A 115,008-nucleotide genomic window follows, 5' to 3' on the forward strand; every position below is an offset into this window, starting at 1 on the left:
CGACCTCCGGCGAAACCCCGCGCCTGGCGGACGCGCCCGCCGCATCGGAATCGGACCAACCAAACTCGTACGTACCGAGCCCCGCAAGTTCGGGGCGGTCAAGCAGGACGTCGGACATATCTACCTCTTCTCCCAACCACGACAACCCGGATATCAGTCCGGTCATTCCAGGGAAGGCCTCCGGCCGGAGGGCAGACACGGGAACGCGTTGTGTGAGCGGCTACGTTGCGTACCTAAGATGTTCACAGACGACGGTGTGTTGCGCCACGGTTATGTCAACTGCGGTGTCGCCGCCCAGGAAACACCTAATTCTACAGGCTAGCCATGGGATTAGTAGTGCGGTCCGGCGTTTTCACACATCGCGCACGAGACAGGAAGCTGAACCGGTGAAACGTATTGCGGAGTGGTTGCCCACCAGGATCGACAGGCGTGTCCGGGTGATCGCGTGGGTCTACCTGGCCGCCCAGATTCTCCTGGTCGGCACGGGCGGGCTCGTGCGCCTGACGAGTAGCGGCCTCGGTTGCCCGACCTGGCCGAAATGCACCGCGGATTCCCTGGTCAACACACCCGAAATGGGCATCCACGGGTTCATCGAGTTCGGCAACCGTCTGCTGGGCGTCGCCCTGGGCCTGATCGCGATCGCGGCGTTCCTGGCCGTGGTGCGGTTGCGCCGGGAGCGGCCCGACCTGTTCCGGCTCGCACTGCTGGCCGGGCTCGGCATCCCGGCCCAGGCCGTCATCGGTGGGATCAGCGTTCTCGTGCAGCTGAACCCTTACGTGGTCGGCCTCCACTTCGTGATCTCCGTCGCCCTGGTCGTGCTCTGCACCGTGTTCGTGCACCGGGTCTACACCGGTCGTGTGCAGCGCACCCTCGCCGTGCCGCGCTGGTACCGTGCCGTCGCGTGGGTCACGAGCGCCTTCGTGCTCCTCACCATCCTGGTCGGGATCCTCACCACCGGCTCCGGCCCGCACGCGGGCGACGTGGACGCCCCGCGCACCGGCCTTGACCCGGAGTTCCTCCAGCACATCCACAGCTGGCCGGCCTACCTGACCGTGGCCTTCACCCTGGTGTTGATGGTCACCGGAGTGTCTCGCGGCCTGCAGACGCGAGGCTGGGCGATGCTGCTGCTGCTCGTCGAGGCCGTGCAGGTCGGGGTCGGCCTGATCCAGGCCAACACGGGACTGCCGGCCGGCCTGGTCGGCATCCATATGGTGCTGTCCTGCATCCTCGCGGCCGTGATGACCGCGCTCCTGTTGAATCTGAGCGCCCCCATCGACACCCGCACGGTCTCCCCCGGATCATCACCGGCCGACCTCGTCGCCAAACGGTAGTGCGCCGGAGGATTATGGGGCGCCCCATACTCCGGCCCAACCGCGGGTTGCCTATACTGGGGATGCTCGCCAATCACGGTGCATGCAGGCATGATCCACCGGAAATGGTCTCTGCTGCGAAACCATGATGACGCTGATGTCCACGGGCGCGCACACCAGCGGGTGCGGGTTCTCGACAACCTGCCCCCTTTGTATCCAGAAGGGTCAATACCAAGTGGCAGCATTGCAGTGGGATTCGATTGACAACAAGGCGGTCGACACCGCACGCCTGCTCGCGGCCGACGCCGTGGAGAAGGTCGGGAACGGGCATCCCGGCACGGCCATGAGCCTTGCCCCGGCCGCCTACCTCCTGTTCCAGAAGGTCATGCGCCGCGACCCGTCCGACAACGACTGGCTGGGCCGCGACCGGTTCGTCCTTTCCGTCGGTCACAGTTCCCTCACGCAGTACGTGCAGTTGTACCTGGGCGGCTATGGGCTCGAGCTCGACGATCTGAAGGCTCTGCGCACCTGGGGCTCCAAAACCCCCGGCCACCCGGAATACGGCCACACGGACGGGGTCGAGATCACGACCGGTCCCCTCGGACAGGGCCTCGCCTCCGCTGTCGGCTTCGCCTACGCGTCCCGCTTCGAACGCGGACTGTTCGACCCGGAGGCCGCCGCCGGCACGAGCCCCTTCGACCACTTCGTGTACGTGATCGCCGGCGACGGCGACCTGCAGGAAGGCATCACGAGCGAGGCTTCGTCCCTCGCCGGCCACCAGCAGCTCGGCAACCTGATCGCGATCTACGACAGCAACCAGATCTCGATCGAGGACGACACCAACATCGCGTTCACCGAGGATGTGGCCGCGCGTTATGACGCGTACCACTGGCACGTGCAGACGGTCGATTGGAAGAAGACGGGTGCCTACGTCGAAGACGTCGCCGCCCTCAACGACGCAATCGAGGCGGCCAAGGCCGTCACCGACAAGCCGTCCCTGATCATCCTGAAGACCATCATCGGCTGGCCCAGCCCGAAGAAGCAGAACACCGGAAAGATCCACGGTTCTGCTCTCGGCGCCGACGAGCTGGCCGCCGTCAAGACCGTGCTCGGTTTCGACCCGGCGCTGAACTTCGAGGTGTCCGACGAGGTCATCTCCCACACCCGCCAGGCGGTGGCGCGCGGCGCCGCGGTCCACGCGGAGTGGACCACCGCGTTCGACGCCTGGGCTGCCGCCAACCCGGAGCGGAAGGCGCTGCTCGACCGGGTTCTCGCCGGCGACCTGCCCGAGGGCGTCGACGCGGCGCTGCCCGTGTTCGAGGCCGACATCGAGGTCTCGACCCGTGCCGCTTCCGGCAAGGTGCTCACCGCCCTCGGCACCGTCATCCCCGAGCTCTGGGGCGGCTCCGCCGACCTCGCCGAATCGAACAACACGACCATCGGGGGCGCGGCGTCGTTCATTCCGAGCGAGCACTCCACCGGCGAGTGGACGGGCAACTCCTATGGCCGGGTGCTGCACTTCGGCATCCGCGAGCATGCCATGGCGGCCATCCTGAACGGCATCGTGCTGCACGGGAACACCCGCCCGTTCGGCGGAACGTTCCTGATTTTCAGCGACTACATGCGACCGGCCATCCGCCTGGCCGCCCTGATGAAGTCTCCCTCGATCTTCGTCTGGACCCATGACTCCGTCGCACTCGGCGAGGACGGCCCCACACACCAGCCGATCGAGCAGCTGGCGACCCTGCGCGCCATCCCGGGACTCGACGTTGTGCGACCCGGCGACGCCAACGAGGTTTCCTGGGCCTGGAAGACCATCCTCGAACGGCGCCAGGGACCGGCCGGGATCGTGCTGACCCGCCAGAACATTCCCGTGGTCCCGCGTGGCGACGGCGATGCCCACGGTGAGGTTTTCGCATCCGCGCGGAACGTCGCCCGGGGCGCCTACATCCTCGCCGAAGCGCCGGGAGGCACCCCCGACGTGATCCTGATCGGCACGGGTTCGGAGGTGCAGCTCGCCCTGGCCGCCCGTGAGCAACTGCGGGTCGACGGCATCCACGCCCGTGTCGTGTCTGCTCCCAGCCTCGAGTGGTTCCAGGAGCAGCCCGCGGAGTACCGCGAAAGCGTGCTCCCCCGTGAGATCACGGCCCGGGTGTCGGTCGAGGCCGGCATCGCCCTGACCTGGACAAGCTACGTCGGCGACCGCGGCCGCAGCGTCTCGATCGAGCACTTCGGCGCCTCGGCCGACTACAAGACCCTGTTCCGCGAATTCGGAATCACCACCGAGGCCGTCGTCGCCGCAGCCAAGGAATCCCTCGCCGCCCACTGACTCAACGGTCGGCGGCACCACATTCGGAACAACCTGCACATTTTTTAGGAGATTAGAGACATGACAGAGAACACTCCCCTCGCCGAACTTTCCCTCGCCGGCGTCAGCATCTGGCTGGACGACCTGTCCCGCGAACGGATCGTTTCCGGCGGGCTGCAGAACCTGATCGACACGAAAAACGTCGTCGGCGTCACCACCAACCCGACGATCTTCGCGGGCGCCCTCAGTAAGGGTGAGGCGTACGCCGAGCAGGTGGCCGCCCTCGCGGCCGCCGGCACCAGTGTGCACGATGCCGTGTTCGAGATCACGACGGATGACGTCACCGCGGCCAGCGACATCTTCCGCCCGGTCTACGATCGCACCAACGGCGTCGACGGACGCGTCTCGATCGAGGTCGAGCCTGGCCTCGCCCACGACGCGGCCGGCACCATCGCGCAGGCCCAGGAACTGTGGGCGAAGGTCAACCGTCCCAACGCCATGATCAAGATCCCGGCCACCGTTGAAGGGCTAGACGCCATCACCGCGACGATCGCGCTCGGCATCAGCGTCAACGTCACCCTGATCTTCAGCCTCGAGCGGCACCGCCAGGTCATCAACGCGTACCTCTCCGGCCTGGAGAAGGCCAAGGCCGCCGGCATCGACCTGTCCACGATCCACTCCGTGGCATCGTTCTTCGTGTCGCGGGTGGACACGGAGATCAACGCACGCCTCGAGGCCATCGGCACCGACTCGGCCCTCGCGCTGAAGAGCAAGGCCGGCGTCGCGAACGCCCAACTCGCGTATCAGGTCTTCGAAGAAGCATTCTCGACCGAGCGTGCCCTCGGCCTGCTGAGCGCGGGCGCCAACAAGCAGCGCCCGCTGTGGGCCTCCACCGGCGTCAAGGACCCCACGCTTCCCGCCACCCTCTACGTGACCAACCTGGTTGCCCCCGAGGTCGTCAACACCATGCCGGAGAAGACCCTCGCGGCGACCCTCGACCACGGAATCATCCCCGCGAACTCGGTCACCGGCGCGTACGACGAGGCCAACCTCGTCCTCGACGCCCTCGCCAACGAAGGCATCTCCTACGCCGACGTCACCCAGGTGCTCGAGACCGAGGGCGTCTCCAAGTTCGTGGTGTCCTGGAACGAGCTGCTGGACACCGTGACCCAGGCGCTGGATGCCGCCAAGACCGCCACCCGAAACGGTGCCGACCGGTGAGCTTCCGCATCTCCGTCAGTGGCGCCGCGGCCGACGCCGTGCGCGCCACCGTCCCCACCCTCGTCGCCGACCTCGTCGCCTCCGGCATCACCGCGCTGGACCCCGCCCTGTGGGGCCCCGACGCGGAAGCCGAAGCCGCCAAACGGCTCGGCTGGACCGAGTCCGTCGCCGATTCCCGCCCGCTGATCCCCGAGATTCTGGCCCTGCGCGATTCGCTGCGCGCCGCCGGAGTCACCCGCATCGCCCTCGCCGGCATGGGCGGGTCTTCCCTCGCCCCCGAGGTCATCACGCGCACCGCCGGGGTTCCCTTGACGGTCCTGGACTCCACGGACCCCGGCCAGGTGCTCGCCGCCCTCGGCGATCACCTCGCCGAGACCGCTCTGGTCGTCTCGTCCAAGTCCGGTTCGACGGCGGAAACCGACAGCCAGCGCCGCGTGTTCGAGCGGGCCTTCCGTGAGGCCGGGATCGACCCGGTCGACCGGATCATCGTGGTGACCGACCCGGGCTCCCCGCTCGACGCGGATGCCCGCTCGGTCGGCTACCGGGTGTTCAACGCCGACCCCACCGTCGGCGGGCGCTTTTCCGTACTGACGGCATTCGGACTCGTTCCGTCCGGACTCGCCGGCGTGGACATCGCGGAGCTCCTCGATGAAGCCGAGTCCATCTCGCTCTCGCTCGCCATCGACAGCCCGAAAAACCCCGGACTCATCCTCGGCGCGGCCATCGCGGCGACGAACCCGCGCAAGGACAAGCTCGCCCTCGTGGCCGACGGCACCCACATCGTCGGGTTCCCGGACTGGGCCGAACAGCTCATCGCCGAGTCGACCGGCAAGCAGGGCACCGGAATCCTCCCCGTCGTCCTCGACCCCACCGCACCCGAACTGACCGAGAACCTGCCCGACGTGCAGATCCTGCGCCTCGTCGACGACGCCGGCCTTCACCTGTTCGCCGACCACGACGGTCGGGGCGAGATCCGCGTCAGCGGCACCCTCGGCGCCCAGTTCCTGGTCTGGGAGTACGCGACCGTCGTCGCGGGCCGTCTGCTCGGCATCAACCCGTTCGATCAGCCGGATGTCGAGGCCGCCAAGATCGCGACCCGTGGACTTCTCGACTCCCGCCCCGAGCCCGCCCCGGCCGCTTTCATCTCGGACGGCATCGAGATCCGGGGCACAGCCCACGTCATCGGCGCCGCGAGCGACCTCGCGTCTGCCATCGATGCCCTGATCGAGGAGCTCGGCCCGGACGGGTTCATCTCCGTGCAGGCCTACGTGAACCGGCTGGAACTGCCGCAGCTCGCGCAGATCCGCAGCCTCCTGGCCGCGCTCTCGAAGCGTCCGGTGACATTCGGCTGGGGGCCCCGGTTCCTGCACTCCACCGGTCAGCTGCACAAGGGCGGCCAGACCACCGGCGTCTTCCTGCAGATCCTGACGACCCCCGAGGTGGACCTGGACATCCCGGAGCGCCCGTTCACCTTCGGCGAGCTCATCCAGGCCCAGGCCAGCGGCGACGCCAGCGTTCTTGCCGCACACGGCCGCCCGGTCCTGACGCTGACGCTGACCCAGCCGCAGAAGAACATCACAACCCTGTTCGACGCCCTGCGCTGACGATCCGGCGCCGACCCTTCCGGGGCCGGCGCCGTCATCGTTTCCGCCGGACGGACTCAGCGCCGCACCGCCTCACCGCCTCACCGCCCCATCCTGAAGGAGCCGCATGCCCCCGGTGGAAATCACCCCGGAGTTCAATCCGCTGCGATCGCCGTCCGACCACCGTCTGAACCGGATTGCCGGGCCCAGCAGCCTCGTCATTTTCGGCGTCACCGGTGATCTGTCGCGGAAGAAACTCATGCCGGCGGTGTACGACCTGGCCAACCGAGGTCTCCTGCCTCCCGGCTTCGCTCTCGTCGGCTTCGCCCGGCGAGACTGGGACAACGAGGACTTCATGAAGGTGGTGCACGACTCCGTCAAGCAGTACGCGCGCACCGATTTCCACGAGGACGTCTGGGCACAGCTGGCCGAGGGAATCCGTTTCGTCCCCGGTTCCTTCGACGACGATGCCTCCTTCGAACTGCTGAAGGAGACCATCGCAGAACTGGACCGGGAGCGGGGCACGATGGGCAACCATGCGTTCTACCTCTCGATTCCGCCGAAGGCCTTTCCCCTCGTCACCGAGCAGCTCAGGCGGTCCGGGCTCGCCGAACAGAAGGACGGGCAGTGGCGCAGAGTCGTCATCGAGAAGCCGTTCGGCAGTGACCTGCAGACGGCGCGAAAGCTGAACGACGTCGTCGAGTCGGTCTTCTCCCCCGACTCCGTGTTTCGGATCGACCACTACCTGGGCAAGGAGACGGTGCAGAACATCCTTGCGCTGCGTTTCGCCAATCAGCTCTACGAGCCGATTTGGAACGCCAACTACGTCGACCACGTGCAGATCACCATGGCGGAGGACATCGGCGTGGGCGGCCGCGCCGGCTACTACGACGGCATCGGCGCCGCCCGAGACGTCATCCAGAACCACTTGCTCCAGCTCCTGGCCCTGACCGCGATGGAAGAGCCCATTTCGTTCGACGCGACGGACCTGCGCGCCGAGAAGGAAAAGGTACTGGCCTCCGTGCGGCTCCCGGACGACCTGGCCACCGGCACGGCTCGCGGCCAGTACGCGGGCGGGTGGCAGGGCGGCGAGAAGGTTCCCGGCTTCCTCGACGAGGATGGGATGGACCCCGAGTCCCTCACCGAGACGTATGCTGCGATCCGCTTGAGCATCGACACGCGTCGCTGGTCAGGGGTCCCCTTCTACCTGCGCGCGGGAAAGCGCCTCGGCCGCAGGGTCACCGAGATTGCCGTTGTCTTCAAACGCGCCCCCCAGCATCTCTTCGCCAAGGCCAACACGACTCCCCTCGGCGAGAACGCGCTGGTCATCCGGGTGCAGCCCGATGAGGGCGTCACCATCCGTTTCGGCTCCAAGGTGCCCGGCGTCGGCATGCAGGTGCGGGATGTGACCATGGACTTCGGCTATGGGCACGCCTTCACCGAGGCCAGCCCGGAAGCTTACGAACGTCTGATCCTGGATGTGCTCCTCGGCGATCCGCCCCTGTTCCCCCGGCACGAGGAGGTCGAACTGTCCTGGAAGATCCTCGACCCGATCGAGGAATTCTGGGCGACGCAGGGACAACCCGAGCAGTACCGGCCGGGAACCTGGGGTCCGTCCACCGCCGATGAACTTCTGGCCCGCGACGGCCGACACTGGAGACGCCCATGATCGTCGATCTGCCCAACACGACCACGTCCAAGATCTCAAAAGCCCTGGTCAGGATCCGCGAGGAGGGCGGCGCCGTCGCCCTCGGCCGCGTGTTGACGCTGATCATCGCGTCGACGATGGGTCACGAGGAAGAGGCGATCGAGGCGGCGAACGATGCCTCGAGGGAACACCCGATGCGGGTCATCGTGATGTCCACGCCCGAGTCCGACCCGACCGACCCGCACGCCTCCGCCCGGATCGATGCCGAAATCCGGGTCGGCGGTGACGCCGGGGCGAGCGAGGTGATCGTGCTTCGTGCCTACGGCGACGCCGCCAGCGACCAGGAAAGCCTGGTCACGGGGTTGCTCCTACCGGACGCCCCGGTCGTGGCCTGGTGGCCCGGTGTGGCCCCGGTCGTGCCCGCCGAGTCCCCGCTTGGGCGGATCGCCTACCGGCGCATCACGGACGCCTCCGCCCAGCCGGACCCGCAGGCGGCCCTGCACCACCTGTGCGCCTCGTACCGTCCCGGCGACACGGACTTCGCCTGGACCCGGTTGACCCTCTGGCGCGCCCAGCTCGCCGCCGTGCTCGACCAGCCCCCGTATCTGCCGGTCACGGCGGTGCGGGTGTCAGGCGCCGCCGACTCGCCGTCGACGACCCTGCTCGCCGCCTGGCTGTCGATGCAGCTCCAGGTCCCGGTGGACTACGAATTCACGACGGGACCGATGTCCCACGGCATCCGCTGCGTGCACCTGACGCGCTCGGCCGGCGTCATCTCCCTCGAACGCGAGGTCCCCGACATCGCGACGCTCACCCAGCCGGGTCAACCGGTTCAGGACCTCACCCTCAAACGTCGAAGCCTGCGGGACTGTCTCAGCGATGAGCTGCGCCGCCTGGATCCAGACGAACTGTATGGTGAAGTCATCACGCGCGGCCTACCGCACCTTGACGATGTGGTCGCAGAATTAACCGGAGGACGATCGTGACCAACGAACGACGAGTACTGGTGCACCCTAACCGGGCTGCCCTGGCGGCTTCGGTCGCCGCTAGATTCATCACCACCGCGGTTGACCTCCTGCACGAGCAGGGCGACCTCAACGTGGTCCTCACCGGGGGGTCCGTGGCCGTCGAAGTGCTGGAGGCCGTCAACGCCTCCGCGGCCCGCGACACCATCGACTGGGAGCAGGTGGCATTCTGGTGGGGCGACGAACGCTGGGTGCCCAAAAACCACCCCGAACGTAACGAGCTCCAGGCCCGCACGGCTCTGCTGGACCACATCGAGATTCCTGCTGGGAACATCCACCCCTTCGCCGCGTCGGACGAGGGACTCGACCTGGACGAGGCCGCCGCCAGCTACGCCGCCGAGCTGGAGTCCCACTCGATCGAAGGAACGGCCCTGCCGCGCTTCGACGTCACGTTCCTCGGTGTGGGCCCCGACGGCCACGTCGCGTCCCTGTTCCCGCATCAGGCCGGAATCCGGGAAAACGCCGCCAGCGTGATCGCGGTGCGCTCCTCGCCGAAACCCCCGGCGGAGCGCCTCAGCCTCACCCGACCGGCCCTCAACTCGTCGCGGTGCATCTGGATGGTCCTGGCCGGCCCGGACAAGGCCTCGGCCCTGGGCCTCGCCCTCGCGGGAGCCAGCCGGGATGAGGTCCCCGTGGCCGGGATCAAAGGTCGCCGGTACACGAACTTCTTCGTCGACCGTGAGGCCGCCGCGGAGGTTCCCGAGAACCTCACCGCGTCCTCCTTCTGACCGGGTCACGCCGAACAGGCACGAAAAAGGCCCCGACATCGTCGGGACCTTTTCTGGTTCGTGGTGACGTCAGGTCAGTTCGTGGCCGTCAGCTTTCCTCGGCGAACGCGAAGCTGCTGGAGTGCCTCCTCGAGCAGGGATTCCGCTTCCTCCTCCGTGCGCCGTTCCTTGACGTACGCGAGGTGGGTCTTATACGGCTCGAGCTTGACGACCGAGGGCGGGTTTTCCTTGTCGCGTCCGGCCGGCAGGCCGGAGGACGGGCAGTCGATGGTTTCGGGGATCTCGTCGTCGGGCAGATTGGCCGCGAAGTAGCGAACGGTCTCGTTGCCGAGGGCGTCCCAGTAGGACACCTTGATGCGGTCCGCGTGGAAACCGCGGTCCTGCTCGCCCATGGGGCCAGCTCCTACACGGGAGCCACGGATTGCGCTGCCACCAGATGCCATGTTGTTCCTCCGCTTGAAAAGGGCCTGAAGCCGATCGGCCGAATGAGCTGGTACTCGTCAAAACTGTGGAGCGGGCGTTACAGTCCCGCGTCGAATTTGGTGATCAACCCGAGGATCACGATGCAGGTTATCCAGAGCAGGGCGAGGATGACCGTGATGCGGTTGAGGTTGCGCTCCGCCACGCCTGAAGCCCCGAGGTTCGAGGTGACACCACCGCCGAACATGTCGGACAAGCCTCCACCGCGCCCCTTGTGCAGCAAAATGAGCATGGTGAGCAGCAGGCTCGTAATTCCGAGCAATACCTGCAGTACAACCTGGAGAATCTCCACGCGAAACCTTTCACAGTGCGGTGGCAGCAAAAGCCCCACCAAGATCAGTCATAATCATAGCCTGCATCACGAACCAACCCGCCGACCCCCGGAACGGGGGCCGACGGGTTGGTTCATTACCAGCGTCGGGGATGAACCCCTACAGGCCGACGTGCTTCTGGAACCGGACGATGCTCGAGAACTCGTCGATGTCCAGGCTGGCGCCGCCGACGAGCGCGCCGTCAACGTTGGGCTCGCGCATGTAACCCGCGATGTTGACGCCCTTCACCGAACCGCCATACAGGATGCGCGTCTTGTCGGCCACATCCTGACCGAGCGTTTCCTTGAGCACGAGACGCAACTGTGCCGCCACCTGCTCGGCCTGTTCAGGCGTTGCCGCCTGGCCGGAGCCGATCGCCCAAACGGGCTCGTAGGCGACGACGAAGTCGGCCGCGTCAGTGACACCGGACAGGGCCGCACGCAGCTGGGCAACCGGCACCGCACTCGGGCCGTGCAGTTCCAGGTCCGCGGCGGTCTCACCGACGCAGATGATTGGTACCAAATTGTGCTTGAGCGCTGCCGAAACCTTGGCCGCGACCTGCTCGTCGGTCTCCGCGTGCAGCGTGCGCCGCTCGGAGTGCCCGATGAGCACGTACTTGCACTCAAGCTGGGCCAGGAACGCACCGGAGATCTCGCCGGTGTACGCGCCTGAATCGTGTGCCGACAGGTCCTGGGCGCCGAAGGCGATCGGGAGCTTGTCGGCGGACACCAGCGTCTGCACCGAGCGGAGGTCGGTGAACGGCGGGAAAACCGCCACCTCGACCGCTGCGACATCGTGCTTGGCGTCCTTCAGGTTCCAGGCGAGCTTTTGCACGAAGGCGATGGCCTGGAGGTGGTCCAGGTTCATCTTCCAGTTGCCTGCAATCAGCGGAGTACGCCGTGGGTGTTCGTTTACTGCCATCCGAGGACCTCCAGTCCTGGCAGGCGCTTACCCTCGAGGAACTCGAGGCTCGCGCCGCCGCCGGTAGAAATGTGACCGAACTGGTCATCGGTGAAGCCGAGGGTGCGCACCGCGGCGGCAGAGTCTCCGCCACCGACAACGCTCAAACCGTCGACCTCGGTCAGCGCGGCGGCAACCGTGCGGGTGCCCTCCGCGAACGGGGCCAGCTCGAACACGCCCATCGGGCCGTTCCAGAAGACCGTCTTGGACGCCCGGATGATGTCAGCGAATGCCGCTGCCGTCTCCGGCCCGATGTCCAGGCCGAGACCTGAGGCTCCGAAGGTGGTGTCTTCGATGCCGCTGGCCGGGGTGACTGCGATTTCCGCGTCGGCCCCGAACTTCGAGGCGACGACGACGTCCGTCGGGACCACGATCTTCACGCCCAGGCGCTCAGCCTCCTGAAGGTAACCGCGAACGGTTTCGATCTGGTCGGCTTCGAGCAGGCTTGCGCCGACCTTGTGACCCTGGGCTGCGAGGAAGGTGTAGGCCATGCCGCCGCCGATGAGCAGCGAATTGACGCGGGGCAGCAGGTGCCCGATGACGCCCAGCTTGTCCGAGACCTTCGAGCCGCCCAGGACCACCGCGTACGGAGCCTCGGGCTTCTCGGTGAGGCGGTCGAGGACTTCGAGCTCCGCGGCGATCAGGAGGCCGGCCGCGCTGGGAAGAATCCCCGCGAGGTCGAACACGCTGGCCTGCTTGCGGTGCACGACGCCGAAGCCGTCGGACACGAGCACATCGCCCAGAGCGGAAAGCTCCGTGGCGAACGCGCCGCGCTCGGCGTCATCCTTCGCGGTCTCCCCCGCGTTGAAGCGGAGGTTCTCGAGAACGACGACCTCCCCGTCGGCGAGGGCGGCCACGGCGGCCTGAGCCGAAGCACCGACCGTGTCCGTGGCGAAGGCCACGTCCGCGCCCAGCAGTTCGGCGAGTCGGACCGCCACCGGGGCCAGGCTGTACCTGGCTTCCGGGGCGCCCTTGGGGCGTCCGAGGTGCGAAACGATCACAACTCGGGCACCCTGCTCACGCAGAGCCTTGATCGTCGGCAGGGACGCCCGCACGCGGCCATCATCCGTGATCTCGCCGTCTTTCAACGGCACGTTGAGGTCACAACGGACGATGACGCGCTTTCCGCTCAGCTGTCCCAGTGATTCGATAGTACGCAGCGTCACTGCGGACCCCGTTAGAGGCTCTTGGCGACGAGCGCGGTGAGGTCAACCATGCGGTTGGAGTAGCCCCACTCGTTGTCGTACCAGGAGGACAGCTTGACCTGGTCGCCGATGACGCGCAGCAGGCCGGCATCGAAGATGGAGGAGTGCGGGTCGGTGACGATGTCGCTGGAGACGATTTCATCTTCCGTGTACATCAGGATTCCCTTGAGGGGGCCCTCGGCGGCAGCCTTGTACGCAGCCTTGATGGCCTCGACCGTGACCGGACGCTCAGCAATGACGGTGAGGTCGGTGATGGAACCGGTGGGAACCGGAACGCGTAAAGCGAAGCCGTCAAGCTTGCCCTTGAGCTCGGGGAGGACGATGCCCAGGGCCTTGGCGGCACCGGTCGACGTCGGGATGATGTTCACGGCTGCGGCACGGGCGCGACGCAGGTCGGAGTGCGGGCCGTCCTGCAGGTTCTGGTCGGCGGTGTACGCGTGGATGGTCGTCATCAGGCCGGACTTGATGCCGAAGTTGTCGTTGAAGACCTTGGCGAGCGGCGCGAGGCAGTTCGTGGTGCACGACGCGTTGGAGATGATGTCGAACTTGGCCGGGTCGTAGTCCTGCTCGTTGACGCCCATGACGATCGTGGCCGCGTCGCCTGTGGCGGGAGCGGAGACGATGACCTTCTTGGCGCCGGCGGTGATGTGCTTGCGCGCGTCCTCGGCCTTGGTGAAGCGACCGGTCGACTCGATCACGATGTCGACGCCCAGGGCGCCCCAGGGAAGGTTGGCCGGGTCGCGCTCGGCGAGGACCTTAATCGGCTTGCCGTCGACGATGATCGAGTCACCCTCAACGGAAACGGTGGCGTTCAGGCGACCGGTGATGGAGTCATATTTAAGGAGGTGAGCCAGCGTCTTCGTGTCGGTGAGGTCGTTCACAGCGACGATCTCGATGTCACTGCCCTGGGCGAGGGCAGCGCGAAGATAATTGCGGCCAATGCGGCCGAATCCGTTAATACCAATCTTTACAGACACAGATGACTCCTAATATTTGTGCGCCGGAGCGCGTTTTGATGGTTGAAACGGGACGGGCTGCGGGCCCCCGGAGGGGCCCGGCTCCTCTAGGAGAGGAGCAGCAGTCCGTTGGTCTTTTCGCGTGCCACGGAGAAGCGCTCCTGGACGTTCGCCCAGTTGACGATGTTCCAGAAGGCCTTCACGTAATCGGCACGAACGTTGCGGTAATCGAGGTAGTACGCGTGCTCCCAGACGTCCAGCATCAGCACCGGGATGGTGCCGGCGGCGAAGTTCGCCTGCTGGTCGAAGAACTGCTGGATGATCAGTCGCTGGCCGATGGAGTCCCAGGCGAGCACCGCCCAGCCGGAGCCCTGCACACCGAGCGCCACCGCGGCGAAGTGCGCGCGGAACTTGTCGAACGAGCCGAAGTTGTCGTCGATGGCGCCGGCCAGCTCGCCAGTGGGCTTGTCGCCACCGTCCGGGGAGAGGTTCGTCCAGAAGATCGAGTGGTTGACGTGACCGCCGAGGTTGAACGCAAGGTCCTTCTCGAGCTTGTTCACGTAGGTGAGGTCGCCGGCGTCGCGGGCCTCGGCCAGCTGTGCAAGGGCCGTGTTAGCCCCGGTCACGTACGCCTGGTGGTGCTTGCCGTGGTGCAGTTCCATGATGGTGCCGCTGATGCTCGGCGCGAGGGCCGAGTAGTCGTAGGCCAAAGCCGGAAGTGTGTATTCAGCCAATGTGCATCTCCTCTGTAGTGGACGACGCGAAATGCGCCGCTACCAGTTCGTGAGCAACTATTTCAGTCTACTCAGGATGGGGTGGACCTGTGACGGGGATGTGGGAAAGCTGGACGCCGCTAGACGTCGTCGAGGTCGGCGGGCAGGTTGGCGTCGGTGCCGGGGATCCCCTGGTCTGCGGCTTTCTTGTCGGCCATGGCCAGCAGCCGGCGGATGCGGCCAGCGACGGCATCCTTCGTCATCGGCGGGTCCGCGTGGTGACCGAGCTCGTCGAGGCTGGAGTCCCGGAAGGAGAGGCGCAGGTCGCCCGCGTAGCGCAGGTGTTCCGGAATGTCCTCGCCGAGGATCTCCATGGCCCGCTGCACCCGGGCGCACGCAGCAACGGCGGCCTGGGCGGAGCGCCGCAGGTTGGCGTCATCGAAGTTGACCAGGCGGTTGGCGGTCGCTCGCACCTCGCGGCGCTGGCGGAGGGCCTCCCAGTTGAGCACCGTCTCCTGCGCGCCCATGTGCACGAGCATCGCGCCGATCGCGTCGCCGTCACGGATCACGACGCGGTGCACGCCGCGCACCTCGCGGGCCTTCGCGGCCACGCCGAGGCGTCCGGCGGCGCCCACCAGCGCCATGGCGGACTCGTTCCCCGGGCAGGTGACCTCCAGCGCTGCGGAGCGCCCCGGATCGGTGAGCGACCCGTTGGCCAGGAAGGCGCCGCGCCAGACGGCGGCGATTTCCTCCCGGGACCCGGTGGTGAGGCGGTTCGGCAACCCGCGGATGGGGCGTCGCCTGGCATCGAGCAGACCCGTCTGCCGCGCGAGGGTCTCGCCTCCCTCGAGCACGCGAACGAGGAAGTGGCTATTGCGGCGCAGGCCGGAGGCGTCGATCACGGAAACGTCGCTGCGCACGCCGTACAGTTCGGCCAGGTCCTTCCGCACCCGGCGGGCCAGCAGTGCGGTGTCGAGCTCGGATTCGATCGCGATCCGGCTGGAGATCATGTGCAGGCCCCCGGAAAACCGGAGGATCGTCGCCAATTCCGCGGCGCGCACCGTGGTCTTTGAAACTTCAACGCGAGCAAGCTCGTCTTTAACGTCGGCGGTGAGTGCCAATCGCTTGTCCATTCTGTCGTCCTGGCCCAGGGTTCTGGACGTTGTGTTCGTACTGGCCGGTGTCGGCGTCTGCTTGACGCAGGCATCGATGGCCGTGGCTATTCTCGGCCGAGGTCGCGATTCTTGAGGCTGACGGCGACGCCGGGGAAGTCTTTGATCAGAGCCGCGATTTCAGCGGCCATGGCAACCGAGCGGTGCTTGCCGCCCGTGCAGCCGACGGCGATGGTGGCGTGACGCTTGTTCTCCCGCTGGTACCCCGCGAGCACCGGTTCGAGGGCGGCGGCGTAGTGCGCGATGAACTCCCGTGCGCCGGTCTGTTCGAGCACGAAGTCCCGCACCTCGGCGTCCTGCCCGTTGTGCGCCCGGAGCTCGGGGATCCAGAACGGGTTCGGCAGGAAGCGGACATCGGCCACCATGTCGACGTCGGTGGGGAGACCGTACTTGAAACCAAAGCTCATCAGGGTCACGTGCACCCCGGCGGCGTCCGCGGCCGCGAAGCGTTCGGTGATGGTCGTGGCGAGCTGGTGGATGTTCAGGTCGGACGTGTCGATCACGAGGTCGCACGACTCGCGCACGGCGCTGAGCTTGGACCGCTCGGCCGAGATGCCGTCGAGGATGGTGCCGTCGGCCTGCAGCGGATGCGGCCGCCGCACGGATTCGAAGCGGCGCACGAGCACGTCGTCCCGCGCCTCGAGGAAGATGACCCGCACCTGGGCGCTCTTGCGCAGCGAGTGCACGATCTCCTGGAAGTCGGTGAAGAAGTCGCGCCCGCGGATGTCGACCACGGCGGCGATCTTCGGCAGGCTCGTGCCGGCGCGGCCGACGAGTTCGACGAGCGGGCGCAGCATCTGCGGCGGCAGATTGTCGACCACGTACCAGCCGAGGTCTTCCAAGGCATTTGCGACGGTCGAGCGACCTGCCCCGGACATGCCCGTCACGATAAGCATTTCCTGCCTGTCGTTCTCCGTTGTCATTCTGAACTGCGCCTTCGGTTGGATGTGGCCTGAGTGACCAGCCTACCGATCAGCAGAGCGCTTCAGGAGCGCAAATGCTCGTGGATGGCTGTCGCCAGCACCGGTCCGATGCCCCGGACCTCGGAGATGGCGTCCGCCGGGGCCTCCTTGAGACGCGCGACGGAGCCGAAATGCTGCAGCAGCACCTTCACCCGGGCGGGACCGAGCCCGGGGATCTCCCCCAGCACCGTGTTGATGTCGCGCTTGCGCCTGGTGCGCTGGTGCACGATCGCGAACCGGTGGGCCTCGTCGCGGATGCGCTGGATCAGGAACAGTGCATCGCTGTTGCGGGGCAGGATCACGGGATAGTCGGAGTCGGGCAGCCAGATCTCCTCGAGCCGCTTGGCGATGCCGCAGAGCTGGATGCCCGTGACGCCGGATTCGCGCAGGGCCCGGGCCGCCGCGGCCACCTGGGGCTGGCCTCCGTCGACGATCAGGAGGTTCGGCTGGTACCTGAATTTCTTGCGCTTCCCCGAGGCGTCGCCGACCGGGGCATCCGTCGTCGCAGTCTCGGCGTCGGCCCCCCCCTCCTCGGGCACCAGGTATGCCAGGCGGCGAGTGAGGGTGCGGTAGATGGAGTCGGTGTCATCGGTCGACTCCGGGATGCTAAACCGGCGGTATTCGTCGGTGCGCGGCAGGCCGTCCTCGAACACGACCATCGACGCGACGATGTTGGTGCCGCTCAGGTGGGAGACGTCGTAGCACTCCATGCGCAGGGGGGCCGAGGGCATCTCCAGCGCCTCCTGGATGTCTTCCAGCGCCTTGGACCGGGCGACGAAGTCGGAGCTTCTGCGGGTCTTGTAGAGCATCAGGGCGTGCTTGGCGTTCTGCGTGGCGGTCGCGAGCAGGGCCGCCTTCTCCCCCCGCTGGGCCGCGACAAGCCTGACCTTGCGCTTGGCCAGGCCGGCCAGCCAGATCTCCAGCGCCTCGGCGTCGTCGGGCAGGAGCGGCACCACGATTTCCCGCGGCGGCACGGCACCCCCGCCGTAGGCCGTCTGCATGACCGAGTCGATCAGTTCACCCGTCGACACGTCGAGCTCCTTGTCGACCATCCAGCCGCGCACACCACGGATGCGCCCGCCCCGGACGATGAACAGCTGCACCGCGGCAGCCAGCTCGTCCTCTTCGATGGCGAAGAGGTCGATGTCGACGCTGTCCCGCAGCACGACGGCGCTCTTCTCCAGCACGGCGTTGAGGGCCAGGACCTGGTCCCGGCGCTTCGCGGCGACCTCGTAGTTCTGGTGCGCCGCGGCATCCTTCATCTCCGCGGTCAGCGTGTTGATCAGCTTTCGATCCTGGCTACCCATGAAACTGACGAACTGGTTCACGATAACCCGGTGTTCCTCGATGGTCACCTTGCCGGAACAGGGACCGAAGCAGCGGCCGATCTGGCCCGCGAAGCACGGCTTGCCCGACTGCATGGCGCGCTTGTAGTTGGAGTTGTTGCAGGTGCGGATCGGGAAGGCCTTGAGCATGAGCTCGATGGTCTCGTGCACGGCCCAAACCTTCGGATACGGACCGAAATACCGGGCCCTGCGGATTCCCGTGGTGCGGGTGACAAGGGCGCGCGGGGCCTCGTCGGCGAGGGTGACGGCGAGGTAGGGGTAGGACTTGTCGTCCTTGAACTTCACGTTGAACGGCGGGTCGAACTCGTTGATCCACGTCCATTCGAGCTGGAGCGCCTCGACCTCGGTGCCGACGACGGTCCATTCGACCGAGGTGGCCGTGGTGACCATGCGCCGGGTGCGCTCGTGCAGGCTGCTGAGCGGGGCGAAATAGTTCGCGAGACGGGCCCGCAGGCTGTTGGCCTTGCCGACGTAGAGCACCCGTCCGGTTTCGTCGCGAAACCGGTAGACCCCCGGGCTCGTGGGGATTTCTCCGGTCTTGGGCCGGTAGCTCAGCGCGTCGGACATGGTATCCCTGCTCGCGCCTACTGCGCTGCCAGGACCTCCTTGAGGAACGTGCCGGTGTGGCTCTTCTTCACGGTGGCGATGTGCTCCGGCGTCCCCGTGGCGAGCACGAGGCCGCCGCCGGAACCGCCCTCGGGGCCCAGGTCGATCACCCAGTCCGCGCACTTGATCACGTCGAGGTTGTGCTCGATCACGATCACCGTGTTGCCTTTGTCGACGAGGCTGTTCAGCACGAGCAGCAGCTTGCGCACATCTTCGAAGTGCAGGCCGGTCGTCGGCTCGTCGAGCACGTACACGCTGCGGCCGTTGGAGCGCCGCTGCAGCTCGGTGGCGAGTTTGACCCGCTGGGCCTCGCCGCCGGAGAGCGTGGTCGCGCTCTGGCCGAGCCGCACGTAGCCGAGCCCCACCTCGACGAGGGTCTTCAGGAAGCGGTGGATCGCGGAGATCGGTTCGAAAAAGTCGGCGGCCTCGCTGATGGGCATGTCCAGCACCTCGGCGATGCTCTTGCCCTTGTAATGCACGGTGAGGGTGTCTCGGTTGTACCGGGATCCCCCGCAGACCTCGCAGGCCACGTAGACGTCCGGCAGGAAGTTCATCTCGATCTTGATCGTGCCGTCGCCGGAGCAGGCCTCGCAGCGGCCGCCCTTGACGTTGAAGCTGAACCGGCCGGGCAGGTACCCGCGCGCCTTCGCCTCGACGGTCTCGGAGAACAGGGTGCGGATCTTGTCGAACACGCCGGTATAGGTCGCCGGGTTCGAGCGCGGGGTGCGCCCGATCGGCGCCTGGTCGACGTGGATGACCTTGTCGAGGTGGTCGAGTCCAGTGACGCGGGTGTGGCGCCCGGGAAGCTTGCGGGCGCCGTTGAGCCGGTTGGCCAGGACGCGGTACAGGATGTCGTTCACCAGCGACGACTTGCCCGATCCGCTGACCCCGGTGACCGCGGTGAAGGTACCGAGCGGGAAGCTGACGGTCACCTTCCTGAGGTTGTTCGCCTCCGCGCCGACGACCGTGATCTCCCGGGCGGGGTCGATCTCCCGCCGGGTCGTGGGCGTGGGGATCGATTTGCGGCCGGCCAGGTAGTCGCCGGTCAGAGACGCGGTGTTCGTGAGCAGGTCGGCGTACGAGCCGGAGTGCACGACATGCCCGCCGTTGACGCCGGCCCCGGGGCCGATGTCGACGATCCAGTCCGCCGTCTTGATGGTGTCCTCGTCGTGCTCGACCACGATCAGGGTGTTGCCGAGGTCGCGCAGCGTGACGAGGGTCTCGATCAGGCGCCGGTTGTCGCGCTGGTGCAGGCCGATGCTCGGCTCGTCCAGCACATAGAGCACGCCGGTGAGTCCGGAGCCGATCTGGGTCGCCAGCCGGATGCGCTGGGCTTCGCCGCCGGAGAGGGTCGCCGCGGCGCGGGCCAGGTTGAGGTAGTTCAGGCCGACCCGGATCAGGAAGTCCAGGCGTGCCTTGATCTCCCGCAGGACCTGGGCCGCAATGACCGCCTCCCGGTCGGTGAGCTCGAGCTTGTTCATGAAGACTCGCGCGTCACTGAGGCTGAGGTTGCAGACATCCGCGATGCTCGCGTCGTGCACGAGCACCGCGAGCACCTCGGGCTTGAGCCGGGTGCCGGCGCAGACGGGGCAGTCGACCTCGCGCAGGTACTCGCCCCAGCGTGCCCGCTGCGTGTCGGACTCGGCCTGGAGGTACTGGCGCTCGATGTAGGGGACGACACCCTCGAAGCCGGAGGTGTAGCTCATCTCCCGGCCGTAGCGGTTCTTCCACTTCACCTTGACCTCGAAGTTGTCGCCGCGGAGCACGGCGTTCTGCACCTCCTCGGGGAGGTCGCCCCAGGGGGTGTCGAGGGAGAAGTCCAGGTCGCGGGCGAGGCCGTCGAGGAGCTTCTCGTAGTACTGGAACAGGCCCTTGCCCTGGGTGGTCCAGGGCAGGACCACGCCTTCCGCGATGCTCAGTTGCGGATCACCGAGGAGGAGGTCGGCATCGACCGACATGCGCGTGCCGAGACCGGAGCATTCGGGGCAGGCGCCGAACGGGGCGTTGAATGAGAAGGTGCGGGGTTCGATCTCGGTCAGCTGCACGGGGTGGTTGTTGGGGCAGGAGAGCTTCTCCGAGTAGCTCTGCCAGGCCTCGTCGCCCTCGAGGTCGACGTAGTTGATCTGCACGATTCCGTCGGTCAGTTTGAGCGCGGTCTCAAGGGAGTCCGTGAGCCGGCTGAGCAGCTCGGGTGCGGCGACCAGCCGGTCGATCACCACGGAGATGTCGTGCTTGACCTGCTTCTTCAGGGTGGGCGGCTCGCTGAGCTGAATCTGGGTGCCGTCGACGATGGCCCGGGAATAGCCGCCGGCCGCGAGTTCCTTGAACAGGTCGACGAATTCGCCCTTCTTCTGCGAGACCACGGGGCTGAGTACCTGGTACCGCACGCCCGTCTCGAGCTCCATCAGCTGGTCGGCGATCTGCTGCACGGACTGCGCCTGGATGACCTCACCGCAGACCGCGCAGTGCGGAATGCCGATGCGCGCCCAGAGCAGCCGCATGTAGTCGTAGACCTCGGTGATGGTGCCCACGGTCGAGCGCGGGTTGCGGTTGGTCGACTTCTGATCGATTGAGACGGCCGGGCTCAGGCCCTCGATGAAATCGACGTCGGGTCGGTCCACCTGCCCCAGGAACTGGCGCGCGTAGGCGGAGAGCGACTCAACGTATCGCCGCTGGCCCTCCGCGAAGATGGTGTCGAACGCGAGGGAGGACTTGCCGGAGCCGGACAGCCCGGTGAACACGACAAGCGAATCCCGAGGGATCTCCAGGTCGACGTTGTGCAGGTTGTGCACACGCGCACCGCGGACGTTGAGTTTTGACCCGGACTCTACCTTGGAAATTGACACTTTTCGAGTCTATGCAGTGCGCCGACACTGATACACCCAGAACAACGCTCTGAGCGAACACGTGTTCGAATTTTTGTTCGGAAGCCGGTCAGATGTGGCCGGCCTTCTCCATCTGACGCAGCTCACGCTTGAGCTCGGAGACCTCGTCGCGCAGCCGGGCCGCGAGTTCGAACTTGAGTTCCCCGGCCGCCTCGAGCATCTGGCCGTTCAGGTCGGCGATGATGGATTCGAGGTCGTTGGCGCCGTTCGCGGCCAGTCCCTGCCGGCGCGGGGTCGCAGCGACGCTTTTCCGGCGCGCGTCGCGGCCGGCCAGGAGCTCGGCCGTGTCGGCTTCCTCCCTCGCCAGAACCTCGGTGATATCCGCGATGCGCTTGCGGAGCGGGGTGGGGTCGATGCCGTGCAGCGTGTTGTAGGCGACCTGTTTCTCGCGGCGACGATCGGTTTCGTCGATGGCACGCTCCATCGAGGCCGTGAGCCGGTCGGCATACATGTGCACCTCGCCGGAGACGTTGCGGGCCGCGCGCCCGATGGTCTGGATGAGAGACGTCGCCGACCGGAGGAAACCCTCCTTGTCGGCGTCGAGGATGGCGACCAGCGACACCTCGGGAAGGTCGAGCCCTTCCCGGAGCAGGTTGATGCCGACGAGAACGTCGTAGACACCGGCCCTGAGCTCGGTCAGGAGCTCGACCCGGCGCAGGGTGTCGACGTCGGAGTGGAGGTACCGCACCCGGACACCGGCCTCGGTCAGGAAGTCGGTGAGTTCTTCCGCCATCTTCTTCGTCAGAGTGGTGACCAGGACGCGCTCGTTCCGTTCGACACGCTTGTGGATCTCCTCGAGCAGGTCGTCGATCTGGCCCTTGCTCGGCTTCACGACGATCTGCGGGTCGATCAGCCCGGTCGGGCGGATGATCTGCTCCACGACACCGTCGGCGATGCCCATCTCGTACTTTCCCGGCGTCGCGGACAGGTAGACGGTCTGGCCGACCCGTCCCTTGAATTCGGAGAATTTGAGCGGCCGGTTGTCCAGGGCGCTCGGCAGGCGGAATCCGTGTTCGACGAGGGTGCGCTTGCGGGACGAGTCGCCCTCGTACATGGCGCCGATCTGCGGCACCGTCACGTGGGACTCGTCGATGACCATCAGGAAATCGTCGGGGAAGTAGTCCAGGAGGCAGTGCGGGGCCTCCCCCGGGGCCCGGGCGTCGATGTGCCGGGAATAGTTCTCGATCCCGGAGCAGAAGCCGATCTGTTCCATCATCTCGAGGTCGAAGGTCGTGCGCATGCGGAGGCGCTGGGCTTCGAGCAACTTGCCTTCACGTTCGAGCTGTTCCAGCCGCTCGGCGAGTTCTTCCTGAATGGTGACGATCGCGCGCTGCATGACATCCGTGCTCGCCACGTAGTGCGACCCGGGGAAGACGGACACCGACTCGAGGTTCCTCACGATGTCGCCGGTGAGCGGATGCAGGCTGTACAGCGCTTCGATCTCGTCGCCGAACATCTCGATCCGGATCGCGAGCTCTTCGTACATCGGAATGATCTCGATGGTGTCGCCGCGCACCCTGAAATGCCCCCGGGAGAAGTCGACGTCGTTGCGTTGGTACTGCATCGCCACGAACTTGCGGATCAGCCAGTCCCGGTTGATCTGCTGGCCGACCTGCAGGGCGACCATCGCCTGAAGGTAGCCCTCGGGCGTGCCGAGACCGTAGATGCACGACACGGTGGACACGACGATGACGTCCCGCCGGCTGAGCAGGGAGTTAGTGGTGGAGTGCCGCAGCCGCTCGACCTCGGCGTTGATCGAGGAGTCCTTCTCGATGAAGGTGTCGGTCTGGGGCACGTAGGCCTCGGGCTGGTAGTAGTCGTAGTAGGACACGAAGTATTCGACAGCGTTATTGGGCATCAGCTCGCGGAACTCGTTCACGAGCTGAGCTGCCAGGGTCTTGTTGTGGGCCAGGACCAGGGTCGGGCGCTGCACCTGCTCGATCAGCCAGGCGGTGGTCGCGGATTTGCCGGTCCCGGTGGCGCCGAGCAGCACGATGTCGGTCTCCCCGGCATTGATCCGGCCGGCCAGTTCGGCGATCGCGGTGGGCTGGTCGCCGCTCGGTGTGTACTCGCTGACCACCTCGAACGGATGCACTGAGCGCGTGGGTTCCATGATATCTAGTCTAAGGAGCAGCCCTGACAGTACGGTCTTCGCGTCCGGCGTGAATCTGTTCCCAGAGCAGGTCTACCTGCTCGAGAGTCTGCTCGAGGGTGCCTCCGGTCTCGAGGACCACGTCGGCGATTGCGAGCCGCTCGGCGTCGCTGGCCTGCGAGCGGATCCTGCGTTCCGCCTCACCGGCATCCATCGCGCGCAGATCCACCATGCGGCGCACCCGGGTCTCCTCGTCGGCCTGGGTGACCACGACCAGGTCGAACGGATGGTCGACGGCGGCTTCCACGAGCAGGGGCACGTCGTAGACGACGACTGCCTCCGGGTCGGCTCGTTCTGCCTCCCTGATGCGCGCGTTGGACATCGCCCGCACCGCCGGGTGCACGATCGCGTTGAGGCGGCTGAGCGCATCCGGGTCGGCGAAGACCAGTGCGCCCAGGGCCGCTCGATCCAGGGCGCCCTCGGCATTGAGTACCCCCGGGCCGAAGGCATCGGCGATCTGCGCGAGGGCCGGGGTGCCCGGTCCGACCGCGAGCCTCGCCAGATGGTCGGCGTCGATATGCACGGCGCCGTGCTGCACGAGTTGGCGCGCCACAGTGCTCTTTCCGGATGCGATCCCGCCGGTCAGTCCAATCAAGTACACGCCTGTAATGCTAACGGCCCGTGCTCATCCGCACCTTTGTCAGCGGGGGGGCGGGCAGTCCACCGTCGTTGCCGACACGGATGGCGTCGGCAATGCCGACGGTGACGGTAATCCGGCCGGCCAGGCCCGCAGTGCGGCCGATATGTTGATTCGGGCTCTTCCCACGAACGAACGCTGTCGCACATTGCGCGCCTGGGCGCGAACTTTTTTCTGCCGGGGCATGCGGAACAAAGTTCTACCAGACGGTCGCCGCGGCCCGCCATTCACTCGTCATGTGCGCGGTTGGTCCGGCTTACGGGACAGCGGATGACCCCACGCGCGACGGCAGAATGTCGTCAGCAGAGTCCGAGCCGGTGGCACTTGGGAAACGCAAAGACGATCTTGTACTTGTGTCTATTGGATAGACGTTGGTCATCCTCGTAGAGGGCACTGGTGCTGGACTGTCCGGTTACGTCCCCGTGAGTGGTGTGATTTCCCGCTCTTGAGCGTTGCTTCGTCAACGTGAGGAGCCACCGTGGGATGGTCAGTGAGTACCGATCAAAGAACTCACAAAGGACACCACACGATGGCTCTAGACCAGTCTGCCCTGCTTGACCTGCTGGGAGAACTCAAACTCACCGATGTCACCGACCGAATCCGCGTCGCGACCGAAACTCTCTATCAAGAATTGATCGATGCGGAGGCGACCGCGTTCATCGGCGCCGCCCCGTTCGAACGCTCCGGCGACCGCACCGCCCACCGCAACGGCACCCGGCCGCGGACGTTGACGACGACGGCCGGGGACCTCGATCTGAAGATCCCGAAGCTGCGCGCCGGCTCCTTCTTCCCGGCGCTGTCGGAGCGGCGCCTCCGGGTCGACCAGGCGTTGTTCGCGGTCGTGATGGAGGCCTACGTTCACGGTGTATCGACCCGGAAGGTCGACGATCTGGTCAAGGCGCTCGGTGCTGACACCGGGATCTCGAAGTCGGAAGTGTCCCGGATCTGCGCGGGCCTGGATGCCGAGGTCGCCCAGTTTCGCGACCGCACCCTCACCGCGCGGAATAAGGGCACCACCGGCGACATCGGCATAATCCGGAGGTCGGCATAAGGTGCACTTCATGCGCAACGTCCTCGCCGTGGTGCCGAAGGGATCGCAGGACATGGTCGCCTCGATCATCCGCACCATCTTCGCCCAACCCGACCGCGAGCACATCGAGAAACAGTTCCGCGAGGTGACCACGATGCTGGACCGCTCGCACCCGAAGGTCGCGGCGATGCTCGTCGACGCGCAACCCGACCTCCTCGCCTTCGCCGGCTTCCCAAGGCGGCACTGGCGCCAGATCTGGTCCACGAACCCGCTCGAACGGGTGAACAAGGAGATCAAACGCCGCACCGACGTCGTCGGCGTCTTCCCCAACGCCGCGGCCCTGCTGCGCCTGGCCGGGTCGGTGTTGATCGAGCAGCACGACGAGTGGGAAGCTGGCGAAAGACGCTACTTCTCCGAGGCCTCGATGCTCGAGCTGGCCGTCATGAACAACCCCATCGAGGTCCTCGACGAGGCGGCGATCCTCCCCGAACTCGCCACCGCCTAGACTAAAACCACTGACCTGCATGGTGTTGAGAAATTCCACCACTCAGTGGGACGTGACCTTGGAAGCGGCGCTCGATCTTCATCCCGAGGATGCTCCCAAGATCGCCTTCCAGATCAACGCACCGCTCACCGCATTGCATTTGAAGCCGTTCAACTTTGCCTCCCCCAACGACATTGACCGGTATCTCACCGGGACCGGAGCGGACACAGACCGATCAGGCGCATTTCGTTCAATCCCCAAGACCTCCGACAACGCATTCCTGACACTGGACGCCCTGATGCAAACCATCTCCCGCTGAGGGTTCGGCTTGGGCGTCTTCGACGCAGCTTCGATGGCGGACGAGGCTTGGACCGCCCACGACGTTCAGTCGTTCTCTCGCCTTGGCTTGCCACCGGGGGCAGACTGGCGATCAGAAAAAGGGAGCCGGATGTCATTTTCTTTGGTGAACGTCCTCGCGATCATGGTCCGTCGTTCCGGTGCGAGGAGCGTGACCCCGTGCTGATCTACTCGATGGGCGTCTCTGTGGACGGTTTTATCGCCGACCGTGACGGCGCGTTCGGGTGGTCGGTTCCGAGCGAGGAGCAGTTTCGTTTCCACATTGCGCAGACCCGTGAGCTCGGTGGTTTTTTGTGCGGCCGCAAGCTGTACGAGACCATGTTGCCGTGGGAGACGGATGCGTCTATGCGCGACGACGAGCTCGGTGCCGCGTTCGCCGACGTCTGGAATGCTCTCCCGAAGGTCGTCTTCAGCCGCACGCTGGAAAGCGTTTTTGGCAATGCCCGGCTTGCCGAGGCGTCGGTGGGCGAGGAGGTCGCTGTCGCGGTCGGCGCGACCAGGAAGGACGTCGGGATTGGCGGTGCTGGCCTGGCCGCGGCGGCGGTCGAACTCGATCTCGTCGACGAGCTGTCAATGTTCCGTCATCCGGTCGTCGTCGGTGGCGGCACGCCCTTCCTGCCGCCGATGACCAAGAACATTCGGCTGGACCTGGTCGAGACCAGGACGTTCGGCTCGCGTGTGATCTACGAGCGCTACCGGCGCACTCGCGAGGAGTCGCGCTGAACCGCAGCAGAACGACGCGAGTTTGAATGGAGTTCGGCCTGCGGGTACGCGGGCTGGTTCCTTCTCAATCGCGGTCCGATAATTGGTTCTGCTCATTGGCTCGGGATCCAAAGAAGAGTGTCAGAATAACGCCATGCGCATTCAGGACTGGTGGCCACTACTGGACTGGACAACCCAGCAATGGCTGATCAACAATAACGGTGACGTCGTGCCGCCAGACGTTCTGGATCAGATTACGGCTGTGGCAGGGGAACCCACTGCAGACACCCCCTGGGTTGGGGACGCCGTGCCGGAGGGATTCTCCCTGTCAGAAGAGGCAATCGACTGGATAGACATGACGGCCAACGATGAGGTTTCAGACGACGAATAGCTGAGCCGATTGCGGCTTTGGCGACGGTTTGGGTTGGATGACCGTGCCGAGCCCTGAAGGTGTCAGCCCGTTGAGGATGAGGTCCTTGAACACGTCGGCCCGGAGCCGGCCGAGGGTGCGGTCTTCGTCCGGTCCCAGCAGGCTCAGGCCCAGCACGGTGATGCGGTCGTACGCGGCCTGCACCTTCTCCGCGGAGTCGTACCAGTGCAGCGACGCCATCCCGTCGGCCTCGGGCTCGAAGAACACGTTGCGTTCCGACACGGATGCCTGGTGCCGGGCCCGGATCGTCTCCGGGTGCAGCCGCTCCCGTAGCGTCCGTGCTTTGTGCTTGAGTTTCGACGCGGTCAGGTTCACCGCGGACTTCAGCAGGCCCTCCTCGAACGCGGCCTTGGTCTCATCCGGCAGGGACCAGGCCTGCCCCATCAGCACCTGCGCGTGCCGGTAGCTGATCTGGCCCGCCCGGAGCGCGGCCATCGTTCGCGGCAGCTCACCGGTGAGGCACGCGCTCTCGGCGAGAAGGGTCTCGGCCGACCGTTGCGGGATCCGGATCGTGCAGGCGAGCTCACTCACGAACTCCCGCTCGGCGACCGTGTCGGCGTCCCACCGGGACCCTGGTACCCGAGGCGCGGCATCCGCAGTCGCCGTCGCATAGCGGTGGGCCTCGTCGATGAGGTCTGCCAGTGCGGCAGCGTCCTGGGCGAGATTGCCGTGGGCCTCGCGGATGGCGTCGAAGTACTCACCGCGTGTCTCCTGCTGTTCGATGAACGAGGGCTTCATGCGAGTCACGTTACGGGCACCCACTGACAGTGCCCGTTGAATCCGCCCGCCAGCGCGTGCCCTGTGCACAACAGGATCAGACCCGCATTGTGGAGGAAGGCCGACGTGCGAGGAGATGAATCAGTAGGCAGGCGTTAACAGCCAACAGGCCGGCCCCCAAAGGGGACCGGCCTGTTGGTCGTGCGGTGTGACTAGTTGGAGCTGGAGAGCTTCTCGCGCAGTGCTGCGAGGGCCTCATCGTCCGCGAGCGTGCCGGCGCCGGCCGTCTCACTCGAGAAGGAGGAGCCTGCGGCGGACGGGACATCGCCGACGGCGGTGATCTCGTCGTTCGCGGAAGCGACCTGCTTCTTGTGTGCTTCCCAGCGAGCCTGAGCTGCAGCGTAGTCCTGCTCCCACTTCTCGCGCTGGGTTTCGAAGCCCTCGCGCCACTCGTTGGTCTCCGGGTCGAAGCCCTCGGGGTACTTGTAGTTGCCCTGGTCGTCGTACTCGGTGAGCATTCCGTAGAGCGCCGGGTCGAACTCGGTGCCCTCGGGGTCGACACCCTCGTTGGCCTGCTTGAGGCTCAGCGAGATGCGGCGACGCTCGAGGTCGATGTCGATAACCTTGACGAAGACCTCGTCGCCGACCGAAACGACCTGCTCGGCGAGCTCGACGTGCTTGCCGGAGAGCTCGGAGATGTGGACGAGTCCCTCGATGCCCTCGGCAACGCGAACGAACGCGCCGAACGGAACGAGCTTGGTGACCTTACCCGGTGCAACCTGACCGATGGCGTGGGTGCGGGCGAAGACCTGCCACGGGTCTTCCTGCGTGGCCTTGAGGGACAGCGACACGCGCTCGCGCTCGAGGTCGACCTCGAGGATCTCGACGGTGACTTCCTGGCCAACCTCGACGACCTCGCTGGCGTGCTCGATGTGCTTCCAGCTGAGTTCGGAGACGTGAACCAGACCGTCAACGCCACCCAGGTCAACGAACGCACCGAAGTTGACGATTGACGAGACGACGCCCTTGCGGACCTGTCCCTTCTGGAGGTTATTGAGGAACGTGGTGCGGCTCTCGGACTGCGTCTGCTCGAGCAGGGCACGACGAGACAGCACAACGTTGTTGCGGTTCTTGTCGAGTTCGAGGATCTTGGCCTCGATCTCCTGGCCCAGGTACGGGGTCAGGTCGCGAACGCGGCGCAGCTCGATGAGCGAGGCCGGAAGGAAGCCACGGAGACCGATGTCCACGATGAGGCCACCCTTGACAACCTCGATGACCGAACCGGTGACAACGCCATCGGATTCCTTGATCTTCTCGACGTCGCCCCATGCACGCTCGTACTGAGCGCGCTTCTTCGACAGGATGAGACGGCCTTCTTTGTCTTCCTTCTGAAGAACGAGGGCCTCAACCAGGTCGCCGACCTTGACGACCTCGGAGGGGTCAACGTCGTGCTTGATGGAGAGTTCGCGGGAGGGGATGACACCCTCGGTCTTGTAGCCCACGTCGAGGAGAACCTCGTCGCGGTCGATCTTCACAACGGTGCCCTCGATGAGGTCTCCGTCGTTGAAGAATTTCAGAGTCTTTTCGACCGCGGCAAGAAAGTCTTCAGCAGATCCGATGTCGTTGATGGCGACCTGCTTGGGTGCCCGTTCGGTCGTTGCGTTTGTCATGTAGTAGTTGCTCCAGGATGGACATAAGTCGGGCCATACGCAGAAAGAGTTCGTTGCGGTACTCCGCGCATGGCAGCGGATATTTCGTCACAAACGTGACAGTCAAGCTTAGCGGTTTGCGGGAGCGCCCGGCAACCGCCGAGCCTGCCCTGAATCTACCGCGATCCACCCGGAAGAGTGCCGAGCATGGCGGCCCGGAGGGTGTCCAGTCCGACCCCGCCCAGGTCCAGCGCCTTGCGGTGGAACTCCTTGATCGAGAACGCATCGCCCTCCCGCGCAGCGTAGGTGTCCCGCAACTCCTCCCAGATGCGCTGGCCCACCTTGTACGAGGGCGCCTGCCCGGGCCAGCCCAGGTACCGGTTGACCTCGAATTTGACGAAACCCGCGTTCATGTTGACGTTCTGGCCCAGGAAATCGAAGGCGTAGTCCGCGGTCCAGGGGCCGGAGCCGTCCGGCCGTTGCTTCTCGAGGTGCACGCCGATGTCCAGCACGACCCGGGCGGCGCGCATCCGCTGCCCATCCAGCATGCCGAGCCGGTCCCCCGGGTCGTCCAGGTAGCCCAGCTGTTCCATCAGGCGTTCGGCGTAAAGCGCCCAACCTTCCGCGTGGCCCGAGGTGCCGGCCATCTGGCGGCGCCAGGTGTTCAGCTTCGCCCGGTTGTAGACGGCCTGGCCGATTTGCAGGTGGTGTCCCGGAACGCCCTCATGGTAGACGGTGGTGAGTTCGCGCCAGGTGTCGAACTCGGTGACGCCGACCGGAACGGACCACCACATCCGGCCCGGCCGGGAGAAGTCGTCCGTTGGCCCGGTGTAGTAGATGCCGCCTTCCTGGGTGGGAGCGATCATGCATTCGAGGCGCCTGATCTCGTTCGGGATGTCGAACTGGGTCTCCGAGAGTTCGGCGACGGCGCGGTCGCTGGTCTCCTGCATCCACTTCTGCAGGGCGTCGGTGCCGTGCAGCTTGCGGCTGGGATCCGTGTCGAGCAACGCGATGGCTTCCTGGACGCTCGCCCCGGGAAGCATCTGGTCGGCGACGCTCTCCTGCTCGGCGACCATGCGGGCCAGTTCTTCCACCCCCCACTCGTACGTCTCATCGAGGTCGATCGAAGCACCCAGGAAGCGCCGTGACTGCAGGGCATAGAGCTCCCGGCCGATGGCGTCGCGCTCGGGCGCGGCACCCTCGAGTTCGCGGCCGAGGAAGTCGGCCAGGGTTCCGTAGGCTGCGGCGGCGGTTCGCGCCCGCGTCGCGAGGTCCTTGGCGAGCGACGCCGGCAGGTGGCCCTGGTCGAGGGTGGCCTCCGCTACGAACTGGGCGAAGAAGCCGTCGTTCGCGGCGTGGTGCCGGGCCTGCAGGATGACCTCCCGCACCTGCCGCCGGGCGGGCATGCTGTCCCGCTCGATACCGAGGCGCAGGGTCTCGATGTAACCGTCGATCGCCGCGGGCACGGCGCGAAGGCGCGCGGACACGTTGTCCCAGTCGGCGACGGTGCCGGTGGGCATGAGGTCGAAGACCTCACGGATGCCCTGGGCAGGCGAAGCGATCACGTTCAGATCCCGCAGCGGCAGCCCTGCCTCGGCGCTCTCCACGTCGAGGGCCAGGTCACTGCGCAGGTCCGCGCGCGTGACGAGGTCGACGTCGTCGACCGGGATGGCCGCATCGAGGCGGGCGATGACGGCCCGAGCCTCGGCCTCGCGGCGCTCGAGGCCGGCCGGGGAATAATCGCCGAAACGGCCGTTCGCCTCCGCGCGGCCGATGTAGGTGCCGACCGTCGGGTCGAGTTCGACGACGGTGTCCACCCAGTCCTCGGCGATCGTGTCGATCGCCGTCGGAGTGCGCGCGGAAATGCGCTGGTTGTCGGTTGTCATGAACCGAGCCTAGAACACCGTGCGCCGGGGAATCCCCCGGCCCACGGTCATTAGTGCGCGGCCGCGTCCCAGTTGTCGCCGCGTCCTACCTGCACCTCGAGCGGCACGAGCAGGTCGGCCGCCGTCTCCATTTGGTGCGTCACGACCAGGCGAAGCGCGTCCCATTCGCCGGGCGCCACATCGAAGATCAGTTCGTCGTGCACCTGCAGAAGCATGCGGGATTCCAGACCGCCCTCCAGCAGGTCCTCCTTGATGCCGTTCATCGCGATCTTCATGATGTCGGCGGCAGACCCCTGGATCGGGGCATTGAGGGCGGCGCGTTCCGCGTTCTCGCGCAGTGCCCGGTTGGTGCTGTGCAGCTCGGGGAACGGACGGCGCCGCCCGAAGATGGTCGCGGTATACCCGTCGACCTTGGCCTGCTCCACCACGTTGCGCAGGTAGTCGCGCACGGCGCCGAAGCGGGCGAAGTAGTCCGTGATGAGCTGTTTGGCTTCCTTCGTGTCGATGCGCAACTGCCGGGACAGGCCGAACGCGCTCAGCCCGTAGGCGAGTCCGTAGGACATGGCCTTGACCTTGGAGCGCATCTCGTTCGTGACGTCCTCCGGGGCTACCCCGAACACGCTCGCGCCCACGAACCGGTGCAGGTCCTCGCCCGCGTTGAACGCCTCGATCAACCCCGGGTCCCCGGAGAGGTGCGCCATGATCCGCATTTCGATCTGTGAGTAGTCCGCGGTCAGGAGGCACTCCGCCCCCTCGCCGGCTTGGAAGGCCGCGCGGATGCGACGGCCTTCCTCGGTGCGCACCGGGATATTCTGCAGGTTCGGGTCGGTCGAGGAGATCCGGCCGGTGGTGGTGCCGATCTGCACGTAGGTGGTGTGGATCCGACCGGTGGTGTCGATGGCCTTGTCCAGGCTCTCCACGATCTGGCGCAGCTTCGTGGCGTCCCGATGCTTGAGCAGCATGTCCAGGAACGGATGCGGGTTGCTGGCCTGCAGGTCGGCGAGGGCCCCGGCATCCGTGGAGAACCCGGTCTTGTTCGCCCGGGTCTTCGGCATTCCCAGCTGCTCGAAGAGCACCTCCTGCAGCTGCTTGGGCGATCCGAGGTTCACCTCGCGGCCGATCTCGGCGTACGCGCCGGCTGCGAGCCCAGCCGCGCGTTCCCCGAGCTGGGCGGACAGTGCGGAGAGCTGGTCGTGGGACACGGCCACGCCGGCGAGTTCCATGTCGGCCAGGGCCACCAGGGTGGGCATCTCGATGGCGGTGAGCACGCTGCGCGAACCGTCGTCGAGCAGTGCCTCGATGGCTCCGGCGACCCGGAACGTGTACCAGGCCTCCATCGGCACTCCGCCGTTCTCGGTCTCCTCGGGCACCAGCTGGTTCGGGTCGCTGACCGGGAGCGTTTCGTCGAGGTACCGGCTGACGAGGTGGGCGAGGGTCGTGTCCGGTCCCCCGGGCCGCAGCAGCCAGCCCGCGATCAGGGTGTCGAAGACCAGACCGGTGAAGTCGATGCCGCTGCGGCGCAGGGCCTTGATCTGGAGCTTGGCGTCGTGCATGATCTTGGGCGAATCGCTGGCCAGCCAGGTCTCCAGCGCCAGGTAGTCCGCGCGGCCGGGCTGCCACGGCAGGTTGACGGTCTCGGCCCCGCCGGAGAGGCCGAAGCCGATCGCCAGGCCGTCCTGCACTTCGACGCACAGGCCGAGGCCCTGCGGGGAAGCGGCGGAGGCCCGAGCGATCCAGGCGCTCAGTTCCTCGTCCAGCAGGTCCTGGGCGATCGGGGCCCGGGGGGCCGGGACGAGTTCCTGGGCCGGCGCCGCGGCCGCGACGGCCTCGCCGGCAGCACCGGGACCGCCGGCCCCCTCGAGCTTGATCACGCGCTCGAGCAGGGTCCTGAATTCGAGCCGTCCGAACACGTCACGCACGGCGGGCTCGTCGATGGTGGATCGCGCAAGGTCCGGCAGTTCGACCGGCAGGTCCAGGTCGGTGACGAGGTGGTTCAGGCGCCGGTTGCGGATCGCGTTTTCCTTCTGCTCCCGAAGGTTGTTGCCGACGACGCCCTTGATCTCCTCGGCGTGCTCCAGGATGCCGTCGAGGCTCCCGTAGAGGCCCAGCCATTTCACGGCGGTCTTCTCGCCGACCTTCGAGATGCCGATCAGGTTATCGCTGGTTTCGCCGACGAGGGCGGCGACATCCGGGTACTGGGCCGGTTCGATCCCGTACTTCTCCCGCACCCTGGTCGGGTCGTACCGGGTGAGGGCCGATACGCCCTGGCTGGCCGGGTAGAGCAGGGTCACGTTCTCGTTGACGAGCTGGATGGTGTCCCGGTCGCCGGAGACGACGAGGACGTGGAAGCCCTCGCTGGAGCCGCGGACGGACAGCGTCGCGAGGATGTCGTCGGCTTCGTAGTCTTCCTTGGTCAGGGTCTTGATGTTCATCGCGGCCAGGGCCTCCTGCAGCAGCGGCACCTGCCCGATGAACTCGCTCGGAGTGCTCGCCCGCGTGCCCTTGTACTCCGCATACTCGCGGGTGCGGAAGGAGTATCGCGAGATGTCGAAGGCCACGGCGATGTGAGTGGGGTTCTCGGTGCGCAGCAGGCTGAGCAGCATGGACAGGAAGCCGTGGATGGCGTTCGTGTGCTGCCCGTCGCGGGTCTGGAAACTGTCCACCGGGAGGGCGTGGAACGCCCGGTAGGCCAGGGAATGGCCGTCGATGATCATCAGGGTAGGCTTTTCGGAATCTGACACAGAGACAGCCTACAAGCGTCATCCGGCGTGGGCAGGTGCAGCGACCGAAGGTGAATATGATCCAGAAGACCACGGATGCACTCGAGTGGGTCCAGCAGCGCGGAGCCGGCTCACTGGCCGAGAAGATGGGCATCGAGTTCGTCGAGTTCACGATCGACCGGGCCGTCGCACGGATGCCGGTGGAGGGCAACACCCAGCCGGCCATGCTCCTGCACGGGGGCGCCTACGTGGTCCTGGGCGAATCGCTCGGATCGATGGCCGCCAACCTGCACGCAGGGCCGGACCGTCTGGCGGTGGGGATCGAGATCAACGCCACGCACACCCGGTCGGCGACTTCCGGCTACGTCACGGGAGTGTGTACGCCCGTGCACCTGGGCCGCACGCTCACGACGCACGAGATCGCGGTGACCGACGACCAGGGACGCCGCTGCTCGACCATCCGGATCACGAACCTGATCAAGGACCGGTCCGGAATGAAGTAGGAACGCGAAAGGCCGAGCAGCCCACGAGAGGGGGCTGCTCGGCCGGCCGAGATTCCGTTCGCTTCGGGTACTGGTGCTACTTCTTGGCGCTCAGCTGCTCGATGATCGCCTGGGCGACGTCGTGCATGGTGAGCCGGCGGTCCATGGACGCCTTCTGGATCCAACGGAACGATTCCGGCTCGGTGAGCCCCATCTTCTCGTTGAGGAGCCCCTTGGCGCGGTCGACGAGCTTGCGGGTCTCGAACCGCTCGACCAGGTCCGCGACCTCGGCTTCGAGGGTGATGATCTGGCTGTACCGGGACAGGGCGATCTCGATCGCGGGCAGCAGGTCGTTCGGAGTGAACGGCTTGACGACATAGGCGAGCGCACCGGCCTCCGTCGCACGTTCCACGAGTTCCTTCTGGCTGAACGCGGTCAGCAGAACGACGGGCGCGATGTGGGCCTTCGTGATGCGCTCGGCCGCGGAGATGCCGTCGAGGTGAGGCATCTTGACGTCCATGATGACGAGGTCGGGCCGAAGCTCGGTGGCCAGGGCGACGGCGGTTTCTCCGTCGCCGGCTTCACCGACCACCTCGAATCCGGCGTCACGGAGGATCTCGACGATGTCGAGGCGGATGAGGGACTCATCCTCGGCAACGACAACGCGCCGAGGAGGTACTGGGGTGGAATCTTGGTCGGTCACGGGTGAAAGCCTACGGTATTCTGATCCAGGTGTTGTGAGCCGGTGTGGCGGAATGGCAGACGCGGAGCACTCAAAATGCTTTGTTCGAAAGGACGTGTGGGTTCGAGTCCCACCACCGGTACCAACACCACGTAGTGAAACCCCCGGTCAGTGACGCGTGGCGGGCGCTCGTCGCCTGCTAGTCGCGCACGCCGGGCAGCGTGACGTCGTCCCGGGACATGTCCTCCTCGAGCAGCGCCGTGATCGACCGAAGCGTCTCCGGTGACACATCCCCGAGCACCCGGGCCGCGAAGTTGACGACGCGTTTGGCGCGCAGGCTCTTCACAAAGACCAGTTGGGCGTCGACCCGTTCCGGCAGGTCGCCCGACCCGAGCAGGTACTTGGGCGGGATGCGGAAGAACTCGCCGATCCCGGTGAGCAGGTCGGCGTCGGTGACCAGTGGGCCGTCCCCCGTGATCATGTAGGCCCACCGGGCGCGCGACAGCGAGAGGCCCCGCGCTTCCAGGCCCGCGGCGATCTGCTTGTACGTATGGGGAGTGTTTCCCTCGGCGACGACGACATCAAGCAGCAGGTTCAGTTTGCGGGCCAGTTCGAGCTGCGGGCTGACGGGTTCGCCGGCCGGGTTCAGCGAGCCGTGGGATGTTCCGGGGTTGATCACGATCGCCCGCTCCCTTCGAGAACCTCGGGGTGGTTAACCGGGCGGCGGGTCGCCGTCGCCCGGACGTGGCGTTCGATGTCCTCGATCAGCGCCCGCTCGGCCGGGGAGACGGCCTGACCGGGGTTGAGGAGCAGGCTGTCGCGGACTTCGACGTAGCGCCGATACAGGTGGGCACGGGGATCCCTGACGATGAGCAGCATCGGCCAGGTGAGCCGGCGCTCGATGCTCAGCTCCGGCGAGTCCGCCAGGAGACGTTCCCAGAGAGGCGTGATTCGCCACAGCAACTCGCGGTGCCGAACGCTTTTGCGCGCGGATTGGATCGCGTCCGCTGTCGCGGTAAGGCCCAGGCCGACGGCCAGGGATATCGGCGCGGTGAGGAGGGCGAGGTGGTACACCGGGCGCGACCAGACCTGGAAAGCGGTCTCCTTGAGGAGGATCAGTTCCGCTGCATCGAACATGCTGAGCAGCGCGTAGACCAGAACCCACCAGCATCCGAAGGCCACAAACGCAAGCGACACGCGGGTCACCGTGCGCCGTTGGCGTCGAAGGTCCGACAGGCAGGCGTACCCCACCGAGATGGAGAAGAGGGCCATCGCGATCCAGGTCGTGGCGGAGTATGCGGCGAAGTCCCACCGCGTCGGGAACGACTTGTGGATCTCCCGGACAAGGTGCCAGTCGCTGCCGAAAAACAGAATGGCCTGGACGGCGATGATCGCCGCGGCCGCCGCGGCGCTGACCTGCTTGCGTCGCTCGGTCAGTCGTTCACCGGATACCGCCTCCCCCACGAGCGCAGCGAGGAGTGTTATCGCCACGATCGCCGTGGCGTGGAAGATGAAGTACGGCACGTTGACGCCGCCGAGTAGGGCGTCCACCGCGTTGTAGATGACGTGCGGCTGAAGGGACATGGTCGTGGCGAACGCGGTCAGAAACCAGAACAACGTCCGCCGCCGACCGCGAATGACCGAGGGCAGGCAGAAGCCGGCGGTGACCCACAGAAGCGCGGAAACGGCGAGGAGGGCGGTCTGCATCACAGCACCCTGCCGAATCCGGTTTGGGGGCCCTTGGCGGCATCCGCCTCGTCCTCCAGCATGATCAGCGCCAGCCGATCCCCGATCGCCTCCGCGAGGGCCTCTTGGTCGTCGGTGAAGCTGCTCCGGGACAGCGCATAGGCGATGGCGTCCAGCGGGATGAGGGGCGCCAGCAGGGCGACCCGTTCGATCGGCAGAAGTTCCTTCTCGTGACGGAGGATCATGTGGCCGAATTCGTGGTTGATGAATTGCTGGCGGTGAACCTCCGAATCCGTCGGTGCGTGATGGATACGTTCGAAATTCTCACCGGCGACCTCGATCCAGAGCCCGCAGACGCCGGACTCGACCAGGCGCGTGCTGGCGGGGCGGATGACGATCGTCTTCCCCCGGAGCCCCTCCATGTGCCGGTGGAGCAGCTCCGCCGTCAAAGGATGCGGCAGGTGGAGGGCGGCTACCAGGTCGCGCGCCCGCTCCGTGCGTTTTTCGTACCTCAGGCTGTGTTCCCCACTCACTGCGCCACGGCAACCCCCTTCGAGGGACGCCGGATCGGCGTTGGACATGTCTAACAGGTGATAACGTGAATCTCGGTTGGACATGTCTACGCTACCGGGTCGGAGGGCCCGCAGTCGCCATGGGGAGCCAACCATTCACGCTCCTTTCGGAGTGTTCACGCGCACAGTCTCACCGGGGCGACACCGAAGGGGAACGGGGTGTCCACCCGGTGAGGCGGTGCGTGCAGAACTCCGGCGGGCGACGACTCAAATCGGCGAGTCGAACTGCGGAATGCTCAGTATCAGATTCGGGTGCCCACGTCTGCCCCCAGTCTGGGCTGCGGAATCCGCAATAGGGTGGAGCGACGAAAAGACCTGTTGAACCGCGTACTCGACCCGAACAGAGGATGCCCCGTGACAACACTTTTGGACGACGCCATCCACTTCGCGCGCGTCGCGTACTCCAGCCACCGCGACGATTTCGGTCGGCTGGCCATCGAGCATCCGCTTCGCGTGATGGATGCCCTCGCGAGCGACGACAACAGGCTCGTCGCCGTGCTGCACGACACCCTCGTCAACTCGGTCGCCACCCTCAGCGACCTCCGCGCATTCCTGCCGAACCGCCTTCTGATGGCCGTCAGCGCCCTCGGCAACATCGACGAGGACACGGACGGGATCTCCCTGCAGCAGATCCTGGCCGACCCGATCGCGCTCACGGTGAAGCTCGCGTGCATCGCGGACCTGTCCGATCCGGCCCGCCTGGCCGACCTCGACCCGTTCACCCGGCGGAGCCGGGAATCGCACGCCGTGTCGGCCGCGCTGGCGCTGGGAACGACCCTCCCCGCCGTGCGCGCCCTGATGGTGCCCGCCGGCGTGCAGCACTGACGCCGGATCCTCAAGAAAGGCCCCGCACCCCGTGTGACACGGGGTGCGGGGCCTTTCCAGGAGAGGTGTCAGCTCTTGGCGTACGCCGGGTGAACTTCATTGTGGGCATCGCCGACGCGGTGCACACGGATGTCGTTCGTGGAACCGGCGATTCCGGGAGGGGATCCGCTGATGACGACGACCTTGTCACCGAGCTGAGCCAGGCCCTGCCCGAGCAGGATGTCGTCCACCTGTCCGAACATGGCGTCCGTGTGCGTGACCCGGTCCACCAGGTAGGTCTGGATTCCCCAGGTCAGCGCGAGGCGACGGCGGATGCCGGGCTCGGGCGTGAAGGCCAGCATCGGGATCTTCGACCGCAGACGCGACATCCGCCTTGCCGAGTCGCCGGACTCCGTGAAGATGCACAGGAACTTCGCTTCGACGAACTCGGCGACCTCGATGGCTGCGAGGGTGATCGCGCCACCCTGCGTGCGGGGTTTGTTCGTCAGCGGGGCGATGCGCTCCAGTCCGTGGTCCTCCGTCGACGCAACAATGCGCGCCATCGTCTGGACCGTCACGACGGGGTATTCGCCGACGCTGGTCTCACCACTGAGCATGACCGCGTCAGCGCCGTCGAGCACGGCGTTCGCGACGTCGGACGTTTCGGCCCGCGTCGGGACCGGGCTGTGGATCATCGATTCCAGCATCTGCGTGGCCACGATGACCGGCTTCGCCATGCGGCGGGCCAGTTCGACGGCATGCTTCTGCACGATCGGGACGGCCTCGAGCGGCAGTTCGACGCCCAGGTCGCCACGGGCGACCATGATGGCGTCGAAGGCGTCGACGATGCCTTCGAGGTTTTCCACGGCCTGCGGTTTCTCGATCTTGGCGATGACGGGGACACGACGGCCCTCTTCTTCCATGATCTCGTGCACGCGAGTGATGTCGGCGGCGTCACGGACGAACGACAGCGCGATCAGGTCCGTTCCGAGGCGGAGGCCCCAGCGCAGGTCCGCCTCGTCCTTTTCGGACAGGGCGGGCACGTTGACGGCGACTCCGGGCAGGTTGATGCCCTTGTTGTTGGAGACGGGGCCGGCGACGATGACCGTGGTGGTGACGACGGTGTCGTTCGTGGCCACGACCTCGACCTTGACCTTGCCGTCGTCGATGAGGAGGAAGTCGCCCGGCTTGACGTCCTGGGGCAGACCCTTGTAGGTCGTGCCGGACAGGTCGCGCGTTCCGACGACATCCTCGGTGGTGATCTTAAAAATGTCTCCGACGGCCAGTTCGTAAGGGCCGCCTTCGAACTTGCCGAGACGGATCTTCGGCCCCTGCAGGTCGACCATGACGGCGACTGCGCGGCCGGAGTCGTTCGCTGCCTTGCGCACGTTGGCGTAAACGCCCTCGTGCACCTGGTAGTCTCCGTGGCTCAGGTTCATCCGGCAGACATCTACACCGGCATCAATAAGGGCTCGAATTTGATCGTAGCTGGATGCTGCCGGCCCGAGCGTGGCGACAATTTTGGCGCGTCTCATTCTGAAAAAACTCCGGTTTCCGCGCTGTTTGGGCGCATGATTTCTGTTGTGGAACGGGAGACCACGGGGTGGTGGATCTCTTGGAATTGACTCACTGGTCAGTGACCAATCAGATTGCGAAGGCATGATCCGTCGGTTTGACCGGAGCAGGCAACTGTGTCTCGCCTTCGAGGAATTTGTCGACCGCTGCCGCAGCAGCCCGGCCTTCAGCGATCGCCCAGACGATGAGTGACTGACCGCGGCCGGCATCACCGGCAACGAAAACGCCTTCATGGCTCGTCTGGTAATTGTCGTCACGTTCGACATTACTCCGACCATCGACCGGAATGTGCAGCTGATCGGCGAGGTCGCGGGACTCCGGGCCTGTGAAACCCAGCGCCAGCAGCACGAGATCCGCGGGAATCTCACGTTCGGTTCCGGCCTTCGGCACGCGGCGCCCGTCCAGGAATTCGGTTTCGGCCACGCGGATGGCGCGCACCTCGCCGGCCTCATTGGCCAGGAACTCGACCGTCGACACCAGGAATTCGCGGTTGCCGCCCTCCTCGTGGGCGCTGGACACCTCGAACAGCGTCGGCGACAGGGGCCACGGCTGGTGCTCGGGGCGGTCCGTGCCGGGCTGACGTCCGATGGCGAGGTTGGTGACGGATGCCGCGAGCTGGCGGTGTGCCGTGCCGATGCAGTCCGCTCCGGTGTCACCGCCCCCGAGCACAACCACGTGTTTGCCCTCAGCCGTGATTTGCTGGTCGACGGTGTCGCCGGCGCCCACCTTGTTCTGCTGGACCAGGTACTCCATGGCGAAGTGCACCCCGGGGAGGTCACGGCCGGCGACGGGCAGGTCGCGTGGCACCATGGCCCCGGTGGCGATCACGACGGCGTCGTACCGGGCGCGCAGGTCGGCCCAGGTGAGGTCGACGCCGATGTTCACGCCCGCACGGAAGCGGGTGCCCTCGGCGGTCATCTGAGCCAGGCGAGCCTCGAGGTGCTTCTTCTCCATCTTGAAATCGGGAATGCCGTAGCGCAGCAGCCCGCCGATGCGGTCGTCTCGCTCGAAGACCGCCACGGTGTGACCGGCGCGGGTGAGCTGCTGGGCCGCCGCGAGGCCGGCCGGGCCGGAGCCGACGACGGCAACGGTCTTTCCGGTGAGCCGTCCCGGCGGCTGCGGCTGGACCCAGCCGTTGGCGAACGCCTGGTCGATGATGGACACCTCGACCTGCTTGATGGTGACCGGCGGCTGGCTGATGCCCAGCACGCACGACGACTCGCAGGGCGCGGGGCAAAGCCGCCCGGTGAACTCCGGAAAGTTGTTGGTGGTGTGCAGGCGTTCGATGGCCTGCCGGCCCTCGTCCCGCCAGGTGAGGTCGTTCCACTCGGGGATGATGTTGCCCAGCGGGCAGCCCTGCTGGCAGAACGGCACGCCGCAGTCCATGCACCGTCCAGCCTGGCGTTTCAGCTGCGCGGCATCACCCTGCTCGTAGACCTCTTTCCAGTCCATGAGTCGCACGGACACGGGACGACGCGCGGGAAGCTCACGCTCAGTCGTCTTGAGGAATCCCTTCGGATCAGCCATTGGTTACCTCCAGAATGCGGCTCCAGACAACGTCTCCATCGGGGTCGAGCCCCTCGGTGACGGCGTTCTGCCTGGTGGCCAGGACGGCCGCGTAGTCGCGCGGCAGCACCTTGACGAATGTGGACATGGTGGTTTCGAGGTCGGACAGCAGCCGCGACGCCAGAACCGACTCGGTCTGGTCCCGGTGCTGTTCGAGCAGGTCCTGAACGATCTCACGGTCGGCGCCGCCGAGCGGAAGCAGCGTCAGTTCGCCCGAGTCGAGGGCCTGGCGGTTGACGTTCTCGGTGCGGAGGCCGTACACGTAGGCCGTTCCCCCGGACATGCCGGCCCCGAGGTTGCGCCCGGTCTCACCCAGCACGACGGCCAGTCCGCCGGTCATGTATTCGAGGGCGTGGTCCCCGACCCCCTCGACGACGGCGGTGGCACCGGAGTTGCGCACCAGGAACCGCTCCCCCACGATGCCGCGGATGAACATGCTGCCCTGGGTGGCTCCGTAGCCGATGACATTGCCGGCGATCACGTTCTGTTCGGCCGGGAACAGACTGCCCCGGTCGGGTCGCACGGTGATCTGTCCGCCGGAGAGCCCCTTGCCGACGTAGTCGTTCGAGTCGCCCTCCAGGCGCAGGGTGATGCCACCGGGAAGGAAGGCGCCGAACGACTGTCCCGCACTGCCGGTCAGGGTGACGTCGATCGACCCGGCGGGCAGGCCCTGTGCACCGTGGCGCATGGTGACCCGGTGCCCGAGCATGGTGCCGACGGCCCGTTCGGTGTTGCGGATGGGCAGGGTGATCCTGACCTGGCCGCCGTGTTCGAGCACACTGGCGCTCTGCCGGATGAGTTCGTTGTCGAAGTGGAGCTCGAGTTCGTGTTCCTGTTCGCGGCCGGACTGGCGCGGCTCGTCGGCCGAGAAGTCAGGGCCGACCAGGATCGGAGCCAGGTCGAGCCCCGACGCCTTCCAGTGGGCGAGGGCACCGTTCACATCCAGGACCTCGCGGTGCCCGATGGCCTCGTCCAGGCTGCGGAATCCGAGTTCGGCGAGGTACTCCCGCACCTCCTGGGCGATGAACTCGAAGAAGTTGACCACGTGCTCCGCCTTGCCCGTGAACCGCTTTCGCAGCTCCGGGTTCTGGGTGGCGACGCCGACGGGACAGGTGTCGAGGTGGCAGACGCGCATCATCACGCACCCTTCCACGATCAAGGGAGCAGTGGCGAAACCGAATTCCTCGGCGCCGAGCAGGGCGCCGATGATGACGTCACGGCCCGTCTTCAACTGGCCGTCCACCTGCAGCACGACCCGGTCGCGCATGCCGTTGAGCATGAGGGTCTGCTGGGTCTCGGCGAGGCCGAGTTCCCACGGGGTGCCCGCGTGTTTGAGTGAGTTCAGCGGGCTCGCCCCGGTTCCGCCGTCATGGCCGGAGATCAGGATCACGTCCGAGAGTGCCTTGGCCACCCCGGCGGCCACCGCTCCGATGCCGGACTGGCTGACCAGCTTGGTGTGGATTCGTGCCTCGGGGTTCGCGCGCTTGAGGTCGAAGATCAGCTGTTTGAGATCCTCGATCGAGTAGATGTCGTGGTGGGGAGGCGGCGAGATCAGGCCGACCCCGGCGGTCGCGTGCCGGGTGCGGGCGATCCACGGGTAGACCTTGGTCGGCGGCAGCTGGCCGCCCTCGCCCGGCTTGGCCCCCTGGGCGAGCTTGATCTGGATGTCGTCGGCGTGGGAGAGGTACATGCTCGTGACGCCGAACCGGCCGGAGGCCACCTGCTTGACCGCGCTGCGGCGCTCGGGGTCAAGCAGGCGGTCGAGGTCTTCGCCGCCCTCGCCCGTGTTTGATTTGCCGCCGAGACGGTTCATCGCGATCGCGAGGGTCTCGTGCGCCTCGGCCGAGATCGAGCCGTAGCTCATGGCCCCGGTCGCGAAACGCTTCACGATCGACGCCACGGATTCCACCTCGTCCAGCGGTACGGCGTGCCGTTTGCCGGTGTTGAAGGTGAACATGCCGCGCAGGGTCATCAGGCTCGACGCCTGGTCGTCGACGAGTTTGGTGTACTCGCGGAAGATGTCGTAGCGGCGCGTGCGGGTGGAGTGCTGCAGCCGGAAGATGGTGTCCGGGTTGAACAGGTGCGGGGATCCTTCCCGGCGCCACTGGTACTCGCCGCCGGTCGCGAGGCGTTCGTGGGCGGTGACGGCCGCGTCCTCCGGGTACGCCGCCGCGTGCCGGGCCTCGTTCTCGGCCGCGATGACCTCGATGCCGATGCCGCCGAGCTTGCTGGTGGTGCCGGTGAAGTACTGGTCGATGAAGTCCTGGCTGAGGCCGACGGCCTCGAAGGTCTGGGCGCCGGCGTAGGACGACACGGTGGAGATGCCCATCTTGGACATGATCTTGAGCACGCCCTTGCCGAGGGCCTTGATCACATTGCGCACGGCCTGCTCCGGCGTGCCGGTGGTGATGAATCCGCTGCGCACGAGGTCCTCGCAGGTTTCCATCGCGAGGTACGGGTTGACCGCGGAGGCGCCGTAGCCGATCAGGAGGGCAACATGGTGCACCTCGCGCACGTCACCGGCCTCGACCACGATGCCGACCTTCATCCGGTTCTCGGTGCGGATCAGGTGGTGGTGCACGGCGGCGATCATCAGCAGCGACGGAATCGGCGCGAAATCCTTGTTGGAATCTCGGTCCGAGAGCACGAGGAACATCGCGCCCTCGTCGATGGCAGCGTCGGCCTCGGCGCACATCTCCTCGATGCGTGCGGCGAGGGCGTCAGGGCCGTCCTCGAACCGGTAGAGGCCGCGGATGGTCGTGGTGGTGCGGCTGCCGGGGACGGGGTCCATGTGCTGGATCTTGGCCAGCTCGTCGTTGTCGATGACGGGGAAGTCGAGCACGACCTGCCGGGCGTGCTCGGGGCCGACCGACAGCAGGTTGCGCTCCGGGCCGAGACCGAGCCGGAGCGAGGTGACGACCTCCTCGCGGATCGAGTCCAGCGGCGGGTTGGTCACCTGCGCGAACTGCTGCGTGAAGTAGTCGAAGATCAGCCGCGGCCGGTCGCTGAGCACGGCGATGGGAGTGTCGGAGCCCATCGCGCCGAGCGGTTCCCCGCCGGTGCGGGCCATCGGTGCGAGCAGGATCCGCACCTCTTCCTCGGTGTAGCCGAACGTGCGCTGGCGACGCACGACGGATGCCGGCGGGTGCACGATGTGCTCCCGGTCGGGCAGGTCCTTCAGGTTAATCCGTCCGGCATCCAGCCAGGTGCCCCAGGGTTCGCTGGCGGCGAGTTCAGCCTTGATCTCGTCGTCTTCGATCAGCCTTCCGGCGACTGTGTCCACGAGGAACATCTTTCCAGGACGGAGCCGGCCCTTGCGCACCACGCGCGCGGGGTCGATGTCGAGCACCCCGATCTCGCTCGCGAGTACGACCAGGCCGTCATCGGTGATCAGGTACCGGCCGGGGCGCAGCCCGTTGCGGTCCAGGGTCGCGCCGACGAGCGAACCGTCGGTGAAGACGATGGCCGCCGGACCGTCCCACGGCTCCATCAGCATGGAGTGGTACTCGTAGAACGCGCGGCGATCCTCGTCGAGGTCGGTCTGGTTCTCCCAGGCCTCCGGCACCATCATCATCACGGCGTGCGGGAGCGAACGCCCGGAGAGGCTGAGCAGCTCCACGACCTCGTCGAACGAGGCGGAGTCGCTGCCACCGGGGGTGACGATCGGCAGCAGCGGGGCGAGGTCGCCGAGCAGCTCGGATTCGAGCTGGGACTGGCGCGCCTGCATCCAGTTGCGGTTGCCCTGCACCGTGTTGATCTCACCGTTGTGGGCGATCATGCGGAACGGCTGGGCCAGCGGCCAGGACGGGAACGTGTTCGTCGAGTACCGGGAGTGCACGAGCGCGAGCTTCGAGACGAAACGCGGGTCGGACAGGTCAGGGTAGAACGGCTCCAGCTGCAGCGTGGTGACCATGCCCTTGTAGACCATGGTCCGGCACGACAGGGAGGCGAAGTAGATCTCCAATTCGCGTTCGGAACGCTTCCGGAGCCGCACGGCCTGGCGGTCCAGGACGATGTCGCCCAGCGTCTCTCCGGCCTCCGTCGTCCGGCTGCTCTGCACGAACAGCTGCTGGATCGCGGGCATCGCCGCGCGGGCCAGGTTGCCGACCTCGTCGGGGCGGACCGGCACCTCGCGCCAGCCCAGGATGACCAGGCCCTCTTCCAGGGCGATCCGGGAAATCTGACGCTTGATGCCACTCCTGGCGGTTGGGTTGGTCGGCAGGAACACGTTGCCGACCGCGTAGCGGCCCGCGACCGGCAGGGCGAAGTCGGTGACGGCGCGCAGGAATTCATCGGGGACCTGCGTGATGATGCCCGCCCCGTCACCGGTGCCGGCGTCGGACCCGACGGCGCCGCGGTGCTCGAGGTTGCGGAGCGCATCGAGGGCGAGGGTGATGATGTCATGCCCGGCGGACCCGCGCAGGGTGGCCACCATGGCGAGGCCACAGGCATCGCGTTCGTCGGCAGGGTTGTACAGTCCTTGCGACTCCGGCACACTGCTGAAGCGCGAGAAGAGGGGTGTTTGCGGCATGGGACCGTCCTCAGGAAGATGACTGGCAAGTGGGGACGACGCTGGCCCGCTCAGGTATACATGTGCGCGGCGGCCCGTCATACCGGGACACAAGCCGTGGTCCAGGCTGAAGGCTACCTGGGCCTAGAGGCGCGAGTTGCTGGTGCTTGTGGCTGCAACGTCGTCAGATTCGGCGGGGGTTGCGGCTTCATCACCGTGATCCTCTGAGTCCGAGTCAAACTCATCAGATTCTACCTCAGCGTCGGAGCCCTTCCACTCGCGGCCCGGAACATAGGGGCTGACCTCGACGCCGGTGTGGCGTCGGGTCTGCACCGCGATGAGGATGATTCCGAGCAGGATGGCGGCAAAGGCAGCCCAGATGTTGGTACGGATGCCGAGGAAGATCTCACTCGGATCGACCCGGATCGACTCGAAGAAGCTACGCCCGACGCCGTACCAGATCAGGTAGACGCCGAAGGCCTTGCCCCAGCGCAGGGTGAGCTTGCGTTCGAGCAGCAGGATCACGGCGACGCCGAGGAAGTTCCAGATCATCTCGTAGAGGAACATGGGGTGGAACAGGGTGTCGGCGGGCAGCCCGAGGGGGAAGGCCTGGTTGGTAGATTCGATCTGCAGTCCCCAGGGCAGGGTGGTCGGCAGTCCGAAGAGCTCGTGGTTGAACCAGTTGCCGAGGCGTCCCAGGGCCTGCGCGACGAGCATGCCGGGAGCGAGGGCGTCGGCGAAAGACCAGAAGCGCACCCCGGCCATGCGGCAGCCGATGAACGCGCCGACGGCCCCACCGAGGAGCGCTCCGAAGATGGCGTTGCCGCCGTTCCAGATGGCGAAGACCTCCAGCGGGTCGGCGCCCTCGTAGAAGTAGTCGCCGGGGTGGGTGAGCACGTGGTAGAACCGGGCGCCCACGATTCCGAGCGGTACCGCCCAGAGAATGATGTCCAGGACCACTCCCGGCTCGCCGCCGCGCTGGGTCAGGCGGCGGGAGGTCATCACGGTCGCCGCGATGATCCCGGCGAGGATGCATAGGGCGTAGGCGTGGATGGTGAACGGTCCGAGCGTGAAGGAACTCCACTCGGGGCTCGGGCTCGGAATGCTCAGAGGTATAAACACCTGGGGACTACCTTTCATCGTGGCGTCGGCCACCCGGGGGCGAACGATCGACCGCCGGGGTCAATTTACCCTAGCTGGCGGGCCGGATCTCCCGCGCGCCGGCCGCGAGCTCACGGGCGAGGGCGGCGACTGCCGGCACTCCCCCGTCGGAGAGCGCCTTGACGAGGGCGGATCCGACGATGGCGCCGTCCGCGTAGCCGAGGATCTCGCGAACCTGTTCCGGCGTGGAGATGCCGAGGCCGACGCACGCGCTGGTCGAGCCGGCGGCCCGCAGCCGGTCGATCAGGATGCGGGCGGCGGAGTCGACGTCGCCGCGGGCACCGGTGATCCCCATGGTGGACACGGCGTAGACGAAGCCGCGGCTCGCCTCGACGGCCTGCTTCAGGCGGGCGTCCGAGGAGGACGGAGCGGCCAGGAACACCCGGTCGAGACCGGTGCGTTCGCTCGCGGCGACCCAGTCCGCCGAGTCGTCGGGAATCAGGTCGGGCGTGATCAGGCCGGCGCCGCCCGCGGCGAGCAGGTCATCGGCGAAACGATCGACCCCGTACTGCACGATGGGGTTCCAGTAGGTCATCACCAACACGGGCACGTCGACCTGCGCGGTGATCGCGGCCACGGCTTCGATGCCGTGGCGCAGCCGGAAACCGTTCGCCAGGGCCCTCTGGGTGGCGGCCTGGATGACCGGGCCGTCCATCACCGGGTCGGTATACGGCAGGCCGAGCTCGAGGATGTCGACGCCGTTGTCGGCCAGGGCCACGGCCGCGTCGATGCTCTCGGAGAGCGTGGGGAATCCGACCGGCAGATACCCGATCAGGGCGCCGCCGCCCTCGGAGCGGCGCCGCGCGATGGTGGCCTCGACCGTGCTGCCGCCCGCTGCCGGGTGGCGCGCTGCCGGGTTGCCTGTTGCCGGGTTGCCTGTCACTGCCGAGTTGCTCATAGCTGTTCCGCGCCCTTGTCGAGCAGGTCGAAGTACCGACCCGCGGTTTCCATGTCCTTGTCGCCGCGGCCGGACAGGTTGACCAGGATGGTGGCGTCGGGGCCGAGCTTTTTGCCGAGGTCGAGGGTTCCGGCGAGGGCGTGTGCCGACTCGATGGCCGGGATGATGCCCTCGGTTCGACTGAGAAGGCGCAGGGCGCTCATCGCCTCGGCGTCCGTGACCGGCAGGTAGGTGGCACGGCCGATGCTCGCCAGCCACGAATGCTCCGGGCCGACGCCCGGGTAGTCCAGGCCGGCGGAGATCGAGTGCGACTCCACGGTCTGGCCGTCTTCGTCCTGCAGGAGGAAGCTGCGCGCGCCGTGCAGGATGCCGGGACGTCCCTTCGTGATCGTCGCGGCGTGGCGGAGGGTTTCCGCGCCCTCCCCGCCGGCCTCGTAGCCGTACAGGGCGACGTCGGGGTCGTCCAGGAACGCGTGGAAGATGCCCATGGCGTTGGAGCCGCCGCCGACGCAGGCGGTGACAGCATCGGGCAGGCGGCCGGTGAGGTCGAGGACCTGCTGGCGGGCCTCCTCGCCGATGATCTTCTGGAAGTCGCGCACCATGGCCGGGAACGGGTGCGGGCCGGCCACGGTCCCGAAGATGTAGTTGGTGGTCTCGACGTTGGTCACCCAGTCGCGCATGGCCTCGTTGATGGCGTCCTTGAGGGTGCGGGAGCCGGTCGTGACCGACACGACCTCGGCACCGAGCAGGCGCATCCGTGCCACGTTCAGGGCCTGCCGCTCCGTGTCCACCTCGCCCATGTAGACCACGCAGTCGAGGCCGAACAGGGCGGCCGCGGTGGCGGTGGCCACCCCGTGCTGGCCGGCGCCGGTCTCGGCGATCACGCGGGTCTTGCCGATCCGCTTGGTCAGCAGGGCCTGCCCGAGCACGTTGTTGATCTTGTGCGAGCCGGTGTGGTTGAGGTCTTCCCGCTTGAGGATGATGCGGGCGCCGCCGGCGTGCGCGGCGAACCGCGGCACCTCGGTGATGATGGAGGGCCGACCGGTGTAGCTGCGGTGCAGTTCGGTCAGCTCGGCCGCGAATGCGGGGTCCTGACGGGCCAGCGCGTACTCGCTGGTGAGTTCGTCGAGGGCCGCGACGAGGGATTCCGGCACGAACCTCCCGCCGAATTCACCGAAGTAGGGGCCCGCCTGCGCCCGGAGGGATTCTGAGTCGAGTGGGGAGGACATTCAAACCGCCAGGAATTCGGTGAGGGTGCGGATGGGATCGTTGGTGACGAGGGCTTCGCCGACGAGCACGACGTCGGCGCCGGCCGCGCGATAGTGTGCCACGTCCGCGGCCGTCTTGACAGCGGATTCGGCGACCCGGACAACGCCGGAGGGGATCCGGCCGGCCAGCCGGCCGAACAGGTCCTGGTCCAGCTCGAAGGTCGTCAGGTCGCGGGCGTTCACGCCGACCAGGCTCGCGCCGATATCGAGGGCTCGGTCGACCTCGTCGGCGCTGTGGGTTTCGACCAGGGCGGTCATGCCCAGTTCGCGCACGAGGTCGTGCAGGGAGACCAGTGTGGCCTGGTCCAGGGCCGCCACGATCAGCAGCACCATGTCGGCGCCCGCGGCCCGGGCTTCGAAGACCTGGTACGGAAGCCCGATGAAGTCCTTGCGGAGCACCGGAATCTGCACGGCCGAACGCACCTGCTCCAGGTCGGAGAGCGACCCGAGGAACTTGCGGCCCTCGGTGAGGACGCTGATCGCGCTGGCGCCGCCGAACTCGTAGGAGACGGCGAGTGCCGCGGGATCGGAGATCTCGGCCAGGGTTCCCCGGGAGGGGCTGGCCCGCTTGACCTCGGCGATGATCTTGACGCGTGGCGCCGGGGCGAGCACCGACAGGGCATCGATGGCCGGCGCCCGGATGAGGGCCGCCGCCTGGACGACGTCGAAGGAACGGGTGACGCGACGCGCTTCCGCGTCGGCGACCGCCCCGGCTAGAAGATCAGACAGCACTCGACTAGTGACCCTGGTGCGAGGACTCGTGCTCGGCCACGCCGTAGCCGACCTTGGCGAGCACCCAGCCGGTGAGCAGACCGACGACCAGAAGACCGGCGGATGCCCAGACGAGCCATTCCACCGCGAGGAAGAACGCGACGGTCCCGATCGCGATGGCCAGCAGCATGATGGTCACGGCGGTCCAGGCGGCGATCGAATGGCCTTCGCCAGGGTCTACCGATTCGAAGCTCATGGTTCTCCTTTTGTGCGTTGACGGGCAAAACAAGTCTAGCGGCCTCAGGGTTCCCCGGCCTTCTCGTGCAGCTTCGCGCTGCGGCGATTCAGGTCTCGATTGGCACCGGAGTCAGCGCTGTGCCGTGGGGTCTTCTCCGCGGCTCAAGCCGTCCCAGTCGTCGACGGCGTCGTGCCCGGTGTCGACGCCGGCGGCCGCGGCGTCCGTCCCGCCGGTGGAATCGGCCGGGGCGAAGCGCACGGCCTGGTAGCGGGTCGTCGGTCCGGGCCAGCGGCGGGCGGTGACCAGGACGCTGACGCCCACGGCGGCCATCACGACGCCGGCGAGCAGCGCCAGGTACGGCCACGGCGTCGCTACTGCGGAGACCACCCCGTCCAGGACGGACTCCCTGCCCGAGACCCCGGTGGCCTTGGTGATGGCACCCGCGCTGGCCGCGGCCGGACCGGTGACTGCGGTGAGCGCCGCCAGAAAAACGGAGAGCCCGAGCAGCACCTCCAGGAGGCCCAGAACGAACCGGATCACCGGGCCGGCGATCGTGAGGGCGCCGGCGAGGGCGAGCCCGGCCATGGCCAGGGCGGTGAGTGCCGGCGACGCGGTCGCGCCCGTCACCTCGAGGCTCTGCCGGGCGGTGCCGGACTGTGCCACGACGGCGTTCACCCAGGTCTGCGTCCAGGCGAGCAGGGCCAGTCCGCTGGCCAGCAGCACGACCAGGACGTGGGCGAGCTTGAGCCGCCGGGAAGAGGGCATCTAGCGCACCCTCTTCATCGCGTTGGCCACGGCGACGGCCCGGAGCGGGGCGGCGGCCTTGTTCTGCGATTCCTGGTACTCCGAGGCGGGGTCGGAATCGGCGACCAGGCCACCGCCGGCCTGCACCCGGGCGACGCCGTTCATGATCGTGGCGGTGCGGATGGCGATGGCCAGGTCCGCGTCGCCGGCGAAGCCGAAGTAGCCGACCACTCCCCCGTACACGCCGCGCTGGGCCGGTTCGAGGTCGTCGATGATCTCCAGCGCCCTCGGTTTCGGCGCCCCCGAGAGGGTGCCGGCCGGGAAGGTGGCCCGGAACACGTCGATGGCCGACCGGTTCGGCAGCAGGTTGCCTTCCACCGAGGACACCAGGTGCATGATGTGGCTGAACCGTTCGATCCGCATGAACTCGGTGACCTCCACCGAGCCGGCGGCGCACACCTTGAGCAGGTCGTTGCGGGCGAGGTCGACGAGCATCAGGTGCTCGGCGCGTTCCTTCGGGTCGCCGGCCAGCTCTGTCTCGAATGCGGCATCGGCTTCCGGGGTCGCCCCGCGGGGCTTCGAGCCGGCGATGGGGTGAGTGAAGACCCGGTCGTTCTGCACCTTGACGAGTGCCTCCGGGGAGGAACCGACGATCCAGTAGCCGTCCCCGGCCGGTGACTCGAGGCTGAGCAGGTACATGTACGGGGACGGGTTGAGGCTGCGCAGCACCCGGTACACGTCGATCGGGTCGGCCGTGCATTCCTGGTCGAACCTCTGGGAGATGACGACCTGGAACACGTCGCCGGCGACGATGTGGTCCTTGGCGACGTCGACCGAGGCGAGGAAATCCTCCCGCTTCGTGCGGTTGGCGGGGCTGGCGGGCGTGGACAGGTCGACCTCGGCCAGCCAGGCCTCCGAGGGCTCGGCCAGCCGTGTCTGCAGCGCATCCAGACGGTGCTGCGCCGACGCCCACAGGACGTCCGGGGTGTCGAACCCGTCGTTGAGCACGTTGGCGATCAACTGCACGGTGCCGTACTTGTGGTCGATCACGACGAGGTCGGCCACGAAGCTGAAGGCCTGGCCCGGCACCTCGTAGTCGGCGGGCGGGCGATTCGGCAGGTGCTCGATCTGCCGGATCGCCTCCCAGCCGATGAAACCGACCAGACCGCCGGTGAGGGGCGGGTGCCCCGGCATTTTCGGCGTCTCCCACCGGGCGTGGAGCGCGGCCAGCGCCGCCAGGGGTCCGAGGTCGACGACGTCGCCGAGCGCGCGGGCGGCCGACATGCCGTAGTCGAGCCAACGGGCCTCGTCGCCCTGCTGGGTGAGTACACCGAAGGAGGACACTCCCACGAAGGAGAACCGCGACCAGATGCCGCCCTGCTCCGCGGACTCGAGCAGGAAGCTGCCCGGCCGGCCGGCCGCCAGCTTGCGGTAGATGCCGACCGGGGTCTCCCCGTCGGCGAACAGTTCGCGTACCACGGGGATCACGCGGTGCTCGGTCAGGAGGGCGGAGAACCGCTCCGGCGTGGTGGATGCGGCCGCCGTGGAACCGGCGGGGCTGGTGTCATCCGTTGCCATGGTCATTCCTTCGGCTGGTCGGCGTTTTCGATGGACCCGGCGGGCCGGCTCGGGCGAGCGCCGGCCACGACCTCGATGCCCCGGCCCACGAAGCAGGTGCGGGTGCCGGTGTGGCAGGCCGCTCCGACCTGGTCTACCTGCACGAGGAGGGTGTCGGCGTCGCAGTCAAGCGCGGCGGACTTCACGTACTGGCCGTGCCCGGACGTGTCGCCCTTACGCCAGTATTCCTGGCGGCTGCGGGACCAGAAGGTCACGCGCCCTTCGGTCAGGGTGCGGCGCATGGCCTCCCGGTTCATCCAGCCCAGCATCAGCACCTCGCCGGTGTCCCACTGCTGCACCACCGCCGGCAGCAGTCCGTCGGAGTTGAAGACGGCGCGTTGGAGGGCCTCGTCCGGGGCGGAGAGCTGGGGGGTCGACGACTGGTCGGTCATTGCGGGGCCGTTTCGGATCGGGTGGGGCGCGGCATGTCAGCGCACCGGCATTCCGGCGCGCCGCAGTTCCTGCTTGACGTCGCCGATGGTCAACTGGCCGCTGTGGAACACGGACGCCGCGAGCACGGCGTCCGCTCCCGCCGCGATGGCCGGGGGGAAGTCCTCGACCTTCCCCGCCCCGCCCGACGCGATCACCGGCACGGCGCTCAGCTCCCGCATCAGCGTGATCAGTTCGAGGTCGAACCCGGCCTTGGTGCCGTCGGCGTCGATGGAGTTCACGAGCAGTTCGCCCACCCCCAGCTCGATGGCCGTGCGCGCCCAGGCGAGCGCGTCCAGGTCGGTTTCGGTGCGACCGCCGTGAGTGGTGACGAGGAAACCGGATTCCGTTCGCCCGCTGCGTTTGACGTCGAGCGAGAGTACGAGCACCTGGGAGCCGAACCGGTCGGCGATCTCGCCGATCAGGGCCGGGCGCCTGATGGCGGCGCTGTTCACGCCGACCTTGTCGGCCCCGCTGGCCTGCAGACGCGACACGTCCTCGACACTGCGGATGCCGCCGCCGACCGTGAGCGGGATGAAGACCTGTTCCGCGGTGGCCCGAACCACGTCGTAGGTGGTGGCGCGGTTGTCGACGGTCGCGGTCACGTCGAGGAAGGTGAGTTCGTCGGCGCCCTGCTCGTAGTAGCGGCGGGCGAGTTCGACCGGGTCGCCGGCGTCACGGAGGTTCTGGAAGTTCACGCCCTTGACCACGCGGCCGTCGGCCACGTCGAGGCAGGGAATCACCCGCACCGAGAGAGTCACGTTTTTGTTCTCCGTTACCGTTTGCCGACCGACCGCGTCAGAGGCGGGCGTTGTGGATGGCGCTGATCAGGATGGCGCGCGCGCCGAGCTCGTAGAGGGCGTCCATGACGTGGTTCGTGTTCAGGCGCGGGATCATCACCCGAACGGCCACCCAGTCCGGGTCGTGCAGGGACGACACCGTGGGCGACTCGATGCCCGGCGCCAGCAGGCAGGCGTCGTCGAGGAGCGTCAGGGGGATGTCGTAGTCCATCAGCACGTACTGGCGGGCGACGAGCACGCCCTGCAGCCGGCGCAGCAGGGTCGCGATGCCGGGCTTGTCGTTTTCGGAGCTGATCAGCACGGCGGTGGACTGCAGGATGACCGGGCCGAAGATCTCCAGGCCGGCCTTGCGCAGGGTGGTGCCGGTGGAGACCACGTCGGCGACGGCATCCGCCACGCCCAGCTGCACGGCGGACTCGACGGCGCCGTCGAGGGGAACCAGGTGCACCTCGACGTCGTGCCCGGCGAGGAAGGTCTCGACCAGTCCGGGGTAGCTCGTCGCGACGCGCAGTCCGGACAGGTCGGCCAGGGTGGAGAAGCGGCCGGCCGGTCCGGCGAAGCGGAACGTGGAGTCGCCGAAGTCGAGGCTGGCGATCTCCTGGGCGGTGGAGCGCGAGTCGAGCAGCAGGTCGCGGCCGGTGATACCCACGTCGAGGGCGCCGGAGCCGACGTAGGTCGCGATGTCCCGCGGGCGCAGGTAGAAGAACTCGACGTCGTTCAGCGGGTCGGAGACCACGAGGTCGCGCGGGTCACGGCGACCGGTGTAGCCGGCCTCGTGCAGCATCTGGGCGGCGGTTTCGGACAGCGAGCCCTTGTTGGGCACGGCAATTCTCAGCATGGGATCACTCTCTGCGTTTGGAAGAATCTTTGCGGGCTCGGAAACGATCGGCTGCTACAGATGCCGGTAGACGTCGGCGGGGGTGAGCCCCTTCGCCAGCATCATCACCTGCACGTGGTACAGCAGCTGGCTCATTTCGGCCGCCGCCTCGTCGTCGCTCTGGAACTCGGCAGCCATCCAGACTTCGGCGGCTTCCTCCACGATCTTCTTGCCGATGGCATGCACGCCGGCATCGAGCTCGCGCACGGTCCCCGAGCCCTCCGGCCGAGTCCGGGCTTTGTCGCTCAGTTCAGCAAACAGGTCGTCGAAAGTCTTCACCTGTCTAGGGTACTAGTGCGCGTGCGGGTGTTCGTTCGCGGCGGCGCGCAGCAGGGCGATCTGCTTCGCCGGGTCGGGCGAGTTGAACACGCTGGAGCCCGCCACGAAGGTGTTGGCCCCGGCCTCGGCGGCGATCACGATCGTCTCCTCGGTGATTCCGCCGTCGACCTGCAGCCAGACGTCCAGGCCGGTCTTATTCACGGCCTCGGACAGGGTGCGGAGTTTGCGCATGGTGGAGGGCATGAAGCTCTGGCCGCCGAAGCCGGGTTCGACGGTCATGATCAGCACCTGGTCGAACTCGGGCAGCAGCTCGAGGTAGGGCTCGATGGCCGTGCCGGGCTTGAGGGCGATGCCGGCCCGGGCGCCGATCTGGCGGAGCCTCCGGGCCAGGGCGACCGGGTTGGTGGTGGCCTCGGCGTGGAAGGTGACCGAGAACGCCCCGGCCTCCGCGTAACCCGGTGCCCAGAGTTCCGGGTTTTCGATCATCAGGTGCAGGTCGAACGGAAGCGGGGACACCTGCGCCAGCCGGTCGACCACGGGCGGCCCGAACGTCAGGTTGGGCACGAAGTGGTTGTCCATGATGTCGACGTGCACCAGGTCAGCCGAGCGGATGCGGCCGAGGTCACGTTCGAGATTGGCGAAATCGGCGGCGAGAATGCTGGGGTTAATCCTGGTGACCATGTTTTCACCCTACTGCGGTGAGCCACTCTGGAGTGGCGGAGGGTCCCGGCCCTCGCAGCGGCGCAAATCCAGGCGGGCCCGACCCGCCCGACCCGCCCGAACGAATTCGACGGAGATTTTGCCGGAATCGGCCCCAAACACACCTGAAAACACGGTTTTAGACCAGAATCTCCGTCGAATTGGTTCGACACCGGTGCACCGGATCGAGCCGGAGGCACCGGCTATGCGGTGCGCTCGAGCAGCGTGATGAACATGGCGTCGGTGCCGTGGCGGTGCGGCCAGAGTTGCACGCTGTGGCCGTCGTCGGGGAGGTCAAGCTCGGAGCTGCTCAGCCCCTGCAGCACGGCGGCAGTGTCGAGGGTGTGTACCCGGTCGCCCCACTTCTTGAGGGCGGACGCGACGATCCCGCGGGTTTCCGCGATGTGCGGCGAGCAGGTGACGTAGGCGAGGATGCCGCCGGGCTTGAGGGCGCCGAGGGCCGCGTCGATCAGGCCGGACTGCAGGTCGGAGAGCTCGGCGACGTCCTTGGGCTGCTTGCGCCAGCGCGCTTCCGGGCGGCGGCGCAGCGCGCCGAGCCCGGTGCACGGAGCGTCGAGGAGGATCCGGTCGAATTCCTCGGGGTGCGCGTCGGCGAAGGTGGTGCCGTCCTGCTCCCAGACCGCCACATCGGTCGGGACGGCGGCCAGAGCCTTGCGCACGAGTGTGGCCCGGGCCGGGACGAGTTCGTTGGCGACGAGGTGGGCTCCCCCGCCCAGCGCTTCGGCGGCCAGCAGCGCGGCCTTGCCGCCGGGGCCCGCGCAGAGGTCGAGCCAACGCTCTCCCGGTGCGATCGGCCGGGCCCGGCTGAGGCTGAGGGCGGCCAATTGGGAACCCTCGTCCTGCACCCGGACGCGGCCGTCGCTGTCCTGCATTATGTGCAGGGGGTCGCCGCCGGCGAGCACGAAGCCGGCCGGCGAGAACGCGTTGGCGACGCCGAGACCCTCGGTGTCCTCCGTGTTGCTCAGGCCGGGCAGGGCCACCATGTTCACCCGGGGTGCGGCGTTGTCGGCGATCAGGAGGTCTTCCAGCTCGGCCTCGCGCCCTTCGAGGCGCAGGGACTGGCGGAACGCCCGCACCACCCAGACCGGGTGCGAGTGCTCCGCGGCGAGCCGGTCGTCCTCGCCGGTGGCCCCGGCGAGGACGCGGTCGCGCCACTCCTCGGGGGTGGAACGGGAGATGGTGCGCAGCACCCCGTTCGTGAACCCGGTGGCCGCGCGGGACCCGACCTGGCGGGCCAGTTCGACGGACTCATTGACGGCCGCGTGGGTCGCCACCCGGGTGGCGAGCAGCTGGTGCGTGCCCAGGCGCAGCACGTCGAGGATGGCCGGGTCGATCGCGGTGACCGGGCGACCGGCCGCCTCGGCGATCACCCGGTCGTAGAACCCCTGCATCCGCAGGGTTCCGTAGGTCAGCTCGGTGGCCAGCGCGGCATCCGCGGTGTTCAGGGCCGCCCGTTTGATGCGGGTGGGCAGCAGCAGGTTGGCGTAGGCGTCGGATTCCCGCACTGCGGCGATCACCTCGTAGGCGACCCGGCGGGCCGGCTGCACGAAGTCGGTGGGGGCCCGCTCCCGCCGACGCTCCTGGCGGCGCGGTTCCTGCCTCCGGTCACGGTTAAGCTCGTCGCTCATGAGGCGACCACCTCCGTCGCCGCTACTCCACGCCACCAGTCGACTGCCTTCATTGGTTTCTTTCCGGCCGGTTGCACGGTGACGAGCTCGAGGGGCTCCGTTCCCGTTCCAATCAGCACTTTCTTGTCGATCTCTCGGATCAGGCCTGCGGGGTGCGGCTCGGCCCCCGTGGCCGGGGCCACGTCGAGAAGTTTGAGGCGGGCGCCGGCGAGCTCCGTGAAGGCGCCGGGCTCCGGGGTGACGCCGCGCACGCGGCTGTACACGGCCTGCGCCGATGCGGACCAGTCGATGCGGGCATCCGCGAGGGTGAGTTTGGGGGCGAGGGTGACCTCGCCGACCTGGGCCACCGGTGAGACGACGCCGGCCTCGAGGTCATCGATCACCTGCAGCAGCAGCCGGGCGCCGCTCTCACTGAGGCCCGCGAGCAGGCTGCCGGAGGTGGCATCCGCGCCGATCGTCTCGGACGACTGGGCGAACACCGGGCCGGCGTCGAGCTCGGGCACCAGCTGGAACACGGCGGCACCGGTGAGTTCGTCCCCGGCGATGACGGCGCACTGCACGGGCGCCGCGCCGCGCCAGCGCGGTAGGAGGGAGAAGTGCAGGTTGATCCAGCCCAGTCTGGGCACCGACAGGAGCGGCTCGCGGACGAGTCCGCCGTAGGCCACGATCACCCCGAGATCGGGTTGCAGGGCGGCGATCTCCTCGGTCGCGGACGCGTCGAGGCGGTTTGCCTTCAGCAGGCGCAGCCCGCGCTCCTCGGCGGCCTGCGCCACTGGCGAGGGGGTGAGCAGGCGTTTACGGCCGAGCGGGGCATCCGCCCGGCTGATGACGGCCGCGATCTCGTGGCGGGAATCGTTCAGCAGCACCAGGCTGGGCACGGCCGCCTGGGGCGTGCCGGCGAAGACGAGTTTCATTTAGAGCAGCTCCGGGTCATCGAATCGTACTTTGAGTGTAGGCGCGGGGCGGAACGCTGCCCCCTTGGGGCGCCGACGCCGGGCCGCATTGCGCACGATGGCGGCTTTGAGGAGCCGGGCCACGTCGTCGCCGGTGCTGCCGTACGCGAAGCGCACGATGGCGCGCACGAGCGGCGCCCCCGTGCTACCCGGCCCCGCACTGCCAGGCTCCGTGCTGACCGGGCCGAGCACGTCCACGCCGTCCATCCCGGCCAGGTCGACCACGGCCACGGCGACGTCCGCGGCGGTGCCGGTGACGGATGCGACGCGCACCGCGGGCGGGAATCGCAGCTGGCGCCGGTCGTACAATTCCGCCGCGGCGAGAGCCTCGGGCTGCCAGTTGTTCAGCGACCGCGCCAGGACCCCGCCGACCCCGACCAGGATCACCGGGGCGCCCGGTCCCGCGAGGGCGGCGGCATTGGACCACCAGCGGAGGCAGTCCTCCCCGACCCGCAGGGACTCGCGGGCGAGCATCCGTTCGCCGTCCAGCAGCAGGATGGCTCGGTAGCCGCCGGTCGGGATGGGCTCCGCCCCGCGGGTGGCGATCACCAGGGCCGGTTCGGCCCCCAGCTGCTGCAGCTGATGGTCGCCGTCGGCCACGATCACCCGTGCGCCGGGGAACGCCCGGCCGAGTTCCTCGGCGGTGCGCCCGGTGCCCAGGGTGACCACCCGCAGGCTCCGGCCGTCGCAGTGCACGCAGGCCCAGTCCGCCGCGAGGGCGCCACACCAGCGGCACGACGGGGTGGCCGAAGCCGAGGCCAGGCCCAGCGGGCCTTGGCACGTGGTGCAGCGGGCGGACTTCTTGCAGCTCTGGCAGGCGAGCATGGGTGCGTAGCCCGGGCTGGCCACCTGCACCAGGACGGGGCCGTGTTTGACGGCCTCCTTGGCGGCCAGCCACGCGGCCGTGGGGATGCGCGCGGCCCGCGCCTGCGGGTCGGGCTCCGACTGGAAGTCGGTGGGGATCACCCGGGGATGCCGGTTCCGGGCCGGGTGCACCTCGGTCAGCCAGCCGATTTCGACCAGGCGCTGCACCTCCACTGTGCGGGAGTGGCCGAGGAACACCAGCGCGCAGTCGGCCTGCCCCTGGCGCACGAGGGAGGCGTCGCGGGCGTGCACATAGGGGCTGAGCGGTTCGCTGTGCAGCGGGTCCCCGTCGTCCCAGAGCGCGATCAGGCCGAGGTCATGGGCGGGCGCGTAGACCGCGGACCGGTTGCCGAGCACGATCCGCGGCGCCGGCTCGAGGCAGGCCAGGAACGCCCGATACCGGTCCGGGTTCGGCTGACGGGCGTCGACCCGGCTGACGGAGCCGGTCGGGGCAAGCTGGTCGAGGGCCGCCTGCACCTGGTCCTGGTCGCGGTAGTCCGGAACGACGAGCACCGCGCTGCGGCCGGCAGCCAGGGTCGCCACGGCCAGCTCAGCCATGGTCCGCGCCCAGAGCCCGATGGTGCGTCCGTCCGGAAGCGGCACGAGGTCGGGCACTGCGGCGACGCAGAGCCGCTGCCGGGCCAGCACGGGCGGGCCGAGTGAGTCCTGGGGGTAGTCGGTGAAGAACGCAACGGTATCCGTTGCGCTCGAAGCGTCGCCCGGCACGGCGTCGGCCCCGGCCGCCGCTCGCGCGGCCAGCCACGCCTTCTCCACCCGCACCTGCCGCGGCGGCACGGCGAGACGGATGATGTCGCTCGCGTTCCCGGCGGCCCGGTCGGCCAGTCGCCGGGCCAGCTGCCAGACCGCCGGGGTCAGCACCTGGGCCGCGGAGACCACGCCGTCGATGGGGCTGAGCGCGCCCTGGAACTCGGCACCGGCCTCGGCCTGCGCCTGTTCCGGCGCGCCCAGGACCTCGATCAGGTAGCCCTCGGCGACCCGGCTGGCCGAGCGCAGCGGCACCTTGACCCGCACGCCGGGAAGGGCGAGGTCCGCGAGCTCCGGAGGAATGCTGTAGTCGAACAGGTGGTCGAGCTGGGGAAGGGGCGAATCGATCAGCACGCGTGCCACGAGGCCGGCGCGGGTCACCGTCAGCGTCCCTGTCGTCGGCGCCGCTCCGGCCTGGTCACAACACGGCTGGTCACAACACGGCTGGTCACAACATGGCAGGTCACAGCCGGGCTGCGCTTCGCAGGTCGTCGACCCGGTCGAGTCGCTCCCAGGTGAAGTCGGGCAGTTCCCGGCCGAAGTGGCCGTAGGCGGCCGTCTGCAGGTAGATCGGGCGGAGCAGGTCGAGGGACGCGATGATCGCGGCCGGGCGGAGGTCGAAGACCTCGCGGATCGCGGCGGTGATGTCACGGTCCGGGAGGGTGCCGGTGCCGAAGGTCTCCACGTACAGCCCGACCGGGGAGGCCTTGCCGATCGCGTACGCGACCTGGATTTCGAGTCGCTCGGCGAGTCCGGCGGCCACCGCGTTCTTGGCGACCCAGCGCATCGCGTAGGCGGCGGACCGGTCGACCTTCGAGGGGTCCTTGCCGCTGAACGCTCCCCCCCCGTGCCGGCTCGAGCCACCGTAGGTGTCGATGATGATCTTGCGGCCGGTGAGGCCGGCATCACCCTGGGGGCCGCCGATCTCGAAGCGGCCGGTTGGGTTGATCAGCATGTTCAGGTCGCTGGAATCAAGCTCGACCCGGGCGAGCACGGGCCGGATGACCAGTTCTTCGACCTCGGCGCGCAGCCGTTCGTTGGAGACCGACGGCGAGTGCTGGGTGGAGAGCACGACGGTCTGCACGGTCCGCGGCGTGATGCCGTCGTAACCGATGGTGACCTGGGTCTTGCCGTCGGGACGCAGGTAGTCCAGTTCGCCGGATTTGCGCACCTCGGCCAGGCGTTCCGCGAGGCGGTGCGCGATCCAGATCGGGATCGGCATCAGCTCGGGCGTCTCGCGGGTGGCGTAGCCGAACATGATGCCCTGGTCGCCGGCTCCCTGACGGTCGAAGTCGTCGACGCTCGACTCTTCCCGGCGCTCGAAGGCGTTGTCGACGCCCTGCGCGATGTCGGGAGACTGCCCGCCGATGGAGATCTCCACACCGCAGGACCGGCCGTCGAACCACACGTCCGACGAGTCGTAGCCGATGTCGGTGATGCACTTGCGCACGATCGACGGGATCTCGACGTAGGCCTCGGTGGTGACCTCGCCCGCCACGTGCACGAGGCCGGTCGTGACGAGGGTCTCGACCGCGACGCGGCTGTTCGGGTCTTCGGCGAGGAGGGCGTCGAGGATGCTGTCGGAGATCTGGTCGCAGATCTTGTCGGGGTGACCCTCGGTGACTGATTCCGAGGTGAAGAGGCGAAGATCGCTCATCTGGCCCGTCTCTGTTGATGAACACGCCGGTGAACAACGTGTTGAAGTGAACATGGTGAAAAAACCCGACCCGACCGGCCCCGGAGGACTCCGGCGCCGCGAACAGCCCGGCAACCCGTGAACGGATGCCCGGCAGGCTCAGGCGATCAGGTCAAGGATGCGCTGGGCCACCGACATCTTGGTTCCGGAGGCCTCACACACTATATCTCCGGCGCTGTCGAGCACCCTGACTTCGTTACGGTCCGAGGCAAATCCCTCCGACCATCCCACCCGGTTGACCACCAGGAAATCGCAGCCCTTGCGGGCGAGCTTGGCCCGGCCCAGGGCGAGAAGCAGGTCAGGGTCGGTCTCGGTTTCGGCGGCGAAGCCGATCAGGACCTGCCCGGGCTTCTTCCCGGCCGCGAGCCCGGCCAGGATGTCGGGGTTGCGGGTGAGTTCCAGCACGAGCGAGTCCCCGGTGTCGTCCTTTTTGATCTTGTCCGCCCGTACGGTCGCCGGCCGGTAGTCCGCCACCGCGGCGGCCATGATCACGGCGTCGGCGTCGGCGGCTGTCTCGGTGACGGCCCGTTCCAGGTCGAGCGCCGAGCTCACCAGCAGGAGTTGAACCGTGGTGGGGGCCGGGACCTCCAGGTTGGCGGCGATCAGGATCACGGTGGCTCCCCGTGCCGCGGCGGCCTCCGCCAGGGCTACGCCCTGCTTGCCGCTGGAGCGGTTCCCGAGGAAGCGCACCGGGTCGAGCGGTTCCCGGGTGCCGCCGGCGGTGATCACGATGCGCTTCCCCGCGAGGTCCGACTGCGGGCGGCCGTTCTCAGTCGCGGCCAGGGCGGCGAGTGCCGCGGCGACGATCGTGTCCGGTTCGGCCATCCGGCCGGCCCCGGTGTCTGACCCGGTCAGCGGGCCGGTGCCGGGCCCGACGATGGTGACGCCGCGCGCGCGCAGGGTCGCGACGTTGGCGACGGTGGCCGGGTTGTTCCACATTTCCGTGTGCATGGCCGGCGCGATCACGAGCGGGGCGGTGCTGGCCAGGATGGTGTTTCCGAGCAGGTCGTCGGCGAGACCGGCGGCCAGCTTCGCGATGCTGTTCGCCGTGGCCGGTGCCACGACGATCAGGTCGGCGGACTGCCCGATCGCCACGTGCCGCACCTCGGCCACGCCCTCATACAGGTCCGTGTGCACGGGGTTCCGGGAGATGGCCTCCAGGGTGGGCTTGCCCACGAACCGCAGGGCCGCCGGCGTGGCCACGACGTGCACGGTGTCTCCCCGCAACACAAAAGCGCGCACGACGTTGACGGCCTTGTATGCGGCGATGCCGCCGGTTATCCCGACGACGACCGTACGACCTGACGACATCCTGCGCGCTCTGGCTGCGAGCTGTGTTACTCGACGATGGGGCGGGAGACGAGCTTGTCCTCGTTGATCTCGCGCAGGGCGACCGAGAGCGGCTTGTCCTCCACAGTCGAGTCGACGAGGGGACCGACGTTGTCGAAGAGGCTGCCTTCGTGCAGGTCCGCGTAGTAGTCGTTGATCTGGCGTGCGCGCTTGGAGGCGAAGACGACGAGGGCGTACTTGGAGTCGACCTTGGTCAGCAGGTCGTCGATGGGCGGGTCAATGATGCCAGTGAGCTTGGTGGCCATTGGTGTCACTCCTTCAGAGCGGTTCGTGCTGCGAAACGTGGCAGCAGCGGGCAGATGATGCAGGTGGTCGCGTGAGTCACGCGGCGCGGAAATTCACGACAAAACGGGCGCTATGGCAGCGGCGGTGCCTTGCGCAGATTCAACAAGTCTACGACCTCGCGGGCGGCCTCGGCCACGTCGTGGTTCACGACCCGGAAATCGAACTCCCCCTGGGCTGCCAATTCGAGCTTGGCGGTCTCCAGTCGGCGGGTCTGTTCGGCGCCACTTTCGGTGTCCCGGCCGATCAGCCGACGCACGAGTTCCTCCCAGGTGGGCGGCAGCAGGAAGACAAGCCGGGCTTCCGGCATGGCCCGGCGAACGGCACGGGCGCCCTGGATGTCGATTTCGAGGAGCACACTGTCGCCGTGGCTGAGGGCTTCGTCGACCGGGCCGCGGGGGGTGCCGTACCGGTAGGCGTTGTGCACGGTCGCCCATTCCAGGAGTTCCCCGGCATCGACCATGCGGTCGAACTCGGCGTCGTCGACGAAGAAGTAGCTCACGCCTTCGGTCTCGCCCGGCCGGGGCGCCCGCGTCGTCGCCGACACCGACAGGTGCACGTCGGGGTAGTGCTGACGGATGTAGGCGGCAACGGTTCCCTTGCCGACCGCGGTCGGTCCGGCGAGAACAACCAGGCGGGCGGCGGATTCTCCGCGCCGGGAGGTGGTGCGGGTGGTGAGGAAGTCCTGCAACCGGGCGAGTTGGTGCTTGCCGAGGCCGCCTAAACGCTTCGATGGCGAGATCTCGAGCTTCTCCATGATGCGGTGCATCTTGGTGACGCCGATGGCCGGGATGCTCACCAGGAATTCCGTCACCCGCAGCCGGCCCTCGATGCCCTCCGGGCTTTCCGTGGCCGCAGCCAGCACTTCGAGTGCCGAACGTTTTCCGTGTGCGATCTGCGTTTTAACGGCGGCGCGCGCTCGGCGGGCCGCCACGGCTGCGCGCGAGGCTGCAACCCGGTCGACGTCAGGTGGGGTAGGGCGTTTCTCAGCCACGGGCCGCTCCAGCTTCAACTACTCGGCGCGCAATCATCTTTTTGATTCGGTCGGGGCCGACCGCTAGAACGCTGCGCGATTCACTCACGATAACGCCTCGAGCGTACCCCCCGTACAAGATCCTCAGTTTAGACACCTCCGCGCCCTGGTGACCGAAGCCCGGGGCGAGTATGGGCGTGAGCCCGGTCGCGGGTGCCGACGACAGATCGAGGCCGAACGTGGCCAGGTCCAGGGTCGCCCCGAGCACAACCCCAAACGAGCCCAGCTCGGTGACACTGCCCGCATTCCGGCCGGAAACGTCATCGAAGACCGCGCGCGCGACGGTGACGCCGGCCTGCGGCCCGTCGGCGACGACGGCGCGCTGGATGGCCGCCGCCTCCGGGTTCGAGGTCGCTGCGAGCAGGAAGAGGCCCTTCCCGGTTTCACCGGCGAGGGTGAAGACCTCCGCGAGCGAGCCGACGCCCATGTAGGCGTTCACGGTGATGGCGTCGACCTCGAGGGCCGAACCGGGGCTGAGCCACGCCTGCCCGTAGGCCTCGACGCTGGTGCCCAGGTCGCCGCGCTTGACGTCGGCGATCACGAGCAGGCCGGCCTCACGGGCGTCCGCCAGGACGCGTTCCAGCGCCACGTAGCCGGCCGAGCCGAACCGCTCGTAGAACGCCACCTGCGGCTTCACCAGGCCCACCTGCCCGGCGGAGGCCGCCACGACCTGCCGTCCGAACGACTCGGCGCCCGCAGCCGTGTCCGGCAGCCCCCAGTCCGTCAGGAGCCAGGCGTGCGGGTCGATCCCGACGCACAGCTGCCCCCAGCGCGAGAAGGCCTGCCCCAGCCGCCCGCCGAAGGTCGACGGGCCGGCCGCGCCGTCTCCCCCGTTCACAGCGCGTTGGTCCGGGTGGTGGTGTACTCCTGCAGCGAGGTCACCTCGAAGCCGCCGCGGATGGCGTCGAGCGAGGCAACGGCTGCGCTCAACTCGGCGATGGTGGTGAACAGCGGGAGGTCCGCGGCGACCGCGGCCGCGCGGATCTCGTAGCCGTCGGCGCGGGCGGTGCGGCCGCCGGGCGTGTTGATGACGATCTGCACCTCTTCGCGGCGGATCAGTTCCACGATCGACACGTCCGCCTCGTCGGCCTTCTCACTGAACTTGGTCACGATGCCGGCACGGATGCCGTTCCGCTGCAGGACCTCCGCGGTCCCTTCCGTCGCCGTGATGGTGTAGCCCAGCTGCTGCAGCCGCAGCATGGGCAGGATGATGGCGCGCTTGTCCCGGTCGGAGACCGAGACGAAGACGGTGCCGGTGAGCGGAATTCCGCCGTAGGCCGCGAGCTGGCTCTTGGCGAAGGCCCGCGGGAAGTCGCGGTCGATGCCCATGACCTCACCGGTCGAGCGCATCTCCGGCCCGAGCACGGAATCCACGACCAGGCCCTCCGGCGTGCGGAACCGGTTGAACGGGAGCACGGCTTCCTTCACGGCGACCGGGGCATCCATCGGCACCCTGGAGCCGTCGATCAGGGGCAGCTTGCCCTCGGCCTTCAGTTCGGCGATGGTCTTGCCGACCATGATCAGCGCGGCGGCCTTGGCCAGGGTGATGCCGAGGGCCTTGGCCACGAACGGCACGGTGCGCGAGGCGCGAGGGTTCGCTTCGAGCACGTAGAGCACGCCGGCGCCGATGGCGAACTGCACGTTCAGCAGGCCGCGCACGCCGATGCCGCGGGCGATGCCGAGCGTCGCCTCGCGCACCCGGTCGATCTCCGCGCGGCCGAGGGTGACCGGCGGCAGGGTGCAGCTCGAGTCGCCGGAGTGGATCCCGGCCTCCTCGATGTGCTCCATCACGCCGCCGATGTAAAGCTCGGTGCCGTCGTAGATGGCGTCAACGTCGATCTCGATCGCGTCGTCGAGGAACCGGTCCACGAGTAACGGATGCGACGGGCCGATGATGCCCTGACCGGCCATCCGGGTGAAGTAGTCGGCCAGTGACGCGGAGTCGTAGACGATCTCCATGCCCCGGCCGCCGAGCACGTAGCTCGGGCGCACGAGCACGGGGTAGCCGATCTCCTCGGCCACCACGACGGCGCCGGCGTAGTCGGTGGCCACGCCGTTGCGGGGCGCGAGCAGGCCCGCCTGGTCGAGGATGCCGGAGAACAGTCCGCGCTCCTCCGCCAGGTCGATCGCCGCCGGGGTGGTGCCGAGGATCGGGATCCCCTCGGCTTCTAGCCCCTTGGCGAGGCCGAGCGCGGTCTGGCCGCCGAGCTGCACGACCACGCCGACGAGTTCGCCGCTCCGGCTTTCGGCGTGGATGACCTCGAGCACGTCTTCCAGGGTGAGCGGCTCGAAGTAGAGCCGGTCGGAGGTGTCGTAGTCGGTCGAGACCGTCTCCGGGTTACAGTTGATCATGATCGTCTCGTAGCCGGCCTCGGAGAGGGCGAAGGAGGCGTGCACGCAGGAGTAGTCGAACTCGACGCCCTGGCCGATCCGGTTCGGGCCGGAGCCGAGGATGACGACCTTCTTGCGGTCGCTGGGCACGACCTCGGTATCCTGGTCGTAACTGGAGTAGTGGTACGGCGTCAGCGCGGGGAACTCGCCTGCGCAGGTGTCGACGGTCTTGAAGACCGGGCGCACCCCGAGGATGTGGCGCACCGTGCGGACATCCGCTTCGCCGAATCCGCGCAGCTCGCCGATCTGGGCGTCGGAGAAGCCGTGGTCCTTGGCCCGGAGGAGGATGTCGGTGTCGAGCCGCTCGGCGGCCGCGATCTCGTCGGCGATCTCGTTGATCAGCACGATCTGGTCGATGAACCAGGGGTCGATCTTGGTGGCCTCGAAGACCTGCTCGATCGTGGCGCCCCGGCGGAGCGCCTGCTGCACGGTCACGATGCGCCCGTCCGTCGGAACCTCCGCGACGGTGAGGAGTTCCTCGACCGTGCGGGTCTCGGCACCCCAGTGGAAGGAGGAGCCGCGCTTCTCCAGCGAGCGGAGCGCCTTCTGCAGCGCGGAGGTGTAGCTGCGGCCGATGGCCATCGCCTCGCCCACGGACTTCATGGTAGTGGTCAGGCGCTGGTCGGCGGCCGGGAACTTCTCGAACGCGAACCGGGGCACCTTGACCACGACGTAGTCCAGGGTGGGCTCGAAGCTGGCCGGGGTGACGCCGGTGATGTCGTTCGGGATCTCGTCCAGCCGGTAGCCGAGGGCGAGCTTGGCCGCGATCTTCGCGATCGGGAAGCCGGTCGCCTTGCTGGCCAGGGCGGACGAGCGGGAGACGCGCGGGTTCATCTCGATCACGATGATGCGGCCGTCGGCCGGGTTGATCGCGAACTGGATGTTGCAGCCGCCGGTGTCCACGCCGACGGCGCGGATGATGTCGATGCTGATGTCGCGCAGCTTCTGGTACTCGCGGTCGGTCAGGGTCAGGGCCGGGGCGACCGTGATCGAGTCGCCGGTGTGCACGCCGACGGGGTCCACGTTCTCGATCGAGCAGACGACGACCGTGTTGTCGGCGGTGTCGCGCATCATTTCCAGCTCGTACTCCTTCCAGCCGAGGATGGACTCCTCGAGCAGGACCTCGCTGGTGGGGCTCTGGTGCAGCCCGTCGCCGACGATGCGGCGCAGTTCGGGCTCGGTGTAGGCGAAGCCGGAACCGAGGCCGCCCATCGTGAAGGAGGGGCGAACGACCAGGGGGTAGCCGAGGTCGCCTGCGAACCCGACGGCCTCGTCGACCGTGTGGGCGATGTAGGAGCGGGCGACGCCGGCGCCCGCGTCAAGCACCAGCTGCTTGAAGATCTGGCGGTCCTCCCCCTTCTGGATGGCCTCGAAGGAGGCGCCGATCAGTTCCACGTCGTACTTGGCCAGGATGCCGCGCTCGTGCAGCTGGATGGCCGCGTTGAGCGCCGTCTGCCCGCCGAGAGTGGGCAGGATCGCATCCGGACGCTCCTTGGCGATGATCGTTTCGAGGATCTCCGGGGTGATCGGCTCGATGTAGGTGGCGTCGGCGAAGTCGGGGTCGGTCATGATCGTGGCCGGGTTCGAGTTGACCAGGATGACCCTGACTCCCTCTGCCCGCAGCACGCGGCACGCCTGGGTGCCCGAGTAGTCGAACTCGCAGGCCTGGCCGATCACGATCGGTCCCGACCCGATGACGAGAACGCTGTTGATGTCGTCGCGCTTGGGCATTACTTGGCGTCTCCTGCTCCGGCGGCCGCACGATGAGCGACCACCACTTCCCTGAACCGATCAAAAAGGTACTCGGCGTCGTGCGGGCCGGCCGCGGACTCCGGGTGGTACTGCACCGAGAAGGCGGGAATATCGAGGCAGCGGATGCCCTCGACCACCTGGTCGTTGAGGCTGTAGTGGCTCACTTCGACCTTGCCGAATCCGGTGCGGGAGTCGTGCACGCCCTCGATCGGCATGTCCACGGCGAAACCGTGGTTCTGGGACGTGATCTCCACCCGGCCGGTGCTCTTGTCGAGGACCGGCTGGTTGATGCCGCGGTGGCCGAAAGGCAGCTTGTAGGTACGGAACCCCAGCGCGCGGCCGAGCAGCTGGTTGCCGAAGCAGATCCCGAAGTAGGGCACGCCGGCGCGCAGGATTTCCTGCAGGAGCGTCACGTGGGCGTCGGAGGCGGCCGGGTCGCCGGGGCCGTTCGAGAAGAAGACGGCCGAGGGGTTCAGCGAGAGCACGTGCTCCGCGGTGACCGACTGGGGCAGCACCAGAACCTCGAAGCCGCGTGCGGCCAGGTGGTTGAGAGTGGACGTCTTGACGCCGAGGTCGAGCACGACGACCGAACCGATGCGTTCCCCCTGCGCGGGGACCGAGAACGGCTCAACGGTGGAGACCTCGTCGGACAGGTTGCGGCCGCGCATGGCGGCGCCGGAGCGCACCAGCTCGAGCTGTTCGCCGTCGGAAATGGCGAAGCGGTCACCGGAGAAGATGCCGCTTCTCATGGCGCCGGCGGACCGGATGTGGCGGGTGATGGCGCGCGTGTCGATGCCGCTGATCCCGACGACTCCCCCGCTCTCGAGGTCATCGTCCAGGCTGCGGGTCGACCGGAAGTTGGAGGCGATCCGGGCCGGCTCGCGCACCACGAAACCGGAGACCCAGATGCGGCGGGATTCCATGTCTTCGTCGTTGGCGCCGGTGTTGCCGATGTGCGGAGCCGTCATCAGCACGATCTGGCCGGCGTAGGACGGGTCGGTGAGGGTCTCCTGGTAGCCGGTCATGCCGGTGGCGAAGACGATCTCGCCGAGGGTCTGGCCCTGGCTGCCGTAGGCCCGGCCTTCGTAGCGGCGGCCGTCTTCGAGCACGAGTACGGCGGCAGTCGGTCGGTCGGGGGTCGCTGCGTTGCTCACGCTACGCCTCGCTTTCATCATGCGTGGCCGGGCGCAGGGCGTCGGCCGCAATGGTTCGGATGGCGTCGTTCAGTTTGACGCGGTCGGATGGGTCAAGGACTCGGAAATAGCTGTCGACGGTCTGGGGCTCGTCCACCCGGGACGCGCCGGTGGTCGGCCCGGCCAGGCGCCAGCCCAGCAGAAGCAGCCCGTCCGGCTCGACCACGCGGTCGATGGCGTAGGTCGCGTCCTCGAGCACCTGGATCGCGGCGTCGGGGATGAAGACGGTCTCCTCGCCGGCGAGGACCAGCATGACGCCGGCCTCGGTCACGGCGAGGCGTGCCCTGGCCCGGAAGCCGAGCCCGCTGATGTTGAGGCGCTCCAGCGGTCGGCCGCGCAGGGTGGTGGCCACGTAGAACACGGCGACGGACGCCAGTTCGGCGCCGGCGTCGACCGGCAGGGGGTAACCGGCCGGCAGTGCCGCGTCGCGCCGGCCGCGGCCGCGCCAGCTGCGGTACATCAGCGCGAGCACGCCGAGCAGCACCGCGACGGTGATGACGGTGGCGATGGTCCTAGCCACGGTCGTTCTCCCCGTGGGCGGCGATCTCCGCGATCGGCCGCAGCATTCCGTCCAGCACTGTGGCGTAGCCCCGGTGGAAGGTGGCGTGCACCCGGCCGGGCAGGGTCATGGTCAGGTAGGGCGAGTTGACGCCCTTGCCGGCCAGGTCCTCGCGGTCGAAGACCCGGCTGGCCGACGGATCGTAGAGGGTGAGCTCGGCGGGAGCGCCCACGACGAGCCCCTGGCCCTGGCCGTTCACGCGGCCGATCCGGGCGGGGGTGGCCGAGAGCACCCGGGCGATGTCGGACCAGTCCAGCTGTCCGCCGGCGACCACGGCCGCGTGCACGACGGACAGGGCGGACTCGAGGCCGACCATGCCGTTCGCCGCGGCATCCCATTCGCAGTCCTTTGACTCCACTGGGTGCGGGGCATGATCGGTGGCCACGATGTCGATCGTGCCGTCGGCGAGGCCGGCGCGCAGTGCCTCCACGTCTTCCCGGCGGCGCAGCGGGGGGTTCACCTTGAACCGGGCGTCGTAACCGACGACCAGGTCTTCGGTCAGCAGCAGGTGGTGGGGCGTGGCCTCGGCCGTCACGTTAATTCCACGGGCCTTGGCCCAGCGGATGACGTCGACCGAGCCGGCCGTCGACACGTGGCACACGTGCAGGCGGGACCCCACGTGCTCGGCCAGCAGCACGTCGCGGGCGATGATCGATTCCTCGGCGACCGCCGGCCAGCCCGTCAGCCCGAGTTCGCCGGAGAGGGCGCCCTCGTTCATCTGAGCTTTCTCGGTCAGTCTCGGTTCCTGGGCGTGCTGGGCGACGACCCCGTCGAACGCCTTGACGTATTCCAGGGCCCTGCGCATCAGCAGCGGGTCCGACACGCAGAAGCCGTCGTCGGAGAAGACCCGTACCCGGGCGCGGCTGGCCGCCATTGCGCCGAGTTCGGCGAGGCGCTCCCCCGCGAGTCCGACGGTGACCGCGCCGATGGGTTGCACGGTGACGTAGCCGGCCCGTTCGCCGAGGGCGAGGACCTGCTCGACGACCCCGGCCGTGTCCTGAACGGGCGAGGTGTTGGCCATGGCGAAGACGCTGGTGAAGCCTCCGATCGCGGCGGCCCGGCTGCCGGTGAGGATGGTCTCGCTCTGCTCGAATCCCGGCTCGCGCAGGTGCGTGTGCAGGTCGACGAGTCCCGGCAGGGCGATCAGGCCGGCGGCGTCGATGACGCTCGCTCCGGCGCTGGAGAGACCGGAGCCGAGTTCGGTGATGCGTCCGTCGGCGAGCACCAGGTCAGTGCCGGTTCCGTCCGGAAGTGTGGCGCCCCTGATCAGGTAGCGCGTGCTGGCAGCGCGTTCGCTGGACATTTATGAATCCTCCCGATCGCCGGACAGCAGCAGGTACAGTGCCGCCATCCGCACTGAAACACCGTTCGCGACCTGTTCGCGCACGGTTGAGCCGGCCGAGTCGGCCGCCGCTGAAGATATTTCCAGGCCGCGATTCATGGGGCCGGGGTGCATCACAATGCTAGTCGGAGCCAGCCGGGCGAAACGCTCATCGTCCAGGCCCCAGCGGCGCGAGTACTCCCGGCTGTTCGGGAAAAACGCGGCGTTCATCCGTTCCAGCTGGATGCGCAGCATCATGACCACGTCCGGGCCGGAGTCGATCGCGGCGTCCAGGTCGAAACCCACCTCGGCCGGCCACCCCGTCAGGTCCATCGGCAGCAGCGTGGGCGGGGCGACGAACGTGACGTGTGCCCCCAACGTGGTGAGCAGCCACACGTTGGAGCGGGCGACCCGGGAGTGCAGAATGTCGCCGACGATGGTGACCGTGACGCCGTCCAGGCCTTTCCCGCGGGCACCGCCCTGGTGCAGGCGACGACGGATGGTGAACGCGTCCAGCAGCGCCTGGGTCGGGTGCTCGTGCATCCCGTCGCCCGCGTTGATGATGCCGGCGTCGATCCAGCCGCTTTCGGCGAGCACGTGCGGGGCGCCGGAGGCCGGGTGGCGGATCACGACGGCATCCGCCCCCATGGCGGCGAGGGTCTGGGCCGTGTCCTTGAGGCTCTCGCCCTTCGACACGCTCGATCCTTTCGCGCTGAAGTTGATCACGTCGGCGCTGAGCCGCTTGGCGGCCGCCTCGAACGAGATCCGGGTACGGGTCGAGTCCTCGAAGAAGAGGTTGACCACGGTTTTGCCGCGCAGGGTCGGAAGCTTCTTGACCTCGCGGTCGGCGACATCCGCCATGTCCTCGGCGATGTCGAGGAGCGTGATCGCGTCGTCCCGGCTCATGTCCTTGGTCGACAGGAGGTGCCTCATGACGCGTCCTCGTTCTCTGCGCCCACGTGCGCTGGGCCGTCTCCGCCGTCGATGCTGACGAATTCGTCGCCGTCGACCTCCAGCAGGTGCAGGTTGATGCGTTCGTCGGTCGAGCTGGGCAGGTTCTTGCCCACGAAGTCCGCACGGATCGGCAGCTCCCGGTGCCCGCGGTCGACCAGAACGGCCAGGCGCACGACGGTGGGGCGGCCGTGGTCGCCGAGGGCGTCGAGGGCGGCACGAATGGTGCGGCCCGAGTACAGCACGTCGTCGACAAGCACGACGGTGGCCCCCTCGATGCTCCCAGGGACGTGGGTGCGTGAGGGGGTTCGGGTGCGGGTGTGAGCGAGGTCGTCGCGGTACATCGTGACGTCGAGGGAGCCGACCCGCACCCCGGTCGCCGCCGGTTCGATCCGCCGGATCGTCTCCGCGATCCGCTGGGCGAGTACCACACCGCGGGTGGGGATCCCCAGGATCACGAGATTGTCAGCGCCGCGATTGGACTCCAGGATCTCGTGGGAGATCCGAGTCAACGCTCGCGTGATGTCAGCCTGGTTCAGCACTGTTCGTGCCATAAACCTGACCTCCTTCCCCGCCTCACCGGACGGCTGTTAAAGGAAATCTTTTCCGATTTCACCCTAACACCTCACGCCGCCTCCCCTGGCCGCGGTCCCCCTAGCAACGGGCGCCGGCCGCGGTTAAGCTACCGGCAACGATGGGCCAGACCCGGGAAAGGCTGCGGAGGGAGACCGACAATGTCGCCGACGGACGAGGCGTCACGACGAGGGGAAGCTCGGGGCCCGTCCCCGTTCGCCTCGGAGGTGGGCGCACCAGCCGGGCCGATCAGCCTGTTGCGGCGTCAGGAGATCGAGTCCGTGCAGCGCGAACTCGAGCTCCTGGCTCCCACCGAGGAGGCCCGGCTCGAGAGCGTGCACAAGTACCGGGACGCGGTATTCTCGCAGTATTTCCGGGACCGTCCGGTCTTCACCCTGACCTGGCCGGACAGCCTCTACATTCCGGCGGAGGCTGATTTCAAGAGGTACTGGTTCGTCGCGCCGCCGGGCGACCACCGGTACCGGTACCGGTGGTCGAACACGGAGAAGGGCCAGCCCGCCGGCAGTTCCGCCTCGGAGAAGGACGGCCGCCTGTTCAGCTGGGTCAACGTCTCCGCGCTGAACTCGAGCTACATCGGTTTCGCCGGTACCGGCGTCAGCATCACTCCCCGGGCCAGCCTCTCCACCGTCACCGTGAGCGCCGACATCGATCTCGTCACCGAAACCCGCTGGTGGCACATGCCCGGCACACCGGCCGGGTTCGCTCACTTCGCGTACCGCGGCACGGCCTATCTGGCCGGCTGGGAGATCGACCCGGTCACGGGCCAGTGGGAGCTCCTGGGCCATTCGGTTCACGCAGTCTGTTCAGGTTCAGCGAGAGCGGGCAGGGCGGGTCCGTCATCAATTCACAGCGGCAGGCGTTCACCGACCTGTCGGTGACGCTGCAGTTGCAGGGCTCGCACACCTACGCCATCGGCGTCGCGTTCGAGGCCGAGATCGCCTTCGACTGCCGCGATCACACGGGCCACCCCTACAAGAAGCAGCCGGGTGACGACATCCGCCCGTGGGCATCCATCGTCGGAAACGTCGCCAGCATCAGCGTCTCCACCTGACCCGGGTCAGGGCGCCGGGCTAGGAGACGGCGTTGGCGCCGAGGAAGGCGAGGAACTCGGCCGGGTCGGTGACGCTGCCGGAGTAGACGCTGCCGTTGACCAGTGCGGTGGGCGTGCCCTGAATCTGCGTGATGTCGGCATCCGGGATGGTGCCGGTGAGGGCCTGCTCCGTGTTGGCCTGGGACCAGGCCTGGTAGTCACCGGATGCGACGCACTCCGCGATGCTCGAACCGTCGCCGGCGAGGGCCACCAGCTCGTCGTCGCTGAGACCTTCGGTGTTCTCCGCGGGCTGGTTCGCGAACAGGGCGGCGAGGTAGTCGAGAGTGGCGTCGGGGTTCAGCGTGGCCTGGCAGGTCAGCGCGGCGGAGGCGCGGGACGAATACTCCGTGCCGAGGGAGGCGCGGTCGAGGAAGGTCAGCGAGTGCAGGCGCAGCGTGATGCTCCCATCGGCCACCAGGGCGGCGAGCTGGTCGCCGTTGGCCGTCTCGAACTGCTGACAGTACGGGCACATCGGGTCGAAGTAGACGTCGACCACGTCGGGGCCCGTGCCCACGACGAGGTACCCCGCGTCGAAGTTCGCCGCTCCGACCGTGCCGGTGGGGAGGCCGGCCCGGGGCGGGCTCGTTGCCTGCGACGTCGACCCGCCGGTGGATCCGTCGTGGGTTGCGGTTTTGAAGAATGCTCCCAGCGCCGCCGCGAACACGATCAACAGCACGACGCCGATGATCGTGGCGACGATGCCGGCGTAGCCGAGGATCAGGCCGGCGATGGCCAGGCCTCGCCCGCCTTCGCCGCGGCGCTTGATCTGGCCCAGCGCGATGTGCCCGGTGATCACGGCGGCGAGGGAGACGAAGAACGCCGACACCAGGGAGACGATCGCGAGCGTGTTCGTCTTGGGCCGCTGCGGGTACGGCTGTGAGCCGGGGACCGGAATGTAGGGAGCAGGCTCGTTCGACGGTTCGGGCGTGGTGCTGGTCATGCGGTCCCCCTGGCTGGCCGCGGGTTACGCGGTTGGTGCGGTTTGGGCGATGCGCCCGAGTAGTCCGTTGACGAAGCCGGCCGAGTCATCCGTCGACAGGATCTTGGCGGCCTCGACGGCCTCGTCGATGGCGACGGCGTGCGGAACGGCGTCGTTGAAGAGCACCTCCCAGATGCCGATGCGCAGGATCGCGCGGTCGATCACGGGCATGCGCTTGAGCGTCCAGCCCTGCGAGTACGTCTCGATCAGTTCGTCGATCTCGTCGCGGTGGTCCACCACGCCGTCGACGATCTCCCGCGCGTACAGCCAGGACGCCATCCGGGCCGGCTCGTTGGCCGCCCGCTGGGCTTCCAGGGCGAGGGACTCCGGGATGGTGATCTGCCGAACGTCGGCGATGTAGAGAATGTCGATCGCGCGCTTGCGCGCTTTAGTGCGCGCGCTCACTAGTTGACGCGGCCCAGGTAATCGCCGGTGCGGGTGTCTACCTTGACCCGGGTGCCCTGCTCGAGGAACAGCGGAACCTGGATCTGGAAGCCGGTTTCGACCGTGGCGGGCTTGGTGCCGCCGGTGGAGCGGTCACCCTGGAGGCCAGGCTCGGTGTAGGTGATTTCGAGCACGACGGATGCCGGCAGCTCGACGTAGAGCGGGTTGCCGTTGTGCAGGGCAATCGTCACGTTCTGGTTCTCGAGCATGAAGTTGGTGGCGTCGCCCACGACCAGGGCGGGGACGTGCAGCTGGTCGAAGTCGGAGACGTCCATGAAGACGTAGGAGTCGCCGTCCGCGTACAGGTACTGGAAGTCCTGGCGGTCGACGTTCTCGGTTTCGATCTTGGCGCCGGCGTTGAAGGTGCGGTCGACGGTCTTGCCCGTGACGACGTTCTTCAGCTTGGTGCGCACGAAGGCGCCACCCTTGCCGGGCTTGACGTGCTGGAAGTCGGTTACAGCCCAGAGCTGGCCGTCGATGTTGAGTACGACGCCATTTCGGATATCGGCGGTAGATGCCATGAAAAGGTGTTCCATTCAATTAGGAAGGTGCGCGGCCGAATCGGCCTCAAACAAGTGTAGTTGCCCCGGCCCTGTGAGCCAAAGGCTGCCGCGGCGGCAGGTCAGCGGGCTGTACCGGTGCTGTCGGTGCTGTCGGTGCTGTCGGTGCTGTCGGTGCTGTCGACCAGGGAACGGGTGATGAAGTCCAGGGCCAGGCGGTAGGAATTGAACCCGAAGCCGGCGATCACTCCCGTCGCGACGGCGCTGACCACGCTGGTGTGGCGAAAGGTCTCCCGGGCGTGCGGGTTGGACAGGTGCACCTCCACCAGGGTGAGGCCGGCCTTGGTGACGAGGGCGGCGGCATCCCGCAGCGCGTAGCTGTAGTGCGTGAACGCGGCCGGATTCAGGATCACCGGGATCCGCTCGTCGACGGCTTCGTAGAGCCAGTGGATCAGCTCGGCCTCATCGTCGGTCTGGCGCACATCGACGGTGACCCCGGCGGGTGCCGCCTGCACGAGGGTTGCCCGCAGTTGGTCGAGGTCAGCCGAACCGTAGACGTCGGGTTCGCGACTGCCGAGTCGTCCAAGGTTGGGGCCGTTCAGAACGAGGACTGTGGTCATCACCACAGCCTAGAGGCTCCCCTCGGTTCTCCACTGCACTCCGTGTTGCTTGTCGGGGTGCGACTTGTCCTCCACAATGTGGGTTTGATCAGGTTATCCACGGTGTCCACGGATGCCGGGGCCGTGTCGGTGGGTGCCCGTAGCGTGTTCCTCATGAAGCCAGCAGTGATCGAAGAGCGAGAGGCCATGGGCCGGCATTTCGACGCGATCAAAGACGCCCACAGTGAGGTTGCCCGGGCCCAGGCCAAGGTCGCTCGCCTGATCGAAGACGCCCGCAGATTCGGTCAGGCCATCGCCCACAACGCCGCCCGGATTCCGGGTGCCCGCTGGGACGCCCGGGAGGTGGCCGAGCGGGAGTTCTCCAGCGAACTGGCCTGCACGATCCGGGTGCCGCAGCGCACGGCGGAGAACCTGGTCGCGGAGAGCCGGGCCCTGGCCTGTGACCTCCCGGCGACCCGGGCCGCGCTCGCATCGGGCGAGATCAGCTACCAGCACGCCAAGGCGGTGATCAATCAGGCCTGGTCGGTTCCCGCAGAAGGGCGCGCGAAGTTCGAAGCGGCGGTACTCAAATCCGCGTCGACTCTCACCGCCTCGAAGCTGAAGTACAACGCGCGGATTCTGCGGGAGCGGTGGCACCCGGAGACGATCAAGGCGCGGCACCAGAAATCCGTGCAGGACCGGGCCGTGTTCTTCGAGCCCGAGCCGGACGGCATGGCGTCGCTCACCTTCTACGCCAGCGCGGAGAAGGCGCAGGCCGCTTACGAACTCTGATGGCGCTGAGTCTGCAGTGCGCCGAGGAGGACCGCACGCTCACCCAGTTGAAGGCGGACGTGTTCGAGGATCTCATCCTCAACGGGGTCACGCCGTCGGGACTGGGCAAGGGCATCCGGGGTTCGGTGAACATCACGGTCCCGGTGTTCAGCCTGATGGGTCTCAATGACGAACCCGCCCACCTGGAGGGGTACGGCCCGATTGACGCCGACACCGCGCGGCGGATCGCGGCTGGGGCGCCGAGCTTCACCCGGCTTCTGGTGCATCCGGCGACGGGGGTGGTGCTCTCGGTCGGCCGGGATCGGTACAAGGTGCCCAACGACCTCAAGCGCTACCTCCGGCTGAGGGACGAAACCTGCCGGTTCCCGGGCTGCAACCGGTCGGCGGCGCATTCGGACATCGACCATTCGCTGGACTGGCAGTTCAACGGTTTGACAGCCGAGGACAATCTCGCGCACCTGTGTCCGTCATGCCATGCGCTGAAAAGCGAGACCGGGTGGAGCGTCAAGCACCTCGAATTGGGTGTTCTGGAGTGGATGTCACCGAGTGGCCGGCTCGTTCATGACCGAGCCGGCCACGGTCATCCGTGCCGTGGCACCGGAACCGCCGCCGCAGCCTGCACCGGAATCTGTGCTCGATCCCGGCCCTGATCCCGCACCGTTCTGAGGGTTGCCCGACGCTGGCCTCGCCGTCAACGATTCCCACAGCGCGGCCCCCCTGCAACCTGAGCAGGATCCCGCGAACCCGGCAGCAGCGGATCCACCTCTGTTCGAGCAACCGGGTCAGTCACACGTCCCTTTCCGTTTCCGCGCCTGGCGCGAGGCGCGTCTCCTCCCACAGCCCCATCAGCACGTCCGAAGCAGGCCCGGTTTTCGCAGACCGGTATCCGGTGCCTGCCCAGAGCGCGAGTCCGTCCGGGTCGCCGCGCCGGCCGGCTGCCGCCCTAAGCCCCTTCGTGAGGTGGTGCACCTGGGGATAGGCCCGGGGTGCGGCGGCGTCGTGCTCGGTGATGAACGCGTTCAGCAGGCCGCGGGCGGGGCGGCCGGAGAACGCCCGCGTGATCACGGTCCGAGAGAATCGCGGGTCGGCGAACGCAGCCTGGTGCGACGGGTGGGCCCCTGACTCATCGGTGCGGAGGAACCCGGTTCCGAGTTGCACGGCGACCGCTCCCGACTCCCGGAGGGCGGCGATCTGCGCCCCGGAATGGATGCCGCCGGCTGCGACGATCGGCAGCCGGGAGACCTCACGGACGGCGGAGACCAGCTCGGCCAGCGGTACTGTCCCCGGCTCTTCAACCGGGGTGAACGTCCCTCGGTGGCCTCCCGCCTCCGTGCCCTGAACGCAGAGCGCGTCGATTCCTCGTTCCCCGGCGAGCGCTGCCTCCTGAACGGATGTGACCGTCGCAATCAGGTATGAGCCGGCAGCGCCCAGCTCCCGCACCCACTCGATCGGCGGCAGCCCGAAGGTGAAAGACACCACGGGGACCCGCAGCTCGGCGAGCAGGGCCAGCTTCTCGGGGAACCAGTCGTCATCCGCAACCCGGATCGGTGGCAGCTCCACACCGTATGCCCGCGCGGTCCCGGCCAGTTCATCACGGAAGGACTCAACTCCAGTCTGGTCAGTCAGCGGCGGCCCAGGAACGAACACGTTGACACCGAAGGGGCGATGCGTGCGTTGCCGCACCTCGATGATCTGCTGGGCCGTCGCATCCGGCGTCTTATATCCGGCGGCCAGGAACCCCAGCCCTCCCGCCTCGCCGACGCTGACGACGAGCTCAGGTGTGGACGCACCTCCCGCCATGGGCGCTGCGATGATCGGTATTCTCAGATCACTCCATGCAAACATGTTCCCCCGGGCCAGGCGGTTGCGGTGCACGGCCGGGCGAATGCGGCAGCCTGGGGGCAACCCCCGCTTCGATCATGGCATCCGCCGTCCCTTCAGTCCTGGAGAAGCTACCGTTAGACGGAACATTGGAGATCGATGACGGTACTCATCGCAGGATGCGGCGACCTCGGCACGGAGGTCGGCCTGCGTTTCGCGGAGCTCGGCCACCACGTCGTGGGACTGCGCCGTCGAACAGAGCTGCTCCCCGCGGCCATCTCAGGCCAGTCGGTCGACCTCAGCAGGGAGAAGCCGGTCGTGCCGCCCGACACCGAGATCGTCATCGTCGCCCTCACCCCGGGCAGCCCCACCCCGGAGGCCTACCGCGCGGCCTACGTCGACGGCCTCCGCAACCTCCTCGACGGCCTGGACGACGCGCGGGTCACGCCGCACCGGTTCCTGCTGGTTTCCTCCACTGCCGTCTACGACGTGTCCGATGGCAGCTGGGTCGACGAGCAGACGCCGGCGAACCCCCGGCCCGGAACCGCCGCCATCCTGCTCGAAGCCGAACACTTGCTGCACTCGCGCATTCCCTCGGCGGTCGTGTTCCGGCTGGCCGGCGTCTACGGCCCCGGCCGGGAGCGTCTCATCACCCAGGTCAGGGAAGGCGGCGCCACCGTGTCCGCAAAGTCGCGGCACACGAACCGCATTCACCGAGACGACGCAGCGGCCGCGATCGTGCACCTGATGAGTCGCAACCAGTCGCCCGAACCCCTCTACCTCGGTGTGGACAACGCCCCGGTGGTAAGCCGGGAGGTGCTGAACTTCCTCGCCACCGAGCTCGGCCTGCCGCTGCCGGAAACCGTCGCGACCGAGAGCCACCGCGGCGGTGACAAGCGCCTCCGCAACCGGCTCCTGCTCGAGTCGGGTTTCGTCTTCACCTACCCGACCTATCAGCAAGGCTACCGGGCCGTCCTCGACGGCCGGGGGACGCGCCACCCCTGAGCGCCGCTACGGGTGAGGCGCGCGCCTGCGGTCCCTCAGATATCGGACCAACAGGTACATCGCACCGACAAGCGCCATCAGCCAGCCGATCGGATACGGCAGGATCAGCACTCCCCACCACATCGAACGCCCGCTCCCGCCGCCGATGCCGCCGACCGCGCTCAGTGCGAACAACGCCCCGACGCCGAACGCGATCAGGACCAGGGCCCACAGAGAATAGAGCAGCACGGGTCGCTCTCGCTTGCCGAGAAACAGGCCGAACGCGACCAGGGCACTGCCGAGAAGGATGAGCAGGGAACCTTCCACCGGATCGACGGCTCCCAGCGCCATCCCGATCCCGCCGAGGGCGACGAGAATGCGCGACCAGAGCACACGTGCGGCCATGAAATCCTCCTCGATGCGAACGAGCCTGGGGTGTCGTCGTTCAATCTAGACCCGGCCGAGGGCCGCCGCTTCGGTGTGCGGCCCTGAGGACTTGACGCCAGATTTCGCCGCGGGTACCGTCTGCCTTCGAAAGGCCGGGACAACTGGTCGACGACTGGTCGGCGGCAACGACCAGAAAGACCTGGCCGTGCGGAACAGGAGGGCCGAAATGCGCTCACTTCGCCTGATCTCACTGCCCCTGATCGTGCTGGGCAGCGCACTCGTGCTCGTCACCGGCTGCACCGCGCAGTCGTCCGCACCGTCGACCACTGGCAGCGGGTCCGCCCCCACCGACCAGGTCGTGGTTCGCCCCGTCTCCCAGGCCGGTCTGCCCGCGGCCGGGTTCACCGTCACGGACGACTCCGCTGTCACGGTCGATTGCGGAACCACCCCGACGAATGCGCGGCCCTCCCTGGTCGCCGTCGACGACAACATCCTCAGCTGCTCCCCCTCCAGCGTCTACGCCGTCGCCTGCTGGAAGGACGCCTCCCCCGGCTCCGTGCTCTGCTTCCGGGACCCGTGGAAGGTCGACCTGGCCAGGATGACGAGCAAGGGCGATCTCCCCACGGTCCCCGCACCACCGGCCGCGCAACCCCTCGGCCTGCTGCTCGCCGACGGTGAACGGTGTCTGATGCGCAGCGGCGGCGTCTGGAACAACCTGGCCCAGTACCCCGGCTGGTACGGGACCTACTCGTGCACGGGTGGAGATGCCGTCTGGGCCGGCAGCGCAGACGGCATTGACCGGTCCTCGCCACGCTGGTCCGTCCAGGTGGCCCCCCTCTCCGGCACCGGGCCGCTGCACACTCGTGACGTCGTCAAGGCCTACGTCGTCGGCACGGCTCCGAGCAACTGAACCCCGGATCAGCAGGCTTCGGATCAGCGCCGATCGCGCCTGTCGTCACGACGGTCGCTGCGGCGGTCGACACCGTGGGCGACACCGTGGGCGACCACAGCAGCGGTACCGACAACGGCCGCGGTTCGTGCGATCGGTGCGTGACCGACCACTCCCGGACGGCCGACTCTTCTGCGTGCAATGGGCATGTCAGATCCCTTCCAGGTCGTCTGTTTCATCTGCCCGGTCTGCCTCAAGCGCCGCCAGGAGCGTCTGGGTCGGGATGCGCCCGCTCGCGATGAGCTGGCCGCCGGCCCGCCGGACCGCGGAACCGAACGGAGCAGCCCAGAGGTTCTCCCAGACCAGGAGGGCAGCGCTGCTGCCCGGTTCGACGGCTTCGGCGACGGCCGTCACATCGTCTTCGCTGAGGAGCGTCGCGAGAGCGGTCTCAAAGGAACGCAATTCGCCCAACTCCGCCTCCTCGAGGTCCTCGATTTCAAACACTTCGAGGGCGCCATCGGCATCTTTTCTGATGATCAACAGGTCGAGCACCCGCACCACGCCCTGTTCGACCAACGACGCGATTTCGGGTCCGATGGAGCCGTTGAACCGGCTGCCCGGGAACTCCACGACGATCCAGTCGACCGGGCCGAGGGTGTCCTCCGGCTCCGCTCCGGCCGCTTCAATATCGACGATTTCGGTCATGGGCATTCCTTTCGCATCGAGGGCGAAGGCGGCGGTCACAACCCGTTCACATCCCGTTGTCCGCCCTTTTCGTCGTAGTGGCATGTACGCCGACGACAGTACACTTCCTCGCGGATCTCAGCTGAACCGCGGGGTTGAGCGGGCCATCAGCGACCGGACAGGCCCCGAGGCGGCCGTCCCAATGCGCGCAGGCTCGCGGAGACGCTCCCGGCGGCCGACCAGGGGCCCATCCAGCCGATCACCGCGAGGGCTGACGTCTTCATCGGGACGAACTCTCCGGTGAGAAGTGACACGAGGCCCTCGAAGCCGGGGTTGTGCCCGACCAGAACGACGCTTTCGACGTCGTCGGGCAGGTCTCGAACGACGGCGAGGAGCTCACCCGCGGAAGCGGCGTACACCCGATCGTCGATCCGCGTCTCCGGCGTGGTGTCCAACTCAGCCGAGGCCAGCTCCCACGTGCTGCGAGCCCGGGTCGCCGGTGACACGACGGCGAGATCGAGGTCGCCCACGTTATCGGCCAGCCAGCGCCCAGCTGAAGGCGCCTGATGCAGCCCGCGACCGGCCAGCGGCCGGTCGACGTCAGATCCGGGGCCGGACCAGTCCGACTTGGCGTGTCGCAGCAGGATCAGGGTGCGTTCAGTCATCCGCGGGCACGGATGTCTCCACCGGGGCCGCCTGAACCAGCACGAGCGCTCGGGGCTCGGCCTGGCCCGACCAGGTGCCGCTGAGCACCTCCTGTGAGCTGAATGCGCGCATCGTTGCTCCCGGGGCGCCGAGCACGCGGAGGACGACGAGGCGAAGATCACTCGCTTCCACCACGGTCCTTCCCTGCTCAGACCGGGTGGACACCCGTGTGCCCGCGGGCACCACGGGCACGGATGCGGCCGGCGTCCCGCTTCCGACGACAAACGCCGTCGGCTCCCGCACGACCCGCTCGCCGTCGATGTCGATGTGAAGCTGGGCCTGGCCGCCGCTCGTGAGCGCCGCCGTCGCCACCGCGGTCAGGTAGGCCGGGTCGCCGGCCCCGTCGTACACCCACCGCCGGCCGAGCACCGAGTGAGCCATGGTGCCGATGAGCCACTCGTCTGCGCCCTCGAGCTCCGCCCCGCGGTAGGTCAGGGGAACCTGTAGCAGTGGGCCGTCCCCTGCGCGGACAAGTATTGTCTCGATTCCCACCTCGCCGGCGGGATCGTCGAAGCGGAATGACCCGACGTTCGAGAAGGTCGCACCGGCGCTCCCCGCAAACCACGGCTGGGTGGGAGCCCACGCCTCGATGAGTTCGATCTTGGACGGCCTCAACTCGGCCTGATACAGGAGTGCCATACGGTCGATATTAGAACACTGAGGTCTGCGAGGACACTGAGGTCTGCGAGGACGGCCGCCGGACCCAGCTAGACCGTCACCCGCGCGCAATCCTCTTGGCCCGTTCCGGGAGTCGGCGGCACACTCAGGGTATGGATTCCTCCCCCGATTATCTGAGCGCCCCCTACTGTCCCGATTGTCTGGGGCCGACGGAAGCCATCCTCGGCGCGTGGTGGTGCATCGACTGCCGCGTCATGCTCCACCCGGGCGAGAAGGGCGCCTGAGACCGACGCCCTGAACGCTCACAGCGGCGACATCTGATGGTTGACAGGCCATGACCGCGTCGGTACCGTCACCAACGGGTTTTGCGGGGCGATGACCTCGGACTCACCGAGGGCGTCCAGCACTCACCCAAAACACTCAACCACGGAGGTACCCGAAAATGTCTAAAGAAAAAGAGCCGGTATTCCTCTTCCTCGGCGTATGTGACGATCCGGAGATCGCCAAGGACGACCTTGAGGTCGTGCGTGACATGCACGATGCCAAGGTCATCGGCACCTACGACGCCGCAATCGCCACCAAGGAGGCTGAAGGCAGCGTGACGATCAAGAGGTCGGAGACGAGGCACGCGGGCTGGACGGGAGTCGCCGCGGGGGCCGTGGTCGGCCTGCTGTTTCCGCCCTCGATCATCGGGATGACGGCGGCCGGCGGTGCGGCCGGCGGCCTGATCGGTTCACTCGCGCGCTGTCCCGCAACGACGTCAAGGAACTCGGGGAAGCCCTCGATTCCGGTCAGGCGGCGCTCATCATCATCGGCAAGGAGGAGGTGACCGCGGAACTCCAGAAGGCCGGAATCCGTGCCGACAAGCGAACCGAGAAGCAACTCGACGTTGATGCCGAAGAACTCCAGACCCAACTGGCCCAGGCGGCCACGGAGATGGACACGCACTGAGGTTGCCGGGCCGGCGACGCTGAGGCGGACGTGGGAGACCCGGGATGGAGACACCGTGACCGATACCGTTCCACGACGCACGACGAGTCCCGTCGCGCGCAAAGCGGGGTTCGCAATTGCGATCGCGGTCAACGCCGTGATTCTGTATCTGGTCAACGCCTGGCCGGGGTGGCAGTCCGTCCCTTTCCTCACCCCGGAAACCAGCCAGGTGCTGGGCATCTTCAATCTTTCCCTGATCGTCGGCATCATCGTGAACGCCGTGTATCTGGTGCTCGACCTCCCCCCGATCAGGGCGTTGGGCGATCTGATCACCCTGGGAATCGGTCTCGCCGTGCTGGTCGGCCTGTGGGAGGTCTTCCCGTTCGACTTCCAGGACTATTCCTTCGACTGGACCGTGCTCATCCGGGCGGTCCTGATCGCGGCCATGGTCGGCACCGGAATCGGCCTGATCGTTCAGCTCGTGCTGCTGATCCGCAGCATCTTCACACCCGGTTTCGCGCCCTGACCGAGGGCTCACCTGGCGGGGCTGCCGCTCCAGCCGAAGGGCCGGTGACGAGTTCGCAGACCCCCTCGTCGTGGGCGACGAACATGCCCGTGATTCGGACCACCTTGCCGAACGAAACGCTGAGCTCTCGTGCCCAGGCCTGGTCGGGGGCGGTGAGGGCGGCCGCGCCGGGACGCTCCAGGGTCAGGATGACGCTGCCTCCGGGCCCGTGGCAGCGCAGTACCTCGGTGATCGCCGCAGCCATCCCGGTGACGCTACCCGGATCCGGCCGGAGGGGGATCCCGTCCACGGGGATCAGGAGGGGGATCTGCCATCCCTGGGCATCGAGCATCATGAACCAGAGCTGCCGGCGGATGGCGTGGCCGATCAAGTCGGCGACTCGCTCCCTGGCCTCGGTCATCGTGGTCACGGGAGCGGCGTCTTCGATTCGGAGTGGGCTGGTCATGTGCACCAGAGTGCCCGAGCGTGGAGGCCTGGGGCGGGTCTGCACAGGCTCAGGTCGGCCGTCGGGCCTGGGGAGGAATCCCCGCCAGGGCCGCCGGGCAACCGGTTACCCGAACGACTCCATCAGCCGGGATCGCAGCAGAAACCTCACGCCCCGCGGGGCCTCGACGGAGAAGCCGCCGCCACGGCCGGGCACCACGTCGACGCTGAGGAAGGTGTGGCTCCAGTACTCGAACTGCTCGGCAGACATCCAGAAATCGATCACGCGTGGTTCCGTTGCGGACGGCGCGATGTCCAGCCGGCCGAGGAGCACATCCCGGTCGGAGGTGATGAACTCCCCCGCCGGGTAGCTCAGGGCGAGGAACCGTCGCAGCAGCCCCCCGACTGGTGGAACATGAGCGGCCCGTGTTCGTCCCAGAGGCTCCGCACTAGTTCGACCGCGACCGGGGTCAACTCCACCCGAGCACTGGTTTCCCCCGGGATGGTGATCGATGCGATGACGCTTTCCTGCGGCATGGCCGTTCCCTTCTGATCGGTCGAGTCCTGGGGCCTGCTGGTACGCGCCGAGCGCGAGCTTGTTGTTCTCCCGGCCGATCCCCGAGCTCTTGTAACCGCCGAATGACGCTCCGGCGGGGTAGGCGTGATAGTTGTTCACCCAGACCCGGCCGGCCTGGATGTCCCGGCCGGCCTTGTAGGCGATGTTGCCGTTGCGGGACCAGACACCGGCGCCGAGCCCGTAGAGGGTGTCGTTGGCGATCGAGATGGCGCCGTCGTAGTCGGTGAAGCTCGTCACTGCGAGCACCGGGCCGAAGATCTCCTCCTGGAAGAGGCGCATCTTGTTGTGTCCCTCGAAGATGGTCGGTTCCACGTAGTAGCCTCCGCTGATCTCGCCGCCGAGGTCGACCCGTTCGCCGCCGAGGGCCAGCTTCGCGCCCTCCTTCTTGCCGATGTCGATGTAGGACAGGATTTTCTCGAGCTGGTCGTTGCTGGACTGCGCGCCGACCTGCGTGTTCGTGTCGAGCGGGTTGCCCTGGATCGCCTTGCGGGTGCGTTCGACGGCGTCGCCGAGGAAGTCGTCGTAGATCGGCTTCTGCAGCAGCGCCCGGCTGGGGGCCGTGCAGACCTCGCCCTGGTTGAACGCGAACAGCACGAAGCCTTCCTGGGCCTTGTCGTAGAAGGCGTCCTTTTCCTGGGCGACGTCGCTGAAGAAGATGTTGGGGTTCTTTCCGCCGAGTTCCATGGTCGACGGGATGATGTTGGCGCTCGCGTACTGCATGATCAGGCGCCCGGTCGAGGTCTCCCCCGTGAACGCGATCTTCCGGATCCGCGACGACGAGGCGAGCGGTTTGCCGGCCTCGATGCCGAACCCGTTGACGACGTCGAGCACTCCCGGAGGCAGGATGTCGCCGTCCAGTTCGATCAGCACCAGGATCGACACCGGGGTCTGCTCGGCCGGCTTGAGCACGATCGCGTTGCCGGCTGCCAGGGCCGGGGCCAGCTTCCAGACGGCCATCAGGAGCGGGAAGTTCCACGGGATGATCTGCCCGACGACGCCGAGCGGCTCGTGGAACTGGTACGAGACCATGTCGCCGTTCAGCTCAGCGTGCTCGCCGTCCTGGGCCCGGATCGCCGAGGCGAAGTACCGGAAGTGGTCCGAGGAGAGCGGGAGGTCGGCGTTCAAGGTCTCCCGGACCGGCTTCCCGTTCTCCCAGGTCTCGGCGACGGACAGCAGTTCGAGGTTGGCGTCGATGATGTCGGCGATCTTGTTCAGGATGGCCGCGCGCTCGGTCGACGAGGTTTTCCCCCAGGCCGGCGCGGCCCTGTGGGCGGCATCCAGTGCCAGCTCGATGTCTTCGGCGGTTCCGCGGGCGACCTCGGCGAATGGTTTTCCGTTGACGGGCGAGATGTCCTCGAAGTACTGGCCCTGGACGGGCTTCACCCACTCGCCGCCGATCCAGTTCTCATAGCGGGGTTTGAAGGTGACTAGGGCGCCCGGGGTTCCGTGGTTGGAATAGACGGTCATGATCTCTCCTCGTCGACGACGTTGTCGGTGGGGTCCGCCTGCTGCGGACCTGGCCTTGAGCCTAGGAAGGAGAACGTTGCTTCAGCGTTGCGGGATCTTGCGAGGCTCGGCCTCGGTGCCCCTCTGCTGCATTTCGGCGTCGATCCGCTTGAGCCGGGCCACGACGGATGCCCGTTTCGGCGACCGGGCCGGCAACAGTTCGAGGCAGGCCCGCCAGACCTCGCTGTCATAGGTGGCCTCGTCGGTGCGCGCGTACTCGAGCAGCAACTCGGCGGAGGCGTCGCTGAGCATGGCTTCGCGCAGTCTGGCCGAGACCTCGGTGCGGATCTCGATGATGCCGGGCGCGCTGGAACCGGGCAGCACCGGTCCGCGGTAGGCGCCCAGGGCGACCCGGTGCGCGCCCCGCTCGAGGAAGGCGAGCACCCGCTGGGCGTCGAGCTCGAGAGGGGTCTCGAGGCGGTAGGGGCGGGAGGCGATGCCGATCCGGGGGCTGGTCTGTTCCAGCACCTTCCGCAGCCGCACCATTTCGGCCCTGAGGTTGTCGACCCCGTTCGCCTGGTCGGTGAGCAGCAGCGACAACCGGTCGGCCGAGAGCCCGTCCCGGTTCCACGCCAGCAGGGTCAGAATTTCGGCGTGGCGCGGGCTGACCTCCCCGGCGCCGCCGTCGTTCTCCAGTTGACCGTGGTCCCGGCCGAGCACCTCCAACCGGGCCGGAGAGGTGCGCACCGGGGGTGCCGGCAGCGCCCGGCCGAAGAACCGCGCCACCGTGGGCGCCGCCGCGGAGGCGCTCAGGCGCTGGATGCGCAGTTCCGCCTCCATCGCGGCGACGGCCGCCTCCACCAGCGGGAGGGTCTGGGGGGCCACCGCCTCGGCTCCGCCGGTGATGTCGATGACGCCGAGGATGTCACCGGAGTCCGGGTCGTGGATGGGCACGGCGGTGCAGCTCCACGGATGCGCGAGGTGGTTGAAGTGCTCGGCGCGCTGGATCTGGATGCCGTGGTCGAGGGCCAGGGCCGTTCCCGGAACGCTCGTGCCGACCCGTCGCTCCGACCCGTCGGAGCCCTCGACGAACAGCATCCCCTCGGCACGCCGGCGCACCTCCCGGTCGCCGTCGATCCAGAGCAGCCGGCCGAATTCGTCCCCGATCGCCACGATCAGCCCGGAATCGAAGGAGTGACGGATCAGCAGGTTGTGAACCACGGCCAGAACGGACGCCAGGGCGTGCTGGTCTCGTTTGTCCCGCAGTTCGTCGAACGTGAGCTCCCGCTCCGGGGCGAGCCTCGACGGGTCGAGTCGCAGTGACAGGGACCGGTCCCAGGATTCCTGCACCAGCTTGCGCACACCCGGCCGCGCCACCTTGTCCAGGACCGCGGCCTCGTGCGCCCGCGCCAGCTTGACGAAGCTGCCCTCGCTCAGATCCGACGCAGAACCAACGGTCCACGGACTCGTCATGCAACCTTTGAACAACTGTGGTCAGGGGCGATCGGGATGTACCCGGATCAGACGTCAGTATAGGCGCAGCACCCGGTCAGGAGCCGATCTCCTGGTAGGCGGCGAACAACAGCGAGGCGTCGGGGCCTTCGAGCACGGTGGGCTTGCCGATGTCGTCCAGGACGATGAAACGCAGCATGCCGCTGCGCGTCTTCTTGTCGCGCTGCATGGTCGCGAGCAGGGTGCTCCACCGCCCGACCGGGTAGGTGGTCGGCAGGGTGAGCGATTCCAGGATGCTGCGGTGCCGGTCCACGGCCGCGTCCGACAGGCGCCCGCTCAGCCGGGCGACCTCGGCGGCGAACATCATGCCCACCGCGACGGCGGCACCGTGACGCCATCCGTAGCGTTCCGCGTGCTCGATCGCGTGACCGAGGGTGTGCCCGTAGTTCAGGATCTCCCGCAGTCCGGACTCCTTGAAGTCCTGCCCGACGACCTCGGCCTTCATCCCGATCGCAAGCTCGAGCACACGCCGGAACTGCGGCGTGGCCGGGTCGGTGACGGCCGCGACATCCGCTTCGACGATGTCGAGGATCTCGGGCAGCTGGATGAAGCCGGCCTTCACGATCTCGGCGAAGCCGGCCAGGATCTCGTTGCGCGGGAGGTCGGCCAGGGTGTCCAGGTCGCAGATCACGGCGGCCGGGGCGTAGAACGTGCCGACGAAGTTCTTGCCCTCGGCGGTGTTGATGCCGTTCTTGCCGCCGACGGCCGCGTCGACCATGGCGAGTACGCTTGTCGGGATCTGCACCAGGCGAACCCCGCGCAGCCAGGTGGCGGCCACGAAACCGGCCAGGTCGGTGACGGCGCCGCCGCCGAAGCCGATCACGGCGTCGGTCCGGCTGAAGTCGGCCTGGCCCATCACCTGCCAGCAGAATGCCGCCACCTCGACCCGCTTGGCGCCCTCCGCGTCGGGCACCTCCGCGATCAGCACCTCGTACCGGCCGAGCAGGCTCTCGCGCAGGGCGGCCGCGCGGGCACCGAGGTGGGAGGTGTGCACGATCAGCACCTTGGCCACCTTCGGGCCGAGCTGTTCCACGACCTCGTCCAGGAGGTTCCGGCCCACGAACACGGGGTAGCTGTCGACTCCGTTCACCGTGATCACAGTGGTGGCGGGCTCGACGCTTTCAGGGGAGGTGTTTTTTGATTCTGTATTTTCAGACACGATGGCTCCGGTCACGTTCTCGTTGTGGTCCAGGTCACGACGGCATCGGCAATGGCGTCCAACGGACGGTGCGATGTGTCGAAGCGGATGCTGGCCAGCGCCTCGTAGGTGGGGCGCCGCTGGTTGTAGATGCGTTTCCAATCGGCGATGCCGCCCCGCAGCAGGGGGCGTTTGCCGCCGCCGAGCCGTCTGCGCACGGCCTGGGCCGACACGCTCAGGTAGACGACGCTGCAGCGGGCCAGGTCCGCCTGCGTGTCGGGGTCGAGCACGGCTCCCCCGCCGAGGGACACGACGGCTTTCTCGGTCAGCGCCTGCGCCACCACCTCGCGTTCGAGGGCACGAAAGTGCTCCTCACCGTGCTGCTCGAAGATCTCCTTGATCGCACCGTGGTCCGCGACGACACGCGCGTCGGTGTCGACGAACGGCACGTCGAGGGTGCGGGCCACGAGACGGCCGATCCGGGTCTTCCCGGCGGCCATCGGACCGATGAACACGAGCGGGAACAGCGGTTTGGCTGGATGCTGCTGCTCCTGGTGCTGCTGCTCCTGGTGCTGCTGCTTCTGGTGCTGCTGCGTCGGCTTCGCTGCATCCCGCATTACTACAGGGAGGCGTCGCTGGACGCGCTCGTCTTGAGGTTCGCCGGGATGTGGGCCAGGTACGACTCCAGGTTGCGACGGGTTTCCTCGATCGAGTCCCCGCCGAATTTCTCCAGGACCGAGTTCGCGAGCACGAGAGCCACCATCGCCTCCGCCACCACGCCGGCCGCCGGGACAGCACAGACGTCGGAGCGCTGGTGGTGAGCGGGCGCCGCCTCACTCGTCGTCACATCCACCGTGCGGAGGGCCCGCGGGATGGTCGCGATGGGTTTCATGCCGGCCCGCACGCGCAGCACGGTCCCGGTGCTCATGCCGCCCTCGGTGCCGCCGGCCTTGTCGCTGACCCGCTGGATGCGGCCGTCGGACTGGACAAGCTCGTCGTGGGCGTCCGAGCCGCGCCTGGTCGTGGTGAGGAAGCCGTCGCCGACCTCGACACCCTTGATCGCCTGGATGCCCATCAGCGCGGCAGCCAGTTGCGAGTCGAGCCGGCGGTCCCAGTGCACGAAGGAGCCGAGCCCGGGAGGAAGGTTGTAGGCGAGCACCTCGACGACGCCGCCGAGGGTGTCGCCCTCCTTGTGCGCCAGGTCGACTTCGGCCACCATCCGGGCGGAGGTGGCCTCGTCGAAGCAGCGCAGCGGGTCATCATCGAGGGCGTCCACGTCTCCCGGAACGGGGAGCGGGGCGTCGTCCGGCACCCGCACCGGTCCGATGGACAGCGTGTGACTGACCAGGCCGATGCCCAGTTCCGACAGGAAAGAACGCGCGATCGCGCCGAGGGCGACGCGGGCGGCGGTCTCTCGGGCGCTGGCGCGCTCGAGCACAGGGCGGGCCTCGTCGAAACCGTACTTCTGCATGCCGGCGAGGTCGGCGTGACCGGGCCGGGGCCGGGTCAGGGGCGCGCCGCGGCCTCGACCGCTGGGCGTCTCCTTCGGAACGTCGGGGCTCATCACGTCGACCCACTTGGGCCATTCGGTGTTGCCGATGCGCAGGGCGACCGGTCCGCCCAGGGTGAGCCCGTAGCGCACACCACCGGAGATGTTGAGTTCGTCCTGCTCGAACTTCATCCGCGCGCCTCGGCCGTAGCCGAGTTTGCGGCGCGCGAGATCGAGGCGGATCGCATCAAGAGTGACCGGGATTCCAGCGGGCAAACCCTCGACAATGGCGATGAGTTCGGGGCCGTGGGACTCTCCGGCAGTGAGCCAACGAAGCATGCCCACTATCCTGTCACAGCCTGTCCGGTCAGGGCGCCGCGCATGGCCTGCAGCACGGCGTCCTCGCCGGGAAGCGGTTCGAACGGATCGCCCGAACGGAATATGCGCACCTGGATCAGGGCCTGGTGCAGCAGCATCCCCTGCCCGGATGACACGCTGCCTCCCGCAAAGGCCCACGACCGGGCAAGTTCGCTCGGCCACGGCGAGTAGCTCACATCGAAGAGCGGCGCCCGGCGGCGCAGGTCGGCGGGGAATTCGCCGCCGAGGGCGGTCCCGCCCGGAAGGGTGCTGATCACGAGTTCGCTGTGCCGGCTCGGATCGGCGAGATCCGCGAGCTCCCCGACGGTCACGACCACGCCGAGGCTGCGGCCCAGCTCGATCAGGTCGGCCGCCTTCGCCGGGGTTCGCACCAGGACGTCGACCGATTCGGCGCCCAGGTCCGCCGCCGCGACGAGAGCGGACGCCCCCGTGGCGCCGGCGCCGAGCACGGTCACGTGGTCGGCCCGACGCACCCCGGCTTCGGCCAGAGCGCGTACCAGGCCGGGGACATCCGTGTTGAAACCCTGCAGGGTCCGACGGCCGTCGGCCTGGCCGAACAGCACGGTGTTCACCGAACCGGTCTGGGCTGCCACCCGGTCGACGCCGTCCAGGAGCGGGAGGATCTCGTGCTTGAGGGGCATGGTGAGGGAGAGGCCCAGCCAGTCGGCGTCCAGCGAGCCGACGAAGGAGGCCAGCCCGTCGGCGGTGACCTCGACCGTGTTGTATCTCCAGTCCAGCATGAGCGCCCGGTAGGCGGCCCGGTGCAGCGCCGGTGACAACGAGTGCGCGATCGGCGACCCCAGCACCGCGAGGCGCCGGGGGGCAACGGATGCCGCGTGCCTAGCCATATTCGGGGTGCTCGTCCATCCAGGCCAGCCACTTGGCGACCGCCGCGTCATGCTCCGCCGCCGTGGCGGAGAAGATCGTTTCGCCGGTGTCGAGGTTCCAGGTCACGAAGTAGAGCCAGGGGCCGTCGGCCGGGTGCACGGCGGCGTCGATCGCGGCGTCGCCCGGGTTGGAGATCGGCCCGATCGGCAGGCCGGGGTGCTGGTAGGTGTTGTAGGGGTTGGCGGGGTCGCCCCGCTCGGCGTCCGTCGTGGTCACGCGGTGGGTCTCCCCGGTGCCGTAGGCGACGGTGGCGTCGGACTGGAGCAGCCCGGTTTCCCACTGCGCCGGGTCGAGCCGGTTCAGGAACACCCGGGAGACCTTGTAGTAGTCCTCGGTCAGGCCGGCTTCGCGCTGGATCAGGGAGGCCAACACGATGGTCTTCCAGCGGTTCTCCGGAGCCACCCCGGCGTCGTCGAGGGCCTGGAACTGACGATCGACGAGGGTCTTGATCGCGTCCGCGGCCGACAGTTCGGGCGCGAAGGTGTAGGTGGCCGGGAACAGGAAGCCCTCGAGGGAGGTCGCCTCGGCCGGAAGCCCGTAGGCGACGACGTCCTTGGCGGCGGCCTTCAGGTCGGCCAGCGGGATGCTGGTGCCTTCGGAGACCAGCTGGAGCACGTCCACCGCGGCGGTGCCCTCGGGAATCACGACGGTTTGCTCGAGCTTGCTGGCGGGGTCGAGCAGCGCGTCGAGGGCCGCGCGGCCGCTCATCTTGCTGGCCAGCCGGTAGGCGCCGGGCTGGAACACCGGCGCGGGCGACTCCTTCAGGAGCAGGGAGTAGAAGGCCTCATAGCTCTTCACCACGTCCTGGTCGACGAGGGAGTCTGCCACGTCCTGCCCGGTTTCGCCGTCATGGATCATCACCACGACCTTCGAGGTGCCCTTCCCGGCGTAGTCTGCGGGCCCCTGCACGGCCGCGACGATCTTCGAGAGGGGTTCCTGCAGCAGCAGGACGCCGCCAGCCAGCAACGCGACCACGACCAGGGTGATGATCAGCCCGACCCAGGCGCCCCGCCGCCTCTTCTTCCGCGGCGGTTCGGTGCCGAGCTGGGTGCGCCGGCTGGAACGCGTGCCCGGCTGCTGCGATTCCCGCAGGGCCCGGCGCGACGGTACCGTCGGCGACGCGGATGCGTTCGCTCCCGGAACGGCGGGGTCGCGGGGCGCGCTGGCGCTGGTGTTCACGCCGCCGCTGCTGTTCACGCCGCCACTGAGCAGGGCGTCCCAGCCCGACGGCGTGACTTCGACCGGCACTCTGTCGGGATCAGCGGGGGGATTCGTCACTGTGGCGGCCCTTCGGTCGGAGCCACCGCCGAGCCGGGTGGCGTTCCCAGAGCACGTTCGGTGTCGAGGGCATGTTGAAGAATTATAGTGGCGGCGACCTGATCGACCACTGGGCGCTGGGTCCTGGCCTTGCGCCCGGCGGCGCGCAGCACCGACTGGGCGGCGACCGTGGACAGGCGCTCGTCGACCAGTCGCACCGGGATCGACAGGGTCCGGGCGAGCAACTCTGCGAAACCCACCGCGTCGTTGGTCGATGCTGTCCGGTTTCCGGACAGCGCCAGGGGCAGGCCGACCACGACCTCGATGGCGTCGAGCTCTGCCACCACGGCCGCGATCCGCACCACGTCCAGGCTGCCGGACTGGTCGCGACTCACGGTCTCGACCGGCGTCGCCAGCATGCCGTGCGGGTCGCTTCGGGCGAGCCCGATCCGCGCTGTCCCGACGTCGACTCCCACTCTCACGCCGTGACGCATGCTGCTCAGCCCGCTACGGCTGAGGTGACGGCTGCGAGGGCGTTCGGAATGGCCGCGACATCGGTGCCGCCGCCCTGGGCGAGGTCGTCCTTGCCGCCGCCGCCGCCGCCGAGGATCCCGGCGACCTGCTTGGCCAGCGCGCCGGCCCGGTGGCCGGACTCGCGCGCCGCGGCGTTGGTGGCCACGATAACGACCGGCTTCTCGCCGACCACCGCGGCGAGGGCGACGACGGCCGGGCCGCTTCCCAGCTGGGTGCGCGTGGCGGTCACCAGCATCCGCAGTTCGTCGGCGGAATTCAGCGTGCCGACGTTCTCGGCGACGACCTTGACCGAACCTGCCGTGGAGGCGGACGCGACGAGGGCCGGCACCTTGTCCGTGAGTGCACGGGCTTCGAAGGCCGCGATCTTCTTCTCGGCGGCCTTGAGGTTCTGCACGAGCTCGTTGATGCGTTCGGGCAGCTGATCCCGGGGGGTCTTCAGGTTCGCGGTCAGCTGGGAGACGAGGGCGCGTTCGGCGGCCAGGTCGCGGAAGGCCTCGAGGCCGACCAGCGATTCCACCCGGCGGTTCGTGGATCCGACGGAGCCCTCGCTGACGAGGCTGATCATTCCGATCTCCGCGCTGGAAGAGACGTGGGTTCCCGCGCACAGTTCACGTGACCAGGGGCCGCCGATGTCGACCACCCGCACGCGGTCGCCGTACTTTTCGCTGAACAGGGCCATGGCTCCGAGGGCCTTCGCCTCGGCCAGGGGAAGCTCGCGGGTCTGAACGGGCAGGTTGTCCCGGATGGCGTTGTTCGAGATCTCTTCGATCTCGCTGCGGGTCGCCGGGGACAGAGCCTGGTTCCAGGAGAAGTCGAGGCGGAAGAAACCGGCCTTGTTGTAGGAGCCGGACTGGTGCGCGTTCGGGCCGAGCACCTGGCGCAAGGCTGCGTGCAGCACGTGCGTGCCGGAGTGGGCCTGGCGCGCGCCGCGGCGCCAATCGGGGTCGACGACGCTGGTGGCCGCGTCTCCGACACCGACCTCGCCGGACCGGACCTGGACCTTGTGGCTGATGAGCCCCTTGACGGGCTTCTGCACGTCGAGGACCTCGAGCTCGTAGCCGGTTCCCACGATCAGGCCGGCGTCGGCCTCCTGGCCGCCGGACTCCGCGTAGAGCGCCGTCTCGGCCAGGATGACCTCGGCGATCTCACCGGAAACGGCGCGGTCGACGGACTGTCCGCTCACGATGATGCCGAGCACGCTGGATTCGGTCTGCAGGGCGTCGTAGCCGGTGAAGAGCGTCTCCCCCGCCGCGCGGAAGGCGCTGTAGACCGACAGGTCGGCGAGGTGCGTCTTCTTGGCCTTAGCGTCGGCTTTGGCCATTGCGCGCTGCTTGGCCATGAGGGCGTCGAAGGCGTCGCGGTTGACGCTGAGGCCGGCCTCCTCGGCCATCTCGAGGGTGATCTCGATCGGGAAGCCGTAGGTGTCGTGCAGGAGGAACGCGGTGTCGCCCGGGAGAACGACCTTCTCGGCCTTCTTGGTCTTCGCCACGGCGAGGTCCAGGACCGCACTGCCGCTGGCGAGGGTGCGGAGGAAGGTCTCCTCCTCCGCGTACGCCGCCTGGCTGATCCGGGAGTAGTCGGCCTTGACCTCGGGGTAGGCCCCGGCCATGGCGTCGCGTGAGGCCGGGAAGAGCTCGGGGAAGGTGGAGCCCTCCACGCCGAGGAGGCGCATGGCGCGGACGCTCCGGCGCATGAGGCGGCGCAGGATGTACCCGCGGCCCTCGTTGGACGGCATGACGCCGTCGCTCATCAGCATCAGGGACGACCGCACGTGGTCGGCGACGATGCGCATCCGCACGTCGTCATCGTGCACGGCGCCGTAACGGCGACCGGACAGCTCCGCGGCACGGTCGAGGACCGGACGCACCTGGTCGATCTCGTACATGTTCTCGACGCCCTGCTTGAGGAAGGCGACGCGTTCGAGGCCCATTCCGGTGTCGATGTTCTTCTTCGGCAGGTCGCCGAGGATGATGAAGTCGTTCTTGCCGGTGCCCTCGCCGCGCAGGTACTGCATGAAGACGAGATTCCAGATTTCGACGTAACGGTCGTCGTCGGTGGCCGGACCGCCGTCGATGCCGTAGGCGGGACCGCGGTCGAAGAAGATCTCGGAGCAGGGTCCGGCGGGGCCCGGCTGGCCGGTCGACCAGTAGTTGGTGTCCATGCCGAGGCGCTGGATCCGGTTCTCGGGCAGGCCGAGGGCGCGCCAGTAGCGGAAGGCCTCGTCGTCGTCTTCGTAGACCGTGACCCAGAGGTCTTTCTCCGCGAAGCCGTAGCCGCCGTCGGCCTCTGAGGTGGTGAGCAGCTCCCAGGCGTACCCGATGGCTTCTTCTTTGAAGTAGTCGCCGAATGAGAAGTTGCCGTTCATCTGGAAGAAGGTGCCGTGACGCGGCGTCTTGCCGACCTCTTCGATGTCATTGGTGCGAATGCACTTCTGCACGCTCGTCGCGCGCGGGTACGGGGCCGGTACGAGACCGGTCAGGTAGGGCACGAACGGAACCATGCCGGCCACCGTGAAGAGGAGTGTGGGGTCGTCGCTGACGAGCGAAGCGGAGGGGACAACGGTGTGTCCGCGATCGGCAAAGAAGTCGAGCCAGCGCCCGCGAATTTCAGCAGTCTGCATTAGTTCCGTAGTTCGTTGTAGCGGGAAAAAGATGGAAATTTACGGCTGGGTGAGCTTTTCGATCGAGTCGTCGGCTTCCGCAGCGATATCGCCGATGGCGTCCCGCAGTTCGGCCTCGCGTTTGCGGTAACCGTCCGAGATGGCCTCGCCGAATTCGCGGGCCTTGGTGTCGAGATCGGCAAAGAATTGCTTGCCCTGACGCGTCTTACCGCCCTCACGGGCGAGGAGCAGCCCCGTGGCCAGACCGACGACGAACCAGATGAAGTTCTTCATGACAATGCTCCCTGACGTGTGTGGAGACCCGGATCCGAGACTCGAACGGCTTCTTTCCAGAATAGCCGACTCCCTGCGCCGGACTACCGGCGCCGACGGGTGAGGGCCGGTCGGGCGGCCCCGAGGGCGGCGCGCACGCCGGCGGAGAAGCCCGCGAGCTTGACCAGCGGACCGCCGACGGTCGCGGCGACCAGGGCCACCATCGCGGAGACATTGCCCGTGACATCCGCCACATTCGACGTGATGGTGTCGACCCGGGCGAGCTGGGCGTTGGTCTCCTGCAGGGTCTTCGTCGATTCCTCGAGCAGCGGTGTCACGTTGTGGCTCAGGTCTCGGATGGCCAGGGTCGTCTCATCGAAGACGCGCCCGAGCTTGAACAGCGGGACGGACAGGAAGAGCACCAGGACGGCGAAGCCGCCCGCAAAAACCAGACCGACGATATCTGCACCAGACATTGACCAACCATCCATTCCTCGATCGGCATGCACCGACATTCGGCGTGCAGAAACGCAAAGAGCGGACCACCCCAAGGGTGATCCGCTCTCCAGCGTAGTTCAGAAGCGCTGCCTGACGGCGGCGCAGGTAAAAAAGAACCTAGCGGGCCGCGTAGTACTCGACGACGAGCTGGACTTCACAGGTCACCGGGATTTCGATGCGCTTGGGGCGGCGCACGAGGCGGGCCTGCAGCTTGTCGATCTCGACCTCGAGGTACGGCGGGAGCTTCGGGAGAACGTCGACGTGACCGCCGGCGGCTGCAACCTGGAACGGCTCCATGCCCTCGCTCTTGGGCTTGACGTGGATGAGCTGACCCGGCTTCACGCGGAAGGAGGGCCGGTCAACCAGCTGGCCGTCGATGAGGATGTGACGGTGCACGATCATCTGACGGGCCTGGGCGGTGGTGCGGGCGATGGCCGAACGCACGAGAAGAGCGTCGAGACGGGTCTCGAGAATCTCGACGAGGTTCTCACCGGTCAGTCCCTGGGCGCGGCGAGCTTCCTCGAAGGCGATCTTGAGCTGAGCCTCGCGGATGCCGTACTGGGCGCGTAAGCGCTGCTTTTCGCGAAGACGAACGGCGTAGTCGGAGTCGGTCTTGCGCTTGGTGCGACCGTGCTCCCCCGGTGCGTACGGACGCTTCTCGAGGTAGCGGGCGGCCTTCGGGGTCAGGGCGATGCCCAGGGCCCGCGACAGGCGGGTCTTACTGCGGGTGCGTGACTTGGTAGACACGGTGTCCTTTCGATGGAACTGCAAACAGGGGAAACCAGGGCGCGAGCCTGGTGTGCAAAAGCACAGACCGGCGTCATGGGAGTTCAGAGGGGTGGTTGCCACGGGACGCCCGGCTACAGAGCGAAACCCATCCAAATCTGGAGACGGACGCAGCCGCATGCCGTTCCAGTTGTAGGCCCGTTCAGGCTACCACATCGGCCCCGCTGCCCACTCCGTTGCCCGCCCCCTCCGCCCGACCCCGCCCGAACCAATTCGACGGAGATTCTGCTCTAAAACGGCTCATACCGACTGTTTCGGGCCGGTTTGGCCAAAATCTCCGTCGAATTCGTTCATCGGGCGGGGCACAGCGGAGCGGGGCGAGGGCGAGGGGCTGGGGGCTGGAGGCTGGAGGAGGCACGAGGGAGGAGGCACGAGGCACGAGGAACGAGGGAGGAGGCACGAGGGAGGAGGAGGGCTGCGGGCTGCTAGCGGGCGCGGATGATCTTGCGGAGCTTGGCGAGCCGGGCCGAGACCTCGCGCTCGTTGCCGTGCTCGGTGGGTTCGTAGTAGCGAGCGTCGGCGATCTCGTCCGGCGGGTACTGCTGGGCCAGCACGCCGAGGACGTCGTCGTGGGGGTACCGGTAGCCCCGGCCGTGACCGAGCCGTTTGGCGCCGGAATAGTGGGCGTCGCGCAAATGTTTGGGGACGCGGCCCGTCTTGCCGGCGCGAACATCCGCGATGGCCTTGTCCAACGCCATATAAGAGGCGTTGGATTTCGGCGCCGTGGCCAGGTGCACGACCGCCTGGGCCAGTGGGATGCGACCCTCCGGCATGCCGATGTACTGCACGGCGTCCGCGGCGGCGATGGCGATCAGGAGGGACTGCGGATCGGCCATGCCGATGTCTTCCGAGGCCAGGACGATGATGCGGCGGCAGATGAATCGCGGGTCTTCGCCGGACTCGATCATGCGCGCGAGGTAGTGCAGGGACGCGTCGACGTCGGATCCTCGAACAGACTTGATGAACGCGCTGATCACGTCGTAGTGCTCGTCGCCGTTGCGGTCGTAGCGAAGCAACGCCCGGTCCACGGCGAGGGCGACGATCTCGGTGGTGATGACCGGCCGCTCGTCCGCTCCCGGTTCGGATTCCGCCGGCCTGACCGCCGACGCCGCCGACACGGATGCGGCCTCCAGCGCCGTGAGCGCCCGGCGGGCGTCCCCCGACGCGAGCCGGATGATCGCCGCCCGGGCCTCGGGGTCGAGAACGAACCGGTCCGCCAGACCGCGCGGCTCGACCACGGCACGGTCGACGACGATGCCGAGGTCGTCGTCGCTGAGGGTCTCGAGGGTCAGGAGCAGGGACCGTGACAGCAGCGGAGAGATGACCGAGAACGACGGGTTCTCGGTGGTCGCGGCCACCAGGATGATGATCCCGTTCTCCACACCCGGGAGCAGGGCATCCTGCTGGGCCTTGCTGAAACGGTGGATCTCGTCCAGGAAAAGTACCGTGGAGAGCCCGTAGAGGTCACGACTCGTGCGCGCCTCCTCCATCACCTGGCGCACGTCACGCACGCCGGCCGAGACAGCGGACAACTCCACGAACCGACGACCGGAGCTGTGTGCGATGGCCTGGGCGAGCGTGGTCTTGCCTGTGCCGGGCGGGCCCCAGAGGATGACGGAGACGGCGCCCTGCTCCCCCGTCTTGTCGCTCGCCAGGCTCACCAGCGGCGAGCCGGGAGTCAGCAGGTGCTTCTGGCCGGCGACCTCGTCGAGACTCTTCGGGCGCATCCGCACGGCGAGCGGTGTGGCACCGCTGCGTAGTCCCGGTTGAACATCAGCCATAGGTCCAGCGTAGTTTGTGCCGGTGACCGGGCGAACAGTGCCGGGCGACGGGCCCGCGACCCTGTTTGTCTGGATTCACTCGGTTGCGTAGAGTTCAACGTGGTTCGGGCGTCAATCGCGCCGGGCCGTCCCTGCGTGATCTGGCCGTGCGCGGCCCCCTGGAGGATACGACGTGGTAGTGAACAAGAAACAAGACCGCGAAGCCCGCGAGGCGCGTGTGCGGGTTCGTGCCTTCCAGGCCCGGCGGGCGGTGCACGAGCACCAGCAGAAGCGTCGGTTGCGGGACAACATCTTTGCCGGTATAGCGGTGACGGCCGTGCTCGCCCTCGCCGTGGGCGCGCAGTTGGCCTTCTTCAGCGGCGGCTCCGGGAAGGTCGCGCCCTCCACGTCGGCCACCCCGACCCCGTCGGCGAGTGAGACGGCGCCGGCCGGCGCGAACTCGGGCGATGTCCCGCCCACGACCCTGGCCGAGGGCCGCACCTGGACCGGCACGATGGCCCTGAACGGCATTCCACTGGAGATCGAACTGGACGGCGCCGCCGCACCGCAGGCCGTGTCGTCCACGATCAGTCTGATCAATTCGGGGTTCTACCAGGACCTGACCTGTCACCGTCTGACCACCGGCGGATTCTTCGTGCTGCAGTGCGGCGACCCCGAAGGCACCGGTGCCGGCGGGCCCGGTTACAGCTATGGCCCGGTCGAGAACGCCCCCGCGGACAACGTGTACCCGGCCGGCACCCTCGCCATGGCCCGACAGGGCGGCAACGCCTACAGCATGGGCAGCCAGTTCTTCATCGTCTACGACGACACCACCATCCCCGCCGACGCGGTCGGCGGCTACACGGTGCTGGGCAAGGTCACCGGCGGACTTGACCAGATCAAGGCGCAGATCACGGATGCCGGCGTCACCGGCGGCTCCGCGGACGGCGCTCCCGCGGTGCCGACGACGATCACACAGGTATCAGTTCAGTAGAATCACCTAAACCATGCGCGGGCTTGCAATAGGCTTGACGCAGTATTGGCTCTAGACGCAGTATCGGCTCCCTCGTGAGCGCCCGACGACATCATTAAGGTGAGGCTCTTGACTACGACAGATCAGCAACCATGGGGTCGCGTAGACGAATCCGGCACGGTTTACGTGCGCGAAGCGACAGGTGAACGCGCCGTGGGACAGTATCCCGACGCGACGCCGGAAGAGGCGCTGGCCTACTTCGAACGCAAATACGTTGAACTCAACGGACAGGTCACGCTCCTGGAACAGCGTGCAAAGGGTGGCGCGCCCGCGGCCGACATCGCGAAGTCCGTCGCTCACCTGACCGAGACGGTAGCCAACGCCAACGCGGTCGGCAACCTGGCCGCACTGGCAGCCCGCCTGGGCGCCCTGGGCGGCGCCGTGAGCGAGCTCACGGAGCAGCAGAGCGCCGAGTCGAAGGCCGCTGCTGTCGCCGCCATCGCCGAGCGCGCCGCCATCGTCGCCGAAGCAGAGGCCCTCGCGGCCGAAGACCCGGCCAAGACGCAGTGGAAGCAGACCAGTGCTGCCCTCGAGGCGCTCTTCGCCAAGTGGCAGGCTCACCAGCACGACGCCCCCCGCATCCCCAAGGGTGAGGCCAACGACCTGTGGAAGCGATTCCGGGCCGCCCGCACCACGATCGAACAGAACCGCAAGGCGTTCTTCGCCGAGTTGGACAGCGCCCACAAGGACGTCCGCAACCGCAAGCAGCACCTGATCGAGCAGGCCGAAGCCCTCGCGCCGAAGGGCGCGGACGGCATCCCGGCCTACCGCAACCTTCTCGACGAGTGGAAGCTGGCCGGCCGCAGCGGCAAAAAGCAGGATGACGCCATGTGGGCGAAGTTCAAGGCCGCCGGTGACGTGTTGTACTCCGTGAAGTCGGAAATCGACGCGCAGGACAACGAGGAGTTCGCCGGAAACCTGGAGCAGAAGCTCGAATTGCTCACCGAAGCCGAACTGCTCCTGACCGAAACGGACCGCACGAAGGCCCGCACGACCCTCAGCGCGATCCAGCGCCGGTGGGATGCGATCGGCAAGGTTCCGCGCGACTCCGTCAAGCTGGTCGAAGACCGCATGCGCAAGGTCGAGGCCGCCGTTCGCAAGCTCGACGACGACCACTGGAAGCGCAACAACCCGGAGACCAAGGCACGTGCCGAGGGCATGGCCGGTCAGTTGCACGACGCCATCGCCAAGCTCGAGGCCGAGCTCGCGACGGCCCAGGACAGCAAGGACGCTCGCGCGATCGCCGAGGCGACCGAGGCCCTGGAGACCCGCAAGGCGTGGTTGAAGGCCATCGGCCAGTAACGCGCCCCGGCTCGAACCGGGTTCGTCAACAGAAGTGAGAACGGGGATCTGTCCACAGATCCCCGTTCTTCTTGTATCCGGCCCGCGACCGGACCGCACGCTGGTCCGATGAGCTTCAGATTGCAGCCGGTGCTTTCCGCCCGGGACCTTCCACTCGCTGAACTGTGCTGCGCGCGCCTCGACGGGGAGGTGTTCAAGCTGGGCGATTTCTGGTGCCCGGTCGACGAGCCGGGCGACGCCCCGAGCCGGGCTCGCGCGGCGGGCCTCCTCGTGTCTCCACGGGCGATCGCGGAGCGGCTGACCGCCGCGTGGATCTACGGCCTCACCCCGGAGCCGCGACAGCACCAGTTCTGCGTCCACACGGCCGCCCGGATGCATCTGGCTCCCTCACCGAGGCTGCGGATCCGCGAGGTCAGCTGCAGCCCGGACCAGGTGCAGACGATTTCCGGCCTGCGGGTCACTCGCCCCCTCCGGACCGTCGTGGACCTGGCGCGGTGGAACCTGGACCCGGATGCCGATGGGGATTCGCTGCGGGCGTGCGCCCTGCCGCCACTGATCGCCGCGCTCCTGCGATTCGCCGGCCACAGCAGCGCCGATCCGGCCCGCCGGCTCTGCGCCGGCCCCAACGTGCCGTACAAGGCCCAGGCCCTGGCCCGCCTCGACGAGGCGCAGGTCCTACTGGACACCCTGCCGGCTGAGCCTACGTTGTCGGTTCAGCCGACGCTGCCGGTTTAGCCGTCGTTGACGCGGTAGACGTCGTACACGGCGTCGATGCGCCGCACGGCGTTGAGCACCCGGTCGAGGTGGGTGGTATCCCCCATCTCGAAAACGAACCGGCTGATCGCCAAGCGGTCGGTCGAGGTGTGAACCGTGGCGGAGAGGATGTTGACGTGGTGCTCGGACAGCACCCGGGTCACGTCCGACAGGAGTCCGGAGCGGTCCAGGGCCTCGATCTGGATCTGAACCAGGAAGAGGCTCTTGGAGGTCGGCGCCCAGTCCACGTCGATCATGCGCTCAGGTTCCTTGAGCAGGGACTGAACGTTGCGGCAGGTTGCCTGGTGCACCGAGACGCCGGCGCCGCGGGTGATGAATCCGACGACCTTGTCGCCCGGGACCGGGGTGCAACAGCGGGCGAGTTTGACCAGGATGTCCGGGGCTCCACGCACCAGGATGCCGGAATCGCTGTTCCGGAGCGTCTGCGTGCGCCCGTTCGGTGCGAACGGGAGATCGGTGGCATCGCTCTCCTCGACGCTTTGCAGCGTGGCGACGACCTTCTCCAACACGGACTGGGTGGACACGTGACCCTCGCCGACGGCGGCGTAGAGGGCGGAGACGTCCTCGTACTTCATCACCGCGGCCACCTCGGCGAAGGAGTCCTGGTTCATCAGCTTCTGCAGCGGCAGGTTCTGCTTGCGCATGGCGCGGGCGATGGCGTCGCGGCCCTGTTCGATCGCCTCGTCCCGGCGCTCCTTGGTGAACCACTGGCGGATCTTGTTGCGCGCCCGTGGGCTCTTGACGAAGTTGAGCCAGTCTTTGCTGGGCCCGGAGTCCGGATTCTTGGAGGTGAAGACCTCCACGACGTCGCCGGTGATCAGCGGGCTCTCGAGAGGCACGAGACGCCCGTTGACCTTGGCACCCATCGTGCGGTGGCCGACCTCGGTGTGCACGGCGTAGGCAAAGTCGACCGGGGTCGCATCGGCCGGCAGGCCGATGACGCGGCCCTTGGGTGTGAAGACGTAGACCTCTTTGGCACCGATTTCGTACCGGAGCGAATCGAGGAACTCCCCCGGGTCTGCCGTCTCGGCCTGCCAGTCAGAGATGTGCGCCAGCCAGGCCATGTCGGTGTCGCTCTGCGGGCCCGGCCCGGAGGTCTTGCCGGTGGTCTGCTCCTTGTACTTCCAGTGCGAGGCCACGCCGAATTCCGCGCGCTGGTGCATCTCCTGGGTGCGGATCTGGATTTCCACCGCGCGCCCGCTCGGCCCGAGGACGGTGGTGTGCAGCGACTGGTAGAGATTGAATTTGGGGGTGGCGATGTAATCCTTGAACCGGCCGGGCAGCGGGGTCCAGCGCGCGTGGATCGCCCCGAGCACCGCGTAGCAGTCGCGCACGGAATTGACCAGCACGCGGATGCCGACCAGGTCGTAGATCTCGTCGAACTCGCGCCCGCGCACGACCATCTTCTGGTAGATCGAGTAGTACTGCTTGGGCCGGCCGGCCACCTTGCCGCGAATCCGGGCCGCCTTGAGGTCGTCGACGATGGAGTCGATGACGTGCTGAACGAATTCCTCGCGCTGAGGGGTGCGCTGCTTGACCAGGCTGTCGATCTCTGCGTAGAGCTTGGGGTAGAGCACCGCGAACGAGAGGTCTTCCAGTTCCCACTTGATGGTCTGGATGCCCAGCCGGTGCGCGAGCGGGGCATAGATCTCAAGGGTCTCGGTGGCTTTACGCACGGCTGACTCCGCCGGCACGAAGCCCCAGGTGCGGGCGTTGTGCAGCCGGTCCGCGAGCTTGATGATCAGCACCCGGATGTCTTTCGACATCGCCACGATCATTTTGCGCACGGTCTCGGCCTGCGTGCTGTCGCCGTACTTGACCTTGTCGAGCTTCGTCACCCCGTCGACGAGCATGGTGATCTCGTCGCCGAAATCGCTCCGCAGCTGATCGAGGGTGTACTCGGTGTCCTCCACGGTGTCGTGCAGGAGCGCGGCGGCCACCGTCTTGGGGCCGATGCCGAGGTCGGCGAGGATCTGCGACACCGCGACCGGGTGGGTGATGTACGGCTCACCGCTGCGCCGGAATTGCCCTTCGTGAGCCCGTTTCGCCGTGGTGTACGCGCGTTCGATGATCGACAGGTCGACCTTCGGGTGGTGCATCCGCACGGTCTTCAAGAGGGTGTCGACAGCTCCGACCGGCTGAGCCCGCGAAAAGATGCGCGGCACGAGGCGCCGGAGCGAGGCGGGCGGAACCGGAGCCGGGGAGGCAGGAGGAGACGTCAGATCGGTCATCCGTCACCTCCATCCCTCACAACAATTATGGCTGTTCGCCACCCGGGCCTGATACCACCGGCGCCAGGTGGGGACCGACTCCCGGCCTAGGCGGTGATCTTCTCCGCGGATTTTGTCGTCGTCGCGTCGGCCTTGGCCCGAAGGGAGAGAACCTTCAGGTCCCGTTTGCGGATATCCGGCTCGCTGGACCGCAGCTGGGCGTACAGCGGCGACGCGATGAAGATCGTCGAGTATGCCCCGGCGATGATTCCGATCAGGAGCGCCAGCGAGATGTCCCGCAGGGTGCCGGCGCCGAGCACGAGGGCACCGATGAACAGGATCGATCCGACCGGGAGCACCGCCACGACGGAGGTGTTGATCGAACGCACCAGGGTCTGGTTGACGGCGAGGTTGACCGATTCTCCGAATGTGCGGCGCGAATCCGTGACGTCCTCAGCGGTGTTCTCGCGGATCTTGTCGAACACCACGACGGTGTCGTACAGCGAGTAGCCGAGGATGGTCAGGAAGCCGATCACGGCGGCGGGGGTGATCTCGAACCCGGTGATGCCGTAGAACCCGGCGGTGATGACGAGGTCGTGCAGGAGCGCGACCATGGCAGCCAGGGCCATCTTCCAGGTGCGGAAGTACAGGGCCATGCCGATCCCGGCGAGGACGAGGAAGATCGCCAACCCGCGCAGAGCCTGGCCGGTGATGTCGGCACCCCAGGACGGGCCGATGAAGGACGCGGTGACCTGGTCTTTCGGAACCGAGTAGGCGTCGGCCAGGGCGGTGCGCACATCGCGGCTGTCCTGGGCGCTGAGCTGGTCGGTCTGCACCCGGATGCCGCTGTTGCCCACGTTGGACACCTTGGGGACCGCGGAGGGCACCACGGCGTTGACGGCGTCAGACGCCGTGGCCTGGTCCTGCTTCGGCAGGTCTGACACCACGAACTCGGATCCGCCGGTGAACTCGATGCCGAAGACGAACCCGCCGCGGAGCTGCGGGACGACCAGGGCGATCAGGAGCATGACGGATGCGACGAGATACCACGTGTTGCGCCGGCCGATGATGTTGAACGATCGCTTGCCGGTGTGCAGGTCATTGCCGAACTGGGAGAAGCTGGCCATTAGGATTCCTTCCCGTTCGAGAAGCGATCGGTGCTGGAACCGACGAGGTCCTGCGCCTTGCGTTCGGCGATGGTTTGACGTTTGGCGGCTTCTTTACTGGCCGACGACAGTTTGCCTGTTGCGACCTGCGTGGACGGCTGGAACTTGGCACGGCCGCGGTAGGTGGCACCGAGCGCCCGGGGGTCGAGTCCGCTGAAGCGGTGACCCTCGTTGAAAAACCGGGTCTGCGCCAGCAGTTGGAGCATCGGGTGGGTGAACAGGATGACGACGACGACGTCGACGATCGTGGTGAGGCCGAGGGTCAGGGCGAAGCCCTTGACGTTGCCGACCGCCACGATGAAGAGCACGCCGGCGGCGAGGAAGTTCACGCCGTCCGAGGCGAGGATGGTGCGCAGAGCGCGCTTCCAGCCGGCCTCGACGGCCGACTCGAGTCCGCGACCGTCCCGCAGCTCGTCGCGCACGCGCTCGAAGTAGACGATGAAGGAGTCGGCGGTGATTCCGATGGCAACGATCAACCCGGCCACCCCGGCGAGGGACAGTCGGTAACCCTCCCGCCAGGACAGGGTCGTGATGATCAGGTACGTGATCAGGGCCGCGACGGTCAGGGAAGCGATCGTCACCACCCCGAGCAACCGGTACTGGATCAGCGAGTAGATCACGACCAGGATCAGTCCGATCAGACCGGCGATGAGACCGCCGAGGAGCTGGGAGGAGCCGAGCGTCGCGGAAATGGTGTCCTGGCTCTGCACCGTGAAGCTGATCGGCAGGGCGCCGAACTTGAGCTGGTCGGCGAGCGTCTTGGACGATTCCTTGGTGAAGTTTCCGCTGATCTGCGCGTTTCCGTCAGTGATCGCCGCGTTCGTGCGGGGCGCGGAGATGACCTGGCCGTCGAGAACGATGGCGAACTGGTTGCGCACGCCCTCGAGGCCGTTCAACCGGGTGCTGACGTCGGCGAACGCCTTGGTCCCGGTCTTGTCGAACTTCATGTTGACGACCCACTGGCCGGTGGTCGCGCCGCTCTGGTTCGTCTCCTGGCCGCTGGTGGCGTCCGAGACGTTCTCGCCGCTGACCTCGACCGGGCCGAGGATGTATTTGACCGAGCCGTCGGTCTCACAGGTGACGAGTGGCTTGTCCGCCGGGGCGACGTTGCTGGTGTCGAGCTTCGTGCAGTCGAAGGCGTCGTACTGGGCCTGGAGCGCCGGGGTGATCCAGCTCGGGTCGCTGGCGTCGGTGGGTACCGCGGTCGGCGTGCTCGACAGGTCGGGGTCGACGCTCGGGGCCGGGGTCGCCGCGCCGTCCGCGCCCACGCTGGCCGCCGACGGGGCGTCGGCCAGAAGGACGGGGCGGAATTCGAGTTTCGCTGAGGACTCGATCCGGTTGATGGTGGCGTCGTCGGGGATGCCCGGGATCGAGACGACGATGTTCTGGCCGCCCTGCGTGTTGATCTCCGCTTCGGAGACGCCGGACGCGTCAACGCGCTGCCGGATGATCGACACGGCATTGTTCAGCTGTTCCTGCGAAACTGATTGACCGGATTCGAGTTTCGGCGCGAGGATGATCTGCGTGCCACCCTCGAGGTCGAGGGCCAGCTTGGGCGTCCAGGAACCGCCGCCGGTGAGGACGCCGGCGGTGTTGAGAGCGATCAGACCGACGATGATCACCCCCAGCCACGTGAGGGAACGCCAGGCCTTTTTGGCCGGAGACGACTTTGCCACCTGTGAACTCAGCTTTCTGTGCTCATGCCCGCGCCGTCACGGCGCGGGCATGTGAGAGGGATTGGTTACGCATCGCCCTTTTTGGGCTCTTCGTCGGTGTCTGCATCAGCGACTCGCTGACCGAACTCGGGTTCGTTCATGACGCCGGCGGTGTCCTGGCCGATTTCGGCAACGGGTGCGTCCTCGGACTCGGCCACGGTCGGCTCGATCACACGGGCGATGGTCTGGCGGTGCAGCTGCACGACCGTTCCCGGTGCGATTTCAAGGGCGACCTTGTTCGCTTCCTCGTCGATCGAGAGAATGGTTCCGTACATCCCGAAGTTGGTCATGACCTCCGCGCCGGCAACCATCTGGGCCTGCAGCGCGGCCTGGTCCTTCTGGCGCTTGCGGCTGTTGCGGAACATGAAGAAAACGAGCGCCGCGAGAACGACGAGCATGACAAGAGTCAACGGATCCATAAAACTGTGAAACCTTCCGATTGCGGCGCGATGGCCGAAGCTTGTGCGTCTGATTCCTTACGAACCAACTCGAATTATAGGTCATCGAGGTTATGGGACCTTCGGAGCGCCGTCCTGCGGGTTGACGAGACCGAAGTGCCGCCACGCTGCGGGGGTCGCCACGCGCCCGCGCGGGGTGCGCGTGAGGAAGCCTATCCGCACCAGGAACGGCTCCACGACAGCCTCGATGGTCTCCGACTCTTCCCCCACGGACACCGCCAGTGTGTTCAGGCCAACCGGCCCACCCCCAAAACGGGTCAGGATGATGCGCATCACTTCCCGGTCGAGCCGATCGAGCCCGATCGCGTCCACGTCGTAGAGTTCCAGGGCCGCGTGGACGGCGGCCAGGTCGGCGTCCCCCCCGTGCACCAGGGCGTAGTCGCGCACCCGCCGGAGCAGCCGGTTGGCGATTCTCGGCGTGCCGCGGCACCGACCGGCGATTTCGGCGAGGGCCTCCCGGTCGATCCTGAAGTCGAGCAGTGCGGCGGCACGCGCCAGCACCTCCTCGAGCTCGTGGTCCGCGTAGAACTCGAGGTGGGCGGTGAACCCGAACCGGTCGCGCAGTGGGTTGGGCAGCAGCCCGGACCGGGTCGTGGCGCCCACCAGCGTGAACGGGGCGAGCTCGAGCGGCACCGAGGTGGCGCCGGCACCCTTGCCCACCATGATGTCGATCCGGAAGTCCTCCATCGCGAGGTAGAGCATTTCCTCGGCCGAGCGGGCCATCCGGTGGATCTCGTCGATGAAGAGCACCTCGCCGGGGATCAGTGAGGAGAGCACGGCGGCCAGATCACCCGCGTGCTGGATGGCCGGGCCGCTGGACATCCTCAGCGGCCGGTTGCCCTCGTACGCGATGATCATGGCCAGGGTGGTCTTGCCCAGCCCGGGCGGGCCGGCCAGCAGGATGTGGTCCGGCGTGCGGGCCTGCATGGTCGCCGCCGTCAACAGCAGCTGCAGCTGGCTGCGCACCTTCTGCTGGCCGACGAACTCCGCCAGGCTCCGGGGCCGGAGGGCGCCTTCGAACGCGAGTTCCGCGTCGCCTTCCAGAACGGGATTGGTCAGCTCGACCCCGGGGTCGCCGGCCAGGCGCGGTTCGGGTGTCATGAGCGGCGCTCCGAAGCCTGCTGGGCCGGGCCGAGCCGGGCCAGGACCAGCCGGAGGAGACTGGCCACCCCGACCTGCTCGGGATCGGCCGTGTCGGCGAGGGTCTCCTCGACCGCCTGAGCGGCCACCCGCTCAGACCAGCCCAGGCCGATCAGGGCGGTCTGCACGTTCGCGGACGCGCTCGTGGGGGCCGGGCGAGCCGCGGCGGTGGCGGCGGCGGCCGAGACGAAGACCTTGCCGGCCAGGGAGAGCACGATCAACTTGGCGGTCTTGGGGCCGATGCCGCTGACCTTGCGGAAAGCGGCGTCATCCTCGGAGGCGACCGCCTGTGCGATCCGGTTCGGGCTGAGCACGGCGAGCACACCGAGGGCCGATTTCGGTCCGACGCCGGTCACCCCGACCAGCAGCTCGAACACCTCGAGTTCGTCCGTGGCCGGAAACCCGTAGAGCGTGAGTGAGTCTTCGCGCACGATCAGCGTGGTGGAGAGGCGGGCCTCGGTGCCGACCCGCAGCGTCAGCGCGGTCGCGGGGGTGACCTGCAGGGCCAGCCCCACTCCCCCGACCTCGATCACGGCCGTCGAACCCAGGGCAGACAGGACGAGGCCACGTACGGATGCAATCACCGCTTAACACTACGGGTCACCGGCGACACGGAGCCGCGTTCGGCGGCGCGCCATGCCTTCTGGGCCGGGGTCAGCGTTCCGACCGGGACGGCGGCGCCGGTCGGCAGGGTGCCACCGGATGCGCCGGTGCGCCAGGCGTGGCAGATCGCAATGGCCAGCGCGTCCGCGGCATCCGCCGGCCTGGGCACTTCGGCCAGGCCGAGCACCCGGGCGACCATCGTGCCGACCTGCGCCTTGTCGGCGGACCCGTAACCGGTGATCGCGGCCTTGACCTCGCTGGGGGTGTGCAGGGTGACGGTCAGCCCGCGCTGAGCCGCGAGGAGGAGGGCGACCCCGCTGATCTGCGCCGTGCCCATGACGGAGCTCACGTTGTTCTGGGCGAACACCCGCTCGATCGCCACGAATTCGGGCTGGTGCCGGTCGAGCATCTCCTCGAGACCCCGGCTGATCAGCAGGAGCCTCTGCTCGAGCGGCAGGTCCGCCGCGCTGCGGAGCACGGCCACGTCGACGAGGGTCGCGGTGCGGTTGGGGTTCACGTCGACCACGCCCACGCCGCAACGGGTCAGCCCGGGATCGATGCCCAGGACCCGGACTGACACGGCCTCTACTCGGCTTCGGCCTGAAGCTCCGCGATGACCTCGGGCGACACGTCGTAGTTGCTGTAGATGTTCTGCACGTCGTCGAGCTCTTCGAGCGCGTCGATCAGTTTGAAGACCTTGCGGGCGGTTTCGGCGTCGACCTCGATCTTGAGCTGGGGCACGAATGCGATGTCGGCGGAGTCGTAGTCGATTCCGGCGGTCTGCAGCGCCGTGCGGGTGGCGACGAGGTCATGGGCCTCGCTGAAGACCTCGAACTTGTCGCCGTCGTCGACGACCTCTTCGGCACCGGCGTCGAGCACGGCCGCGAGCACGTCGTCTTCGGTGACGTTGTCACCCTTGGGCACCACGACGATGCCCTTGCGGTTGAAGTTGTAGGCCACGCTGCCGGGATCGGCCATGTTGCCGCCGTTGCGGGAGACGGTCGTGCGCACCTCGGCGGCGGCCCGGTTCTTGTTGTCGGTCAGACACTCGATCATGATGGCGACGCCGTGCGCGGCGTAGCCCTCGTACATGATGGTCGTGTAGTCGACGACCTCACCGGACAGGCCTGCACCACGCTTGACGGCGCGGTCGATGTTGTCGTTCGGGACGGAGGTCTTCTTGGCCTTCTGGATCGCGTCCACCAGCGTCGGGTTTCCCGACAAGTCGGCGCCGCCCATGCGGGCAGCCACTTCGATGTTCTTGATCAACTTGGCGAACGCCTTGGCCCGACGAGAGTCGGTGACCGCCTTCTGGTGCTTCGTTGTCGCCCACTTGGAATGTCCGGACATGAATCTCCCGTTGTCTCGCTTGGCTCTCTGGTCGTCGCACCCTGAGGTACCCCACATTCTAACCCGCGGTGTCCGGCGGAGCAGGCTTCACGCGCCCGGGGGCTGGTCCAGGATTTTCTGCAGCGTACGCAGGTTGCGCGTGGTCGTGCTCGCCCGGTACCGGGCCTTGCCGCTCAGCTTGCTGAACGGGCTGCCCACGCCCACCGACCGCAGAACCTGCCAGTACAACACGTCGGCGCCTGACCTGATCTGTTCCGTGTCGGGGTCCGCGTCGCCGGCCGCGCCGAGGAGCTCGTCCAGCACGGACCGGTCTGACCCGAGCACGACGTAGGGATGCCACCCCTCGCGGTCCGCGTCGAACGGGAACGCCCGCACGACCCGGTCGAGCCACTCGACGTCGACGAGGATGATCCAGGCCCGGTAGCCGAAGGTGTCGGAGAGCGCCCGCTCGATCCGCGCCTTCGTGGCCGCCGCATCCGTCTCACTCGTCGTGAACAGAACGTTGCCGCTGGCAAGCACCGTGCTGATCCCGGTGTATCCGAGTTCCCGGAAGACGGACTGCAGGGCCGCCATCCTGATGTTGATGCCGTTGACGTTGATGCCGCGCAGGAAAGCAACCGACCGGGTCATGTACGGACCCTAGCCGCGAAAACCGGCCGCGGCCACCTTGCCCAGGAAGTACTCGTGAAAACGGTTCTCCCCGGTGATCTCGGGGTGGAAAGACGTGCCGAGCAGGTTGTCCTGCTCGACGGCGACACACCGGCCGTCGGCGAGAGTGGCCAGCGCCCGGGCCCTGGGGCCCACGGTCTCCACGACCGGGGCCCGGATGAACACGGCGTGCACGGGAGCGTCGCCGAGGACAGGCACGTCGAGGTCGGTCTCGAACGAGAGAGTCTGGGAACCGAAGGCGTTTCGGCGCACGGCGATGTCGAGACCGCCGATGCTCTCCTGGCCGGCGATCCCGTCGATGACGGTGTCGGCGAGCATGATCAGGCCGGCGCAGGTGCCGTAGACGGGCAGCCCGCTCCGGACGAAGGCGGCCAGCGGTTCGGCCAGGCCGAACGCCCTGGCCAGTTTGTCCATCACGCTGGACTCGCCGCCCGGGATCACCAGCCCGCTGACGCGGGCCAGTTCCTCCGGGCGGCGAACGAGTTCGACGTCGGCGCCGAGGGACCGGAGAACCTCGGCATGCTCCCGAAAATCACCCTGAAGGGCGAGAACTCCAACGCTCACGGACGAGTGACTACCAGCCGCGCTCAGAGAGGCGGTGCGGTGCGGCCAGATCGGACACGTTGATGCCGACCATGGCTTCGCCGAGACCGCGGGAGACGGCGGCGATGACGCTGGCGTCGTCGTAGAACGTGACGGCCTTGACGATGGCGTTCGCGCGGGCCTGCGGGTTGCCCGACTTGAAGATGCCGGAGCCGACGAACACGCCGTCCGCGCCCATCTGCATCATCATGGCCGCGTCAGCCGGGGTGGCCACGCCGCCGGCGACGAACAGCACGACGGGGAGCTTGCCGGTGGCGGCGATCTCGGCGACGAGCTCGTACGGGGCCTGCAGTTCCTTGGCGGCGACGTACAGCTCGTCCTTGCTCAGCGACGACAGGCGGCCGATCTCGCCCTTGATGGTGCGGATGTGCTTCATGGCCTCGGAGACGTCGCCGGTGCCGGCCTCGCCCTTGGACCGGATCATGGCCGCGCCCTCGGTGATGCGGCGCAGCGCCTCACCCAGGTTCGTCGCACCACAGACGAAGGGAACCGTGAAGTTCCACTTGTCGATGTGGTTGACGTAGTCGGCGGGGCTCAGCACCTCGGACTCGTCGATGTAGTCGACGTTCAGGGCCTGCAGAATCTGCGCTTCGACGAAGTGGCCGATGCGCGCCTTGGCCATGACCGGGATGGAGACCTCGGCGATGATGCTGTCGATCAGGTCGGGGTCGCTCATGCGGGCGACGCCGCCCTGGGAACGGATGTCGGCCGGCACACGCTCGAGGGCCATGACGGCGACAGCGCCGGCGTCCTCTGCGATGCGCGCCTGCTCGGCGTTGACGACGTCCATGATGACGCCGCCCTTCATCATGTCGGCGAGTCCGCGCTTGACGCGGCTCGACCCAAACTGCTCGGCGGGTGTGGTTTCAGTCATGGCTGTAATTCTATTCCTTGCACTGGATGGGTTCCGCCCGGCAGGGGCCGGGCGGGAAAGTGTTGCTCGTTCGTGCTCTGCGCTAGTTCGTGCTCTGCGCTAGTTCGTGCTCTGCGGCCAGCCCTCGGCCACTTCGCGGCGAACATCGCCCAGAAGTCGGGGAATGGCCTTAGTTCCGGCGATGATCGGGAAGAAGTTCGAGTCGAGCGCCCACCGCGGGACGATGTGCTGGTGCAGGTGGCCGGCGATGCCCGCCCCCGCGATTCGGCCCTGGTTCATACCGATGTTGAAGCCGTCGCAGTGCGAGACCGCCTTGAGCACGCCCATGGCGATCTGGGTCAGGCTACCAATCTCGGCGACCTCCTCCGGCGACGCCTCGTCATACGTCGCAATATGCCGGTACGGACATACCAGCAGGTGACCGCTGTTGTACGGGAACAGGTTGAGCAGGACGTAGGCATAACGACCGCG

Annotated in this window: 107 protein-coding genes, 1 tRNA gene and 3 pseudogenes (1 of these 111 only partly in view); 26 read left to right on the forward strand and 85 right to left on the reverse strand. The window is 67.6% G+C overall.

Annotation, left to right across the window (positions count from 1 at the left end):
* Window positions 1-386 precede the first annotated feature (386 nt).
* From E3T24_RS11315 to pgl, 7 genes are all read left to right on the forward strand, one after another.
* Window positions 387-1,331, forward strand: a complete 945-nt coding sequence (locus E3T24_RS11315) for a COX15/CtaA family protein (RefSeq protein WP_134366625.1) — start codon at window positions 387-389, stop codon at window positions 1,329-1,331.
* 214 nt (window positions 1,332-1,545) lie between these two features.
* Entirely contained in the window at window positions 1,546-3,639 is a 2,094-nt protein-coding gene (gene tkt / locus E3T24_RS11320; protein WP_134366626.1) for a transketolase, read from the forward strand.
* A gap of 60 nt (window positions 3,640-3,699) precedes the next feature.
* On the forward strand, window positions 3,700-4,839 hold the full coding sequence (gene tal, locus E3T24_RS11325; protein WP_134366627.1) for a transaldolase: 1,140 nt from the start codon (window positions 3,700-3,702) through the stop codon (window positions 4,837-4,839).
* On the forward strand, window positions 4,836-6,443 hold the full coding sequence (locus E3T24_RS11330) for a glucose-6-phosphate isomerase (RefSeq protein ID WP_134366628.1): 1,608 nt from the start codon (window positions 4,836-4,838) through the stop codon (window positions 6,441-6,443). The genes tal and E3T24_RS11330 overlap by 4 nt, the downstream gene beginning before the upstream one ends.
* Before the next feature lie 106 nt (window positions 6,444-6,549).
* Window positions 6,550-8,091, forward strand: a complete 1,542-nt coding sequence (zwf, locus tag E3T24_RS11335; RefSeq protein ID WP_134366629.1) for a glucose-6-phosphate dehydrogenase — start codon at window positions 6,550-6,552, stop codon at window positions 8,089-8,091.
* Complete coding sequence (locus tag E3T24_RS11340) at window positions 8,088-9,056, forward strand: glucose-6-phosphate dehydrogenase assembly protein OpcA (protein ID WP_134366630.1); 969 nt, start codon at window positions 8,088-8,090, stop codon at window positions 9,054-9,056. The genes zwf and E3T24_RS11340 overlap by 4 nt, the downstream gene beginning before the upstream one ends.
* A complete protein-coding gene (gene pgl, locus E3T24_RS11345) occupies window positions 9,053-9,823 on the forward strand; it encodes a 6-phosphogluconolactonase (RefSeq protein WP_134366631.1) in 771 nt (256 codons plus the stop codon). Before E3T24_RS11340 ends, pgl begins: the two co-directional genes overlap by 4 nt.
* 74 nt (window positions 9,824-9,897) lie before the next feature.
* Here the strand turns inward: pgl and E3T24_RS11350 are convergent, their stop codons facing one another.
* The 12 genes from E3T24_RS11350 to coaE all read right to left on the reverse strand — a co-directional run bounded on the left by E3T24_RS11350 (window position 9,898) and on the right by coaE (window position 24,172).
* A complete protein-coding gene (locus E3T24_RS11350; protein ID WP_134366632.1) occupies window positions 9,898-10,266 on the reverse strand; it encodes an RNA polymerase-binding protein RbpA in 369 nt (122 codons plus the stop codon).
* A gap of 77 nt (window positions 10,267-10,343) precedes the next feature.
* Window positions 10,344-10,595 (reverse strand): preprotein translocase subunit SecG, encoded by a 252-nt coding sequence (secG, locus tag E3T24_RS11355; protein WP_134366633.1) that lies wholly within the window; start codon window positions 10,593-10,595, stop codon window positions 10,344-10,346.
* Window positions 10,596-10,734: 139 nt separating this feature from the next.
* Entirely contained in the window at window positions 10,735-11,535 is an 801-nt protein-coding gene (gene tpiA, locus E3T24_RS11360; protein WP_134366634.1) for a triose-phosphate isomerase, read from the reverse strand.
* The gene (locus tag E3T24_RS11365; protein ID WP_134366635.1) at window positions 11,526-12,740 is read right to left on the reverse strand and encodes a phosphoglycerate kinase; all 1,215 of its coding nucleotides are present in this window, start codon (window positions 12,738-12,740) and stop codon (window positions 11,526-11,528) included. Before E3T24_RS11365 ends, tpiA begins: the two co-directional genes overlap by 10 nt.
* A gap of 11 nt (window positions 12,741-12,751) precedes the next feature.
* Window positions 12,752-13,756, reverse strand: a complete 1,005-nt coding sequence (gene gap, locus E3T24_RS11370) for a type I glyceraldehyde-3-phosphate dehydrogenase (RefSeq protein ID WP_134366636.1) — start codon at window positions 13,754-13,756, stop codon at window positions 12,752-12,754.
* Window positions 13,757-13,842: 86 nt separating this feature from the next.
* Window positions 13,843-14,469, reverse strand: coding sequence for a superoxide dismutase (locus E3T24_RS11375; RefSeq protein WP_134366637.1), 627 nt, complete (start codon window positions 14,467-14,469; stop codon window positions 13,843-13,845).
* Between the two features lie 119 nt (window positions 14,470-14,588).
* Window positions 14,589-15,569, reverse strand: coding sequence for a DNA-binding protein WhiA (gene whiA / locus E3T24_RS11380; RefSeq protein WP_134366752.1), 981 nt, complete (start codon window positions 15,567-15,569; stop codon window positions 14,589-14,591).
* Window positions 15,570-15,667: 98 nt separating this feature from the next.
* A complete protein-coding gene (gene rapZ / locus E3T24_RS11385; protein ID WP_134366638.1) occupies window positions 15,668-16,543 on the reverse strand; it encodes an RNase adapter RapZ in 876 nt (291 codons plus the stop codon).
* A gap of 62 nt (window positions 16,544-16,605) precedes the next feature.
* Complete coding sequence (gene uvrC, locus E3T24_RS11390; RefSeq protein WP_134366639.1) at window positions 16,606-18,495, reverse strand: excinuclease ABC subunit UvrC; 1,890 nt, start codon at window positions 18,493-18,495, stop codon at window positions 16,606-16,608.
* A 17-nt stretch (window positions 18,496-18,512) separates the two neighbouring features.
* Window positions 18,513-21,380, reverse strand: a complete 2,868-nt coding sequence (uvrA, locus tag E3T24_RS11395) for an excinuclease ABC subunit UvrA (RefSeq protein ID WP_134402248.1) — start codon at window positions 21,378-21,380, stop codon at window positions 18,513-18,515.
* A gap of 88 nt (window positions 21,381-21,468) precedes the next feature.
* Window positions 21,469-23,532 (reverse strand): excinuclease ABC subunit UvrB, encoded by a 2,064-nt coding sequence (gene uvrB / locus E3T24_RS11400; protein ID WP_134434630.1) that lies wholly within the window; start codon window positions 23,530-23,532, stop codon window positions 21,469-21,471.
* 10 nt (window positions 23,533-23,542) lie between these two features.
* Complete coding sequence (gene coaE, locus E3T24_RS11405; protein ID WP_134366642.1) at window positions 23,543-24,172, reverse strand: dephospho-CoA kinase; 630 nt, start codon at window positions 24,170-24,172, stop codon at window positions 23,543-23,545.
* A 565-nt stretch (window positions 24,173-24,737) separates the two neighbouring features.
* On the opposite strand from coaE, the pseudogene E3T24_RS11410 reads away from it, so the two are divergent.
* From E3T24_RS11410 to E3T24_RS11425, 4 genes and pseudogenes are all read left to right on the forward strand, one after another.
* Window positions 24,738-25,743: pseudogene (locus tag E3T24_RS11410) on the forward strand (transposase).
* Between the two features lie 19 nt (window positions 25,744-25,762).
* A complete protein-coding gene (locus tag E3T24_RS11415) occupies window positions 25,763-26,041 on the forward strand; it encodes a hypothetical protein (RefSeq protein WP_134366643.1) in 279 nt (92 codons plus the stop codon).
* 197 nt (window positions 26,042-26,238) lie between these two features.
* Window positions 26,239-26,802 (forward strand): dihydrofolate reductase family protein, encoded by a 564-nt coding sequence (locus E3T24_RS11420; RefSeq protein ID WP_134366644.1) that lies wholly within the window; start codon window positions 26,239-26,241, stop codon window positions 26,800-26,802.
* Window positions 26,803-26,935: 133 nt separating this feature from the next.
* Window positions 26,936-27,172 (forward strand): hypothetical protein, encoded by a 237-nt coding sequence (locus E3T24_RS11425; RefSeq protein ID WP_134366645.1) that lies wholly within the window; start codon window positions 26,936-26,938, stop codon window positions 27,170-27,172.
* Here the strand turns inward: E3T24_RS11425 and E3T24_RS11430 are convergent.
* The 4 genes from E3T24_RS11430 to polA form a co-directional block, all read right to left on the reverse strand.
* The gene (locus E3T24_RS11430; protein WP_134434631.1) at window positions 27,158-27,949 is read right to left on the reverse strand and encodes a DUF222 domain-containing protein; all 792 of its coding nucleotides are present in this window, start codon (window positions 27,947-27,949) and stop codon (window positions 27,158-27,160) included. The two genes, E3T24_RS11425 and E3T24_RS11430, sit on opposite strands and share 15 nt — an antisense overlap.
* A 191-nt stretch (window positions 27,950-28,140) precedes the next feature.
* Complete coding sequence (gene rpsA, locus E3T24_RS11435; protein WP_134366647.1) at window positions 28,141-29,598, reverse strand: 30S ribosomal protein S1; 1,458 nt, start codon at window positions 29,596-29,598, stop codon at window positions 28,141-28,143.
* A gap of 155 nt (window positions 29,599-29,753) precedes the next feature.
* Complete coding sequence (locus tag E3T24_RS11440) at window positions 29,754-31,463, reverse strand: DUF885 domain-containing protein (protein ID WP_134434632.1); 1,710 nt, start codon at window positions 31,461-31,463, stop codon at window positions 29,754-29,756.
* Window positions 31,464-31,513: 50 nt separating this feature from the next.
* The gene (gene polA / locus E3T24_RS11445; RefSeq protein ID WP_134434633.1) at window positions 31,514-34,204 is read right to left on the reverse strand and encodes a DNA polymerase I; all 2,691 of its coding nucleotides are present in this window, start codon (window positions 34,202-34,204) and stop codon (window positions 31,514-31,516) included.
* Window positions 34,205-34,260: 56 nt separating this feature from the next.
* Here polA and E3T24_RS11450 point away from each other — a divergent pair, with 56 nt between their 5' ends.
* Window positions 34,261-34,686: a hotdog fold thioesterase gene (locus E3T24_RS11450; RefSeq protein WP_134366650.1), complete on the forward strand. Its 426-nt coding sequence runs from the start codon at window positions 34,261-34,263 to the stop codon at window positions 34,684-34,686.
* Window positions 34,687-34,762: 76 nt separating this feature from the next.
* Here E3T24_RS11450 and E3T24_RS11455 read toward each other — a convergent pair whose 3' ends face one another.
* Window positions 34,763-35,368: a response regulator gene (locus tag E3T24_RS11455; RefSeq protein ID WP_134366651.1), complete on the reverse strand. Its 606-nt coding sequence runs from the start codon at window positions 35,366-35,368 to the stop codon at window positions 34,763-34,765.
* A gap of 38 nt (window positions 35,369-35,406) precedes the next feature.
* On the opposite strand from E3T24_RS11455, the gene E3T24_RS11460 reads away from it, so the two are divergent.
* Window positions 35,407-35,492: transfer RNA gene (locus E3T24_RS11460), tRNA-Leu, on the forward strand.
* Window positions 35,493-35,546: 54 nt separating this feature from the next.
* Here the strand turns inward: E3T24_RS11460 and E3T24_RS11465 are convergent.
* From E3T24_RS11465 to E3T24_RS11475, 3 genes are read right to left on the reverse strand one after another with little or no spacing between them, the layout of a single operon-like run.
* Window positions 35,547-36,026 (reverse strand): hypothetical protein, encoded by a 480-nt coding sequence (locus tag E3T24_RS11465; RefSeq protein WP_241976133.1) that lies wholly within the window; start codon window positions 36,024-36,026, stop codon window positions 35,547-35,549.
* A complete protein-coding gene (locus E3T24_RS11470) occupies window positions 36,023-37,054 on the reverse strand; it encodes a DUF6545 domain-containing protein (RefSeq protein WP_134434634.1) in 1,032 nt (343 codons plus the stop codon). Before E3T24_RS11470 ends, E3T24_RS11465 begins: the two co-directional genes overlap by 4 nt.
* Window positions 37,054-37,566: a hypothetical protein gene (locus E3T24_RS11475; protein ID WP_134403121.1), complete on the reverse strand. Its 513-nt coding sequence runs from the start codon at window positions 37,564-37,566 to the stop codon at window positions 37,054-37,056. The genes E3T24_RS11470 and E3T24_RS11475 overlap by 1 nt, the downstream gene beginning before the upstream one ends.
* Before the next feature lie 393 nt (window positions 37,567-37,959).
* Between E3T24_RS11475 and E3T24_RS11480 the strand changes: the two genes are divergently transcribed.
* A complete protein-coding gene (locus E3T24_RS11480) occupies window positions 37,960-38,430 on the forward strand; it encodes a phosphohydrolase (RefSeq protein WP_134403122.1) in 471 nt (156 codons plus the stop codon).
* 68 nt (window positions 38,431-38,498) lie between these two features.
* Here the strand turns inward: E3T24_RS11480 and pyk are convergent, their stop codons facing one another.
* From pyk to pyrR, 29 genes are all read right to left on the reverse strand, one after another.
* Entirely contained in the window at window positions 38,499-39,944 is a 1,446-nt protein-coding gene (pyk, locus tag E3T24_RS11485) for a pyruvate kinase (RefSeq protein WP_134434635.1), read from the reverse strand.
* A gap of 109 nt (window positions 39,945-40,053) precedes the next feature.
* Window positions 40,054-41,511, reverse strand: coding sequence for a glutamate synthase subunit beta (locus E3T24_RS11490; RefSeq protein ID WP_134434636.1), 1,458 nt, complete (start codon window positions 41,509-41,511; stop codon window positions 40,054-40,056).
* Window positions 41,504-46,081: a glutamate synthase large subunit gene (gene gltB, locus E3T24_RS11495; RefSeq protein ID WP_134434637.1), complete on the reverse strand. Its 4,578-nt coding sequence runs from the start codon at window positions 46,079-46,081 to the stop codon at window positions 41,504-41,506. The genes E3T24_RS11490 and gltB overlap by 8 nt, the downstream gene beginning before the upstream one ends.
* A gap of 123 nt (window positions 46,082-46,204) precedes the next feature.
* Window positions 46,205-47,176 (reverse strand): prolipoprotein diacylglyceryl transferase, encoded by a 972-nt coding sequence (lgt, locus tag E3T24_RS11500; protein WP_241976167.1) that lies wholly within the window; start codon window positions 47,174-47,176, stop codon window positions 46,205-46,207.
* Between the two features lie 76 nt (window positions 47,177-47,252).
* Window positions 47,253-48,119 (reverse strand): tryptophan synthase subunit alpha, encoded by an 867-nt coding sequence (trpA, locus tag E3T24_RS11505; RefSeq protein ID WP_134366659.1) that lies wholly within the window; start codon window positions 48,117-48,119, stop codon window positions 47,253-47,255.
* Entirely contained in the window at window positions 48,116-49,348 is a 1,233-nt protein-coding gene (trpB, locus tag E3T24_RS11510) for a tryptophan synthase subunit beta (RefSeq protein WP_134366660.1), read from the reverse strand. Before trpB ends, trpA begins: the two co-directional genes overlap by 4 nt.
* Window positions 49,349-50,119: an indole-3-glycerol phosphate synthase TrpC gene (gene trpC, locus E3T24_RS11515; RefSeq protein ID WP_134366661.1), complete on the reverse strand. Its 771-nt coding sequence runs from the start codon at window positions 50,117-50,119 to the stop codon at window positions 49,349-49,351. It lies immediately after the preceding gene.
* A 4-nt stretch (window positions 50,120-50,123) separates the two neighbouring features.
* Window positions 50,124-50,354: a DUF6704 family protein gene (locus E3T24_RS11520; RefSeq protein ID WP_134366662.1), complete on the reverse strand. Its 231-nt coding sequence runs from the start codon at window positions 50,352-50,354 to the stop codon at window positions 50,124-50,126.
* A 111-nt stretch (window positions 50,355-50,465) separates the two neighbouring features.
* The gene (locus tag E3T24_RS11525; protein WP_134366663.1) at window positions 50,466-51,101 is read right to left on the reverse strand and encodes a Trp biosynthesis-associated membrane protein; all 636 of its coding nucleotides are present in this window, start codon (window positions 51,099-51,101) and stop codon (window positions 50,466-50,468) included.
* Window positions 51,102-52,658 (reverse strand): anthranilate synthase component I, encoded by a 1,557-nt coding sequence (locus E3T24_RS11530; RefSeq protein ID WP_134366664.1) that lies wholly within the window; start codon window positions 52,656-52,658, stop codon window positions 51,102-51,104. It abuts the gene before it with no gap.
* A gap of 2 nt (window positions 52,659-52,660) precedes the next feature.
* Window positions 52,661-53,089 carry a phosphoribosyl-AMP cyclohydrolase gene (gene hisI / locus E3T24_RS17525; protein WP_134366665.1) on the reverse strand — a complete coding sequence of 143 codons (429 nt, stop codon included), beginning with the start codon at window positions 53,087-53,089 and terminating at the stop codon, window positions 52,661-52,663.
* A gap of 36 nt (window positions 53,090-53,125) precedes the next feature.
* Window positions 53,126-53,887 carry an imidazole glycerol phosphate synthase subunit HisF gene (hisF, locus tag E3T24_RS17530; RefSeq protein WP_134366666.1) on the reverse strand — a complete coding sequence of 254 codons (762 nt, stop codon included), beginning with the start codon at window positions 53,885-53,887 and terminating at the stop codon, window positions 53,126-53,128.
* Window positions 53,888-53,924: 37 nt separating this feature from the next.
* Window positions 53,925-54,764: an ATP phosphoribosyltransferase gene (gene hisG, locus E3T24_RS11545; protein ID WP_134366667.1), complete on the reverse strand. Its 840-nt coding sequence runs from the start codon at window positions 54,762-54,764 to the stop codon at window positions 53,925-53,927.
* 54 nt (window positions 54,765-54,818) lie between these two features.
* On the reverse strand, window positions 54,819-55,082 hold the full coding sequence (locus E3T24_RS11550; protein WP_134366668.1) for a phosphoribosyl-ATP diphosphatase: 264 nt from the start codon (window positions 55,080-55,082) through the stop codon (window positions 54,819-54,821).
* A 12-nt stretch (window positions 55,083-55,094) separates the two neighbouring features.
* The gene (gene rpe, locus E3T24_RS11555; protein ID WP_134434638.1) at window positions 55,095-55,763 is read right to left on the reverse strand and encodes a ribulose-phosphate 3-epimerase; all 669 of its coding nucleotides are present in this window, start codon (window positions 55,761-55,763) and stop codon (window positions 55,095-55,097) included.
* A 221-nt stretch (window positions 55,764-55,984) separates the two neighbouring features.
* Complete coding sequence (locus E3T24_RS11560) at window positions 55,985-57,430, reverse strand: transcription antitermination factor NusB (RefSeq protein ID WP_134366670.1); 1,446 nt, start codon at window positions 57,428-57,430, stop codon at window positions 55,985-55,987.
* Window positions 57,427-58,344 (reverse strand): methionyl-tRNA formyltransferase, encoded by a 918-nt coding sequence (gene fmt, locus E3T24_RS11565; RefSeq protein ID WP_134366671.1) that lies wholly within the window; start codon window positions 58,342-58,344, stop codon window positions 57,427-57,429. Before fmt ends, E3T24_RS11560 begins: the two co-directional genes overlap by 4 nt.
* Window positions 58,345-60,393 carry a primosomal protein N' gene (locus E3T24_RS11570; RefSeq protein ID WP_134366672.1) on the reverse strand — a complete coding sequence of 683 codons (2,049 nt, stop codon included), beginning with the start codon at window positions 60,391-60,393 and terminating at the stop codon, window positions 58,345-58,347. It lies immediately after the preceding gene.
* Window positions 60,394-60,475: 82 nt separating this feature from the next.
* Window positions 60,476-61,669 carry a methionine adenosyltransferase gene (metK, locus tag E3T24_RS11575; protein WP_134366673.1) on the reverse strand — a complete coding sequence of 398 codons (1,194 nt, stop codon included), beginning with the start codon at window positions 61,667-61,669 and terminating at the stop codon, window positions 60,476-60,478.
* A gap of 138 nt (window positions 61,670-61,807) precedes the next feature.
* The gene (gene coaBC, locus E3T24_RS11580) at window positions 61,808-63,019 is read right to left on the reverse strand and encodes a bifunctional phosphopantothenoylcysteine decarboxylase/phosphopantothenate--cysteine ligase CoaBC (protein ID WP_134366674.1); all 1,212 of its coding nucleotides are present in this window, start codon (window positions 63,017-63,019) and stop codon (window positions 61,808-61,810) included.
* A 26-nt stretch (window positions 63,020-63,045) separates the two neighbouring features.
* A complete protein-coding gene (gene rpoZ / locus E3T24_RS11585; RefSeq protein WP_134366675.1) occupies window positions 63,046-63,303 on the reverse strand; it encodes a DNA-directed RNA polymerase subunit omega in 258 nt (85 codons plus the stop codon).
* 110 nt (window positions 63,304-63,413) lie between these two features.
* Entirely contained in the window at window positions 63,414-64,334 is a 921-nt protein-coding gene (gene gmk / locus E3T24_RS11590) for a guanylate kinase (protein WP_134404304.1), read from the reverse strand.
* Window positions 64,327-65,211 (reverse strand): orotidine-5'-phosphate decarboxylase, encoded by an 885-nt coding sequence (gene pyrF, locus E3T24_RS11595; protein ID WP_174235667.1) that lies wholly within the window; start codon window positions 65,209-65,211, stop codon window positions 64,327-64,329. The genes gmk and pyrF overlap by 8 nt, the downstream gene beginning before the upstream one ends.
* Window positions 65,208-68,495, reverse strand: a complete 3,288-nt coding sequence (carB, locus tag E3T24_RS11600; RefSeq protein ID WP_134366677.1) for a carbamoyl-phosphate synthase large subunit — start codon at window positions 68,493-68,495, stop codon at window positions 65,208-65,210. Before carB ends, pyrF begins: the two co-directional genes overlap by 4 nt.
* Complete coding sequence (carA, locus tag E3T24_RS11605; protein ID WP_241976135.1) at window positions 68,495-69,670, reverse strand: glutamine-hydrolyzing carbamoyl-phosphate synthase small subunit; 1,176 nt, start codon at window positions 69,668-69,670, stop codon at window positions 68,495-68,497. Before carA ends, carB begins: the two co-directional genes overlap by 1 nt.
* A gap of 1 nt (window position 69,671) precedes the next feature.
* Complete coding sequence (locus tag E3T24_RS11610; RefSeq protein ID WP_134434639.1) at window positions 69,672-70,229, reverse strand: hypothetical protein; 558 nt, start codon at window positions 70,227-70,229, stop codon at window positions 69,672-69,674.
* Window positions 70,222-71,571, reverse strand: coding sequence for a dihydroorotase (locus tag E3T24_RS11615; RefSeq protein WP_134366679.1), 1,350 nt, complete (start codon window positions 71,569-71,571; stop codon window positions 70,222-70,224). The genes E3T24_RS11610 and E3T24_RS11615 overlap by 8 nt, the downstream gene beginning before the upstream one ends.
* Window positions 71,572-72,522: an aspartate carbamoyltransferase catalytic subunit gene (locus E3T24_RS11620; RefSeq protein WP_134366680.1), complete on the reverse strand. Its 951-nt coding sequence runs from the start codon at window positions 72,520-72,522 to the stop codon at window positions 71,572-71,574.
* Complete coding sequence (pyrR, locus tag E3T24_RS11625; protein ID WP_134366681.1) at window positions 72,519-73,094, reverse strand: bifunctional pyr operon transcriptional regulator/uracil phosphoribosyltransferase PyrR; 576 nt, start codon at window positions 73,092-73,094, stop codon at window positions 72,519-72,521. The genes E3T24_RS11620 and pyrR overlap by 4 nt, the downstream gene beginning before the upstream one ends.
* Before the next feature lie 180 nt (window positions 73,095-73,274).
* On the opposite strand from pyrR, the gene E3T24_RS11630 reads away from it, so the two are divergent.
* Together E3T24_RS11630 and E3T24_RS17385 are read left to right on the forward strand one after the other, a co-directional pair.
* Window positions 73,275-74,012 (forward strand): hypothetical protein, encoded by a 738-nt coding sequence (locus tag E3T24_RS11630; protein ID WP_134434640.1) that lies wholly within the window; start codon window positions 73,275-73,277, stop codon window positions 74,010-74,012.
* A complete protein-coding gene (locus E3T24_RS17385; protein ID WP_166787095.1) occupies window positions 74,009-74,185 on the forward strand; it encodes a hypothetical protein in 177 nt (58 codons plus the stop codon). Before E3T24_RS11630 ends, E3T24_RS17385 begins: the two co-directional genes overlap by 4 nt.
* Window positions 74,186-74,204: 19 nt before the next feature.
* Here E3T24_RS17385 and E3T24_RS11635 read toward each other — a convergent pair whose 3' ends face one another.
* From E3T24_RS11635 to E3T24_RS11650, 4 genes are all read right to left on the reverse strand, one after another.
* Entirely contained in the window at window positions 74,205-75,164 is a 960-nt protein-coding gene (locus tag E3T24_RS11635; RefSeq protein ID WP_134366683.1) for a thioredoxin domain-containing protein, read from the reverse strand.
* 24 nt (window positions 75,165-75,188) lie between these two features.
* The gene (nusB, locus tag E3T24_RS11640; RefSeq protein ID WP_134366684.1) at window positions 75,189-75,608 is read right to left on the reverse strand and encodes a transcription antitermination factor NusB; all 420 of its coding nucleotides are present in this window, start codon (window positions 75,606-75,608) and stop codon (window positions 75,189-75,191) included.
* Window positions 75,608-76,168: an elongation factor P gene (gene efp, locus E3T24_RS11645; RefSeq protein ID WP_134366685.1), complete on the reverse strand. Its 561-nt coding sequence runs from the start codon at window positions 76,166-76,168 to the stop codon at window positions 75,608-75,610. The genes nusB and efp overlap by 1 nt, the downstream gene beginning before the upstream one ends.
* A 101-nt stretch (window positions 76,169-76,269) precedes the next feature.
* Window positions 76,270-76,767 (reverse strand): type II 3-dehydroquinate dehydratase, encoded by a 498-nt coding sequence (locus E3T24_RS11650; RefSeq protein WP_134366686.1) that lies wholly within the window; start codon window positions 76,765-76,767, stop codon window positions 76,270-76,272.
* 153 nt (window positions 76,768-76,920) lie between these two features.
* Between E3T24_RS11650 and E3T24_RS18180 the strand changes: the two genes are divergently transcribed.
* Window positions 76,921-77,538 (forward strand): DUF222 domain-containing protein, encoded by a 618-nt coding sequence (locus tag E3T24_RS18180; RefSeq protein WP_255578701.1) that lies wholly within the window; start codon window positions 76,921-76,923, stop codon window positions 77,536-77,538.
* Window positions 77,538-78,188 carry an HNH endonuclease signature motif containing protein gene (locus E3T24_RS18185; protein ID WP_277871431.1) on the forward strand — a complete coding sequence of 217 codons (651 nt, stop codon included), beginning with the start codon at window positions 77,538-77,540 and terminating at the stop codon, window positions 78,186-78,188. Before E3T24_RS18180 ends, E3T24_RS18185 begins: the two co-directional genes overlap by 1 nt.
* Before the next feature lie 136 nt (window positions 78,189-78,324).
* Here E3T24_RS18185 and E3T24_RS11660 read toward each other — a convergent pair whose 3' ends face one another.
* Window positions 78,325-79,383 carry a nitronate monooxygenase gene (locus tag E3T24_RS11660; protein WP_134366688.1) on the reverse strand — a complete coding sequence of 353 codons (1,059 nt, stop codon included), beginning with the start codon at window positions 79,381-79,383 and terminating at the stop codon, window positions 78,325-78,327.
* Window positions 79,384-79,518: 135 nt separating this feature from the next.
* Here E3T24_RS11660 and E3T24_RS11665 point away from each other — a divergent pair, with 135 nt between their 5' ends.
* Entirely contained in the window at window positions 79,519-80,364 is an 846-nt protein-coding gene (locus E3T24_RS11665; protein WP_134403130.1) for an NAD-dependent epimerase/dehydratase family protein, read from the forward strand.
* A 6-nt stretch (window positions 80,365-80,370) separates the two neighbouring features.
* On the opposite strand, the gene E3T24_RS11670 is transcribed toward E3T24_RS11665, so the two are convergent.
* Window positions 80,371-80,748, reverse strand: a complete 378-nt coding sequence (locus E3T24_RS11670) for a hypothetical protein (RefSeq protein ID WP_134434642.1) — start codon at window positions 80,746-80,748, stop codon at window positions 80,371-80,373.
* A gap of 208 nt (window positions 80,749-80,956) precedes the next feature.
* Between E3T24_RS11670 and E3T24_RS11675 the strand changes: the two genes are divergently transcribed.
* Complete coding sequence (locus E3T24_RS11675) at window positions 80,957-81,640, forward strand: hypothetical protein (protein WP_134404298.1); 684 nt, start codon at window positions 80,957-80,959, stop codon at window positions 81,638-81,640.
* 189 nt (window positions 81,641-81,829) lie between these two features.
* Here E3T24_RS11675 and E3T24_RS11680 read toward each other — a convergent pair whose 3' ends face one another.
* The 3 genes from E3T24_RS11680 to E3T24_RS11690 form a co-directional block, all read right to left on the reverse strand.
* Entirely contained in the window at window positions 81,830-82,324 is a 495-nt protein-coding gene (locus E3T24_RS11680) for a DUF6325 family protein (protein WP_134366692.1), read from the reverse strand.
* A gap of 146 nt (window positions 82,325-82,470) precedes the next feature.
* The gene (locus E3T24_RS11685; RefSeq protein WP_134366693.1) at window positions 82,471-82,968 is read right to left on the reverse strand and encodes a histidine phosphatase family protein; all 498 of its coding nucleotides are present in this window, start codon (window positions 82,966-82,968) and stop codon (window positions 82,471-82,473) included.
* Entirely contained in the window at window positions 82,961-83,647 is a 687-nt protein-coding gene (locus E3T24_RS11690; RefSeq protein WP_134366694.1) for a hypothetical protein, read from the reverse strand. Before E3T24_RS11690 ends, E3T24_RS11685 begins: the two co-directional genes overlap by 8 nt.
* 421 nt (window positions 83,648-84,068) lie before the next feature.
* Between E3T24_RS11690 and E3T24_RS11695 the strand changes: the two genes are divergently transcribed.
* The 3 genes from E3T24_RS11695 to E3T24_RS11700 are packed head-to-tail and all read left to right on the forward strand — an operon-like array spanning window position 84,069 to window position 85,082.
* Entirely contained in the window at window positions 84,069-84,455 is a 387-nt protein-coding gene (locus tag E3T24_RS11695; RefSeq protein WP_134410230.1) for a hypothetical protein, read from the forward strand.
* The gene (locus E3T24_RS18190; RefSeq protein ID WP_255572812.1) at window positions 84,452-84,577 is read left to right on the forward strand and encodes a hypothetical protein; all 126 of its coding nucleotides are present in this window, start codon (window positions 84,452-84,454) and stop codon (window positions 84,575-84,577) included. The genes E3T24_RS11695 and E3T24_RS18190 overlap by 4 nt, the downstream gene beginning before the upstream one ends.
* 55 nt (window positions 84,578-84,632) lie before the next feature.
* Window positions 84,633-85,082, forward strand: coding sequence for a hypothetical protein (locus tag E3T24_RS11700; protein ID WP_134366696.1), 450 nt, complete (start codon window positions 84,633-84,635; stop codon window positions 85,080-85,082).
* Here E3T24_RS11700 and E3T24_RS11705 read toward each other — a convergent pair.
* From E3T24_RS11705 to E3T24_RS11775, 15 genes and pseudogenes are all read right to left on the reverse strand, one after another.
* Window positions 85,060-85,527: a hypothetical protein gene (locus E3T24_RS11705; protein WP_134366697.1), complete on the reverse strand. Its 468-nt coding sequence runs from the start codon at window positions 85,525-85,527 to the stop codon at window positions 85,060-85,062. The genes E3T24_RS11700 and E3T24_RS11705 overlap by 23 nt on opposite strands.
* A 105-nt stretch (window positions 85,528-85,632) precedes the next feature.
* Window positions 85,633-86,042, reverse strand: a pseudogene (locus E3T24_RS11710) (DUF779 domain-containing protein).
* Window positions 86,043-86,076: 34 nt separating this feature from the next.
* Window positions 86,077-87,549, reverse strand: a pseudogene (locus tag E3T24_RS11715) (aldehyde dehydrogenase family protein); the annotation flags it as partial.
* Between the two features lie 81 nt (window positions 87,550-87,630).
* Entirely contained in the window at window positions 87,631-89,001 is a 1,371-nt protein-coding gene (locus tag E3T24_RS11720) for a transcriptional regulator (protein WP_134403136.1), read from the reverse strand.
* A gap of 76 nt (window positions 89,002-89,077) precedes the next feature.
* On the reverse strand, window positions 89,078-90,139 hold the full coding sequence (gene aroB, locus E3T24_RS11725) for a 3-dehydroquinate synthase (RefSeq protein ID WP_241976169.1): 1,062 nt from the start codon (window positions 90,137-90,139) through the stop codon (window positions 89,078-89,080).
* Between the two features lie 71 nt (window positions 90,140-90,210).
* On the reverse strand, window positions 90,211-90,795 hold the full coding sequence (locus tag E3T24_RS11730) for a shikimate kinase (RefSeq protein WP_134434643.1): 585 nt from the start codon (window positions 90,793-90,795) through the stop codon (window positions 90,211-90,213).
* A gap of 2 nt (window positions 90,796-90,797) precedes the next feature.
* A complete protein-coding gene (gene aroC / locus E3T24_RS11735; RefSeq protein WP_134366702.1) occupies window positions 90,798-92,006 on the reverse strand; it encodes a chorismate synthase in 1,209 nt (402 codons plus the stop codon).
* 5 nt (window positions 92,007-92,011) lie between these two features.
* Window positions 92,012-92,893, reverse strand: coding sequence for a shikimate dehydrogenase (locus E3T24_RS11740; protein ID WP_134366703.1), 882 nt, complete (start codon window positions 92,891-92,893; stop codon window positions 92,012-92,014).
* Window positions 92,886-94,211, reverse strand: a complete 1,326-nt coding sequence (mltG, locus tag E3T24_RS11745; protein ID WP_134403138.1) for an endolytic transglycosylase MltG — start codon at window positions 94,209-94,211, stop codon at window positions 92,886-92,888. The genes E3T24_RS11740 and mltG overlap by 8 nt, the downstream gene beginning before the upstream one ends.
* On the reverse strand, window positions 94,208-94,684 hold the full coding sequence (gene ruvX, locus E3T24_RS11750; protein ID WP_134366705.1) for a Holliday junction resolvase RuvX: 477 nt from the start codon (window positions 94,682-94,684) through the stop codon (window positions 94,208-94,210). Before ruvX ends, mltG begins: the two co-directional genes overlap by 4 nt.
* Window positions 94,685-94,689: 5 nt before the next feature.
* A complete protein-coding gene (alaS, locus tag E3T24_RS11755) occupies window positions 94,690-97,344 on the reverse strand; it encodes an alanine--tRNA ligase (RefSeq protein WP_134366706.1) in 2,655 nt (884 codons plus the stop codon).
* Window positions 97,345-97,383: 39 nt separating this feature from the next.
* Window positions 97,384-97,617, reverse strand: a complete 234-nt coding sequence (locus tag E3T24_RS11760) for a hypothetical protein (RefSeq protein WP_134366707.1) — start codon at window positions 97,615-97,617, stop codon at window positions 97,384-97,386.
* 83 nt (window positions 97,618-97,700) lie between these two features.
* Window positions 97,701-98,072 (reverse strand): DUF948 domain-containing protein, encoded by a 372-nt coding sequence (locus E3T24_RS11765; protein ID WP_134366708.1) that lies wholly within the window; start codon window positions 98,070-98,072, stop codon window positions 97,701-97,703.
* 139 nt (window positions 98,073-98,211) lie between these two features.
* Window positions 98,212-98,841, reverse strand: a complete 630-nt coding sequence (rpsD, locus tag E3T24_RS11770) for a 30S ribosomal protein S4 (RefSeq protein ID WP_134366709.1) — start codon at window positions 98,839-98,841, stop codon at window positions 98,212-98,214.
* Window positions 98,842-99,305: 464 nt separating this feature from the next.
* Complete coding sequence (locus E3T24_RS11775; protein WP_134366710.1) at window positions 99,306-100,661, reverse strand: replication-associated recombination protein A; 1,356 nt, start codon at window positions 100,659-100,661, stop codon at window positions 99,306-99,308.
* Between the two features lie 172 nt (window positions 100,662-100,833).
* On the opposite strand from E3T24_RS11775, the gene E3T24_RS11780 reads away from it, so the two are divergent.
* The 3 genes from E3T24_RS11780 to E3T24_RS11790 all read left to right on the forward strand — a co-directional run bounded on the left by E3T24_RS11780 (window position 100,834) and on the right by E3T24_RS11790 (window position 103,710).
* The gene (locus E3T24_RS11780; RefSeq protein ID WP_134403139.1) at window positions 100,834-101,634 is read left to right on the forward strand and encodes a peptidylprolyl isomerase; all 801 of its coding nucleotides are present in this window, start codon (window positions 100,834-100,836) and stop codon (window positions 101,632-101,634) included.
* A gap of 108 nt (window positions 101,635-101,742) precedes the next feature.
* A complete protein-coding gene (locus E3T24_RS11785; RefSeq protein WP_134366712.1) occupies window positions 101,743-102,975 on the forward strand; it encodes a DUF349 domain-containing protein in 1,233 nt (410 codons plus the stop codon).
* A gap of 108 nt (window positions 102,976-103,083) precedes the next feature.
* The gene (locus E3T24_RS11790; RefSeq protein WP_134366713.1) at window positions 103,084-103,710 is read left to right on the forward strand and encodes a hypothetical protein; all 627 of its coding nucleotides are present in this window, start codon (window positions 103,084-103,086) and stop codon (window positions 103,708-103,710) included.
* On the opposite strand, the gene E3T24_RS11795 is transcribed toward E3T24_RS11790, so the two are convergent.
* The 12 genes from E3T24_RS11795 to E3T24_RS11850 all read right to left on the reverse strand — a co-directional run.
* Entirely contained in the window at window positions 103,707-105,980 is a 2,274-nt protein-coding gene (locus E3T24_RS11795) for a bifunctional (p)ppGpp synthetase/guanosine-3',5'-bis(diphosphate) 3'-pyrophosphohydrolase (RefSeq protein WP_134434644.1), read from the reverse strand. The genes E3T24_RS11790 and E3T24_RS11795 overlap by 4 nt on opposite strands.
* Before the next feature lie 86 nt (window positions 105,981-106,066).
* A complete protein-coding gene (gene secF, locus E3T24_RS11800; RefSeq protein ID WP_134366715.1) occupies window positions 106,067-107,086 on the reverse strand; it encodes a protein translocase subunit SecF in 1,020 nt (339 codons plus the stop codon).
* The gene (secD, locus tag E3T24_RS11805) at window positions 107,086-108,801 is read right to left on the reverse strand and encodes a protein translocase subunit SecD (RefSeq protein WP_134366716.1); all 1,716 of its coding nucleotides are present in this window, start codon (window positions 108,799-108,801) and stop codon (window positions 107,086-107,088) included. Before secD ends, secF begins: the two co-directional genes overlap by 1 nt.
* Before the next feature lie 65 nt (window positions 108,802-108,866).
* Entirely contained in the window at window positions 108,867-109,238 is a 372-nt protein-coding gene (gene yajC / locus E3T24_RS11810) for a preprotein translocase subunit YajC (RefSeq protein WP_241976141.1), read from the reverse strand.
* A 111-nt stretch (window positions 109,239-109,349) separates the two neighbouring features.
* A complete protein-coding gene (gene ruvB / locus E3T24_RS11815; RefSeq protein ID WP_134366718.1) occupies window positions 109,350-110,399 on the reverse strand; it encodes a Holliday junction branch migration DNA helicase RuvB in 1,050 nt (349 codons plus the stop codon).
* A complete protein-coding gene (gene ruvA, locus E3T24_RS11820) occupies window positions 110,396-111,022 on the reverse strand; it encodes a Holliday junction branch migration protein RuvA (protein WP_134434645.1) in 627 nt (208 codons plus the stop codon). The genes ruvB and ruvA overlap by 4 nt, the downstream gene beginning before the upstream one ends.
* A complete protein-coding gene (gene ruvC / locus E3T24_RS11825) occupies window positions 111,019-111,621 on the reverse strand; it encodes a crossover junction endodeoxyribonuclease RuvC (RefSeq protein ID WP_134366720.1) in 603 nt (200 codons plus the stop codon). The genes ruvA and ruvC overlap by 4 nt, the downstream gene beginning before the upstream one ends.
* Window positions 111,622-111,626: 5 nt before the next feature.
* A complete protein-coding gene (locus tag E3T24_RS11830; RefSeq protein ID WP_134366721.1) occupies window positions 111,627-112,391 on the reverse strand; it encodes a YebC/PmpR family DNA-binding transcriptional regulator in 765 nt (254 codons plus the stop codon).
* Between the two features lie 87 nt (window positions 112,392-112,478).
* A complete protein-coding gene (locus E3T24_RS11835) occupies window positions 112,479-113,021 on the reverse strand; it encodes a DUF1697 domain-containing protein (protein ID WP_134366722.1) in 543 nt (180 codons plus the stop codon).
* Between the two features lie 9 nt (window positions 113,022-113,030).
* Window positions 113,031-113,624, reverse strand: a complete 594-nt coding sequence (gene pdxT / locus E3T24_RS11840; RefSeq protein ID WP_241976143.1) for a pyridoxal 5'-phosphate synthase glutaminase subunit PdxT — start codon at window positions 113,622-113,624, stop codon at window positions 113,031-113,033.
* Window positions 113,625-113,634: 10 nt separating this feature from the next.
* Complete coding sequence (pdxS, locus tag E3T24_RS11845) at window positions 113,635-114,537, reverse strand: pyridoxal 5'-phosphate synthase lyase subunit PdxS (RefSeq protein WP_134366724.1); 903 nt, start codon at window positions 114,535-114,537, stop codon at window positions 113,635-113,637.
* Between the two features lie 99 nt (window positions 114,538-114,636).
* A protein-coding gene (locus tag E3T24_RS11850) for an HIT domain-containing protein (RefSeq protein ID WP_134366725.1) crosses the window boundary here: on the reverse strand, window positions 114,637-115,008 show its 3' portion. 192 nt of this gene lie beyond the right edge of the window; the window shows 372 of its 564 coding nt (coding positions 193-564); the start codon falls outside the window, past its right edge; it ends in the stop codon at window positions 114,637-114,639.

Source organism: Cryobacterium sp. TmT2-59 (assembly GCF_004403545.1).
In the GTDB taxonomy this organism is placed as follows: domain Bacteria; phylum Actinomycetota; class Actinomycetes; order Actinomycetales; family Microbacteriaceae; genus Cryobacterium; species Cryobacterium shii.

Excerpts from the sequence above, each read along its gene's own strand:
- tal (WP_134366627.1), top strand. The coding sequence starts at position 3,700 with ATGACAGAGAACACTCCCCTCGCCGAACTTTCCCTCGCCGGCGTCAGC.
- zwf (WP_134366629.1), top strand. The coding sequence starts at position 6,550 with ATGCCCCCGGTGGAAATCACCCCGGAGTTCAATCCGCTGCGATCGCCG.
- E3T24_RS11340 (WP_134366630.1), top strand. The coding sequence starts at position 8,088 with ATGATCGTCGATCTGCCCAACACGACCACGTCCAAGATCTCAAAAGCC.
- E3T24_RS11350 (WP_134366632.1), bottom strand. The coding sequence starts at position 10,266 with ATGGCATCTGGTGGCAGCGCAATCCGTGGCTCCCGTGTAGGAGCTGGC.
- tpiA (WP_134366634.1), bottom strand. The coding sequence starts at position 11,535 with ATGGCAGTAAACGAACACCCACGGCGTACTCCGCTGATTGCAGGCAAC.
- rapZ (WP_134366638.1), bottom strand. The coding sequence starts at position 16,543 with ATGACAACGGAGAACGACAGGCAGGAAATGCTTATCGTGACGGGCATG.
- uvrC (WP_134366639.1), bottom strand. The coding sequence starts at position 18,495 with ATGTCCGACGCGCTGAGCTACCGGCCCAAGACCGGAGAAATCCCCACG.
- uvrB (WP_134434630.1), bottom strand. The coding sequence starts at position 23,532 with ATGGAACCCACGCGCTCAGTGCATCCGTTCGAGGTGGTCAGCGAGTAC.
- E3T24_RS11415 (WP_134366643.1), top strand. The coding sequence starts at position 25,763 with ATGGTGTTGAGAAATTCCACCACTCAGTGGGACGTGACCTTGGAAGCG.
- E3T24_RS11425 (WP_134366645.1), top strand. The coding sequence starts at position 26,936 with ATGCGCATTCAGGACTGGTGGCCACTACTGGACTGGACAACCCAGCAA.
- E3T24_RS11430 (WP_134434631.1), bottom strand. The coding sequence starts at position 27,949 with ATGAAGCCCTCGTTCATCGAACAGCAGGAGACACGCGGTGAGTACTTC.
- rpsA (WP_134366647.1), bottom strand. The coding sequence starts at position 29,598 with ATGACAAACGCAACGACCGAACGGGCACCCAAGCAGGTCGCCATCAAC.
- E3T24_RS11440 (WP_134434632.1), bottom strand. The coding sequence starts at position 31,463 with ATGACAACCGACAACCAGCGCATTTCCGCGCGCACTCCGACGGCGATC.
- E3T24_RS11450 (WP_134366650.1), top strand. The coding sequence starts at position 34,261 with ATGATCCAGAAGACCACGGATGCACTCGAGTGGGTCCAGCAGCGCGGA.
- E3T24_RS11470 (WP_134434634.1), bottom strand. The coding sequence starts at position 37,054 with ATGCAGACCGCCCTCCTCGCCGTTTCCGCGCTTCTGTGGGTCACCGCC.
- pyk (WP_134434635.1), bottom strand. The coding sequence starts at position 39,944 with ATGAGACGCGCCAAAATTGTCGCCACGCTCGGGCCGGCAGCATCCAGC.
- E3T24_RS11490 (WP_134434636.1), bottom strand. The coding sequence starts at position 41,511 with ATGGCTGATCCGAAGGGATTCCTCAAGACGACTGAGCGTGAGCTTCCC.
- gltB (WP_134434637.1), bottom strand. The coding sequence starts at position 46,081 with ATGCCGCAAACACCCCTCTTCTCGCGCTTCAGCAGTGTGCCGGAGTCG.
- trpA (WP_134366659.1), bottom strand. The coding sequence starts at position 48,119 with ATGAGCAACTCGGCAGTGACAGGCAACCCGGCAACAGGCAACCCGGCA.
- trpB (WP_134366660.1), bottom strand. The coding sequence starts at position 49,348 with ATGTCCTCCCCACTCGACTCAGAATCCCTCCGGGCGCAGGCGGGCCCC.
- E3T24_RS11520 (WP_134366662.1), bottom strand. The coding sequence starts at position 50,354 with ATGAGCTTCGAATCGGTAGACCCTGGCGAAGGCCATTCGATCGCCGCC.
- E3T24_RS11525 (WP_134366663.1), bottom strand. The coding sequence starts at position 51,101 with ATGCCCTCTTCCCGGCGGCTCAAGCTCGCCCACGTCCTGGTCGTGCTG.
- E3T24_RS11530 (WP_134366664.1), bottom strand. The coding sequence starts at position 52,658 with ATGGCAACGGATGACACCAGCCCCGCCGGTTCCACGGCGGCCGCATCC.
- hisI (WP_134366665.1), bottom strand. The coding sequence starts at position 53,089 with ATGACCGACCAGTCGTCGACCCCCCAGCTCTCCGCCCCGGACGAGGCC.
- hisG (WP_134366667.1), bottom strand. The coding sequence starts at position 54,764 with ATGCTGAGAATTGCCGTGCCCAACAAGGGCTCGCTGTCCGAAACCGCC.
- rpe (WP_134434638.1), bottom strand. The coding sequence starts at position 55,763 with ATGGTCACCAGGATTAACCCCAGCATTCTCGCCGCCGATTTCGCCAAT.
- E3T24_RS11560 (WP_134366670.1), bottom strand. The coding sequence starts at position 57,430 with ATGAGCGACGAGCTTAACCGTGACCGGAGGCAGGAACCGCGCCGCCAG.
- fmt (WP_134366671.1), bottom strand. The coding sequence starts at position 58,344 with ATGAAACTCGTCTTCGCCGGCACGCCCCAGGCGGCCGTGCCCAGCCTG.
- metK (WP_134366673.1), bottom strand. The coding sequence starts at position 61,669 with ATGAGCGATCTTCGCCTCTTCACCTCGGAATCAGTCACCGAGGGTCAC.
- coaBC (WP_134366674.1), bottom strand. The coding sequence starts at position 63,019 with ATGTCGTCAGGTCGTACGGTCGTCGTCGGGATAACCGGCGGCATCGCC.
- rpoZ (WP_134366675.1), bottom strand. The coding sequence starts at position 63,303 with ATGGCCACCAAGCTCACTGGCATCATTGACCCGCCCATCGACGACCTG.
- carB (WP_134366677.1), bottom strand. The coding sequence starts at position 68,495 with ATGCCCAAGCGCGACGACATCAACAGCGTTCTCGTCATCGGGTCGGGA.
- E3T24_RS11615 (WP_134366679.1), bottom strand. The coding sequence starts at position 71,571 with ATGTCCAGCGAACGCGCTGCCAGCACGCGCTACCTGATCAGGGGCGCC.
- E3T24_RS11620 (WP_134366680.1), bottom strand. The coding sequence starts at position 72,522 with ATGAGGCACCTCCTGTCGACCAAGGACATGAGCCGGGACGACGCGATC.
- pyrR (WP_134366681.1), bottom strand. The coding sequence starts at position 73,094 with ATGGCACGAACAGTGCTGAACCAGGCTGACATCACGCGAGCGTTGACT.
- E3T24_RS11630 (WP_134434640.1), top strand. The coding sequence starts at position 73,275 with ATGTCGCCGACGGACGAGGCGTCACGACGAGGGGAAGCTCGGGGCCCG.
- E3T24_RS11635 (WP_134366683.1), bottom strand. The coding sequence starts at position 75,164 with ATGACCAGCACCACGCCCGAACCGTCGAACGAGCCTGCTCCCTACATT.
- efp (WP_134366685.1), bottom strand. The coding sequence starts at position 76,168 with ATGGCATCTACCGCCGATATCCGAAATGGCGTCGTACTCAACATCGAC.
- E3T24_RS11650 (WP_134366686.1), bottom strand. The coding sequence starts at position 76,767 with ATGACCACAGTCCTCGTTCTGAACGGCCCCAACCTTGGACGACTCGGC.
- E3T24_RS18180 (WP_255578701.1), top strand. The coding sequence starts at position 76,921 with ATGAAGCCAGCAGTGATCGAAGAGCGAGAGGCCATGGGCCGGCATTTC.
- E3T24_RS18185 (WP_277871431.1), top strand. The coding sequence starts at position 77,538 with ATGGCGCTGAGTCTGCAGTGCGCCGAGGAGGACCGCACGCTCACCCAG.
- E3T24_RS11660 (WP_134366688.1), bottom strand. The coding sequence starts at position 79,383 with ATGTTTGCATGGAGTGATCTGAGAATACCGATCATCGCAGCGCCCATG.
- E3T24_RS11665 (WP_134403130.1), top strand. The coding sequence starts at position 79,519 with ATGACGGTACTCATCGCAGGATGCGGCGACCTCGGCACGGAGGTCGGC.
- E3T24_RS11670 (WP_134434642.1), bottom strand. The coding sequence starts at position 80,748 with ATGGCCGCACGTGTGCTCTGGTCGCGCATTCTCGTCGCCCTCGGCGGG.
- E3T24_RS11675 (WP_134404298.1), top strand. The coding sequence starts at position 80,957 with ATGCGCTCACTTCGCCTGATCTCACTGCCCCTGATCGTGCTGGGCAGC.
- E3T24_RS11680 (WP_134366692.1), bottom strand. The coding sequence starts at position 82,324 with ATGACCGAAATCGTCGATATTGAAGCGGCCGGAGCGGAGCCGGAGGAC.
- E3T24_RS11685 (WP_134366693.1), bottom strand. The coding sequence starts at position 82,968 with ATGACTGAACGCACCCTGATCCTGCTGCGACACGCCAAGTCGGACTGG.
- E3T24_RS11690 (WP_134366694.1), bottom strand. The coding sequence starts at position 83,647 with ATGGCACTCCTGTATCAGGCCGAGTTGAGGCCGTCCAAGATCGAACTC.
- E3T24_RS11695 (WP_134410230.1), top strand. The coding sequence starts at position 84,069 with ATGTCTAAAGAAAAAGAGCCGGTATTCCTCTTCCTCGGCGTATGTGAC.
- E3T24_RS11705 (WP_134366697.1), bottom strand. The coding sequence starts at position 85,527 with ATGACCAGCCCACTCCGAATCGAAGACGCCGCTCCCGTGACCACGATG.
- E3T24_RS11720 (WP_134403136.1), bottom strand. The coding sequence starts at position 89,001 with ATGACGAGTCCGTGGACCGTTGGTTCTGCGTCGGATCTGAGCGAGGGC.
- E3T24_RS11730 (WP_134434643.1), bottom strand. The coding sequence starts at position 90,795 with ATGCGGGATGCAGCGAAGCCGACGCAGCAGCACCAGAAGCAGCAGCAC.
- aroC (WP_134366702.1), bottom strand. The coding sequence starts at position 92,006 with ATGCTTCGTTGGCTCACTGCCGGAGAGTCCCACGGCCCCGAACTCATC.
- E3T24_RS11740 (WP_134366703.1), bottom strand. The coding sequence starts at position 92,893 with ATGGCTAGGCACGCGGCATCCGTTGCCCCCCGGCGCCTCGCGGTGCTG.
- ruvX (WP_134366705.1), bottom strand. The coding sequence starts at position 94,684 with ATGCGTCACGGCGTGAGAGTGGGAGTCGACGTCGGGACAGCGCGGATC.
- alaS (WP_134366706.1), bottom strand. The coding sequence starts at position 97,344 with ATGCAGACTGCTGAAATTCGCGGGCGCTGGCTCGACTTCTTTGCCGAT.
- E3T24_RS11760 (WP_134366707.1), bottom strand. The coding sequence starts at position 97,617 with ATGAAGAACTTCATCTGGTTCGTCGTCGGTCTGGCCACGGGGCTGCTC.
- E3T24_RS11765 (WP_134366708.1), bottom strand. The coding sequence starts at position 98,072 with ATGTCTGGTGCAGATATCGTCGGTCTGGTTTTTGCGGGCGGCTTCGCC.
- E3T24_RS11775 (WP_134366710.1), bottom strand. The coding sequence starts at position 100,661 with ATGGCTGATGTTCAACCGGGACTACGCAGCGGTGCCACACCGCTCGCC.
- E3T24_RS11790 (WP_134366713.1), top strand. The coding sequence starts at position 103,084 with ATGAGCTTCAGATTGCAGCCGGTGCTTTCCGCCCGGGACCTTCCACTC.
- E3T24_RS11795 (WP_134434644.1), bottom strand. The coding sequence starts at position 105,980 with ATGACCGATCTGACGTCTCCTCCTGCCTCCCCGGCTCCGGTTCCGCCC.
- secF (WP_134366715.1), bottom strand. The coding sequence starts at position 107,086 with ATGGCCAGCTTCTCCCAGTTCGGCAATGACCTGCACACCGGCAAGCGA.
- yajC (WP_241976141.1), bottom strand. The coding sequence starts at position 109,238 with ATGCTCGTCGTTCTCGCGGCGCTCGTTTTCTTCATGTTCCGCAACAGC.
- ruvB (WP_134366718.1), bottom strand. The coding sequence starts at position 110,399 with ATGACACCCGAACCGCGCCTGGCCGGCGACCCCGGGGTCGAGCTGACC.
- E3T24_RS11830 (WP_134366721.1), bottom strand. The coding sequence starts at position 112,391 with ATGTCCGGACATTCCAAGTGGGCGACAACGAAGCACCAGAAGGCGGTC.
- E3T24_RS11835 (WP_134366722.1), bottom strand. The coding sequence starts at position 113,021 with ATGACCCGGTCGGTTGCTTTCCTGCGCGGCATCAACGTCAACGGCATC.
- pdxS (WP_134366724.1), bottom strand. The coding sequence starts at position 114,537 with ATGACTGAAACCACACCCGCCGAGCAGTTTGGGTCGAGCCGCGTCAAG.